This is a genomic window from Lactococcus sp. KTH0-1S (assembly GCF_052544945.1).
Map to the genome: position 1 here is coordinate 980415 of NZ_CP195165.1, position 115343 is coordinate 1095757.

Genomic DNA, 115343 nt, shown 5'->3' on the forward strand with positions numbered 1-115343 from the left:
TAAAAATACTTTTAAAATTCAGCTCCTAAATATTTCTAAAAAATGATGAGCGTTTCCAAAAATGATATAATAGAAGAAGTGAAAAAATACGGAGGTTATTTTATGGCTTACAAAGTGAATTTTAAAGATGTAGAAACAGTTGGCTTGGAAACTTCGCCGGTAGCTGATGCTTTAGCAGGTTTACGAGCTAATGAAGCACGTTATTTTTGGAATAAGTATAAATTTGAGTATCTCACATATCCAGCTCATGAAAAAGCAGAAGAAGTCGCTTTGTTTGAGAAAATTTTACTTGAAGAACGTAATTTAAAATTTTCAGCAAAAATACTCGAAGTTGCTATCTATGAAAATGATGAGCTCTATTGGCCTGAATTCTATTACGAAGACGGTATGGTTTTAAATCTACTCTATGAAAAAGTTGGACAAGCGGGCAAAAAACCAAAACGGGCAGTTGGAATAAAGTTGTCAGTGGGTATGGAAATCCCCAAAGAACTTGAGGGAAAATTCAAATTTGCACGCCAACGTTCAAAACTCGCAGGTGAGATAAGAGGTTCCTACTTTACAATTAAACAGGAATGGCTGTAATTTTCTATATAGATAGAAATATCCTATCGTAATTTTTTTGTTAGAATCATTAAAAAGGGGAGTAGAAATGGTAGATATTTATTTAGTTCGACATGGGAAGACAATGTTTAATACAATTGGCAGAGCGCAAGGTTGGTCTGATACACCTTTAACCGCGGCAGGAGAACAAGGAATTATTGAACTTGGGCTAGGCTTCAAAGAAAAAGGCATTAAATTTGACCGAGCTTATTCATCTGATTCTGGACGTACAATCCAAACAATGGGTTTTATCTTGGCTAATTCTGATAATGAAGGAATTCCATATACTTATGATAAAAGAATCCGTGAGTGGTGTTTTGGTTCATTTGATGGTGGCTATGACGGAGAACTTTTTGATGGTGTTTTACCAAGAATATTTACCGAAACTGGAAATCATCATACCGACGAATTTCCTCCAGATGAAGTAATTGCTAATGCGATTTTTGAAGTTGATACAGCTGGCTGGGCTGAACCATGGGAAAAACTTTCAGGACGTATCATGGATGGTTTTACAGATATTGCCAAGGAATCTGAAGCAAAAGGGGCTAAAAATATTGTTATTGTCAGCCATGGAATGACCATTGGAACTTTTGTAAAACTCGCTCACCCAGAACTCCCTCGTCCACATGGTCTTGATAATGGTTCTGTCACTCATTTAAGTTTTGAGGATGGAAAATTCACCATTGGAAAAGTCGGAGACATGTCTTATCGAGAAATAGGAAGTGAAAAGTTAGCTAAATAATGAAAAGAAGAATAACATTTAGTTTAATCGTTCTTGTTCTTTTGATCGTTTGTGCTTTGGGATTTATTTTTATCACGAATGATAAATCAAATTCAACAAATGAATCAGTCAAAAAAACAAGTATTTCGTCATCTAAAGAGGCGGCAAAGAAAAAAGATTTACCTGACGCTAAACAATCAGATTGGAATTTAGTATTGGTGAGTCGAAAATCACCTAAAGATGAAATGAACCCAACACTGGCAACCGTAAATGGGATTCAAGTTGATCAAAGGATAGCATCAGCGGTTCAACAATTTTTAGCAGCAGCCCAACAAATATCACCGGCTGAACATTTAATCTCAGGTTATCGGTCAGTCTCATATCAAGAAGGGCTTTATCAATCTTATGTCCAAGCAGAAATGAATGGTCAAGGGACAGTAAATTCAAGTGGAAAGCCAATTTCAGAAGAAGAAGCGGTAAAAAATGTGCAAACTTATTCTCAACCACCAAGAAGTTCAGAACATCAAACAGGATTAGCGATCGATATGAGTAATATTGATAGCCTAAACGAGAGTCAATATGCAAAACAAATCGCAGAAATTGCTCCCAAATATGGATTTGTTCTTCGTTTTCCAGAAGGGAAAAAGGCAGAGACAGGAATTGGTTATGAAGATTGGCATTTTAGATATGTTGGTTTAGAAAATGCTAAATATATGACCGAACACAATCTTACTTTAGAAGAATATCTAAAACTATTACCAGCATAAAGGAAATGAAATCATGCTAAACCGAACTAGACTTTTACTCTATGTTAATGTTGCTCTATTTATTTACAGTGTCTCGGAAATGGTTAAAGTTCTCCTTGTTCATAATAATTTCTTTAGTCAATTTTTTAATAACTTATCGACGAATATAAAAACATTAACGACTAAAATTTCGTCAACAATTACGAGTTGGCAAAGTTTAATCTATTTATTGATTTTTGCTTTATTAATCTTTCTATTATTGAAATATTGGCGTTTTACTTTTATACTTTTAGAAATTATTTCGGCACTTTTGATTATAGATTATGCCATACTTTTCATTCAACATGAAGTAAAGTATGAAAGCCTTTTTGTCATTGCTGTAATGGTAATTACAGTCATGAATATTTGGCAAACATCCAAAGATTCCAATCTTTTATAAAAGAAATTAGCACTCTAATAAAAAGAGTGCTAATTTTTATGTCTTTTTTCTTGACAAGGTATAAACAAAGGGTTATAATAAATTTGTTAGCACTTAGAGATGAAGAGTGCTAAAACAGAAAAAAGCTTGTATCTACTAAACAGAAGTCAAAGGCTCAAGAAATTTTTGAGTTTGTGAAAGAAGTTTTGCAAAACTTCTTATTCTGTGGAGAAAGGAGTAGCCATGATTACAGAACGTCAAAGACAAATCTTAAATTTGATTGTTTCTCTCTATGCCAAAGAGCATACGCCAATCGGTTCAAAGTCGCTCCTTGATAGTATTCAAGCTTCTAGCGCTACAATCCGAAACGACATGAAAGTTTTGGAAAAACTAGGATTGATTCAAAAAGAACACACCTCAAGTGGACGTGTTCCAAGTGTTTCAGGCTATAAGTATTTTGTAGAAAATGTCATCCAGTTAGATGAATTTAGTCAAAATGACTTATTTAAAGTGATGAAAGCTTTTGATGGCGATTTTTATCGCCTATCTGACCTGTTTAAAACAGCAGCTAAAAGTTTATCAGAACTCACTGGTTTGACAAGCTTTGTTCTTAATGCTCCTCAACGTTACCAACAATTAGTTTCATTTGAAATGGTCATGCTGGATAGCCATTCAGTACTTTCAGTTATAACTTTAGGGACTGGTGAAGTAAGAACAAATCAATTTATTCTTCCAAAATCGATGACCGAAGCTGATTTAGCAGTCTTTAGTAATCTAGTTAAAGAACGTCTTGTTGGTAAAAAAGTGATTGATATTCACTATACTTTACGAACAGAAATTCCACAGATTGTTCAGCGTTATTTCAAAGTTACGAGTGAAGTTCTCCAACTCTTTGAATCAATTTTTGATGATTTGTTCAAAGAACGGCTGACCGTCGCTGGACGTAAAAATATTTTTGATTATGCGACTGACAATCTTGCAGAATTATACAAACTCTTTAGCGATGATGAACGGATGCTTCATGAAATTCGCGAAATCACTAATAACGATGAAATGCGTGCCGTTAAATTTGACAATGACGAAAAATACATGAAAAATTTAACGATTATTTCGCAAAAATTTGTTATTCCATATCGCGGTTTTGGTACTCTAACAGTCGTTGGACCTGTAGAAATGGATTATCAAAGGACGTTATCAGTTCTTGACTTAGTTGCTAAAGTTTTAACTATGAAGCTGAGTGACTATTATCGTTACCTTGATGGTAACCATTATGAAATTAGTAAATGATAAAAAAGTTATTTAAAAAAGGAGGGCCTATGTCCGAAGAAACTAAAGAAGAAATCAAAAATGAAAAAGTTGATGAAGAAGTGACTGAGGAGTTAACAGAGGAAGCACTTGAAGATATTGTTGAAGAAGAAATCAACGAACTTGATGAAGCACAAAAGTTAGCGACTGAGTGGGAAAATAAATTCCTTCGCGTTTCTGCAGAAATGCAAAACGTACAACGTCGTGGAAATGAAGAACGTTTGCAACTTATCAAATATCGTTCACAAGATTTAGCAAAAAAAATCTTATCTTCACTAGATAATCTTGAACGTGCACTTGCTGTTGAAGGATTGACGGATGATGTTAAAAAAGGTCTTGAAATGGTCCAAGAAAGTTTGATTTCGGCGCTTAAAGAAGAAGGCGTTGAAGAAGTTTCTTATGAAAGTTTCGACCATAATCTTCACATGGCCGTTCAAACTGTCCCAGCTGATGATGAACATCCAACTGATAGCATCGTGCAAGTTTTCCAAAAAGGTTACCAACTTCACGAACGTTTACTTCGTCCAGCAATGGTTGTCGTAGCACAGTAAATTAAAAAATAAATTGACCGCAAAGTCTTTAAACTATTCATAAGTAATAAGAAATAAAGGAGATTTAAAATATGTCTAAAATTATCGGTATTGACCTTGGTACAACAAACTCAGCAGTAGCAGTTCTTGAAGGAACTGAATCAAAAATTATTCCAAATCCAGAAGGAAATCGTACAACACCTTCAGTCGTAGCTTTCAAAAATGGTGAAATCATTGTCGGTGACGCTGCAAAACGTCAAGCGGTAACTAACCCAGAAACAATTATTTCTATTAAATCAAAAATGGGAACATCTGAAAAAGTTTCTGCAAATGGTAAAGAATACACACCACAAGAAATTTCAGCAATGATTCTTCAAAACTTGAAAGCTACAGCAGAAGCTTATCTTGGAGAAAAAGTAGAAAAAGCAGTTATTACTGTACCTGCATACTTCAATGATGCTCAACGTCAAGCAACTAAAGATGCTGGTAAAATTGCTGGTCTTGAAGTAGAACGTATCGTTAACGAACCAACAGCAGCAGCTCTTGCTTATGGTCTTGATAAAACAGATAAAGATGAAAAGATTCTTGTATTTGACCTTGGTGGTGGTACATTCGACGTTTCAATTCTTGAACTTGGTGATGGAGTCTTTGACGTCCTTGCAACTGCTGGTAATAACAAACTCGGTGGTGATGATTTTGACCAAAAAATCATTGACTGGATGGTTGCCGAATTCAAGAAAGAAAACGGAATTGACCTTGCCCAAGATAAAATGGCTTTGCAACGTTTGAAAGATGCCGCTGAAAAAGCTAAAAAAGACCTTTCAGGTGTAACAACTACTCAAATCAGCTTGCCATTCATCACAGCTGGTGCTGCTGGTCCTCTTCACTTGGAAATGGCTTTGACTCGTGCTAAATTTGATGAATTGACACATGATCTTGTTGAAGCGACACGTCAACCAGTTCGCCAAGCCCTTTCTGATGCCGGATTGTCAACTTCTGATATTGACGAAGTTCTCTTGGTTGGTGGATCAACTCGTATCCCTGCTGTTGTTGAACTTGTTCGTCACGAAACAAACAAAGAACCAAATAAATCAGTAAACCCTGATGAAGTTGTTGCTATGGGTGCAGCAATTCAAGGTGGTGTGATTACTGGTGACGTTAAAGATGTTGTTCTCCTTGACGTTACTCCACTTTCACTTGGTATTGAAACAATGGGTGGTGTTTTCACAAAATTGATTGACCGTAACACAACTATCCCAACTTCTAAATCGCAAGTCTTCTCAACTGCTGCTGACAATCAACCTGCTGTAGATATTCATGTCCTTCAAGGTGAACGTCCAATGGCAGCTGATAACAAAACTTTGGGTCGTTTCCAATTAACAGATATCCCTGCAGCACCACGTGGTATTCCACAAATCGAAGTAACATTTGATATTGATAAAAATGGTATTGTTTCTGTTAAAGCTAAAGACCTTGGTACACAAAAAGAACAAACAATTGTTATCAAATCAAACTCAGGTCTTTCTGATGAAGAAATTGATAAAATGATGAAAGATGCTGAAGCAAATGCTGACGCTGATGCAAAACGTAAAGAAGAAGTTGATACACGTAATGAAGCTGATGCTTTAGTTTTCCAAACTGAAAAAACTTTGAAAGATCTTGAAGGAAAAGTAGAAGAAGCTGAAGTTAAAAAAGCTGAAGACGCTAAAGAAGAACTCAAAAAAGCGCTTGAAGGTGAAGATATTGATGATATCAAAGCTAAATCAGAAGCACTTTCTGAAATCGCTCAAAACCTCGCTGTAAAACTTTATGAACAAGCAAATGCAGCTCAAGGTGAAGCTGGACAAGCAACTGATGCTCAAGAAGCTCCAAAAGATGATAATACATTTGATGGTGACTTTGAAGAAAGCAAATAATAATTTATAAAAGCACTGATTCTTTTGTCAGTGCTTTTTTTTTAAAACTGGACAAAATAGACATGTTGTCTAAAAACAATTTCAGATTCTTGCAATCATTTTCTTCTTGTACTATGATGAAATTAGTAAGAGATTGGAGGAGAATTAGAAGTAAAAAGACTAAAAAATTTAGTCAAACTGATGTTGTTTAGATTAGAGGAGGTTAATTATTATGCGTTATACAAATGGAAATTATGAAGCTTTCGTTCACCCAAGAAAACCAGAAAATGTTGATCAAAAATCAGCTTATATTATTGGGGCAGGCCTTGCAGGGCTTGCAACAGCAGTATTTTTAATTCGTGACGGTCAAATGTCAGGGGACCGTATTCATATTTTAGAAGAGTTACCGTTGTCAGGAGGTTCTCTTGACGGTTCCTTTATTCCACATGATGGTTTCGTTGTTCGTGGTGGACGTGAAATGGAAAACCATTTTGAATGTCTTTGGGACTTATTCCGAACAATTCCGTCATTAGAAGTGGACAATGCATCTGTTTTAGATGAATTTTATCGAATTGACCGGGATGATCCAAATTCATCTAACTGTCGTATTATCCATAATCGTGGTGAACGGGTTGATGATGATGGAAAATTTACCCTAAGTCCAAAAGCTCAAGAAGAAATAATCAAATTATTCATGACTAAAGAAGAACTACTTGTAGGTAAAACAATAGAAGATTGCTTTACTGATGAGTTCTTCGAATCAAATTTTTGGCTTTATTGGTGTTCAATGTTTGCTTTTGAAAAATGGCATTCAGCTATTGAAATGCGTCGTTACATTATGCGTTTCATCCACCATATTGAGGGGTTACCTGATTTTTCTGCCCTAAAATTTACAAAATATAATCAATATGAATCGCTAGTAAAACCATTAATTTCATACTTAAAAGATCATGGAGTTGATTTTAAATATGGAGCACAGGTTGAAAATGTTGAAGTTGACTTTTCAAATGGCAAAAAGGTAGCAAAAGCTATTGTATTTGCTGACAAAAAAATAAAAGAACTGACAGAAAATGACTTAGTTTTTGTCACAAATGGTTCAATTACAGAAAGTTCAACTCAAGGTTCACCAACACAAGCTGCTCCGAAAACTAGTGAACTTGGTGGCTCTTGGAAACTTTGGCAAAATTTAGCTAAACAATCAGAAGAATTTGGACATCCAGATGTTTTTTGTAAGGACATTCCAAAAGAAGCTTGGGTTGTATCAGCAACTGTCACTTGGAAAAATTTAAAGATTCAACCTTATTTTGAAAAATTAACACATCGTCAATTGCGTTCAGGAAAAGTTGTCACAGGAGGAATTATTACTGTTAAAGATTCAAATTGGCTCCTTTCATTTACAACTCACCGCCAACCTCATTTTAAAGAACAAAATGACCAAGAAACAGTAACTTGGGTTTATGGTCTTCTTTCAAATACACCTGGGAACTATATCAAAAAACCAATCGAAGATTGTACAGGTGAAGAAATTACTCAAGAATTACTTTATCATTTAGGAATGCCAGAAGAAGAAATTGAAGCATTTGTTAAAGAAAATACTAATACAATCCCAGTATATATGCCTTTCATCACTTCTTATTTCATGCTTCGTGAACCAGGGGATCGGCCTCTTGTAGTACCTGAACAATCAGTCAATTTAGCGTTTTTAGGAAATTTTGCGGAAACTGAGCGTGATACAGTCTTTACAACCGAGTATTCAGTCAGAACTGCGATGGAAGCTGTTTATCAATTATTAAATGTTGATCGCGGTGTTCCGGAAGTCTATGCTTCGGCTTATGATTTACGAACTTTAGCAAGTTCAGCCTACTACCTATCAGATAAGCAAAAATTAGAAGATTTAGAGCTCTCATTTATTAAAAAACAAGCGCTCAAAGTGGGACTTAAGAAAATCAAAGGAACATATATTGAAGAACTTCTAGAAGATGCGGGTCTGATTTAAAAATTAAATGAAGTCACAAGAAATAGCGAAGGAGCAACCTTCGCTATTTTTGATACAATTATTTTTATGATTGAAGAAAATTTATACCAAGAGCTTGTTGAAATTAGACATTATCTTCATGCTCATCCCGAAATATCAGAAAAAGAAGTTGAAACGACAAAATTTATTCGTCAAAAATTAGCAGATTGGCAAATTGAAATATTGGATAGTCAGCTTAAAACAGGACTTGTTGCAAAAATTGGCACAGGAAAACCGATTATTGCGCTAAGAGCAGATATTGACGCCTTGCCTATTCTAGAAGAAACAGGATTAGAATTTTCATCTGTAAACAAAGGAGTAATGCATGCTTGTGGTCATGACTTACATATGACTAGTCTTTTAGGAGCTGCTAAAATTCTAAAAGAGAAGGAAAGTCAGTTTAGTGGGACAATCAAACTTATATTTCAACCTGCTGAAGAAATTGGCGAAGGAGCCAAAGAAATTCTAAAAACAGGATTAGTTTCAGATGTTCAAGCTTTTATTGGCTACCATAATATGCCTACTTTGTCAGCTGGAGTAATTGGCTTACGTGAGGGTGGAGTAATGGCAGCCGTTGAACGTTTTGAAATTTTAATGAATGGTCAAGGAAGTCATGCGGCATATCCGCAAGAAGGTCAAGATTTGATTTTAGCTAGTGCTGCGATCGTTCAAAATCTACAACAAATTGTTTCTAGAAATATTTCACCACTGAGAGCTGCTGTTGTATCTGTCACACACATTGAAGCCGGAAATACTTGGAATGTTTTACCAAACAATGCTCGATTAGAAGGGACAATAAGAACTTTTGACAATGAAGTACGTTCCTTAACAAAGAGAAGATTCAGCCAAATTATCGAAGCCACAGCAAAAGTTTATGATGTTGAACTAGAGATTAAATGGTTAATGGAAGCGGACCTCACGTTCAACGATTTCGAGTTGACAGATGTTATCAGGAAAAAAACCGAGCAATGGCATGATAAAGTGGTATATCCAGAGCCATCAAGTGCGGGGGAAGACTTTGCTAATTATCAAAAGCAAGCGCCAAGTGTCTTTGCTTTTATAGGTTCAAATGAACAAGGGGCCTCTGGACTTCATTTTGCTGATATGGTCGTTCAAGATGAAACTCTAAAAGTTGCTGTTGACTACTATTTGGAAAGCGCTCATCAATTACTTGAACACTTTAAATAAAAACTATTATTAGATAGTTTTTTATTTTTGAATTTTTTTGGAAGAAAATGACAGTTAATGATTGATTTTGAAAGATAAAGGTGTTATAATGATTTTTGTAAACGAATTCAGGAGATGAAAATGTTAGCGAATGAAAGAAAAAGACGGATTGTTGACTATCTAAAATTAAAAAGAAGAGCAACGATTGAAGAACTTCTTACGTTAATGGATTGCTCTATATCGACGCTTAGGCGAGATTTGAATGAATTGGAAAAAGAAAAATCTTTAAGACGAGTTCATGGTGGTGCAGAACTTACACAAGACTTATCGGAAGAATTAAGTATTTCCGAAAAAACTTCCAAAAACATTCAAGAAAAAGAAAAAATCGCTCAAAAAGCATTATCGAAAATTAAAGATGGAGATATTATTTTTTTAGATGCTGGGACTACAACCGGTATCTTAGCTGAACTTATCAATCAATCTCATCTTTATTTAACGATTGTAACCAACTCTGTCAGTCATTTGGCGAAATTAACAGATGACCGATTAATCGTCTATCTGCTTGGTGGACGAGTGAAAAAGGTTACAGATGCAATTATTGGGAGTCAGGCTTTAGAACAACTTTCTGCCTATCAATTCAATAGTGCTTTTGTTGGAGCTAACGGCTTTGACAATGAACACGGAGCAATGACGCCAGACCATGAAGAAGCAGCAATAAAAGGACTAGCAGTCAAACAAAGTCAGAATGCTTTCATATTAGCCGACGCTTCTAAATTAGGACAAATGAGTTTTGTCAAATTTGCTAATTCTGAAGAAGTTGAATTAATTACCGAGAACAATTAGAGTATGTTTTTAAATGAATCGTGTGAAAAGATTTCACTAAAAGTTAGTATTTGTAAACCTACGTCTTAAATAAAGGAGAACTATGATTTATACAGTAACACTCAACCCAGCACTTGACTACTTCATGAATTATGAAGAGTTAGCACTTGGTGAGGTGAATCGAACAGGGAAAACTCAGATTTCAGCAGGTGGTAAAGGAATTATGGAAAGCCGCATGCTAAGTCTTATAGGTGCCAAAAGCAAGGCACTAGGTTTTCTAGGTGGATTTTCTGGTCAATATATTAAAGATTTCTTAAGTGAGAATCAGATTGATTCGGATTTCACAGAAATAGAAGATTTGACAAGAATTAATGTCAAGCTGAAAAGTCAGGAAAACGAAACAAGTCTTGATGCGGCTGGACCAAAACTTCAAGAAAGTGAAATTAATCATTTTCTTGAAAAATTTGATCATTTGAAAGAAGATGATATCGTTGTCTTTGCAGGTACAATTCCTAAAAGTCTTGGTGAAGATTTCTATGAGCGTTTGATTGCTAAAGTCCAAAAGCAAAAAGCAAGTTTTGTCATGGATGTTGATGGTCAAAAATTACTTGATTCGCTTCCTGCTCATCCCCTACTCATTAAACCAAACCGAGAAGAACTAGAAGCAATCTTTGAAACAAGCTTCAAAAATAATGAGCAAATCATTCCTTATGGTCAAAAACTTTTAGAAATGGGTGCTCAAAATGTTATCGTATCAATGGCTGGTGATGGAGCACTCCTCTTTACAAATGAGAAAGTTTATTTTGCTCAAGGGATTAAAGGAGAGTTAAAAAATTCTATTGGTGCTGGTGATTCGACCGTTGCAGGATTTTTAGCTGAATATAGCCAGTCTAAAGACCCACTATTAGCATTTAGACAAGCAATCGCTTGTGGAACTTCAAAGGCATTCTCAGATGATATGCCAAGCCGAGCATTTTTGGAAGAAATTTATAAAAAAGTTAATATTTCAGAGGTGAAATGATGGAAATAAAAGATTTACTTAAAACAGAGGTTATGATTCTTGACCTCCAAGCAACTAGCAAAGAAGCTGTTATTGATGAAATGGTCAATAAATTAGTTTCTGAAGGTTATGTCAATGATTTCGCAACTTTTAAAGCAGGAATTATGGCACGTGAGGCACAGACTTCAACTGGACTTGGTGACGGAATTGCAATGCCTCACAGTAAAAATACAGCGGTCAATGAGCCAGTCGTTCTCTTTGCAAAATCAAAAGTTGGTGTTGACTACGCCGCATTAGATGGACAACCTGTCAATCTTTTCTTCATGATAGCAGCACCAGACGGTGCTAATGATACTCACTTGGAAGCTTTAGCACAACTTTCCACTTATCTTCTTAAAGACGGTTTCCAAGATCGTTTGAGAAAAGTTGAGTATCCAAGAGAAGTCATTCAACTTTTTTCTGAAAAACAAGAAGAAATTAAGACTGTTGAAAATGCTGAACATTATATTGTAGCTGTAACGGCTTGTACGACGGGTATTGCTCATACTTATATGGCTGAAGAAGCGCTTAAAAAACAAGCCTTGGAAATGGGCGTTGGAATTAAAGTTGAAACCAATGGTGCGCGTGGAATTGATAATAAATTAAGTGCAGCTGATATCCAAAAAGCAGATGCTGTTATTGTGGCTGCGGATAAGAAAGTTGAAATGAATCGTTTTGCTGGTAAAGAAATGGTTCAAGTTCCAGTTGCACATGCCATCCGAGATACTGAAGAATTAATTAATCGTGCACTTTCAGGTAAAGCACCAATCTATGAAGCTGACGGATCTGATGAAGTAAAAGAAGAATCATCTGGTGGTTTAGGAAAAGCATTCTATAAACACTTAATGGGTGGGGTTTCTGCAATGCTTCCATTCGTTGTTGGTGGTGGGATACTTATTGCTCTTGCTTTCTTGATTGACCAAGCAATGGGAGTTCCTCAAAGTCAATTGGCTAATCTAGGAGTTTATCATCCTTTAGCAGCTTACTTTAAAAATGTTGGTGGTGCAGCTTTTGCCTTTATGTTACCTGTTCTAGCTGGTTTCATTGCCAACTCTATTGCTGATAAACCTGGTTTAGTTGCTGGTTTTGTCGCTGGTTCTATGGCATCTTCTGGTCTTGCATTTGGTCATTTAGATCCTGCTAAAATGATTCCGTCTGGTTTCTTAGGAGCCTTAGTTGGTGGTTTCCTTGCCGGTGGTGTCATTATCCTTTTGCGTAAAGCTTTTGCAAAACTTCCTCGTTCACTTGATGGAATTAAAGCTATCTTGATCTATCCATTAGTTGGAACATTTATCACAGGTTTCCTAATGCTCTTTGTTAATATCCCGATGGCAGCAATTAATACCGGTCTCTCTAACTTCTTGGCGAGTCTATCAGGAGCATCTGCGCTTGTACTTGGTTTAGTTGTTGGTGGAATGATGGCTATTGACCTTGGCGGTCCAATTAACAAAGCTGCTTATATCTTTGCTACTGGTACTTTAGCAGCAACAGTTTCAACTGGTGGTTCAGTAACAATGGCTGCCGTTATGGCTGGTGGGATGGTTCCACCACTTGCAACTACAGTAGCTGTTATCTTGTTTAAAAATAAATTTACCAAAGAAGAACGTAATGCTGGTTTGACAAACATTGTTATGGGGCTTTCATTCATCACTGAAGGGTCAATTCCATTTGGTGCATCTGATCCAGCACGCGCAATCCCATCGTTTATGGTTGGAGCAGCAGTAGCCGGTGGTTTGACTGGTATGGCAAACATTAAATTGATGGCACCACATGGTGGAGTCTTCGTTCTTGCTTTGACAAACAATCCTTTACTTTATCTCTTGTTCATCTTGATTGGCGCAATTGTTTCAGGTCTATTATTTGGTGCATTGAAAAAAGCAAAATAAAAACGAATGAGAATAATAAGAGCGGTTTAATACCGCTTTTTTTGATATAATAGAGGAAGTATACTGGGGGATTAGGAGAGATTATTTTGAGTTTTATTGCACTTTTTGAGCTGGCGCTTTTTTTCCTTAATGTTATATTATCCTTTGTCATTATTTTTAGGGAAAGAAAATCAACAGCGGCAACTTGGTCATGGCTCTTTGTTGTTAATTTACTGCCTATCATAGGCTTTATTTTATATTTACTCATTGGACGTGGCATTTCACATTATCGTATTTTTAAGGACCGAAAAAGGTTTCAGTTGGGTTTTGAAAAACAATTAGAACATGCTGAAAAATCTTACACAGATCGATTATTTGTTAAAAAAATGAGACAAAATCATGTAATTGGTCAGTTGATTCATATGCTTTATGTTGAAGAAAAATCAATTATTTCAACAAATACTGGTGTGAAAATCTTCAATGATGGACGTCAGAAATTTACTGCTCTGATTGATGATATTAATAAAGCAAAACATCACGTTCATATGGAGTATTATATTTTTCGGATGGATCGAATGGGTCATGAAATCTATGATGCTTTACTTGCAGCTGCAAAACGAGGAGTGGAAGTTAAACTTTTAATTGACGCTTGGGGTTCAAATAAAACAAAAATGTCCAGTTTTAAAGAACTTCAGGAGGCTGGGGGGCATGTAGCGCAATTTTTTCCATTAATTATGCCCTTAGTCAATCCGAGAACAAACTATCGTTTGCACCGTAAAATTGTAGTTATTGATGGAGTTATTGGATACACAGGTGGATTTAATGTTGGTGATGAATATGCTTCAATTACAAAGAAATTTGGATATTGGCGTGACAATCATTTGCGATTGACTGGTGATATTGTTTATAGCCTTCAGCATCGTTTCATTTTAGATTGGAATTCTCAACATCATTTTGAAGTAACCGAGGGAGAGCCTTATTTCCCAGATTCGATTGTTGAAGGTCATATAGCGACTCAACTTGTAACTTCGGGACCAGATGAGGACAAAGAGCAAATTAAATTAACTTACATGAAGATGATTTCAGGTGCAGAGCGAGAGATTATTATTCAAACCCCTTATTATATTCCGTCTGATGCTTTACATGAATCTATAAAATTAGCATTATTATCGGGTGTGCAGGTTAAATTATTGATTCCAAATAAGCCAGACCATCCACTGGTTTATTGGGCGACTTATTTCCATGCTGCTGATTTAGTTAAATATGGCGCGAAAGTTTATACTTACGAAAATGGATTTGTTCACTCTAAAACATTGATTATTGATGGAGAGTATGCTTCAGTTGGGTCGGCTAATTTAGATTATCGAAGTTTGCAATTATGTTTTGAGGCCAATGTTGTTATCTATGATTATGACATTTCTCAAAAATTACGAAATGATTTTATGAAGGATTTGAAATTGAGCCGTCCATTAACTTTAGAGCGTTATGAAGAACGTTCTAAGTTAGTTCGTTTTAAAGAAGGTTTAGCTCGTTTAATTGCACCAATGCTCTGATACCTATTATTAAAAATTGAAGTAGTAAGATTTATTGAAGAAAAAATTTAAAAGAGTAAGCTGAAAATGGAGGAGAGAAATGGAGAATAAACTCAATATTGTGATTATTACAGGGATGTCTGGGGCAGGTAAAACGGTTGCCATTCAATCCTTTGAGGACATGGGGTATTTCACGGTAGATAATATGCCACCAAATTTAATTGAAAAATTTGTGGGCCTTTTGAATACACCAGATAATAAGATTGATAAAGTTGCCTTGGTTGTCGATATGCGTTCACGCGCTTTCTTTGAAGATATTCAAAGTATTGTGACTGAATTGACGGATAACGGGTCTGTTAATTTCAAACTTTTATTTTTAGATGCAAATGATACTGAATTGGTTTCAAGATATAAGGAAACTAGAAGAAGTCATCCTCTTGCTATTGATGGTAGAACGCTTGATGGAATTACTAAAGAACGTGAAATTTTAGCTGATTTAAAAAATCTTTCAGAAGTGGTTATTGATACAAGCGAATTGACTCCAAGAAATCTTCGAGCAAGAATTTTACAAAAATTTGCTTCTAGTACGGAATCTACATTTAGAATTGAAGTTATGTCCTTTGGATTTAAGTATGGTTTGCCTTTAGATGCCGATTTAGTCTTTGACGTCCGTTTCTTGCCAAATCCGCATTATATTGCTGAATTGCGTGATAAAAATGGAACAGATAAAGAAGTTTATGACTATGTTATGGAACATCCACAGTCGGAAGAATTTTATGAAAATTTGATGAAAATGTTAGTTCCAATTCTTCCAGCCTATAAAAAAGAAGGTAAATCGGTTTTAACAATCGCTTTTGGTTGTACGGGTGGTCAACACCGGTCGGTTGCTTTTGCTGAAAGAGTCTCTGCGGCTTTGAAGGATAAATGGCATCTCAATGTCAGTCATAGAGATAAAGACCGTAGAAAGGAAACGGTAAATCGTTCATGAGCAATCCAAAAGTTGTAGTTATTGGTGGAGGAACTGGAATTCCAGTTGTCTTAAAAGCACTTCGTAAAGAAAAAATTGATTTAACGGCTATTGTAACTGTGGCAGACGATGGTGGGTCTTCTGGGCGAATTCGTTCAGCGGTGAATATTGCACCGCCAGGTGATTTGCGTAATGTATTGATTGCCATGTCAGATATGCCCAAGTTTTATGCTGATATTTTACAATATCGTTTTGATAAATCTGATGGTGAATTAGCTGGTCATCCTCTGGGTAATCTAATTATTGCAGCAGTTTCTGAAATGCAGGGTTCAACTTATCGTGCAATTCAAACATTAGCTCAATTTTTTCATGTGGAAGGGAAAATTTATCCTTCGTCTGATGCCGCGTTGACCTTACATGCTGTTTTTAAGGATGGTCATGAGGTCTTAGGTGAAAGTCATATTGCTAGCTATAAGGGATTGATTGACCATGTTTATTTAACTCAAACAGCTAGTGGTGATAGTCCAGTTGCGTCCAAAAATGTAGTGAAATCAATTATGGAAGCAGATACCATTGTCTTGGGACCTGGCTCACTTTTTACTTCGATTTTACCTAATATCGTTATTCCAGAAATCTGCGAAGCTCTTTGGAAAACCTCGGCTAAAATTGTCTATGTTTGTAATATCATGACTCAGCGTGGGGAAACAGAACATTTTTCAGATGCTGACCATGTTCGAGTATTAAATGAACATATTGGGACAAAAGTGATTGATACTGTCTTGGTGAATATTCAAGAAGTTCCTGAAGAATACATGAATACGAATAAATTTGATGAGTATCTGGTTCAAGTTGACCATGATTTTGAGGCATTAAAAGCAGAAGAGGTCAACGTTATCTCTAATAACTTCCTTGAACTTCGTGACGGCGGAGCCTTTCATAATGGTGAAGCTGTTGCTAAAGAAATTGTCGCAATTTCACAGAGGCAAGAGTTTAGACATTAAAATAATTTACTGACAGAATGTTTGTCAGTAAATTTTTATAAGAAAAAAGTCTGACAGAAAGAATAGAGCAGGAAAAAATATCCTGTCCTGTATAGAAAGAATTATGAGTTTCACAAGTGATGTAAAAAAAGAATTAACAAGTAATTTAGCAACAACTGGAGCAGTTTTGGCACTTGTCAGAATGAATGGCTCTGTGGGTATTTTTAATGGATTAACTTTATCGATTACGACTGAAAATGCTGGAACTGCCAAATATATTTATCAAATGTTAAGAGAACTCTACGATGTTCATGCTGAAATTCGTGTTCATCAAAAGACTACGCTCTCTAAAAATCGGGTTTATACGGTTTTTATAACTGAGGGTACGAGTGAATTATTAGATGAATTAAGTTTAGCAGATTCGTTGATGTTGGATAATGGTGTGCCAGAATTTGTTAAAAATGATGAATTTATCAAAAAGGACTATTTACGAGGAGCTTTTTTATCGGCAGGCTCTTTGCATAATCCTGAAAAAGGTGAGTATCAGTTATCAATTGCTAGTGTATATCAGGAACATGCGGAAGATTTACAAGAAATTTTTCAAGATTTTGGTTTAAATGCGCGTGTTATTGAAAGGAAAAATCGCTGGATACTCTATTTATCAAAAGCAGACGAAATAATGGATTTATTGACTTTAATTGGAGCGATGAAGGCAAGATTGAAATTTGAAGAGGCGAAGATTATCCGTGAAATGCGTGGTTTAGCTAATCGGCAGTCCAATTTTGAAAATGCTAATATTGCTAAATCAGTTATGGCGGCTCAAGAAGCAATTAATGCTATTCAATTTCTTAATGAGAGAAAAGAATTAGAACAACTTCCAGAGAATTTAAAGGAAATTGCTCGTGTACGTCTAGAAAATCCTGAAGCAACAATTAAAGAGTTGGGAGAGTTGCTTGAACCACCATTGGGGAAGTCTGGAGTAAATCATCGACTTAGAAAAATTGTTGAACAAGCTAATGAGTTAAGAAAAATTGAGAATTAAAAAACTAGCTAGATATTCTTGCTAGTTTTTTTATACTTTGTCTTATTTCCACCCATTGAGGAAAAAACGAGAAATGATTTCAGCTTTTTCTATAAGTAAATTCATTGATAAACCTTTCATTCCTGAATTGAAAATACTTAAAATCAAGAGAAAATCTTCTTGGCTATAATCGCTAGAAATTTTTCCTTCCGCCTGGCCTTTTTGAAAAAGTAATAGATAAATCTGCTTTTGTAAAGAAAGGACATCATCATCTAGTAATTCAGGACTATTTGTATATTGAGCCATCATGTTTTCTGAAAAAATCGGCTGATAATGTTCAAGTTGCTGAATTTTTAATTGAAGAATTGCTTGATAAGTCTGATTAAAATCTAAATTGCTTTCAATAAAAGTTTTAATTTCCAAAGACAATTGATTGAGATTTTGCCTAATAACCTGGTTAATCAATTGATTTTTGCTATGAAAATATTTAAAGAGTGTCACTTTTGAAACGTTCGCTTTGTGAGCAATTTCGTCAACGGTAATTTCTCTAATTGTTTTTTGGTTTAATAAGTGAAAAGTGGTTTCTAGAATCGCTTTTTTCTTTTTTTCTGTTTGATTCATAAAAGTTCCTTTCAACTTGATTGGATAGGGTATTTACTATCAAAAATTATAGCTTTTTTCTTGAACTATTTCAAATGTAAGCGTACAATATGAACTATAAGTAATGATTCAGTACATTTTATGATAATAGAGGATAAAATTCAGGAGGAAGAAAGATGGATAAGCTAGTTGAGGTAAAAGGACTTCAAAAAAACTTTGGTCAATTTCAAGCCTTAAAAGATGTTTCTTTTGAGGTAAATGCTGGAGAAGTTCTTGGCTATATTGGCCCTAATGGTGCTGGGAAATCAACAACAATTAGAATTTTGCTTGGAATCATTCGAGCGACCCAAGGAAAAGTTCAAATTTTTGGTAAGGATGTCTGGCAAGATTCAATTGAGATTCATAAAAAAATTGCTTATGTTCCAGGGGATGTTTACCTTTGGCCAAATTTATCTGGCGGAGAAACAATTGATTTATTTTTAAAACTTCATGGAGCAATCAATCAAGAAAAACGAGACCAATTAATTAAAAAGTTTGATTTAAATCCTAAGAAAAAAGTGCGCTCTTATTCTAAAGGAAATCGACAAAAGATTGCGCTCATTGCTGCTTTAGCAACTGAGGCTGAGCTCTATATTTTTGATGAGCCAACGAGTGGTTTGGATCCACTTATGGAAGCCTTTTTTCAAGAAGAAGTAAAAGGACTAAAAGCTGCTGGCAAAGCAATTATTTTATCAAGTCATATTTTATCAGAAGTTGAAAAATTAGCTGATAGGGTAGCGGTGATACGAAAAGGAGAGATTGTTGAAACAGGCACACTTGATGACTTGCGACATTTGATCAGATATCAGTATAAAGTTGAAACGGAGAAAGAAGCTGTTGGCTTAAAAGAATTATCTTCTGTTCATGATTTACAAATTAAAGAGAATGAAGCGACATTTCAAGCCGATTCAGATGCAATAGATGAAATTTTAAAAACACTCTTACTTTATGGGGTAAAGAAGCTGGAAGCCACACCGCCAACACTTGAAGACTTGTTTATGAGACATTATCAATAGGGGGCTTATTATGAAACAACCACTTTATAATACAGGAGTTTTATTTAAGACTTTAATAAAAAGGGATTGGTTTAAGTTAGTTTTCTGGATTTTAGGCATGCTTGCTTTTGCTGCTTCAGGGGCAGGGAAAATGGAAGTTGCCTCGAATCCAGCGACGGCTAGTACTCTTTATACAATGTTTGTCAAAAATCCAGCAATGGTCGGATTATTTGGACCAACGCCAATAAATAATCCAGTTCATTATAGTCTGGGGCCGATTTTTGGTCAAACTATGACTTTAATTACGGGGCTGACTTTCGCTATCATTTCGATTATTTATGTTGTTAATCGAAGCAGAAAAGAAGAAGATGATGGGATTACAGAACTTTTTCGGTCTTACTCTATTGGAAAATTGGCAAATACGACTGCTTTAGTCATGGAACTTTTGCTCTTACATTTAATAATGGCTGTCTTATTAGCTCTTTCAATAGAGGCCCAAAACGTGGCTGGCTTGAATCATTTAGAAAGTAATTTTCTATTTGCTTTCACAACAAGTGCTCAGGGTTTCCTTTGGGGAATGTTTGCTTTACTTTTCGGTCAAATTTTCTCTGAAGCAAGTACAACTAAAGGGATGATATTCGGTTTACTGGGTTTGCTCTATATTATCCGAATGCTAACAGATGTAACAAATCTTTCCATAGGTTGGTTCAATCCTCTGTCTTGGTCTTATCTAGCTTTTCCTTATGTTAAAGGTCATGAAAATTGGTTAGCTGTCTTTTTGACTTTTCTCTTAGCTTTTCTACTTTTAGGAATATCCTATCTCCTAGAGCTTAAAAGAGATGTGGGAGTGGGGTATTTTCCCGAAAGAAAGGCGCGACTTCATGGGAAAAAGGGACATTTCGGATTTCCTGGTCTCGTTTTGAATCTTGAAAAAAAGATGATTATCGGTTGGCTTTTGGCAAGTTTTGTTCTGGGCTTAGTTTATGGTTCAATGTTTGGACAAATAGACCAATTTATTTCAAGTAATAAAACCGTTAAGGCGCTTTTTGTTGGGAATGAAACGGCAGCGAGTGCGATTAGAGGAAACTTCATGGTCACTCTGTTTTCGATATTGTCAATCTTAATCGCAGCGTTTGGTGTAATTTTACTGACAAAAATGGTGAACGAGGAAAGAAAAAATCGTCTGGAAGCTCTTTATGCTTTACCACTTTCACGACTAAAAGTGTATTCCACTTATTTACTGACAGCTATTCTGTCAGTAATTTTAGCTCAGTTTTTAGCGCTTTTTGGAATATTTATTGAACAGTTGGGCAATAAAAATGCTTTGAGCTTCTTAGAAATGATGAAATCTGGCATGATTTGGCTTGTTGCTGTCATATTTGTTTTAGCAATACTTAGTCTGTTACTTGGGCTTGTGCCTCGTTTGGCAGAATTAATTTGGGTATATCTTGCTTTCTTACTTTTTATGACTTATCTTGGAAAATTATTATCTTTGCCAAAATGGCTTGAAAATTTAAGCATTTATAACTACATTCCTAAATTGCCAGTTGAGAAAATGAACCTTTCTACCGTTTTATTCATATTGATTTTATCTATCTTATTAATTTCACTTGGTTTTGGAGCTTATAGAAGACGTGATTTAATCACGGGTTAAAATAAATAAAAAGCTATCATAATTGATAGTTTTTTTTTGAAAATTGATATTTTATAGATTACTTTCAAAAGTGTAAGAATAGACTTTATTAATAAGAGTAAAATATTGTATATAAATAATAAAATTTAGGAGAGAAACATGAAAAAAATTATTATTTTTGCTGCGGCTGTATGTATATTAACTATGGGGCTTTTTAATTATTTGAAGAGTCCGGGAAATAATTTAGGAGATTTAGCAACAAAAGCTGTCACGCCAAAAATATTAAAGTCCCAAAATAATAAAGTAAATGAAAAATCTTTAGATAATTTTGCAAAAAATGATCAAATCATTATATCGTCACCTGATAAAGATAAAGCCAAAAATAGTGTGGTAAAAAAAGAATTATATAAAGCAGACAATAAATTTAGTAGAAAACAATTGTATACTTTATACAATGATTCTAAGGATTCAATGGAAGGCGCTAGCCGTTCAGTTACGGATTTTATCAATGATATATTAGGAAGTAAATAGGAAATATCTTGCCTTCTAAAATGTAAAATGAACAACAAAATGTCGTATAAGCCTGATTTTACAGTCTTTCTTAGCATTAATAAGAAATTTATGATAAAATGAATGAGTTATTTTATAAATACGCTTTCAGGAGAAAAAATTATCATGATGAATCCGGCAGAAATTTTATCTGCGACCATTCACCACGGTCAAGAAAAAATTAAACGTCCATTTTTAGAAAAAGCTGTGCTTGGTTTTATTGGCGGAGCAATGATTTCCTTTGGTTATTTACTTTATATTAGAGTAGTAGCTTCCGTTGCTGAGGAATTAGGAAGTCTTGCGAGCTTAATCGGAGCAAGTGTCTTTCCAATTGGCTTAATTGTTATCTTATTGGGAGGTGGTGAGTTAATCACTTCAAATATGACAGCTGTATCAACTTCATTATTTGCTAAAAAGGTAAGTTTGAGTGATTTGCTTAAAAATTGGTTGATTATTACTTTGTTTAATGTGATTGGAGCAATTTTTGTCGCTTTCGTCTTTGGACATCTCGTAGGATTGACTGGTACAGGAGATTATAAGACGGAACTTTTGAATTTAGCTCAAGCGAAGATTAATGCGAGTTGGTCACAAGAATTTCTATCAGGGATTGGTTGTAATTGGTTCGTTGGTTTAGCTATGTGGATGTGTTATGGAGCTAAGGATGCGGCAGGGAAAATATTGACCGTTTGGTTTCCAGTGATGGCTTTTGTTGCGATTGGTTTTCAACATAGTATTGCAAATGCTTTTGTTATTCCTGCAGCAATTTTTGAAAATGGAGCGAGCTGGCTAGATTTTGCTCATAATTTCTTGTTTGTTTATCTTGGAAATCTCTTAGGTGGATCAATTTTTGTTGCTGGTTTTTACAGTTTAGGGTATCGTAGACAGGCTAGAGAACAAGAAGAACTTAAAAATCAAGAATAAAAAAAAGTTACTGACAGAAAGTCAGTAACTATTTTTTTAACTGATGATAACGATTGTACCAAATCTCGACGTACTCTTTAGAAAAAGGTCCTTTTTCATTGTTAATCCAGTCAACAAGAATTTTGACATTTTCTTTTAGAATATGATCAATTTCTTTTGGATAGTGCATTTTGCGGCGGTGGCGTTCATATTCTTCAACATCGAGTAATTTTTTTTCTCCATCTTTGAAGACCTTCACGTCAAGGTCGTAATCAATATATTTCAGCGCTTCGTTATCGAGGACGAAGGGGCTCGCTAGATTGCAGTAGTAGCTAACGCCTTCCTCACGAATCATAGCAATGATGTTAAACCAAAACTTTTTGTGGAAGTAAACAATGGCAGGTTCGCGTGTCACCCAACGTCGGTCGTCAGATTCTGTCACTAATGTGTGATCGTTTACTCCAATAATTGAATTTTCATTTGTTTTTAGAACCATCGTATCGCGCCAAGTGCGATGAAGATTCCCATCATGTTTATAGCTTTGAATCGTGATGAAGTCGCCTTCTTTTGGAATTTTCAAGGCTATTCTCTCTTTCTCAATTCAAAGTTCTCATCTATTAATATACCATTTTTTAAATGAAATTTACAGTAAAAATGTTTAGTTTAAGCAATAAATTACTAATAATTGTTCGGATTTTTTTATTTTTATGTAGTAGAACTGTGTTTTTATACTATCAAGAAATATTAGTCATCCAAGTCAAAAATTGTCAAGGCAGACAGAAATTCTTCCCGCAAATGGGCTTTACGAAACTTTAACCAATCGGAACTTTTGCGAATCGCATTGTATCTTTTGCGCAAATGCCAGCTTTCGGAAATTTGATACTGCGGATATTCTTCTAAAAAGTGATTAATCATCTGCCACTCATAAGGATAACCTAGTGGATGAGCGTGATAGAGGACTTTGTCAATGGTTAATGGCAGGCGTCTTTGATGAAGATGACCAAAAACAACATCACTGATTTTGGGAAATTTCTTAAAGGTTTCATGAAAATGTTGCGAACCTAAGTAGGCATTGAATCGGGCAAATTTTTCATAACGAGTATTAATGATAAATTGCTGATGAGGAACGAAATGAGTACTGACAATAATTCTATCAATCTTAGGATTTGCTGATAGTTCTGTCAGTAACTTTTCTAATTTCTGTAATTCAAGATTTGTTATCTTGATATCATCAAATTGACGATGAATTTTTCTATCAAAATAAAATGAATTTTTAAAAGCTATGATTTTTTTTATATCAATTTTTCCAGTCATGAAAGAATAATCATACCAACCGTGGAAACTGACAAAAGCAGTAGAAGCAAAAGTTTTTACTTGAAAATTACTGACAGAAATTTCTTCTTCAGAAAGACCAACCATATCGTGATTTCCAAGATTGTAAGTGACTGACAGCTCTGTCAGTAATTCTATTTGCTTGAAAAATGGTTCGGAAATTCCATGAAAATCATTTGAAATATCACCAGCAAAATGTAAATCTGTAATCTTTAAATCCTTTAAAAGAGACAGAAAAATATCAATTTCTTCTTGAGAAAAATGATTAGAATCCATATGAAAATCAGAAATCACAGCCAAGCGTCTTTTTTTAGTCATAATAAAATTATAGCATGTGATAGAAGTTCTATCTAATAAATAAATTTTTGATGAATCATTATCTATTGAATAGCTTACTTTAGGCTTATAAGTGGTGAATATGGTATAATGCTACTATGGAATTATCAGAAATTAGAAATTTACTTGAAGGATATGCTGAGAAGATTAATGGCTTTCGGGAATCATTAGATCTTGAGCGTTTAGAAGAAGAAATAGCTCTTTTAGAAAACGATATGGCACAACCTGAATTTTGGAATGATCAAGCAGCGGCTCAAAAAGTGATTGATGAATCAAATGCTTTGAAAGCCAAATATGACAATTATCAAGCGATGAATAATATGCTTGAGGAAGCGCAAACGATGCTTGAGATGCTTCAAGAAGAAGCTGACGAAGAGATGCAAGCTGAGTTAGAGGAAATGACAATTGCGCTCGGTCAAAAAATTGAATCTTATGAGCTTGAAATTATGCTCAATCAACCTTATGACCACATGAATGCTGTTCTTGAAATTCACCCAGGTTCTGGGGGAACAGAGTCGCAGGACTGGGGCTCAATGTTGATGCGGATGTACACTCGTTGGGGCGAAGCACATGGTTTCAAGGTTGAAATTCTCGACTATCAAGACGGAGATGTTGCCGGATTGAAATCAGTTGCCCTTCGATTTGTTGGACGAAATGCTTATGGCTTTTTGAGAGGAGAAAAAGGAGTACATCGTTTAGTACGTATTTCACCTTTCGATTCAGCCAATCGTCGTCATACTTCATTTACCTCAGTTGATGTGATGCCTGAGTTGGACGATTCTATTGAAGTAGATGTTCGTGATGCCGATGTTAAAATGGATACTTTCCGTTCAGGTGGAGCTGGTGGACAAAATGTCAATAAAGTTTCTACTGGTGTGCGTTTGACTCACATCCCAACGGGAATTGTTGTGCAATCAACAATGGATAGAACGCAATATGGTAACCGGGATAAAGCGATGGCTATGCTGAAATCGAAACTCTATCAATTAGAAATGGATAAAAAGCAAGCTGAAGTTGATGAACTTCGTGGCGACCAATCAGAAATTTCTTGGGGAAGTCAAATTCGTTCATACGTATTCATGCCTTATCAATTAGTTAAAGATACGCGTACTGGCTATGAAACTGGACAAATTTCAAATGTGATGGACGGAGAATTAGACGGGTTTATAAATGCTTATCTTCGTTGGAACTTATAGATTATAAATTAAAGTTTCGTGTGTTTGAAATGTATACGAAACATTAAGGTTATTAATGAAAAGGTTATAAAATAAAAGTGCCACCTAAAGCACTTTTATTTTGATATAATTATAAGAGTTCAATTGGTGGATTTATTCTATGAAGCTGTCAGTAGGGCTAAAAGTTCTGTATTTTAGAAAAAAAGAAAAGGTACGTGTGTGCCCGTTTTCTTGTTTTTTTTGAAAGCAGGATTTTAAAACATCCATAGTGATTAAAAAAATGGATTTTACGGATGAGTCTAACGTTTGTTAGGACTTAGAAGAAAAATCTAGCATAGGAAAGGTACTATGAGTATTATAAAATTAAGCAACGTTTCCAAGAAATATTCTAATGGAACAACGGCTTTACGTAATATCTCGCTTGAAATTGAGCCGGGAGAATTTACCTATATCGTTGGTCCATCAGGAGCCGGGAAATCGACCTTTATCAAACTACTTTATCGTGAATTAAAGATTGACCGTGGTTCTGGAACAGTTGCGCAATATGATTTATCTAAATTAAAACGTCGTGAAGTGCCAATGCTTCGTCGCTCTGTTGGAGTTGTTTTCCAAGACTATAAACTTTTGCCAAAGAAAACTGTTTTTGAAAATATCTCCTACGCCATGGAAGTTATTGGGAAAAGTCCTCGTGAAATTAAAAAACGAGTGAATGAAGTGCTTGATCTTGTTGGTCTGAAACACAAAATTCGTTCATTTCCAAATGAACTCTCAGGTGGGGAACAACAGCGTGTAGCGATTGCTCGTTCAATTGCCAATGCACCAAAAGTATTGATTGCTGATGAACCTACAGGGAACTTAGACCCTGAAAACTCTTGGGAAATCATGAATCTGCTTGAAAAAATTAATCTTCAAGGGACAACCATTTTGATGGCAACCCACAATAGCCAAATCGTTAACACTTTAAAACACCGTGTTATCGCAATTGAAAACGGACGAATTGTCCGCGACCAAGAGGAAGGAGTTTACGGCTACGATGATTAGAAATTTCTTCAAACACCTTTTGGAATCGCTCAAAAACTTAAAACGTAATGGTTGGATGACAGTTGCGGCTGTTTCATCAGTAACAATTACTTTAGTTTTAGTTGGACTTTTCCTTTCAGTTATCTTGAATACTTCAAAAATATCTAATGGGATTGAAAACAATGTTCGGATTGTTGCCTACATGAAATTAGATGTTCATGATCAAGAGACAAAAATTCAAGATCCAAAAGATAATAAAAAAACAATCAATAATCCTGACCACCTTAAGATTTACGACTCAATCAAAAAAGTTCCTAATGTAAAAACAGTTGAATTTTCAAGTAAAGAAGCTCAGTTACAAGAACTAACAAAGGCTTTAGGAAATAACTGGAATCTCTTTAAAGGTGATGCCAACCCACTTTATGATGCTTATATTGTTGAAGCTGATAAACCAGCAAATGTAAAATCAGTCACTTCAAAAATTTCAAAACTTTCAGGAATTGAAAAAGCTACTTATGGTGGCGCCAATACTGCAAAACTGTTCCAAATTGCTCAGGGAATTCGAACTTGGGGAACTGCTGCCGCAGCTTTATTGATTTTCGTTGCTATCTTCTTGATTTCGAATACGATTCGTATTACTATCCTGTCAAGACAACGCGAAATTCAAATTATGCGTCTGGTTGGAGCTAAAAATGGTTATATCCGTTGGCCTTTCTTCTTGGAAGGCGCTTGGGTTGGACTTTTAGGTTCAATTATTCCAGGACTTATTGTTGCTTGGGCTTACCGCCTTGCGTTTGTTAGCTTGACACCAAGTCTTCAATCACAAAAACTTGAAATGTATGCGACAAATCAATTCATTCCTGCAATTGTTGGATTGATGGCCGTGATTGGTATTTTGATTGGTTCATTTGGAGCCCTCTTATCAATGCGTCGTTTCCTTAAAATTTAATAAAAATAAAAGAGAAGTTAAATCTTCTCTTTTTTTGCTAAAAAAAGCTGTCAGTAAATAAGCTTTTACTTATTTACTGACAGACTCTTAAATTTGTTTAATTAGATATCATAATCTTCATCAGACATGGCTTCCACTTCACCAAGAAGGTAGGAATTACCAACTTGTGAGAAGAAGTCGTGATTTGATGAAGAAGTTGAAATTCCATTCATAACCACTGGGTTAACGTCTGCTGCGGTATCGGGGAAAAGTGGATCTTGTCCAAGATTCATCAAAGCTTTATTGGCATTATAACGCAAGAAAGTTAAAACTTCATCAGTCCAACCGACTTTGTCATAAAGTAAATGAGAATATTTTTCTTCATTTTCGTAAAGTTGATAAAGCAATTCATACATCCAATCACGGAATTCACCTTGCTCATCTTCAGATAACTCATTAAAACCAAGTTGGAATTTATAACCAATATAAGTGCCGTGAACTGACTCATCGCGAATAATTAATTTAATAATTTCCGCTGAGTTAATCATTTTGTTATTTCCAAGATAACGTAAAGGGGTATAAAAACCAGAATAGAAGAGGCAAGTTTCAAGGAAAACAGAAGCCACTTTCTTTTGCAAAGGAGTACCAGATTCATAAATTTTATTGATGATTTCGGCTTTTGTTTGCATATAAACGTTGGTATCTACCCAATTAAAAAGTTCTTCAATTTCTTTTTTCGTGTTTAGAGTTGAAAAAATTGTTGAATAAGACTTAGCATGAACAGATTCCATAAATTGGATATTGTTGAAACAGGCAATTTCTTGAGGCGTTCTTGCATCATGTTTGAGTACTTCAGCACCATCAACAGATTGCAAAGTATCAAGTAATGTCAAACCAGCAAAGGCCTTAGCAAAGGTATCACGTTCCAATTGAGGAAGTTTGCGCCAATCATCTAAATCGTTAGATACAGGAACACGAGTATCTAACCAAAATTGACTTGTTAATTTTTCCCAAGTATATTTGTCAATAGAATCCTCAATAGAATTCCAGTCAATGGCACTGTAATAAGTGGGGACAGTAAGATTTTCAGTTTCAGACATATTTTAAGATATGAGCCTGCTTTAAAAAGGGCAAACTCAATTCCTTTCTCTCATTTATTTACTGACAGAAAATATTGTCAGTATTTTTAGCTTAGTCATAAATTCTGTCAGTAAATTTTCACTTACCAACGAAGCTGTCAGTAAAAATAGGGACTCATTAGACCAAAAACTTTCGATAATTTATCAAAAGTTAATGTCAATAATCGTTTTAAAACATTTCGCAAATGCTTACCCCATTTTCATTCATTGACGATCCTTCAATGAATGAAAACAAGTAAGACAATAGGAAGTCCGCCCTAGCGGCTTCCGTAGAAGCAATAGGTGCTTTAGCACTAATGCTTCTGTTGTATTAAATAACGCAACTTTCACATTGGTTGGCACCGACTTCTTCTTGGTCGTCAGTAAATGTACGAATGTAGTAAATTGTTTTGATTCCTTTTTTGTAAGCATAGTTACGCAAAATAGACAAGTCACGAGTCGTCATTTTATTATTTGCCACTTTCCATTCATAGAGACCTTCAGGTAAAGTTGAACGCATAAATAAAGTGAGTGACAAACCTTGGTCAACATGTTCTGTAGCAGCTGCATAAACGTCAATTACTGCGCGCATATCTGTATCATAAGCTGATTTGTAATAAGGAATTGTTTCAGTGGCAAGTCCAGCAGCTGGATAATAAATTTTCCCAACTTTCTTTTCTTGACGTTCTTCAATGCGATTAACAATTGGGTGAATAGAAGAAGAACAGTCATTGATATAAGAAATAGAACCATTTGGAGCTACTGCCATACGATATGAATTATAGAGTCCAGAAGTTTTTACTGTCTCACGTAAAGCAGTCCAATCCTCGATTGTTGGAACAGCAATCTCTTTGAAAAGTTCTTGAACTTTAGGAGAGACAGCTGCAAAATAATCATGTGTTAAATATTTATCAAAATAAGAACCATCAGCATAGGCAGATTTTTCAAAATTCTTGAAGCTAGACCCTTTTTCAACAGCTAATTTATTTGAAGCCACTAAAGTATAATAGTTCAACAACATGAAATAAACACTAGTAAATTCAACGGCTTCTTTGCTGTCATAATGAATTTGATTTTGTGCTAAGAAAGAATGTAAGCCCATTGCTCCAAGCCCAATCGCATGCATTTCATCATTACCTTTACGAACAGTTGGAACAGTATCGAGGTTTGAAGTTTCGGAGATGAAAGTTAAAGCGCGAACCATTGCTTCAATAGAAGTTCCAAATTCATTGCTAGAAGTCATCATATTCAAAACATTAGTTGAACCCAAGTTACAAGCGACGTCAGTTCCAACCACCTTATAAGTTTGGTCATCGTTCAAAAAAGAAGGCGTTTGGACTTGCAAAATTTCAGAACAAAGGTTAGACATTGAAATTACACCATCAACAGGGTTAGCTTGATTGACTGTGTCAACATTTACGATGTAAGGATAACCAGATTCTTGTTGAAGTTTTGAAAGTTCTTGTTCAAGTTCACGGGCATTAATCGGTGTTTTACGAATTTCTGGATTGGCTACCATTTTGTCATATTCAGCTGTAATATCGACTTCGGCAAAAGGTTTACCATAATATTTTTCAACAAAATATGGCTCAAAGAGATACATTGTTTCTCCCTTTTTAACCAATTCATAGAATTTATCAGGAACAGTAACCCCAAGAGAGAGTGTTTTAACACGAATTTTTTCATCCGCATTTTCTTTTTTAGTGGACAAGAATTCCATAATATCTGGATGGAATAGTGATAAATAAACAACACCAGCACCTTGACGTTGCCCCAATTGATTGGCATAAGAAAAGGCGTCTTCAAAAAGTTTCATGACAGGAACGACACCAGCTGCCACTCCATCATAACCTTTGATAGGTGCACCAGCAGCACGTAAATTAGTCAAGTTTAGACCAACACCACCACCATTTTTAGAAAGTTGCAAGGCAGAGTTAATTGTTCGTCCAATTGAATTCATATCATCAGTTAATTGTAGAAGGAAACAAGAAACAAATTCACCACGACGCTTACGTCCAGCATTTAGAAAAGTCGGAGTCGCAGGTTGATAACGACGATTAATCATTGCAAAAGCAAGATTATTAGCTAATTTTTCATCGCCGTCAGCCATGTATAAAGCATTCATTAACACACGGTCTTCAAAATCTTCAAGATAGAGAGAACCGTCATTGTTTTTCATGGCATATTGATTATAAAATTTGTAAGCAGCCATAAATGAATCAAAATGAAATTCAAATTTACTCAATTCTTTACGAAGATTGGTAATAAATTCTGGTTTATATTTTTCAAGAAACTCAGCTTCTAGATATTCTTCCTTAACGAGCCAATTGAGTTTATCGATATATGTATCGGCTTCATAACGATTAGGTTCGACATTTTCTTTAAAAAAAGCAGTGATTGCTTCTTTATCTTTAGCAAGAGGAATGCTACCATTAACGGGAATGTTAATCTCGTTATTGAGCTTGAAATAAGTTACATCTTTAAGTTGTTTTAGAGACATAAGTGACCTTTCTTAAAGCGTTCAACCATAAAAAACAGAGGGGTGAACCCGAATATTATAATAAGTTCAAACTAATTAATAGAAATAAAAAGTTAAAAATAAAGAAGCTTCACTCATTAGGGTGAAGCCATAAAATCACAGCGGATTTTTGAAGGTGACTTTCGCTCCTTTGTCAAGCTGTGTAGCGAGTTTTTCGACAGCAGCAACATCGGCTGGTGTACCATTAAACTCAAAATCATATAAAAGCGGAATTTGGTATTTTGCAGAAATTTCTTTAGCAGTAAAAATATAAATGCCTGCAAAATTACGATTTCCTGTACCAATAATTCCTAGACAATGTTTATAATTATCATTATAAGCCATAAAGTCAAAAACAGGGTCCATAACGTCTATTGATTTAGAAACTGTTGGAGATTCTTCGGCATAACTTGGCGTTATCAAAAGAAAAGGTTCATTCATTTCTATATCATCGTCAGGACTAATTTCGACATTTGGTAAGTTTGTTTTGGAAACAAAGCGACGTGTTTGCCCAGTCACACTGAAATAAGCAAGTTTCATATTAAGCCAACTTTGCTAATTCGCTAGGACGGAAACCAGAGAAGGCAAAGTCATCTTTAGTAATGACAGGTGCAGCACGAAATCCCATTTCAATCACTTTTTCAACAAATTCAGGTTGTTCATCGATATTGATTTCATCGAAGGCAATTTCATGTTCTGAGAGCCATTTTTTGACCATTTTGCATTGCATACAATTGTTTTTAGAATAGACTGTAACCATTTTAAATCTCCTTTGAGGACAAACGTATTTTATTAGTGAGAGTAAAAAGTCTTTGACTTTTTCTCAACTTTTTATAGTCTTATTTTATCGTAAAAAAAATATCTAGTCAAATTAAAGATACTAGATATTGTGTTGAATTATGTAAAATTATAAAAATAACACAACATATTGTGCTATTTTTCTTTTTGTTTTGATAAGTTTAAACCAAATGGGACAAGGGATTCGCAATGATTTTTGATTCTTTTGAGATTTGTTCTATGTCTTAAAATAATAATAATTGCTAAAACAAAAATAATAATTGAGAATAAAAGGTCGTAGGAAGTAAGAATAAATCCGATGCTAGGAAAAATTAGAATTCCTAATAAAGCAAATATAGCACCTATCACACTAGAGAGGCTAATCATGCTAAAAAGCCAGAGGACAATGATAAAGACAACAAGAAGATAAATTAAGAAGAGTGGACTAAATCCAAGAATCACACCAGCAGAAGTTGCTACAGCTTTTCCACCTTTAAAGCGGTCGAATATTGAAAAAGTATGTCCAATGACAGCAAGAAGACCGAAAATTAGAGGTGAAACACTATTGATATGGAAGAAAAGGGGTAAAAGAGTAGCAAGTGTCCCCTTTAGTAAGTCAAAAGCAAAAACTGAAATTCCTGCCTTTACACCTAGAATTCTAAAAGTATTGGTTGTTCCAGTATTTCCTGAGCCATAGTCATGGAGATTTTTTTTGAAAAAAATCTTGCCAATCCATAAGCCGAATGGAATTGCCCCTAAAAGATAGCTGGCAATGAGAAGAATAATAGTAAGCATAAGTTCTCCGAAGTTTATTTCGTTTAAAATCGATAATCTCTTTTAACTGTACAATTATATCATATTTTTAATAAAGATTACTGACAATATTGAAACATCTTCACTTACTTTTGGAAAAATTCTTACTATTAGATGAAAAAATTGTCAGCAGTCCTTTGACAAAGCTTTCTGAACAAGGTACAATAATCAAGATGAATATTTTTTATTAGCTCATTGTGGATAAAAAAATAGTGATTTAGATAGAAAATATAGGCTTTCGATGAGAGGGAAATAAATGGTAATAGATATTAATAACTATGATGACAGTGCGATTCAGGTTCTTGAAGGATTGGATGCTGTCAGAAAACGTCCAGGAATGTATATTGGCTCAACTGACGGAACTGGTCTGCACCATTTGGTTTGGGAAATTGTAGATAATGCGGTTGATGAAGCTTTATCTGGCTTTGGTAACAGAATTTCGGTGACCATTAATGCTGATGGTTCTTTATCAGTAGAAGATGAAGGACGGGGAATGCCAGTTGGGAAACACGCCATGGGTATTCCAACTGTGGAAGTAATTTTTACTATTTTGCACGCAGGTGGTAAATTTGGTCAAGGGGGTTATAAAACTTCTGGTGGACTCCATGGTGTTGGATCTTCAGTCGTAAATGCCCTTTCGACTTGGTTAGAAGTTGAAATTACTCGTGACGGGACTGTTTATCGTCAACGTTTTGAAAATGGTGGACATCCAGCGACTACTTTAGAAAAAATAGGAAAAGCACCAAAATCTAAAACAGGGACTAAAGTTACCTTCATGCCGGATTCTAGCATTTTTTCGACAACTGAATTTAAATATAATATCATTTCAGAACGACTAAATGAGTCTGCTTTTCTTTTAAAAGAAGTAACGATTAGTCTTGAAGATAAACGAACAGATGAAAAAGAAGAATTTCATTATGAAAACGGGGTTCAAGATTTCGTTTCTTATCTTAATGAAGATAAAGACAGTTTGACTCCAGTTCTTTATTTTGAAGGAAAACAAGACGGTTTTGAAGTTGAAGTTGCCCTTCAATATAATGATGGCTATTCAGAAAATATTCTTTCATTCGTCAATAATGTCCGAACAAAAGATGGCGGAACGCACGAAGCAGGTTTGAAAACGGCAATTACGAAAGCAATGAATGAATATGCTCGTAAAGTCAATTTACTCAAAGAAAAAGATAAAAATCTTGAAGGTTCGGATTATCGTGAAGGTTTGACAGCCGTCTTGTCAGTTTTAATTCCTGAGGAACATCTCCAATTTGAAGGACAAACCAAAGATAAATTGGGTTCTCCTTTAGCTCGTCCAGTTGTTGATTCTTTGGTTTCTGAGAAACTAAGTTTCTATTTGATGGAAAATGGCGAATTAGCGCAAAATTTGATTCGTAAAGCCATCAAAGCCCGTGAGGCGCGTGAAGCGGCTCGTAAAGCGCGTGAAGATTCACGAAATGGAAAGAAATCTAAAAAAGACAAAGGACTTTTGTCTGGTAAATTAACCCCTGCTCAAACAAAAAATCCAAATAAAAATGAACTTTATTTGGTCGAAGGAGATTCTGCCGGAGGGTCCGCTAAACAAGGACGAGATCGTAAATTCCAAGCCATTTTGCCTTTGCGTGGTAAAGTCATTAATACCGAAAAAGCTAAGATGCAAGATATTCTCAAAAATGAGGAAATCAATACAATGATTTATACCATTGGTGCTGGCGTTGGGGCAGATTTTACCTTGGCTGACCGTAATTATGACAAAATCATTATTATGACCGATGCTGATACTGATGGAGCTCACATTCAAACGCTCTTATTGACTTTCTTCTATCGCTATATGAAACCATTGGTTGAAGCGGGTCATGTCTATATTGCCCTTCCACCACTTTATAAAATGAGCGAAGGAAAAGGCAAAAAAGAAAAAATTGAGTATGCTTGGACAGATGGTGAGTTAGCAGAACTTCGCAAGCAATTTGGTAAAAATGCTAATTTGCAACGTTATAAAGGACTTGGAGAAATGAATGCTGACCAACTTTGGGAAACCACAATGGATCCAGAAACTCGGACATTGATTCAAGTGACCATTGATGATGCAGCTCAAGCAGAGAAACGGGTTTCAGTACTGATGGGGGATAAAGTTGAACCTCGTCGTAAATGGATTGAAAATAATGTGAAATTTACAATGGAAGAAGAAACAGTATTCTAAGTTACTTTCTTTAATAATTAACCTCGATTTTTCGAGGTTTTTTGCTTTAATTTATGATGTAAGCATCACTATTGCTCACTTTAGGTGTAACAACAAGCCTATTCGTAAGCCGCAAAGCTAGCAAGAGAAACTTTGTTTCATGTTGTCAGCTATGATATAATGGAAGAAATTCTAAAAGAAGATAAAAAATGAAAAGAGAAAAAATGCAAAAATCAGCTTTAATTATTATTGATTTGCAAGCATTCATTAAAAAATTAGCGAAAGATGCTGTTCCTTATGGCTGGGATAAAATTATTGAAAATAATCGAGCTTTAGTTGCTGCATTTGACCAAAAAAATCAGCCAGTTTATCTTGTGACTGTTGAACCAAAAATACTTTGGCAATCAGCTAAAAAAGCTTTTTCTCGGATGATTTTGCAAGATGAATTGGATAAAAATCCAAGATTACATCAATTAGTAAAATATGGGCCGTCAGCATTTAAACAATCTGATTATGGCTTAGCTGACGAGTTGAAAAATAATTCTGTCAGTAAAATTTATGTTTCTGGTGTGTCTATGAGTAATGGAGTATTAAAAACAGCCAGAGAGGGAGCGGATTTGGGATTTGAAGCGATGATAATTGAAGATGCCTGTGCTGACAGAAAGTTAAAAAACTTCCAGAAAACAAAAACTGACGAAGTACCAAAATTTGGGAAATTAATTAAAACAAAAGAAATTATCGAGGAACTGAATAAAAATGTCTGAGAAATATGTCGTATTTGACTTTGAAACTACAGGATTTTCTGCACAAAAAAATGAAATTATTCAAATTGGAGCGGTAAAATATGATGAGAATAATCAAGAGCAAGCTAGATTTAATCAGTTAGTAAAAAATCAACGTTCTTATGTTTCAACTGAAATCACACAATTGACTGGCATAAAACCAGCTGATTTGTTAAATCAACCAACGATTGAAGAAATCTTGCCTGAATTTTTAGACTTCATCAAAGGTTATTTATTAGTGGCTCATAATGCCCCTTTTGATATTTCTTTTCTTTATCAGGCCATTATTGATTGTGCCATTACTGATGTTGAGGCTTTTCGTGTCTATGATACTTTGGCAGAAAGTAAAAAGTTATTAACCATGTCTTCTTATGCTCTAGAAAATTTTAAAGACCTACTAGAAATGAATGATTTACGTTCGCATGACGCGCTCAACGACTGCTTAATCACGGCAAAACTTTATCAATATTTACAGAAAATTGAAGAAGTTGAGCTGTCAGTAGAATCAGAAGTTACTGACGAACTCGGTCAGTTAGATTTATTTGGTGACAGCTCTGATGAAATTACTGACAGCCTTCGCAGAAAGTTAAATTTACCAATCACCAAAGCTTTAGTCTATTATCAGCAAAATCTTGAGCGAAAATGGGAACGATTTGAAGTTCTTGGAATTTCGATTGAACGAGAATACTCCGTAGGTTCGAGTTTAAATATTCGTTTACATAATTCAGAGAAAGTGAAAATTCATTCTGATTTTCTAAAAGAAATGCAAAAAGCCAATTTTGTGACAATTATGGAGGAAGAAAAATGACAGCAATTTGGAAAGAAAAAAGTTTTAATCAACTTACATTAGATGAAATGTATCAACTTTTAAGCCTGCGTACAGCTGTCTTTGTTGTAGAGCAAAACTGCCCTTATCAAGAGCTTGATGGCAAAGACCAAGTAGCCAAACACCTCTGGTTAGAAAATGAAAATGGTCAACTGATGGCCCTTTGTCGCCTACTTCCCAAAGGGATTTCATTTGCAGAGGCTTCAATTGGGCGTGTCCTTGTCAATCCTGAATTTCGTGGACAAAATTTGGGAAGAGGACTCATTGAAAAAGCCTTAGAAGTCCTTAAAGAAGATGGGGAAGAAGCAGTAACAATTGAAGCGCAATATTATTTGCGTGATTTTTATGCTTCATTTGGTTTTGTTGAAAATTCTGAACCCTTTTACGAAGATGATATTAAACATGTCAATATGATTTTGAAATTCTAAGATGAAATAATTTACTGACAGCTTTGTCAGTAATTTTTTCACTTCAAATTAAGCTGTCAGTAGATTTTAAAGAGATAAACAATCTTATCAATTTTGACCAATAAATAATTTGTAAGTTTTTTTCGTTTTGATTTTGTGGTAGAATAGAAAAAGTGATTTTATATTGTAGAATGCCAAAAGCAGAGAACTGTCAGTAAAAAATCAAAGATTTATTTATAAATTAGCAAATAATTAATTAAAAAAGTAAACAAATTTTCTAAAAAGAAAGTTAAAATATGTCAAACATTCAAACCTTACCATTAGAAGATATAATGGGTGACCGATTTGGTCGATATTCAAAATATATCATTCAGGAGCGGGCCCTTCCCGATATCCGTGATGGTTTAAAACCGGTACAACGCCGTATTCTTTATTCAATGAATAAAGACGGAAACACATTTGATAAGTCTTATCGTAAATCAGCGAAATCAGTCGGAAATGTCATGGGTAATTTCCACCCACATGGAGATAGCTCAATTTATGAAGCAATGATTCGGATGAGTCAAGACTGGAAGATGGGCGAACCTTTAATCGAAATGCATGGTAATAATGGTTCAATGGATGGTGACCCACCAGCCGCTATGCGTTATACTGAAGCCCGTCTTTCAGAAATTTCAGGCTATCTTTTAGCAGATATTGAGAAAGATACAGTAAGTCAAGCTTGGAACTTTGATGATACTGAGAAAGAACCAACGGTTTTACCAGCAGCTTTCCCAAATCTTTTAGTCAATGGCTCAACCGGGATTTCAGCTGGTTATGCGACAGATATTCCACCTCACAATTTGGGGGAAGTCATTGATGCAACCATTCATATGATTGACCATCCTAAAGCTGATGTAGAAAAAATCATGGAATTCTTACCAGGACCAGATTTTCCTACTGGTGGGATTATCCAAGGAAAAGGCGAAATCAGAAAAGCTTACGAAAAAGGAAAAGGGCGCATCGTTGTTCGTTCAAAAGTCGATATTGAACCAATGAAAGGTGGTCGTGAGCAACTTATTGTTACTGAAATTCCTTTTGAGCTCAATAAAGCAAACTTAGTCAAGAAAATTGATGATGTTCGTGTCAATGCTAAAGTGCCCGGAATTGCAGAAGTCAGAGATGAGTCAGACCGTGAAGGTCTTCGGATTGCAATTGAATTAAAAAAAGAAGCTGATAGCCAGCTTGTTTTGAATTACTTGTTTAAAAATACTGATTTACAAGTGAATTATAACTTCAACATGGTTGCAATTGATAATATGACTCCTGTTCAAACCGGTGTCTTACAAATGCTCCGCTCTTATGTCAAACACCGTGAAGATGTCATCGTTAAACGTTCGCAGTTTGATTTGAATAAAGCAGAAAAAAGACTTCATATTGTTGAAGGTCTGATTCGCATGGTTTCTATTTTAGATGAAGTGGTCGCAACGATCCGTGCTTCAGAAAATAAAGCAGATGCCAAAGAAAATATCAAAGTTTCATTTGGATTTACCGAAGAGCAAGCCGAAGCCATTGTTACTTTACAACTTTATCGTTTGACCAATACCGATATTGTCACTCTACAAAATGAACAAGCTGAATTAGAGCAAAAAATTCTCGAACTTAAAGCGATTATTAATGATGAACGTACCTTGTTTAATTTAATGAAACGCGAACTTCGTGAAGTTAAGAAAAAATTTGCCAAACCACGCCGTAGCGAATTACAAGATGAAGTTCAAACTATTGAAATTGAAGCGAGCGAATTGATTGTGGCAGAGGATACTGTAGTTTCAGTAACTCGTTCAGGTTACATCAAACGCACTTCACCACGTTCATTTGCTTCCTCAGCACTTGAAGAAATTGGTAAACGTGATGATGATGAGCTCCTTTATTATGCCAATGCTAAAACAACTCAACATCTCTTACTTTTTACAAATCTTGGCAATGTCATTTATCGCCCAATCCATGAACTCTCTGATATTCGTTGGAAAGATATTGGTGAGCATCTATCTCAAAGTCTCTCTAATTTCTCAGCTGATGAGAAAGTAATTTTTGTTCAGATTGTGGACGAATTTGCTGGTGAAAATCTAGTTGTTGTCACAAGAAATGGACAAATAAAACAAATTGAACGTGAAAGTTTCTCCCCTTGGCGGACCTATCGTTCAAAATCTACTCCATGTGCTAAACTTAAAGGAGAAGATGATGAAATTGTTCTAATCACTCCAGTTCAATTTGCAGACCTCATGCTTATTTCTGAAAATGGTTATGCCCTTCGCTTTAATCTTGACGACGTTCCAGTTTTGGGTGCTAGAGCTGCAGGAGTCAAGGCCATGAATCTCAAAAATGGCGATAAAATTAAGTCCGCCTTCTTTGTTAACTCAAATAGTTGGTACCTTTTGACTCAACGGGCATTTATCAAACGTGTTAAGACGGATGATATTCCGGCCACCTCACGTGCTAACCGTGGCCTTCAAGTACTACGAACCTTGAAGACAAATAATCATACCGTCTTTGCAGCCGGTTTAATCAATTCGACTGCTGATTTATCAGCATTGACCGAAGAATTAGATTTGTTCAGTCAAGCTAAAGCACCAGCGACAAAAGAAACTGATGAACAAGTATTAGAAGTTATCAGTGAGACTGGCAAGAAATACGATATCAATTTGTGCGATTTATCATTATCAGATCGAACAAGCAATGGACATCCAATTGCTGATGATCTTGAAAAAATTGCAAGCGTAAAAATAAAATAAAAAAAATCAGCTTTGGCTGATTTTTTTATTGTCTTCGACCAATAATATAACGAAAAAGTGCCGCATAAAGTAGCCAAAGAATAATACAAGCTCCAATGATCCAAACCCAAGCATCTTTTTGGTTAGTAAGTGGAAGTGGTACATTCATTCCAAAAAAACCGGTGATGACTGCTAATCCTGCCAAAAGTACAGAAACAATTGTCAAAGTTGTCATATTATCATTCAAATTATTATTAAGGACATTATTATAAGTTCCTGCTAATTGTTCAAGAATTTGAGCATTAAGTTGTGTCATACTGGCAAGCTGTTGTGCTTCGATAATTGCATCTTCAAGTTGCTCTTTTTCAGTTTCATTGAACTGTCTGTAAATACTTTTAGTTTTGAGTTGTTCAAGTAGTAAAGTATTTTGGTTGGCACTAGATACAATATAAAGCATTCCTGTTTCAATATCAGAAAGGGCCAACAAATTTTTCTTTGTTGTTTTTTCACGCAACTTTTGATTAATTTCTTCTTTTGATTTATCAATTTTTTCTAAGTAAGGAAAGAAAGCCTCTGAAATCAAAAATAAACTGATGAAAAGAAGATGATAAACCGTTTCTGGTTCATTTTGGAAGCAATATTTTTTAATTTGATTAATTAAATATTCATTTTCTGGATGATAAAGAGTAATTAATCGATTTTTTTGTGCTACAAAAGTAATGGGAACCGTCTTATAATGGACTTCTGAATTGAGTAAATCCAGGCTGTTGAAAATCAGTACAAAGTCTTGACTATCAGGAATGAACTCCGTGTGAGGGCGTTCATTTTTATCTTCAGCATATTGAAGCGTTTCTAAGTCAATACCATAAGTAGCAAGTTCAGAAGTATTTCTAAGGTCTTCGACATTAAAAGAAAGCCAAGTGAGTTGAGGGTTTATTTTTATTTCTTGCATGATAAGATATCCTATGTTCTAATAGAGCCATTTTAGCAAAATTGTAATTTTTGAGCAAATAAATAAAAACAAAAATTTGATTAATAACTTCTATAATCTGCGCGTGATTTCGTTAAATTACAAAAACATTTCCTAGTTTTACAATTTGGTTTGGTTGTGATATACTGTTTGAATAGTCAGAATAGTAACATAATTAAAAATGGGAGATTTTAGCATTGGAAAAACAAAAACATCATTTCCGTACGTGGAAGTCAGGTAAAATCTGGCTTTTTAGTAGCGGAATACTTTTAATTTTTGTTATTGGAAGTATAGGATTGACTGCTCAAGCAGACGAAGTCCCTTCTAATACAGAAACAATGACACAAAGTAGTGATGTGACGACTCAAAGCAGTCCTGTAAGTCCAACTGTGAATTCTTCTCTTGCCGCTTCTGACTCGACAACTGAAGAACCAGCAGTAGTATCAAATATGGAAAATACAGCTCAAGCTTCAAGTTCCACAAATATTTTAACTACTGAAAGTTCAACCGTTGATACAAATTCGCCTACTCAATCGAACCAAAGCTCAATCGCTATATCATTAACAAAAGCAAGTAGTGAAAGTTCGATAAATGAACCTGCGTCAACGATTGCAAATGAAACTACTACAACAGCAGATGTCACTACTCAAACCACAGCGACACAAGCTCAAACGAGTGATCCAACGACGAGCTTATCATCAGAAAGTCAGGGAAAACCAAAAAATCCCTCACAATCAAAAAGTCCTGAAATTACAAACATTCAAGTTACAGGAGCAGTAGATAACAATGCCACAGGTTCTGCCGTTTTTGATGGCGTTAATATCACGCTTCAAGGAAAAGACATTACCGATGATAATCTTCTTGATCCTAGTGTACTACATTGGTCAGAGCAAACCCAAGTCATTGCCATAAAGGGCACAGCTACTGGACAACTCAATCAAGAAAATTTTGGAGTACAAGATGGTCCAATCATTCCTGCTACCACCTATACCATGAATGTCGGAGATAGCGGACGATTAACTTATATCGGAAAAACACTTTCAGGACTTGACCTCGATATGATTTATACAGTAGCATCAAGTGACAAAGACAGTTGGCAAGACAATGAAGGAGCAGACGGAATTCCGCAAGGACTTGCTTTTACTGGCGAACAAAATATCGCAGATTCAGGTGGAAATTCTATTGTTTGTCTATACAATGGGGCAAATGCGCTCAGCTTGATTTATCAGATTGTCAAACACGATACGACAACAGAAGTTCCAGTTGTTGCTTCCTTTATCACGACGGATATTGACATTGCACAAGGCGTTCAAACAAACCTAGCAAATCTCGTGACCATATTACCTCAAACGACCAATCTCAAACAAGATGGCGATACTATCTACGACGCTTCACCGAATTATCCAGGGTTAGATGGTGTGGCTAGTCTTCCTTATGGTGGTTATCTCGGTGCAGGATTCGTTTCAGAGTTTTACTATAACTACTATGCCCCTGCACCAGAGCGAGCAGAAGATTCTTATTTCTTTGCACAAGGTGTGCGCTATGACCTCTTTGGCTCAGCGCTCCAAGCCCACATGAATACTCAAATTCGGCAAAATTTTATAGTTAACTACTATGATGAATTTGGTCATAAAATCCAAGATACAGACCACTATATCGGATTTACTGGACAAGATTATAACCTGCCTATTCCAACCATTCCGTATTATGGTTTTGTGAATATGACGGAAAATGATAGTGTGAAGAACAATCCTGTAATTAACTTGATTTATACACAAAGTTTACCTAATTACTATGGCTATCCTCAAACTTCTAGCTATGGATATAGTGGAAATAATATCCAATATGCTGGTGTGAACTATAAACCAAGTTTCACTATTAACTATCAAAATACAGGTGTACCAACGGCTACAATTACCTATAGTCCGATTAATTCTTCAAAAGCGGACTCTGTAACGATTCCTTTGACAATGTCGGGTGGAAATACGGACATCATCTATCCATCAATGCAAAGCGTTGCGAATAAAAATAGTTTTTCTAATTCGATGAATGTTAACTATGAAAACATGGCAAAAAATTTTGGTATCACAAGTGACCAAGCAAAAGAACTCTATAATGACCTTTATGTTGCTTCTACAACTCTTGAAAAAAATCCTAATGATGGCTTTGCGGACTATTTGGCGGGAGTGCATTACAGCGATGGCTTTGCAGGGCTCTTACAGAAACCATTGAATAGTATTCCAAAAGGTTATGATTATAGTAAGATTTCAGATATACTTGGAGTCATAAACAAAAAAGGGAATGGAATTGATTTATCTCATTTGGGAACTTCGATGGGAGCCTATTATGAAACAGGAGCAATCAAAATTTCAGGTAATCTTCTTGCTGGCGGATATTCTCTTCCTGCACTTATAGAAAGTTTAACAGGTCATGATAGTAATTTGAGAGATACCAAGTTGATGACGGATACGCTCACAGGAGATGCCCTCACGAATCTTAATGCAAGCGATGAGGCTGCGGATATGGATGCTTATATTTTAACGCATTTTCCAGATTATAAAGGATTGACGACAGCAGAGGCTTTTGCCAAATATTACAGTCTTCCTAATTTGGACACGGCCTTACGTGAAAAGATGTATTTAGAATCTATGAGTGGTGGAAAGGGGGATTCAGGTGTTGCTATGGGCGGTTTTGCGGTCTTTAGTTTAGCATTTGCAAGTCTGGGGACAGCTTATGCGGCAGGTGGAGGTTTATACGGATTATTCAAAAGTCTTAAAGACCGAAATGCTGCAGCAAAAAGTCTTCAAACAACAGGAAAACTTGTTGGGCAACTGACCAAAATTTCTGGGGATGCTTTGAAGAGAGTTGTAACCAAAAAAGTCCAACAGCTATCAACAAGCATTCAGAAAGTTGTTAAGGTTGTTCAAAATACCGCTAATTCCTTAAAAAACAAAGCAATATCTGCTTTTAAAGGTGCAACACAGAGTGTCAGTCAAGTGTTTAACAGTTTTAAAGCAAAAGTAATATCTGTGGGTCAGAACGTTAAAAGTTTTATCAATCAAGGGGTCAAAGTCGCAAAACAATCCTTAAACACAGTTATAGAAGTTGCCAAACAAAAAGCTGCTGCGGCTGCACAAGCATTCCGTCAGACAAGCCAATGGCTTACGCAACAAGCTCGGAATACTGGGAATGCTATTTGGAATGGCGTTCAGACAGCCTATCATACTGTTAGTAATTTTGTAACTGGTGTATATAATAACTATGTTGCACCTACTGTGAATTATGTAACGAATACCGTATCAAAGGTATATAACAACTACGTGAAACCAGTTGTTAATAGTGCTATTCATGCTTATCATGCTGTCACAAACTTTATAGGTTCAGCTTACAATTCAGCTAAGAGTTGGGTTTCTAATAAAGTAAATGCCGTAGGAAAATGGTTCAAGAGCCTATGGTAAAAATAAAAAAGAAGCGTAAAGTTCTAATTATTACGTTTAGCGTTTGTTTCACCGTGATTTTATCCTTGGTTGTGCTATTCCAAGGATGGGTGAATCTTGGAAAATATTCTGTTTACTATGCCCAACATTTATCACATAAGGCAGGTACTAATCCTGTGATGGTGGCGGTATTTAATAATATGGAATATATTTACCTGCCAAATGAGCAATCCTATGATGCTGCAGGAATAAGAAAAATAAAAAATAATAATAAAGATGAAATTTATTTTCAGGCAGAAGATATACGAGATCCTGGAAATATTACGATATGGGCAGGAGAAAAGCTGAAACTTTATTTGTACAAAGGAGGGTGGGGGTATATTTTATCTGACTTCAATGGTCCAAAATATAATTTTGCTTCAAATGGAAAATTTATTTCTGTAACACCTGCTACAGAAACGGCACCTGAGACGATAAAACCCACACCACAAGATACTATTGTTGTTAATGAACAACTGAATGAGATGTATGGTCAAATTGTTGCACACCGTCAAGTCCCTGAAATAAACTTGCAATGGCTTTATAATTTATTGAACGAAAGGAAATTTAATTGACTTTAAGTAATCATGCATCTCAATCGCTTCGTCATGCCGTCACAAACTTTATAGGTTCAGCCTACAATTCAGCTAAAAAGTGGGTTTCTAATAAAGTGAGTTCCGTAGGAAAATGGTTAAAGAGCCTATGGTAAAAAGAAAAAAGAAGCATCATACTTTAGTTGTTGCAGGAAGTATCAGTTTTTCAATTATTTTCTTGTTCGTTGCTTTAATTTATGTATGGTTAAACCTAGGAAAATATTCTGTTTATTATGCTCAACATTTACCACATAGAATAGGAACGAATCCAGTTTTAGTCGCGGTTTTTAATAATTATGATTCACTCTATATTCCTAAATTTAATTTTGATACCAATTCAGCTCCCTTTGGCCAGTATGAAATATTCTATCATATGAGTACTCTTCATGGGAGATGGATATCTGTAAGTGACAGAGAAAATAAAGAGCTTGAATATACATTGGGAAATGGGCAAGATAGCATGTATTCTCTGGATGTTTTAAAGCCTAAACAAGGAAAACCAGATACTTATAATTTTTTGGGAAACGGAATATTAAGTTCTGTTATTTATTATGATTCTCCAAATTCAAAAGGCAGAATAGAACATTCGGATAAAGAAGATATTGAGGATTCTGATAAAATACTTAGCACAATGTACGGTAATATTGTTTCTCACCGTCAAGTACCAAAAATAAACTTGCAATGGCTTTATAATTTATTGAACGAAAGGAAATTTAATTGAGTTTAAGTAATTATATGAGTCAGTCACTTTATCTGTTTGCTGTCACGAACTTTACAGGTTCAGCTTACAATTCAGCTAAGAACTGGGTTTCTAATAAAGTGAATGCCGTAGGAAAATGGTTGAAGAGTTTATGGTAAAAAGAAAAAAGAAGCATTGTACCTTAGTTGTTGCAGGAAGTATCAGTTTTTCAATTATTTTATTGTTTATTGCTTTAATTTATGTATGGTTAAACTTAGGGAAATACTCTGTTTATTATGCCCAGCATTTGCCTCATAAGGTAGGGACGAACCCTGTGATGGTTGCGGTATTTAATAATCTGGATGCCATATACATTCCGAATGCTAACTACGATGTTCCATTTGGAGGAGTGCGGGTGAAAACTAGCGAGGGGGATATTGATTATCGCTTTGAAGGATTAAAAAATAATGATATTTCGGTTTTCAAGAAAGGAGAATTATCTTTTAGTTTAAAACCTGAGGCAGGTGGTCTCGATTTAATTGACTTTGTAACTCCATATACATACAATTTTAATTCAAAGGGTGAATTTATTTCTGTGACTTATTCTGAAGAAACGACACCTAAGACAATAAAACCTACGCTACAATATATCATCATTGTTAAAGAAAAATTGAATGAAATGTACGGTTTTATTGTTTCTCATCGGCAAGCATCAAAAATAAATTTGCAGTGGATATATAATTTATTCAATTATTGGAGGTTTAATTCATGAATACAGTAAAAAAAGTTGCTAAATCAGTTGTTAATTGGTTTAAAAATCTATGGTGAAAAAAAGAAAAGGGAGGTTTTTAAAAGTATTTTTGTCTATCATCATTTTTATTGTTTTTGTATTATTAATTAGTGGATATGGATACCGAAATTTAAGGGTTTATTCAATATATTATGCACAAAATATTTCTCATAAGTCAGGAACAAACCCTGTTATGTGTGCAGTTATCTTTAATTTATCAAGCGTCTATCTTCCACATGCGGATTGGAGCACAGAAATAGACAGATTCAAAGATAATCAACATTGGGTTCAGTCATATAATAGGCATTTCACATACAATTTTTCTCAATTTGATATAGAATATCACAGGGCAAATCAAGATTTTGTGAGTTTCAGTTGGTATTTTTTTGAGAATACATATAATTTAGTCATTTCTGATAAAAACAATAATATTTACAGGGCCTATGAATTTAATCGTTCGGGTAGATTGTTATCAATTGATATAGGAGATAAGAGTCGAACGATTCTTACAAATAAGGATAAAGAGATTTTATCCTATTGGAAAAATAAACTTTATGGTGATATCGTTCAAAAGAGAAAAAAGCCAATAATCAATCTTCAGTGGCTCTATAATTGGTTAAATTATAAGAGATTTAATTTATGAGAACAAAGGATGAAAATGATGAACAAAAATACACAGAAAATAGATACTACTCCGAAAAAGAAAAGAATTTTGCCATGGTTAATTCCTTTGATTGTGGGGATGATATTTTTATCTCTTGTGATTACCCTTTTTAGTGTTTCCAAAGTAGCGAAAATTTATCATCAGGTAGAAAAACAAGAGTTACTAGACGAGGTAACTCACTCGTTAAATAATGGGAAAAAGCAGCTTGTAACTTCTCAAGGTTCAAATCCATTTTATATAGATATTAAAGCAAGTGAAAGTGGCACAGATACCATTGTTGTAACTTTGATAGTCGAAAATGATTATGTTTCTTTTGTCAAAAATGATATGCCTATGATAAAAAAATCGATAATAGAGGGAATGGAGAGTGCAGAAGGAATAAAACTTACAAAATCAGAACATCAATGGGTTAAAGAGATGAATTTTAAAATGAGATTTGTTTTAAAGGACAAGACAGGAAAAATTCTTGGGGGCTTTGATTATAAAATTAAATAATATTTAACTATATTGGACTTTAATAAAGTAGGGTGATGTTCGCTTGTATTATCTGTCTGTGAACTTTTAATGTTTGATTTTAATTTGTTAACTTAAAGAACACGTTTTTATTTCTTGACAATCTTTAAATTTAAATGCTATACTTTAGCTACAATTGAATAAATCTTCAGGGCAGGGTGTAATTCCCTACCGGCGGTATAGCCCGCGAGCTGCTTGCAGCATGATTCGGTGAAACTCCGAGGCCGACAGTATAGTCTGGATGAAAGAAGATAATAAAACCATAATACTCTAGTCAGTATTATGTCTATTTAGCCTAAAACTCTGGAGTGAATTGATATAATTCACTCCATTTTTGGTTTTTTGAGCTGCGTTTTTGCTCGAAAAAAATAGAAAATTTATCAAAAGACCCTGAAATTTTATTTTAGGGTCTTATTTTTTATTAGAAAGGATGAATAGATGAAAAAAGACGAATACTACATGGATTTAGCAATTGTACTTGCAAAAAAAGGAGGTGGTAATGTCAACCCTAACCCTCAAGTAGGAGCCCTTATTGTCAAAGAAGGAAGAATTATTGGTCAGGGTTATCATGAAAAATATGGGGAAGCTCATGCGGAAATCAATGCTTTTAAGGATTGTAACGAATCTCCCGAAGGAGCCACGCTTTATGTGACCTTAGAGCCTTGTGCGCATCAGGGAAAACAACCCCCTTGTTTTGAAGCGATTATAAAAAATAGAATTAAGCGTGTTGTTATCGGGCATTTAGACCCCAATCCCTTGGTTTCAGGAAAAGGAATTAAAGCAATGAGAGAAGCTGGAATTGAAGTTTCTTTCAATGTTTTAGAAAAAGAATGTGAAGAATTAAATAAAATTTTCTTTTATTATGTTAGTCAAGGGCTTCCCTATGTCATGATGAAGTATGCAATGACTTTAGACGGAAAAATTGCGACATCAGCAGGTCAATCAAAATGGATTACAGGTGAAATTGCAAGACAGAAAGTACATCAAGACCGTTCACGTTTTATGGCCATTATGATTGGTGTTGAAACACTTATTTTAGATGATCCACAACTCTCTGTCAGGTTGGAAAAGGGGAAAAATCCGATAAGAATCATTTGTGATACTCATTTAAGAAGTCCTTTAGCTTCCAAGATTGTTTCTACAGCTACTGAAATTCCAACGATTATTGCTACAGCTGAGTCTGACCCCGAAAAACAAGCTCCCTTTCTTAAAGCGGGTTGTGAAATTATCTTAGTTTCTTGCCTAGAAGGAAGATTGAATTTGAAAGAATTGACCAAAAAGTTAGGAGAAAAAGGGATTGACAGTATTATCTTGGAAGGTGGAGGAACATTAAATGCTTCGGCATTAAAAGCAGGGATAGTTCAAAAAGTTCAAACTTATATTGCCCCTAAAATATTTGGTGGAAAAGAAGCACCAAGTCCAGTTGAAGGGCATGGAATCGAGCAACCCAATCAAGCCTATCTCCTAGAAAGGCCTCAAATAACCTATCTAGGAGAAGATATTTTATTAGAAAGTGAGCTTCTTTAATGTTTACAGGAATAATTGAAGAAATAGGGGAAGTGAGTCGCCTGCAAAAAAGAGAAAAATCCTTCAAAATTAGCATCCGTGCTTCCTTGATTTTAGAGGATATGAAACTTGGAGATTCTATTTCAACAAATGGTTTATGCCTGACCGTTTCTGAATTTAATCAAAAAGAATTTACGGCTGATATTATGCCTGAAAGTCTAAATCGTTCAAATCTTGGGACCTTAAATGCGGGTGCCAAAGTTAACTTAGAACGAGCGATGCCATTAAATGGCCGATTTGGTGGGCATATTGTGTCAGGGCATATTGATGGAGTTGGCCAGATTTTAGAAGTAAAAAAAGAAGAAAATGCCATCTGGTATGAAATCAAAACAAGCATAAATTTAATGAGATACATCGTCGAAAAAGGCTCAATCACGATTGATGGGATTAGTCTTACAGTTGCTCGGGTTAAGTCGAAATCTTTTAGTGTTTCCGTTATTCCACATACGCTCAAAGAGACGATAATGGCAGATAAAAAAGTGGGTGATACTGTTAATTTAGAAAATGATATTTTAGGGAAATATATAGAAAAATTATGGGGCGATAGTAGTTCTTCGATGAAAGAATCTTCATTAACTAAAGAAAAACTATTTAACAACGGATTTTTATAGGAGATAAAATGTTCCAATATAATAAAGTAGAAGAAGCACTTGCTGCACTTAAAGCAGGGGAAATGATTATCGTTAGTGACGATGAAAATAGAGAAAATGAGGGCGACCTTATCTGTGCGGCCGAATTTATCAGTCCGGAAATAATTAATTTTATGGCAAGTGAGGCCAAAGGATTGATTTGCGCACCACTCAGTGAAACTTATGCTAAGAATTTACAATTAGAGGCAATGGTAGAGAAAAATACAGATAATCATGGAACAGCTTTTACAGTTTCGGTTGATCATATTGAAACTAGCACAGGAATTTCGGCTTTTGAACGGGCCTTAACCATAAAAAAACTTGTTGATGCCGAGAGTTTACCAAGTGATTTTCGTAGACCAGGTCATGTATTTCCACTAATTGCCAAGAAAAATGGTCTTTTAGAGCGAAATGGTCATACTGAGGCTACGGTTGACTTGTTGCGTCTGGCTGGTTTAAAAGAAGTAGGTGTCTGCGTTGAAATAATGGACGAAGATGGAACAATGATGCGTAAGGAGAAACTGAAGGAAAAAGCGCAAGAGTGGGGCTTGAAATATATCACAATTAAAGCTATTCAAGAGTATCTTAAGCAAAATGAACTGCAAGTAGAACAGGTGACTAGAGCTAAACTACCGACGAAATATGGTATGTTTGATATTTTAGGATTTGTCAATAAAATAAATGGTGAGCACCATGTTGCTTTAGTTAAAGGAGATATTGGTGACGGTCAAGCTATTCTTTGCCGCGTTCACTCAGAATGCTTAACTGGTGATGCTTTTGGTTCCTTGAAATGTGACTGCGGTGAACAATTAGAAGAGGCATTAAAAAAAATAAATGATGAGGGGCGTGGCGTGCTTTTATATCTTCGACAAGAAGGACGTGGAATTGGTTTGATTAATAAACTTCGTGCCTACTCACTTCAAGATGAAGGACTTGATACAGTTGAAGCTAATTTAGCTTTAGGATTTGAAGAAGATGAGCGAGAATATTCGATTGGAGCACAAATTTTAAAAATAATTGGGGTGAAATCATTAAAATTAATGACTAATAATCCGCAAAAGATTAATGATTTTCAAAAATATGGTCTAGTAGTTGAAGAAAGAGTAGCTCTCCAAATCAAAGATAACCCCTTTGACCATGATTATTTAAAAGTAAAACAAAATAAAATGGGACATTTGTTTGGCTAAAGTAAAATAGAAAGTAAGGATAGAAATATGATAATTATTGAAGGAAATTTAAGAACAGAGAATGCAAAATATGGGATTGTAGTTGCTCGATTTAATGAATTTATCAATGCAAAACTTTTGTCAGGAGCATTAGATGCACTCAAAAGACATGGAGTCCAGGAAGAAGAAATTGATATAGCATGGGTTCCTGGGGCTTTTGAAATTCCCCTTATTGCCCAAAAAATGGCGACTTCCAATAAATATGAAGCAATTATATGTTTAGGGACTGTTATCAGAGGTTCAACTTCTCATTATGATTTTGTTTGTAATGAAGTTTCTAAGGGGATTGCTCATGTTTCCTTAAACTCTAATATTCCGGTCATGTTTGGTGTGCTAACAACTGAAAATATAGAACAAGCCATTGAGCGTGCAGGCACAAAAGCTGGAAATAAAGGTTTTGAAGTAGCGGTTGGAGCAATTGAAATGGTTGATTTGATGAGAAAGATAGGCTAATTTATCTATAAGTGCATTTATTTAAATGCGCTTTTTATTTTGAAATAGGATAAAAACTGTTCTAGCGAGCTATCAGATTGCGAAATATGCTATAATTAAAGCATGAAAAAACTACTGTCACTTGTTATTATCGTTGTTGGAATTGTTGCTGACCAAATTTTTAAAAATTGGATTGTTGCTAATATTCAGCTTGGAGATACAGAAAAAATTTGGCCTAATGTTCTTAGTTTAACTTATATCAAAAATGATGGAGCAGCTTGGTCTTCATTTTCAGGTCAACAATGGTTTTTCCTTGTCTTAACACCGATCGTCTTAGTTGTTGCCCTTTGGTTTTTATGGAAAAAAATGGCACAAAACTGGTATTTTATTGGATTAACTTTAATTATTGCTGGTGCTTTGGGAAATTTTATTGATCGAATTCGTCAAGGATTTGTTGTTGATATGTTCCAAACTGAATTTATTAATTTTCCAATTTTTAATATTGCGGATATCTTATTATCTGTTGGTTTTGTTCTTCTTTTCATTGCAATTTTGACAGACAAAGAAACAAAATAAATTGATTAAAAAATCACTGACAGAAAGTTTTATTTAACATTTATAAAAAGGAAAAAAATACTTGCCTATCATAAAAATTAACGAAGAAAACAAAGGCTTACGTCTTGACAAGGCGCTTGCCAATCAAACAGAATATTCACGAAGTTTACTGACAGAACTTATCAAAAATGATAAAGTATTTGTTAACAGTGAAGCCAAAAAAGCAAAGTATAAAGTAAAAGTAGGGGACAGGATTGAATTTGAAGTTCCAGAAGCGGAAGTTCTTGATATCGTTGCTGAAGATTTGCCACTAGAAATCATTTATGAAGATTCAGATGTTGCAGTAGTAAATAAACCTCAAGGAATGGTAGTTCATCCTGCAGCCGGTCATGCTTCAGGGACATTGGTTAATGCAATCATGTATCATATCAAAGATCTTTCAAGCATTAATGGTGTAATTCGTCCAGGAATTGTGCATCGTATTGATAAGGATACGAGTGGTCTTTTGATGATTGCTAAAAATGATAAAGCACACGAAAGTTTGGCAGCACAATTAAAAGATAAGACTAGCAAACGTCGTTATTTAGCGATTGTCCACGGTGAAATTGCTAATGATAAAGGAACCATTGAAGCGCCAATTGGTCGTAATCTTAAAGATCGCAAAAAACAAGCCGTAGTTTCTGGCGGAAAACCAGCCGTGACTCATTTTGAGGTTTTAGAACGATTTTATGGCTATACTTTGATTGCATTGCGCTTGGAAACTGGGCGTACGCATCAGATTCGTGTACATATGAATTACATTGGTCATCCTGTGGCCGGTGATCCACTCTATGGACCGAATAAAACATTGACACCTAATAAAGGGCAATTTTTGCATGCTGAAACATTAGGTTTTGACCATCCAACAACTGGTGAGTTTATGGAATTCCAAGTTGATGCTCCTGAGATATTCAATGAACAATTAGAAAAGCTTAGAGAACAAGTTTAAACTTGTTTTTTTGTATTTAAAAATGAACGATATTTACTGACAGGCTTTCTGTATTTGTCAGCAAATCAGACATCATTAAAAGATAGATGATGTATAATAGAGTTACTGATAGTTAGTAGGTTTTTATTAGTAAAAGGAGACTATTATGAACTTTTTTAATCAGATTTTTCATAATCAAATTTTAATGACAGCCATTGTGAGTTGGGCTCTGGCTCAGTTAATTAAAATAATTATCGAACTTATTCGGACACATCGTATTAATTGGCAATTAATTTTTGCAACAGGTGGGATGCCCAGTTCTCATAGTTCATTGGTTGTTGCTTTGGCAACGGCTACTGGATTGAGACAAGGATTTGATTCATCACTTTTTGCTATTGCTACTGTTTTAGCCTTCGTCGTCTTATATGATGCCCAAGGTATTAGAAGACAGGCAGGAAACCAAGCCAGAATTATCAATCGGATGTTACAAAATGTCGAGAATGCCGGAATCAAAGTAGATAAAAATTTAAAAGAATTATTGGGGCATACACCAATTCAAGTGATGGGTGGAACAATTTTAGGAATAATTGTTGCTTTAGTAATGAATTAAGAAAAAATTCTGTTGCAATTAGAGTCGTAAGCGTTAACTATAGTGTAGTTTATAAATGCGAAGTAAAAAATGAGAAATTATCATCTAAAAATTAAGGTTATTGTAAGAAACAAAAGCCAAGCTATGGTAAAATGGTAATATGAATAATATAGTATTTATTAAGTATAAAAAAGGATTCTGTCTTGCTTTAATGATAGGACTCTTTCTTTTAATTAACGGGATTGCTATTTCTTTGACGCAAGTGTGGAACGCAGATCACATCATTGCGCTTTTGTTAGGAAATATTCTTTTAATAGCAGCCTATTTTTATTTTGTTGGAATTTATAAATTATCAAAAAAACTTTTTGACTCGAAGGATAAAAATGAAACTACTGACAAGTCTGTCAGTAAAATTGAGTTACTGACAGACTTGTCAGTAACTCAATATTATCGAATAAGCTTTTGGGGAGTAGCTTTATTAACTTTTATCTTGCCGTTTCTTTTTATGATTCATGTGCCTGATAGTAAGCATGCTTGGGACTACTTCGTTATATTTAATTCTACGACAGAACTCCATGGTCAATCTTTTGGACTGTTACCTGAAACTGCTTCGCGTTTAGGATATTTTCTTCGTTATCCAAACAATCAATTTTTAGGGATTTTATTTAACCAAGTTTTCTCTCCTTTTGCAGGAAGTGTTGAACTAAAAATGTGGGTTGTGACAGCAGTGTCTGCACTATTGACAAGTCTCGGAGTTTTAGCTGGAACCTTAATTGTTAAGGCTTTGAGCGGGAAAAGACATGCGCTCTTATACAATGTTTGTGCCCTTGGGTTCCTACCTTTTTACGTTTATGGTGCACAACTCTATAGTGATACGATTACACTTCCTTTTGTATCCTTTAGTTTGTTGTTCTTTATCTATGCCATTAAATCACAAAAAATAACTCAACAAGTTCTATGGTACTTTTGGGCGACATTGTTGGCAGTTATAGGTTATGAATTTAAGCCAACAGTGTTAATTGTGCTTATTGCTGTTCTGATTTTCCTTGGATTTAATAAAAAATGGAAACAACTTTTGCTTTTACTTCCAATGTTTGCTATTTTATTTGTTGGTGGACATTTCATGGTTAAAGCAACTATTGCGACCGAGCCAGCCTTTTCTCATGAGGCTAATGAACGTCGTAATCTTCCAATGATGCACTGGATTGCTATGTCTTGGTCGCCAACTAATAAAACGGGTGGATTCAATAAGAAAGTGAGACTCTATTCTGAATCTTTCCCAACTTATGAAGCGAAAAAAGAGGCTGATAAACAACTCTTCATAGACAATCTTAAGAAGATGGGACCTGTCGGAGTTGTGCGACAAATTGGACGTAAGTTGGCCTATACTTGGTTTTATGGCGACTTGAACAGTTCGTTTTATACTTATCATCATGAAAATAAATTTATTAATCGTTACTTTGATTATTTATCAGGAACCTCATTTTCTTTGGATGGACGTGGTAATATAACAGGGTGGTTTATGCTAAAGGCTGTTCAAACTCTTTATTGGATTGGCCTAGTTGTTTTGCTGTGGCGTCAAATCTGGCGAATTTTAATTAGCAAGAGAAATTGGTCAAATCCCTGGTTTATTCCAGCTTTAGCTTTTGTTGGATTGAGTTTTTTCCTTATTCTATGGGAAACAAATTCACGTTACCTTTATCAATTTGCCCCGGTTATGATTGCTTTAGCAAGTTTAGGTTTAATAGATAAGCAGTTTAAAAAGAAAAAAATTAAGGAGTGAATATGAGTAAGATTCTTTATATGGTCGTGCCATGTTACAATGAAGAACTGGTACTTGATGAAACTTCCGAACGTCTCAAGGCTAAATATGAACAATTGATTTCAAATAATATTATTAGTCCAAAAAGTAGAGTTGTCTATGTTAATGATGGTTCAAAAGATAAGACTTGGGGAAAAATTCAAGAAAAACATAATGAAAATCCGATGTTTAGTGGGATTAATCTCTCAAGAAATCGTGGACATCAAAATGCTTTGCTCGCTGGTTTAATGACCGTGAGAAATTTAGCAGATTGTGTTATTTCAATGGATGCAGATTTGCAAGATGATATTAATGCAATTGATGAAATGCTTGAAAAATTTGAAAATGAGAACTGTGATATCGTTTATGGTGTACGGGATAATCGGGACACTGATACAGTTTTCAAAAGAAGAACCGCTGGAGCTTTTTATAAATTAATGCAAGGTTTGGGGAGCCAAAGTGTTCCTAATCATGCTGATTTTCGTTTAATGAGTCGTCGTGCCCTTGACGGTTTATCTCAATTTCCTGAACAAAATCTCTTCTTAAGAGGAATGGTTCCTTTGGTTGGCTATAAATCTGATATCGTTTATTATAAACGTGGAGAACGTTTTGCCGGTGAAAGTAAGTATCCTTTGAAAAAAATGATTAGTTTTGCGCTGGATGGAATTACTTCAACATCAGCTGCACCGATGCGTTTGATTTTTTGGATTGGTTTAGTTTGGTTTTTGCTAGCTATTGTAGGAGCAATTTATATTATTATTCGCCATTTTATTAATGGTTCTGACGTTGCGGGTTGGGCTTCGACAATGTTGGCTATTGTTGGATTTGGTGGGGCTAATCTACTAGCTCTAGGTGTAATTGGTGAATATATCGGAAAAATCTTCTTGGAAGTTAAACAACGTCCTCGTTATTTGATTGAAGACTTCATTAACGAAGAATAAAAATGATAAATTATCATTAATTATTCAGAAAAACCGTATGGTTTTTTTGTTTTAGGCTTGTTATAATGAGCAAGTAAATAAAAATTTATGATTACATTTGCAATGAAAGAAAGGCGAGGAGCCAAATGAGCTACCATGTTTTGATTGTTGAAGACGAACCGAGTCTCTCTGATTATGTCAAAAAAGAGTTGATTTTTGAAGATTATCAAGTTTCAACCGCCTTTGATGGTCTTTCTGCTTTGGAAATATTTGAAACTGCTAAGCCTGCTATTGATGTTGTTTTGCTTGATTGGATGATTCCAAAATTAGACGGCTTGACAGTGTTACGTCGAATGAAAAAAATTCAGCCCGATGCGCCAATTATCTTCTTGACTGCGCGCGATTATATTGGAGATAAAGTTGCCGGTCTTGATGCGGGAGCAGATGATTATATTACTAAACCTTTTGAAATTGAGGAGTTATTGGCTCGGCTGAGGTTGATTTTTAGGAAATGGTCAAATTCTTTTTCCAAGGTCTATGAACTTGATTACTTAAAAGTTGATTTAAGTGCTCATACAACGGAAGTGGCTGGTAAAACAGTCAATTTGACTCAAAGAGAATTTTCTTTGTTAAGCTATTTTTTAGAACATCGTGGTATAGTGGTAAGTCGAGCAGATATTTTGGATGATGTATGGGGCATGGATTTTGACGGTCAGGAAAATACCGTGGATGCTTATGTTCGTTACCTTCGTGCCAAAATTGATTTGCCAAATCATAAATCTCTCATTGAAACCGTTCGTGGTATAGGTTATCGTTTAAATAACGAAAACTGAGAGAGGAAAAGAGGGAGCCATGAATAAAGTGAAAAATAAAGAAGAATTATTAGATGTTAGTTTTAACACAATGCTTCTGGGTAAAAGTATTTTTGCTTTTGTTGAATTTATATCAGGTTTACTTTTAATCTTTGTTCCACTTGATTTAATTAAAGCAACTATTCACCATCTTGCACTGGCTATTTCTCTAAGCCCGCTCTCTACGATGATTACAAATGCAGGAGAAAGACTGACCAATGACGCTACTTTATTTGCTATTGTATATTTACTTTTACATGGTGCATTAAAGTTGGTGACGTTGGCTCTGCTCTGGAAAAAGATTCTATGGTCATACCCCTTATCAATATTACTTTTAGTTGGTTTTATTCTTTATCAAATCTTTGAATTTTTTAATCATGGGTCAATTTCAATGCTCGTTTTATGTGCGGTTGACGTATTGATGATTATTTTAACCTTATTAGAATACCGTAAGTTAAAAACACATATTTCAAAAGAGGGCTCATACTCTTCCTTAAAAAATAGTAAAGTAAATTAGTAAATGAAAGAAATAGAATCAAAAACAAGTGCCAAAATTATTACCGATACTTTTGTCCGTATTTTCTTAATTTTTAGTCTGTTGATTACAATCATTGTTTCCGGAATTGTTGCATTTACAAGTTTACAAATACGTAAGAGTGAGGGAGCGGCACTTTTAAATTCCGTTCAAACCGCAGCAACTAATGGGCAAGTGAATTGGGATGAATTTAAACTTGATAGTGAAAAAGACGAAAAAGCTACATTTGTTCGACTGACAAGTCCTTCAGGTCAAAGAGAAGAAAGTCAAGGAACAACAAATTTTTTAAAATCACGAAAATCTTGGGGGAGTTTTAGTCTATTAAGAGATGATATCTTTTTATATAGTTCAAAAGCTTCTAAAAATGGAACCAAAGCCGAATTATGGTTGAATATAAATGTTGTAGTTAAATCAATGATTAGAGCGATATTAGTTATTATTGCTGTCATGATTTTCCTCTTTTTCCTTGCTTTGATTTTAATTCAAAAAGCGGCCAGAACGATTAGTCAGCCTTTGACAGATATTGTGGTGGCAACTGATGGAAAGGATGTTAAACAAGTTCCTGTCAGTAAAAATCCTCTTGAAGTTCATCAGTTAAGTCAAAGTTTCAATCGTTTGCTCAATCGACTGAATCAAAAAATTGAGAATGAGCAACAATTTGTCTCGGATGCTTCACATGAGTTAAGAACACCAGTTGCTGCAATTCGTGGACATGTGAATTTACTCAAAAGACGTTGGCATGAACATCCAGAAATTGTTGATGAGTCACTTTCCTATATTGACGAAGAATCAATGAGAATGAAAGTTTTAATCGAAAATTTACTGACCATTTCTAGAGGAAATCATTTAGAAATGAAAAAAGAAAGAATTAACTTAAGTAAATTTACTGACAAAGTGGTCAGTGAAATTCAACCCGCGCTAAGACAAAAAATAAACTTTGATATCCAAACAGATTTATTTGTCAGCATAGATAAAATGACGCTATACAAAATTATTATTATCTTTCTTGAAAATGCTGGAAAATATTCACCTTCCAACTCAGAAATTACAATAAATATTACTTTGGAAAATCATCAAGTTGATTTTCAGGTTGCTGACGAAGGTATTGGCGTTCCAGAAGAAGAAAAAGATAATATTTTTGAACGATTTTATCGAATTGATAAATCCCGTTCAAGTGAAATTCCTGGAACAGGACTTGGTTTGGCAATTGCGAAGGAATATGCACAATTGAATGATGCCAAAGTCTTTGTTTCAAATAATTCTCCGAAAGGGTCAATTTTTCATCTCCTAATGGAGTCTATAGAAAACTAATTAATTATGAATAAAAAAATCTATTATATTTCGGGTGCTATTACCACCCTTGCCTTTTTAATTTTAACGCTCTTTGTTAAAATTGATTTTACTCATGGTCCATTTCCTTTTGATCGGCCAATTCAAACTTGGGCTTTTCATTTGCAAAGCTCCTCAGGGCTCACTTACTTTTTCTCTCATATGACAAATATTTTTGGAGATAAAGGTGGAATAATTGTCGCAGTTCTACTTGCTTTGGTTTTATATCTTCTCTTTAAACAGAAAGAAGCGACAATCTGGTTTGCGGTAACAGTTGTTTTAAGCCTTGCTTTAAATACTGTTATTAAAGTAATTATTGGTCGAGAACGTCCTGATATTCATCGGTTAGCGGCTTTTGCCAATGAAGCTGGAAAAAGTTTTCCAAGCGGACATTCCATTTTTGCAACAATTATTTTTGGAAGTATTTTCTTTATCTGTCTAGGAAAACTTAAAAATTGTTCTTCTAAAATTTTATTAGGCATTTTATGTATTATATTAATTGCGTTAGTAATGTTTTCAAGAATTTTTGTAGGGGTACATTATCCAAGTGATACAATAGGCGGATTTCTCGAAGGAATTAGTATTCTATTACTTACTTATCCCACATACATTAAGTATCAAGAAAAATCTAAAAAAACCAATTGATATCAATTGGTTTTTATTAATGTCGAAAATAAATTATACCAATTATCGTCTTTTTGAGTTTTATTAGAAGTTTTATACTTGACAATGACAAATAAGTGTAATATAATGCTATTTATAAATAAATATTAGAAAATTAATTAACTATACCAATTTCAAAGGTGAGTTAAATGGAGCTTTATTATGTGTGGGATTGTTGGTGTTGTAGGTAGTAAAAATGCAACTGATATTTTGATGCAAGGACTAGAAAAACTTGAATATCGTGGTTATGATTCAGCAGGTATTTTTGTAAATGGTCAAGAAACAGCAGCAAAATTAGTTAAATCTGTCGGACGTATTGCAGACTTAAGAGGAAAGTTAGGGATTGATGTTTCAGGAACAGCCGGCATTGGTCACACACGTTGGGCTACTCATGGTAAACCAACGGAAGACAATGCTCATCCACATACTTCAACATCAGGTCGCTTTATTTTAGTACATAATGGTGTGATTGAAAATTTTGTTGAACTTAAAAACGAATTTTTGATGAATGATACTTTTAAAGGACAAACCGATACTGAAATTGCGGTTCATTTAATTGCTAAATTTGCTGAAGAAGGATTATCAACACTTGAAGCATTCAAAAAAGCTCTAAGCTTAATTCAAGGTTCTTATGCCTTTGCTCTTATGGATCGCGAAGATGCAGAAGTGATTTATGTTGCCAAAAATAAATCACCATTATTAATCGGCCTTGGTGAAGGCTACAATATGGTCTGCTCAGATGCTATGGCGATGATTCGTGAAACGTCTGAATTTATGGAAATTCATGATAAAGAGCTTGTTGTGTTAACAAAGGATAATGTTACAGTTATGGATTACGAAGGCAATGTCCTTTCACGTGAGTCATACACAGCTGAACTTGATTTATCTGACATTGGGAAAGGAACTTATCCTTTCTACATGCTCAAAGAAATTGATGAACAACCAGCAGTTATGCGTAAACTCATTGCGAATTATGCAAATGAAGATGGAACAATGAAAGTCGATCAAGACATTATCAAAGGAATTCAAGAAGCTGATCGTATTTATATTATTGCCGCTGGAACGTCTTATCATGCAGGTTTTGGGGCAAAAATGATGCTTGAATCTTTGACAAATACACCAGTTGAACTTGGTCTTGCTTCAGAATGGGGCTATGATATGCCTTTGTTAAGCCAAAAACCATTCTTTATTTTCCTTTCACAGTCTGGTGAAACGGCTGACAGCCGTCAGGTTTTAGTAAAAGTAAATGAATTAGGACTTCCAAGCTTAACAGTTACAAATGTTCCCGGATCTACTTTATCACGCGAAGCAACTTATACAATGTTAATTGGTGCTGGACCAGAAATTGCAGTTGCTTCAACCAAAGCATATACAGGACAAATTGCAACTTTGGCTTTTCTTGCAAAGGCAGTTGGTGAGTCTGAAGGAGAAGTTAAAGCAAAAGAATTTGATTTAGTTAAAGAATTGTCTTTAGTTGCTCAATCAATTGAAGCCACTTTATCTGAAAAGGATGAAATTGCAGCAATTGTAGCTGACTTATTGCCAACTACTCGCAATGCCTTCTATATTGGTCGAAAACAAGATTATTATGTGGCAATGGAAGCTTCTCTCAAATTAAAAGAAATTTCTTATATTCAATGTGAAGGATTTGCTGCTGGAGAATTAAAACATGGAACGATTTCATTGATTGAAAAAGGAACTCCAGTACTTGCTTTAATTTCTAATAATGAAGAAGTAGCAGCTCATACGCGTGGAAATGTAATGGAAACAGTGGCTCGTGGAGCCTCAGCTATCACAATTGTTGAAGAAGGAGTGGCTCGTGAAGATGATACAATTGTTGTCAACCAAGTTCATCCTTATTTGTCAGCAATTTCAATGGTTATTCCAACACAATTAATTGCTTATTATGCGTCAATGCAACGTGGACTTGATGTTGATAAACCACGTAACTTAGCTAAAGCAGTAACAGTTGAATAAAAGTTACTGACAGAAATTTCTGTCAGTAAAATGATAACTTAAAATAAAAAGTTCTGAGATTCATCAGAACTTTTTTGTTTAATTAATCTTTTGTCAGTGACAAAAGCCGTATTTTTCCGTATATAATAGTATGTATGAACTAAGAGAAAATCAATATCCGATGCAACCTAGAGAACGCTTAGAATTTTTAGGAGAAGAGTGCTTATCTGATGTTGAGCTGTTAGCGATATTATTGCGGACAGGCACTAAGAAATACTCATCATTAAATTTGGCCTTAGAAATCCTTCAACATTTTGAAACTTTGGATAATTTGCGCAAAGCTTCGATTAATGAACTCAGAGAAATTTCAGGCATTGGACTGGCAAAATCCATTGAAATTCGAGCGATGATTGAATTTGGAAAAAGGATACAGACCACTAATAGAAAACGTTATGGTCAAGTTTTGAGTTCCAAAGAATATGGCTTGAGTCTTGCTTTTGAAATGCAAAATTTTGAACAAGAGCATCTTGTGGCGACTTATTTAGATGGTCAAAATCGAATTATTGAAAAAAAGACAATTTTTATAGGGGCGGTTAATCATGCAACTGCAAGCCCTAGAGAGATTCTTTATCATGCAATAAAAAATCTCTCAGTAGGACTGTTAGTTGCACATAATCATCCCTCAGGAAATTTACGACCCAGTCAGGCTGATAAAATATTTACTTACAAAATAAAAAAATCTTGTGAGGATGTGGGAATCAATTTTATTGATCATATTATTGTAGGGGCTGGTAATTATTTTAGTTTTCGGGAAGAAGAAATCCGAAAATGAAGGATTACATAATAAAAAACCATTTTTCAATTAAAAAGAAAGGAAAAGAACAGCCTATAAAAACTGTTCTTCTATTTTGTACTAATCTAGTCTTCTTGAGCTCCCATGAAAAATAGCAGTGTTTGCAGCTCCTTAGTTAAGTCAATTGATTGAACAACCACATCTGAAGGGACTTTCAAACGAATTGGGGCAAAGTTTAGGAAACCTTTGATACCAGCTTTGACTAGAGTGTCAACAACTTCTTGGGCATTTTCTTTGCGAACAGAGAGAATTGCTGTTTTGATATCCGATTTTTTAACATTTTTTTCTAAATCAGAAATATTATAAATTGGAATTCCATCATCTGTTTGTGTTCCAACTAATGGATTGCCAGAAATATCATAGGCTTGCGTGATTCTCATTTTGTTTCTATCTTGGAATTGATAATGGAGTAATGCACGACCGAGATTTCCGACACCAATTAGAGCGATATGCGTTTCTTGGTCTTGGCCAAGAAGTTCTCCAAAGAAATCACGGAGCACTTTCGTTTCATAGCCGTATCCACGTCGGCCTAATTCACCAAATAAAGAGAAATCTCGGCGAATTGTGGCAGCATCTACTCCGATTTTTTCTGAAATGAGTTGTGAATTTGTGCGTGTCACATTTTCTTCGACAAGACTTTTGAACAGTCGATAATACTGTGGCAGTCTTTTAGCAGTTGCTTTAGGCAAGCTTTTACTTGATTTATGATCAGTCATTGTTATACCTCAAAAATTTAATTCGATTTTATTAAAACTAATTAATATTTAGTTTCTTTGTGATAATTTTATCAAAAATTTGTGAAATTATCAAACAAAAGAAATGGAATAGTTGTCCAAAATGAGAAAATAATTATAATTCTAAAAAAATATTTATTTCCCCCTTTTAATTAAGGCGCTTTCATGTTAGAATAGAAATATGAAAAAAATAGATAGGGAGAAAATATGATTAAAATTTATCTTAGTGGTTCATGTTCATCTTGTAGAAAAGCTAAAAAATGGTTACGTAAACATCACATTGAATTTGAAGAAATTAATTTATCAAAAGATGTTATGGAAAAAGATGATTTAATCAAAATTTTATCCTTGACTGAAAACGGATTTGAGGATATAATTGCGACCCGAGGGAAAACATATGCCTCTTTAAATTATAATTTCGATGAATTAGGACTAGAAAAAGCTTTTGAATTAATTCAGGATAATCCACGTATTCTAAAACGACCATTAATTTTTGACGAGGACTGTCTATTGATTGGTTTTAACGAGGATGGAATCAGAGCGTTTATTCCACCAGAAGTTAGGAGAATTGAATTGCGTGAAAGATTAATTTTAGTCTAATATTAATTTTATTTTAGCTTATCAAATTTGGTAAGCTTTTTAATTTCAAGAATTTGGAAGAACTACAAAAAACTTGCCTTAAATGCTATAATAGAAGGACTGCTTTTCTATTATATGAAAAGGAAAAACGAAGTATTAAAAAATATGCTTTGAGATTTAACGAAGAGGATAAATATCATGATTTTACTGCAAGGGAATGGAATTGCACGCACTTTTGGTGGCGATGTTTTATTTGAAAATATCAATTTTAGTTTACAAGACCATTCAAGAATTGCCCTAGTTGGCCGAAATGGAGCTGGTAAGTCAACCTTGCTTAAAATTATTGCTGGAGTTGAAGAAGCGAGTCGCGGAACTGTATCCAAGACCAAAGATTTGACGATGAATTATTTAGCGCAAGATACTGGGCTGAATTCCTCAAGGACAATATTTGCCGAAATGCTCTCTGTTTTTGATTCGCTTCGCCAAATGGAAAAACAATTGCGCCAGATGGAATTGCAAATGGGAGAACTTGCTGGGGATGAATTGACAGCTTTGATGAAACGGTACGATGCTTTATCAGAAGAATTTCGGATGAAAAATGGATTTACTTATGAATCTGAAATTAAGTCTGTCTTAAATGGTTTTCGCTTTGATGAAACAATGTGGGAAAGAGAAATTTCAAGTTTATCGGGGGGGCAAAAAACGCGTTTGGCTCTTGCTAAGATGTTGCTTGAGAGACCACAACTTTTGATTTTGGATGAACCAACTAACCACTTGGATATTGAAACTTTAGCTTGGCTTGAAAATTACCTTAAAAATTACGAAGGTAGTTTATTAATTGTCAGTCATGACCGCTACTTTTTGGATAAAGTGGTTAATGAAGTCTTAGAATTATCTAGAGGAGAATTGACTCGTTTTTCTGGAAATTATTCTCGCTATGTTGAACAAAGAGAGCAAAAACTCTTGTTAGAACTCAAAAATTTTGAAAAACAACAAAAAGAAATTGCTAAATTAGAGGACTATGTTGCCAGAAATTTAGTTCGTGCTTCGACGACTAAAATGGCGCAATCGCGTCGTAAAAAGTTGGAGAAAATGGAGCGTTTAGACGCACCAACAAGTGATGACAAATCAGCCAATGTTACTTTTACTCCTGAAAAAACGTCTGGAAATGTTGTTTTAACCGTTTCAGAAGCAACGGTAGGTTATGAAGATAATCGTCTCTCTGGTCCGATTAACATTGACGAGCGTAAAGGTGAGTCCCTTGCTATTGTTGGGCCAAATGGAGTAGGTAAAACAACATTAATTAAGTCGATTGTTGGACAGATTCCATTTTTAGCAGGTCAAGCAAAATTGGGTGCCAATGTTACTTTGGGATATTATGACCAAGAACAAGGGAGATTGACTGCTTCAAATACTGTCTTAGACGAATTATGGAATGAGCATCGCTTACTTAATGAAGTTGAAATTCGCAATATGCTTGGAGCCTTTCTTTTTAGTGGAGATGACGTAAAGAAAACGGTTGGGATGCTTTCTGGTGGTGAAAAAGCCCGTCTTTTACTTGCTAAATTAGCAATGGATCATGATAACTTTTTAGTTTTAGATGAACCAACCAATCACTTGGATATTGATTCACGTGAGGTCTTGGAGAATGCTTTGATCGATTTTCCAGGAACAATCTTGTTTGTTTCTCATGACCGCTATTTCATCAATAGAGTAGCTACCAAAGTTTTAGAAATTGCTCCCGAAGGAAGTACAGAATTTTTGGGAGATTATGATTATTATGTTGAGAAAAAAGAAGAAGTACAAGCTGAGAGTAATTCTTCAGAAAATGGGGAGCCGATAGAAAGTTTAGCTCAACAAGATTTTACAGCTCAGAAAGAAGCTCAAAAGAATCGACGTAAAGTAGAGCGCGAAATCAAGGCTTGTGAAGAGAAACTAGCCGATTTGGAAGCAAAAATTGCAGCACTATTATTGGAAATGCAAGAAAATACCGCTGATTTTGTTAAATTAGGAGAGTTACAAGCTGAAATTGACCTCTTTAATGATGAAAAAGATGAGATAGAAATGACTCTTTTGGAAGCGATGGAAGAATTGGAAAATTTGTAAGTATTGTGAAGAGAATTTAGTGTAAATAAGCTAAAACGCGAAGCTTGAAAGCTTTGCGTTTTTTTTATCAAAAAAATTCCGAGATTTCGGAAAAAGTCTTTTCGGACATTTTGATTTGATATAATCAGTTTAGAAAATGATTCATGAATAATGAGTGTCGCTCACTCAGAATGGTAAAAGGAGGGTTAAAAATCTTGAAAGAAGAAATGTCACCGTAACAGTGATGCAAAATCTCTATTGATTTGCATCGCATCTCAAAAAGGAGAAAAATATGTCACATTTAAAAAATAATCTAGTATTTTCAAGTCTAACCATTTTACTCGTAACGGGTGGAAGTCTTGGACTTGCCCAATCTACACACAATAAGGTCTCATCACAAAAACTCGAAGCTAAAAATGTAAATCAAGTTTCAAACTATTCTGGTGATATTGACTTGTTGACAGTAAGCCAACCAACTACGCCAACGACGAATAATGGTCAAATTAATCAATACTTTATCAATCGTTTTGATAATGCTATATCTCTTTTAAATGGGAAATATGTTGTAAATCATAATGTGTTACCTCAAAATACAAGTGGTGAAGAAATAAATAAATTAAATGAATCAGTTAAAATTGCAAATCAACAACTTATCGTTGGAGCTCAAAAAATCGAAAAATCTGATATTGATGTTAAGGTTGTTCAAAAAGGAAATTCCATTATTTTAGCTGAAAACCCAACGACTTTGAAGAATTCTGCTACTTCTATGGCTACTAAACATGTAGGAGTAACAAAAGTTGAATTTCACTGGTATGGTGTGCGTTTGTTTTTAAGTAAAAATGATGTAAATAAAATTTTGAAGTATGGTCCTACATCTGTTTCAATTGCTACGATTTGGATGCCAACGACTTGGGTGGTTAAATTGGCAGCATCAGCCGCTGCAGCTTGTGGTTGGATGTCAAGTGTTAATGGAGAAATCTGGATTGACTGGGGACTTATTCCAACTAAGTGGGGATGGCAATGAAGGAGGTTTATGATGAAAAATAATAACAAGAAAAGATTTGTTGCTATAGCTCTCGTTCGTACAATTTTATTTTTAGGTGGTGCTATTCTAATTAACAATTCCGAGAAATGGAGCTTTGGTTATATTTTAGGGTTTGTAATTGCACTGTTTGTTTTAGTTTCAACTTTCTTTGATAAGAGTTTGAGAAAATAACTAAGATTTCAGTGGAGGAGTCTGGGGGTTTGAATGGCAATGATTACTAAAAAGAGTATAAGAATCGTACAATATCTGAGTAGTATATTTGCCGTAATACTCGGTGTTTTAATTTTTATTTTTCCAAATGACCTTAGCATACTTAAATATATTTTTGCAAGTATTGCAGTAATTCTTAGCATTTTAAGTCTTATCATGCAAACTTTTCATAGAAATAAATGATAGGGGTTAGGGCTGAGGGCTGAGGGCTGAGGGTTGATAGAAATGGTTCAATTCCAATAAGCATTTGGAGGTTTAGCTATGAAAAGAATTTTACCAATTTTTAAAGGAGTACTTGTAATAAGTGCAAGCATAAGTATATTTTTCTTTCATCAAAATATTTTAGTACAAATATTTTATATTGTTGTTCTACTTTTTATTATCATACCAGAAGCAATTAAAGCTTATAGAAGAGCTAAATAAATGACAAGAGAGAAGAGCTTATGGGCGTAGAATTTACTTTTCAATCATTGAGGAAATCTAATGAAAAAATTTATATTTTTAGCAGATATCATTTTAAGACTTCTTTTTATGGTTTTGGCTTGGTATGTTTATACAAACTATTGGGCTGATAATAGAATGAAATGGGTTGGCTTGTCTATGGTTGAATTCAATATTATTACAATGTTTTTTGATTCCAATTATCATAAATCGAAAAAATAAGACTTGCAAATCTGGCTCAAGTTTGTTAAACTAATAAACAATATAACTTTTAAACTAGTCCAGAGAGGCTAGCAAGGTTGAAATCAGGAAAAATTGATTCTATTTTTACTGACAGGATTTTCTGTCAGTAAAAGTGAATTTGTTTTGATACTTTTTACACTTGCTAGGATTCTTGGCAAGTGTTTTTTATTGCTGACAATTACCACTATTGGGTTGCACGTTATCCATGCTCGCTACGGTAGTGCTGTCAGTTCAATATGACCAAAGGGAATTATTGAATCGGTAGAAAAATGAACTGTCAGCTTTGCTGATGGTTCTGTCAGTAAACTAGAAGGAGAAATTATGTCAATATCAAAAGCCATTGCTGCAGATTTATTGGAAATTAAAGCGGTCAGTCTCTCACCAAGTCAACCTTTTACTTGGGCTTCAGGAATTAAGTCACCAATATATACTGATAATCGGGTGACCTTAGCTTATCCGGAAGTTAGAAGCCAAATCGAAGGTGCTTTTGCAGAATTGATTAAAGCGGAATTTCCAGAAGTTGAAGTCATTGCAGGAACTGCTACAGCAGGAATTCCTCATGGTGCAATTATTGCTGACTATCTTAAATTACCATTTGCTTATATTCGTAGCAAACCCAAAGACCATGGAGCAGGAAATCAGGTTGAGGGACGTGTGGCAAAAGGCCAAAAAATGGTTGTGGTTGAAGATTTGATTTCGACTGGTGGTTCAGTTTTAGAAGCTGTTGCAGCCGCAGAACGTGAAGGTGCTGACGTGCTTGGTGTGGTTGCAATTTTCACTTATGAATTAGAAAAAGCGAACAGTAAATTTGCTGATGCTGGTGTTAAATTAGCCACATTGACAACTTATTCTGAGTTGATTGAAATTGCTAAAGAAACGGGTTATGTGACAAAAGAAGAATTAGAATTACTTAAAAAGTTCAAAGAAAATCAAGAAACTTGGCAAAATTAATTTACTGACAGAAATTCAAAGAGCCTGTCAGTAAATAATTAGGTTCTGGAATAGCTGTCAGTTCAATTCGACCAAAGGGAGACATTGAATCGGTGGATAAATGAACAAGTCAGCAAAGCTGAGTGTTCTGTCAGTAATTTATGAAAGGAAGAAAATGACTTTATTAATTAAAAATGGACGACTTGTTGACCCCAAATCAAATCGAGATGAAGTGTTAGATATTCTGATTGAAAATGACAAGATAGTAAAAATCGGCTTAAATTTGTCAGTAGAAAATGCAGAAATTGTTGATGCAAGGGGATTAGTCGTTGCCCCTGGTTTAATTGATGTTCATGTTCATTTTCGTGAACCAGGACAAACACAGAAAGAAACGATTCATAGCGGTGCAAAATCAGCTGCAGCTGGTGGTTTTACAAGAGTAGTTATGATGGCAAATACAAAACCTATCTTATCTACGCCAAAAGTACTGACAGAAACTTTAGAAATTGCTGACAAAGAAGATATTAAGATTCATGCAGTTGGGTCAATTACGCAAGATTTTGATGGAGAGCATTTAACAGATTTTGATGAACTCATTAAAGCAGGAGCAATCGGATTTTCTGATGACGGTATTCCGCTGACAGATGCTGGTCTTTTACGTAAAGCTCTGCAAAAAGCGAAATTAACTGACAGCCTGCTTTCAATTCATGAAGAAGATCCAAAATTGATTGGAACTTTAGGAGTGAATGATGGCGAAGTGGCTCATAAATGTGGCTTCACAGGGGCACCGACTGTTTCAGAATACAGCATGATGGCGCGTGATACTATGATTGCTTACGAAACAGGCGCTCGCTTGCACATTCAACATTTATCAGCTGGAGAATCTGTTGAAGTGGTGCGATTTGCCAAAAAGTTAGGAGCAAAAATCACAGCAGAAGTGACTCCACAACATTTTTCGATTACAGAACAAATGATTTTTGAGCAGGGGACAAATGCTAAACTCAACCCACCATTGCGTAGAACTGCTGATATCGATAAAATAGTTGAGGGATTGAAAGATGGAACGATTGATGTCATCGCCACAGACCATGCCCCTCATACTCATGAAGAGAAAAATGTCAGCCTTGATAAGGCACCTTCAGGAATGATTGGATTAGAAACTTCATTGCAACTTGGCTTGACAAACTTAGTCGCAAAAGGCCATTTAACACTCAGTGAATTACTGACAAAAATGACCGTTAATCCAGCTAAACTTTATAATTTTGATGCAGGTTACCTCGCAGAAAATGGACCAGCTGACCTCGTCATTTTTGATGCTGAAAATGACTATCAGGTCGGCGAAACATTTGATTCCAAAGCGACCAATTCTCCATTTATTAAACAGAAAGTTCAAGGGCAAGTCAAATATACAATATGTGATGGAAAAATAGTCTATCAAGCGAAATAATAAAAAAAGGACCATAAGAAATTAATTTTCATAGGTCCTTTTTTGTGTTACTTTACATCAGTATAAAGAACCGTTGTAGAGTAAGTCATTAAGTGAGTGGATAATTTCTAAATTATCTTTGATTGATTTTTCATTTTCTACTTTTTGAGTAATTTTTTCTATTTGTGTTTTCATTGTTTATTTCCTTTCAAATGTCCTTTTGTTTATAAGTATAGTATATCAAGGATTTGCTTGCTAATTTCTTACAAAAATGTAATTGAAGAAAATAAATACTTTAGGAAATTAAGGTCTGAAATTTAATAGTATAAAATAATTGATTAAAAATTTGCTAAAGTTTAACTGATTTAAGTAGTTTTTATGTGAAGTTCATTGAACCATAATGACGCGATATGCTATAATAGTTCTATGAATTATTACGATGAATATAGCAAAGGGCATCTTGTCTTACCAAATGTGATTTTAGCACATTTTAGTAAGCTTTTCCCTTCTGCTTTTGATTTTTTGATTTGGTTATACTTTTTTGAAAATCAAGATATTGCACCTAGTGAAATTGCTGAAAAAACAGGTAAAAAATTATCGGAGGTTAATCAGGCCATTGATAATCTGTCCAAATTTGGAGCAATGAAGGTGACTTTAATTGAAATTGATGGAGAAATGGAAACTTTCTTTGATATTAGCCCGGCCTTTAAGCACTTAGATGAAATTTTGGGTGGTGCTGTTGCGAGTTCAACTCCAGAGAATGAAAAAGTTCAGGAAGAGGGGCAGCTTAAAGAATTAGTTAGCATGTTTGAAGCAGAAATGGGCATGATTTCTCCTGTACAAATGGAAGAATTGAGAGCTTGGCTGTTTGAAGATGGTTATGACTTTTCGTTGATTAAACAAGCTTTGCGTGAAGCAGTTCTCAATCGTAAGGTATCTTTAAATTACATTAAAGCTATTTTACGAAATTGGAAAAATGATGGGGTGAATTCTCTTCAAGCGATTGAGAGTCGACAAATGGAACGCGAAGAAGCTAAGAGAAAGAAACCACAAGAAGATTTTTATATTCCTTTGGATGGACCATGGAATAGTTAATAGAGATAATGGACGTGCACGATGTTAAGTAAAAAAAGATATCTTGAAGCTTTAGAAATTATTGAAGACATGTTCCCGCAAGCTCACGGAGAATTAGAGTGGGAAACTCCTTTTCAACTATTGATTGCGACGATTTTATCTGCCCAAGCAACTGACAAAGGAGTTAATAAGGCGACGCCGGCTCTTTTTGCGGCTTTTCCAGATGCACAAACAATGTCACAGGCAAAAGTGGAAAAAATTGAGAAGCTGATTCGGACAATTGGTCTTTACAAGACTAAAGCTAAAAATATTTTACGGACATCACAGATGTTAGTGAGCGACTTTGGGGACTTTTTGCCTGATTTGCCAAAGGATAAAAAGGTTTTACAAACTTTACCGGGGGTGGGTCGAAAAACAGCAAATGTTGTTTTAGCAGAAGCTTACGGAATTCCGGGGATTGCAGTTGATACACATGTTGAACGAGTTTCTAAACGTTTGGATATCGTTCCCCAAAAAGCAACAGTTTTAGAAGTTGAAGAAAAGTTGATGAAGCTGATTCCGCAAGAAAAATGGGTACAAGCACATCACCATCTCATTTTCTTTGGGCGTTATCATTGTACAGCCAAAAAGCCGAAATGTGCAGACTGTCCTGTTTTAGATTATTGTAAATTTGGAAAGAAATATTTAAAAAATGAATGAAATTAAACTTTCAAAACGTTTGAAAGCAGTAGCTGACTATGTTGATAATGGAGCAAGACTTGCTGATATCGGCTCAGACCATGCTTATTTACCAACTTATTTGATGCAAAAATTGGTGATTGATTTTGCGGTAGCGGGAGAAGTGGTTAAAGGGCCTTTTGAAATTGCTAAAAATCATGTAGAAGAAGCTGATTTAAGTGATCGGATTGTGGTTCGATTGGCCAATGGCTTAGGTGCTATTGAAAATACTGACAAGATTGATACAATCGTGATTGCTGGTATGGGAGGAATATTAATTTCCGAAATTTTAGAGGCAGGTAAAGAAAAGTTAGGCCATGTTAAACGTTTGATTTTGCAACCTAATAATCATGAGGAAAGCCTCCGTCAGTGGTTAGTGAATCATCAATTTGTCATTAAAAAAGAAGAGATTTTATTGGAGGTAGGTAAGTTTTACGAGATTATTGTTGCCGAACCACTCTCAAAATTAATGACAGAAAAGTTGTCAGTAAATGATTTAACATTTGGCCCTTTTTTATCTAAAGAAAAATCAACTGTTTTTCAACAAAAATGGCAAAAGGAATTAAATACTTTGAATAAAATTATTGCTCGTTTGCCTGAAGAACAAGCTAAAAAACGTCAAGAGGTTTTAAATCAAATTGCGAGAATTGAGGAAGTGCTTCGATGAAAATTTCTGATTTTATGCTTGAATACGAAAAATTTTGCCCCAAAGAATTAGCCGTTGAAGGTGATCCTGTAGGTTTACAAGTTGGGAACCCAAACGATGAACTAACAAAAGTTTTGGTAACCTTGGATATTCGTGAGCAAACAGTGGCAGAAGCAAAAGCGCTGGGTGTGAATCTGATTATTGCTAAACATCCTTTGATTTTCCGCCCCCTTTCTGCATTGACTTCAATGAATGATCAGGAAAAATTAGTTTTGGATTTGGTGCGAGCTGGAATTGCTGTTTATACCAGCCATACAAATATTGATGTGGTTACTGGTGGTTTAAATGATTATTTCAGTCAGTTACTTGGAATGACTGATATTGAAGTGCTAGATGAAGAAGAAGGATTGGGCCGTGTTGGAAACATTGAACTGACAGAATTATCAGTGCTGACAGAAAAAGTGAAAGCAGCATTTGGTTTAGATAGATTACGTCTTATCACTTATGACCATAATTTGACTCAAAAAATTAGAAGAATTGCAATTTGTGGTGGTTCAGGTGGAAAATTATGGCCTACAGCTTTGGAAAAAAAGGCAGATATTTACATAACAGGAGATATTTATTATCATGTTGGTCATGATATGCTTTCAGCTGGTTTATTAGGAATAGACCCTGGTCACTATATTGAGCATGCTTTTATTGGATTAGTTGCTGACAAGCTTCGTTCTTTTGATTTGGGTGTCAAGATTTATGAAAGCCAAGAAAAGACAAATCCATTTTATGACATATAAAAAAGACCCTCTTGGAGGGTCTTTTTGGTTGGAACTAATTAGCTTGCTTTTTGTTTACCACGGAAGTCAACGATTAAAAGATTAGGGCTGAGCAATTCAGCTGTACTACGCAATTCAATCAAATTATATGAAGGATTGATTTTGGTAGACATTTCATCTTGGAAGAAGTAAGAACCATAACCTTTATAATAAATTGGTCCAAATTCAGAATCAATACTTGCATCAAAAACTTCGGGAACATTTCCTTTTTCTACGGCAACAATACGATAGCGAGAAATTCCACCTGCACAAGCGTCAACTTCAGTATTGACTTCACTCAAAGTATGGTCAAAATCAAAAACTAAATCAACATCTCCAAATGCTTTAATTTTATTAGCTGTTTTTTCATCAAATGTAATTTTCATCTTATTACCTCCACTGTATATCACAAGATGATTTGTAAATTCATCTATTTGTTATCTTTTTATACTTATATTATAACGCTAAAAAGTTCAGTAGGGAACAATAATGCTCATAAATTTTTAATTAATCTTGGTAATCTTTCAAAACCCATTCATTAATTGCATAAGCAACGCCTGATTTAGCATTTGATTTAGTTACATATTTAGCAATTTTTTTCAATTCCGATTTTCCGTTTTCCATCACTACAGGGCAACCTGCAACTTCAAGCATTGAACGGTCGTTTTCTTCATCTCCAATAGCCATTACTTCATCCAAGTCAAAAGAAAGTTTCTCAGCCAAATGTTGAACTGCTGACCCTTTACTTGCTTTTTTATTCATGAATTCTAAATAAAACGGTGTTGATTTCACTACATTATAACGTTCAAAGAATTCAAAGGGGAGATAAGCAATTCCATCATCAAGAGCCGCAGGCTCATCGACCATCATTACTTTAGCAATTTCTAAAGCAGCAATATCTTCGGGTTGGCGAATATAAAGTGGCATTTTAACCATTTGGGCTTCTTGGACAGTATATCTTCCGACATCATGATTTGGAGTATAGATTCCCTCACGAGTAATTGCGTGAATTGGTAGACCAATTTTACGAGCAGCAGCATCTAAGTCAAGCCAATCTTCAGAACTCAAAGTTTCTTTAATAAATTCTTCCCCGGTTGCTCGCTGAACCAACCCACCATTATAAGTAATAACATAATCACTTTGGTCAGTTAATTCAAGTGATTTTAGGATATCAACAACACCAGGTAAAGGTCGACCAGTTGTAATGACAATTTTAACGCCAGCCGCTTTGGCTTTTTTTACAGCCGTTTTTACTTCGGCAGTAATTTGGCGATTAGGGTCAAGTAAAGTTCCATCAAGGTCAATAGCAACAAGTTTAATCATAAGAATTTCTCTTTCTATTTCTTTCAATTTATTAAATATTTAGCAATTATAGGTTGTCATCAAGTGATAATTGTTTGCTGACAGAGTCGTCAGTATTTTCAGAGGCAGTAAAATTTCTGTCAGTAAAATTTTGATTAATCACCAAGCTGTCATTAACAATATACTTTGTAAATTCAGGATTTTCTAGCATAATTTTTGGAAAATAGAATCGGCTATTTCCATGAATTGTACCTGTCAAACTTTTAATAAGTGGAGAAAGTACTGACAGCTCTGTAAGCGAACCATTTTTTTGTAGAATATTAATTTCAGTCCGCGGTTTTTCAGAACTTGGTCGATAGAAATCATAAGGTAAATCATAATTACTATGAATACCAGTGTAATAATCAGGATTAAAGCCTGCTTCTTCAACTAAAGAAGATAAAATTTCTAAATCTTCCAATTCTACAGTCTTGGGGTCAAAAGTAATCGATTTGAGTAAATGACGATTGACATAAGCAGAAGCTAAATCAGCGAGAATTTCATCATCATGACTCATCCAAACTTGAAAATAAGTATTCATAACGCCATCATCAAGTCTTAAATAATCTTGTAAATTATGATTTTGCTCGAAAAAGGGAACGAGACAAGGACTTGATATCGCAAAATAATCCGGCTGACTGGCATATAAAAACTTAGCCCGTGCGAGTAACTTTTGCAGTAAAACTTCCATTGAGCGTGAAGAAGCATGAAAATAAACCTGCATATACATTTGGTATCGACTGACAATATAGTCTTCAACTGCATGCATTCCTGAGTACTTAAAAGCAATTCCATTTTCCGTAGGAACAATCACTCTTAAAATCCAAGTTAAATCAAATTGTCCATAGACAGCACCAGTAAAATAAGCATCTCTAAGGAGATAATCCATGCGGTCAGCATCAATTTGACTTGAAATCAATTGAACAACTTGAGGATTAGAATATTCATGAGAAATAACAGAAGCTACCTTTTCAGGAAAATCAGGAGAGACCTTGCGCAAAATTCCATTAATTTCTGTATCAGGAGAAGTAATTATTTCTCGAGTGACCGCCTCGTGGTCTGTATTAAATAAACCTTCAAAAGTATGTGAATAAGCACCGTGTCCAACATCGTGTAATAAAGCTGCACACTGAGTTAAAAGATTCTCATCAGGATTCCATTCCAAAGGGAAATTCCGACTAAAATAATCAGTAATCCTTTTGGCAATGTGGTAAACACCCAAGCAATGAGAAAAACGGGTATGTTCAGCTCCATGGAAGGTAAAACTTGATGTTCCAAGTTGTTTAATTCGTCTTAAACGTTGGAATTCAGCAGTGTCAACCAATTCTGATATTACAGGATGGTTCACCGTGATATAGTCATGAACTGGGTCACGAAAGACTTTTTCCAAAATAAAAACCCCCTCTAAAATTTAAGGTCTATTCTCTATTAAAAATAAATCAGATTTTCCCTTATTTTATCCTAATTATACCCTATTTTCTCCTAAAATGCAGACCCTCATCACTTAATCTTTTTAGCACAGACTATGTTTTAAATATTCAAGGAATTATAGTAAAATATGATTATGGAAATTATAATTAGGAATAGAATTAAAATTGACCAGCAAGAAGAGTTGGTCAAAGAAATATATCAGGGAGAGTTGAAAAAAGGAGAACATCAGACCTTACTCAAGTATCAAAATGCTGCAAATGAAAAAGTTTTACTTAAATTTGATGAAAAAGAAGTGATAATGACCCGCTTTGCAAAGCGACCTATCAAAATGCATTTTCATCCAGAAATTCCAGGTTTAACTGAATACGAAGGTTTAGGAGAACTATCAATTCTGACAAATGCTTTAAGTATTGATCATGAGAGCAGGACAATCAAAATTAATTACCAACTTTCGCAAGGTGCCCAAAAAATAGCCGATTATCGTTTGAGAATTGACTGGAAAGAGCAAAATGTGGAAGGAGAAACAAATGGATAAAATTTATCTACCTAAAGAAATATATGAACGATTAGACCTTAAAGAAAACGAAGAAATTGAAATCGTCGATTTAGCGGCTGATAGTTTTACCATTCGAAAAATCAATGCTAGAAAGTCAGATAAGGCGCCTAAGTGGTTTATTATTCCAACGATTATTTCTGCATTTATCTTTATTATTTTTGCCTTTGTCCTAAAGCATCCTCATGTCATTGCGCTTTCTGGAAATGAATCTTTGGCAACGGCGGTTATTACAATTGCCAATGCAATAGGGATGCTGACTTTTATTTCTGCTTATTTCTCTCGCAGAAAAGAATTTTATAAACAGATGACCAAAAGAAGTTACTGGCGGACATTTGCCACAGTCACTTTATCTGTTTTACTTATTGTCATTTTAGCATCTATGGGTTTATTTTGGTTTTTAGGTCAAATTTTTTATGGTGTAAGTTTTGGACTCTTTACTTCCACCCTAATCTTTACTATTTTTTCTGGAATCATTAATTATGTCATGATTTTTGTTGTAGATACTTTTTCAATTAATATGATGGTAACAATGCTTTTAGTGGTTTCTGTTGGTGGTTTCGTTTCAAGTATGGCAACTAATGGGAATCAGTACTGGTGGCAAAGGAATTTTAGTTTGCTTGGAACTCAGGCTTCACGTTCAAGCTGGCAATTTAATCTGACGTTAATTGTTTCGGCAGCCTTATTTGCAGCATTAATTGATTATATCTTTGTTTCATTAAGACAAAAAGCGGGCAGTCATTATCGACAAAATATTTTGCAAGTTTTATTGACACTTTGTGCTATTTCAATTGCTTTAGTTGGATTAATTCCCAATGATCCAGGTTGGATGCATATTGCTCATGACATTGTTGCTCAGTTAATAGTCTTATTTATGGCTATTTCGATACTAGGAATTCGTTGGTTTTTACCAAATGCTGATCCAAATTTATATCGTATGTCTTATTTTATTGTAGGTCTTATCTTAATCTCTTATGTTTTATGGCATCCTATTCATTATTTGACATTAACGGCTTTTGAAATTCTTTCTTTTAGCTTGTCTTTTGCATGGTTACTCTTACTGGTAAATACTTTGATTAATATGCTTTGGAATACGAAAAAGATTTATAAAGTCTCGCTTAACTCTATAGAAGAAAAAAATGAAAAATAAGACTTGAAAAGTAGAAAAAGAAGTAGTATAATAATATAGTTGTCTTTGTGAAGTCTCATAAAGTGCAACCGCACGAAGTTTCGTATTAAGTGGCATACGCCCACGAACTAAGGCGAGTCTAACAGTCGCTTGACTTAAAAGCGATGAAATCTAACAAGGAGGAATCACAATGTCAAACTATGCAATCATCAAAACTGGTGGTAAACAAGTTAAAGTTGAAGAAGGTTCAGTAATCTACGTTGAAAAACTCAATGTTGAAGCTGGTCAAACCGTTACTTTCGACGAAGTTATCTTTGTCGGAGGCGAAACAACTAAAGTTGGTGCACCACTCGTTGAAGGCGCAACTGTTGTTGGTGAAGTCGAAAAACATGGTAAGCAAAAGAAAGTTGTTACTTTCCAATACAAACCTAAAAAACACTCACACCGTAAACAAGGTCACCGTCAACCATACACTAAAGTTGTTATCAAATCAGTTAACGCTTAATTATGATTGAAGCTTGTATCAGGACAAAAAGAGACAAAATTGTTTCTTATGAAATCTCAGGACATGCTGAATCTGGCGAGTATGGACACGATGTGGTTTGTGCGGCGGTCAGCGTACTATCAATTACAACAGCAAATAATATCTACGAGATGGCTCACATTAAACCTGTGACTCAGATGGAAGATGGTTACTTGTTTGTTGAAATTCCTTTGAGCATACCTGAAAAACAAGGCGTATTGGCTCAAACTTTGCTCGAAGCTTTTGCAAATTCGATGAAAGCAGTTGAAAAAAGCTATGGTCAGTACATTACACTTAAATTTGAAAATGGAGGGCAATAACATGCTTGAACTTAATCTGCAACTCTTCGCCCACAAAAAAGGTGGGGGTTCTACTTCCAATGGACGTGACTCACAAGCTAAACGTCTCGGTGCTAAAGCATCTGACGGTGAACTTGTAAGCGGCGGTTCAATCCTTTTCCGTCAACGTGGTACACATATCCATCCAGGTACTAACGTTGGCCGTGGTGGCGACGATACTCTCTTCGCTAAAATCGAAGGAACTGTTAAATTCGAAATGAAACGTGGTAAAAAACACGTATCAGTTTATCCAGTAGTGGCTAAATAAGAATTTTGAAACCTGTCTTTGACAGGTTTTTTTATTATATATTAATGAATAAAGCCCTCTTGAGGGCTTTTTTTGTATCTTTTTAAATATATTTATAAAGACGTGCTAAAATATTTGAAAAAAAGATAAGGTAGTGCTATAATATTTTTATTATCAGTTATAGATTAAAAAGTTTGATAATTTCTTTAATCAATAATTGATTTATTTTAATTATTATAAAAATATACTTAACATAATGGTTGTTGAATTTTATTCAACTTAGAGCTAGGAGAAATAATGAATGATAAAGAATATCAACGTCATCGATTGATTTATCATACGAATGGAAAATCCTTAGAGGAAATAAATGGGACAGTAGAAGTACCTAAAAATGTTGGTTTTTTCAAAATGTTGCTAACTTATTCAGGACCGGGTGCCTTGGTTGCAGTTGGTTATATGGACCCAGGAAATTGGTCAACCTCAATAACTGGCGGACAAAACTTTCAATACTTACTGATTTCAGTCATTCTAATGTCGAGTTTAATTGCAATGCTCCTTCAGTATATGTCGGCAAAATTAGGTATTGTCAGTCAAATGGATTTAGCTCAAGCTATAAGAGCAAGAACAAGTAAATCTTTAGGAATTGTTTTATGGATATTAACTGAACTTGCCATAATGGCAACGGATATTGCGGAAGTAATTGGGGCTGCTATCGCTCTTTATCTTTTATTTAATATCCCATTAATTTTAGCGGTTTTTATTACAGTTCTTGATGTCTTTTTGCTTTTGTTATTGACGAGAGTAGGTTTTAGAAAAATTGAAGCCCTTGTTATCTGTTTAATTTTAGTCATTTTGGTCATTTTTGCTTATCAAGTTGCTTTATCAAATCCAGATTGGAAGGGAATTATTGAGGGATTTATCCCCAATAGCCGGACGTTTGCCTCTTCACCAACAGTGGCAGGGATGTCTCCTTTAACAGGGGCCTTAGGAATTATTGGTGCTACAGTTATGCCTCATAATTTGTATCTCCATTCATCTATTTCACAAAGTCGAAAAATCAATCATCAAGATAAAGCAGATGTTGCTAGAGCGGTAAGATTTTCAACATGGGATTCTAATATTCAATTGACAGTGGCTTTTGTTGTGAATTCCCTCTTGTTAATCATGGGAGTTGCTGTATTCAAAACGGGCGTGATTGATGATCCTTCATTCTTTGGTTTATATGATGCCCTCTCTAATCCAACTGTTTTAAGCAATGGACTGCTTGCCGATGTAGCAAAAACAGGAGCTTTATCGACTTTGTTTGCCGTAGCTCTTCTTGCTTCAGGACAGAATTCTACTATTACAGGGACTTTAACGGGTCAAGTTATTATGGAAGGCTTCATTCATATGAGAATGCCAATGTGGGCCAGAAGATTAGTAACACGTTTGCTTTCAGTTGTTCCAGTATTGATTTGTGTCTCTATGACAAGAGGACAAACTTTGAAAGCACAACATGAAGCAATTAATAATTTGATGAATAATTCTCAAGTTTTTCTAGCCTTTGCTCTACCTTTTTCAATCATTCCTTTGTTGATGTTGACTAATAGTAAAAAGGAGATGGGTGATTTTAAAAATAATTTCATTATTAAATGTTTGGGCTGGTTTTCAGTTATTGCTTTGACCTATCTTAATTTGATTGGTTTGCCAGATCAAATTGACAACTTTATGCCTCATCATCTTGGACTATCTCATCTTATTTCTGGTTTTCTTATTTTTGGAGTTCTCCTTTTATTAATTTGGACAATCGTAGAACTTTATCGAGGAAATAAAAAAATGATGGCTTACTAAAATTGATTTAACTCTATTTTAAAATAGAGTTTTTCTTTATATTCAGTAAGGTGTGATTTAAATTAAAATATGAAATGTGCTATAATGTAAGAAAATGATTAATGGAGATTGTGTATTTGACTAAAAATTCAATTGAATTTAAACTAGAAAATCCAGAAGATGCAAGTCTACTTTTTGGGGTACAAGATAAATATTTGAAGTTAGTTGAATCTCAACTAGGGGTTGAGATTAATTATCGTGGCGAAACGGTTCAAATCGTTTCTGAGGATGAATTGACAAGAGAGCGAGCTCGTAAAGCCCTCCAAGCTCTACAGGTATTAGTAGGTCGAGGAGTTCCAGTTCATGCGTCAGATGTCATTATTGCAATAAAGATGGTTTTAAATGATGATATTGAAAATTTCACTGCACTTTATGAAGTTGAATTGACGAAAGATGCAGCCGGCAAGTCAATTCGACTAAAAAATCTGATTCAAAAAACTTATGTTGATTCTGTCAAACATCATGATATTGTTTTTGGGATTGGACCAGCTGGAACAGGGAAAACATTTTTAGCTGTTGTGATGGCTGTTCAAGCATTACGTAATGGTCAGGTGAAACGAATTATTTTGACAAGACCAGCTGTAGAAGCTGGTGAAAGTCTTGGGTTCTTACCAGGCGATTTGCAAGAAAAGGTTGATCCTTATTTACGACCAGTTTATGATGCCCTTTTCCAAATTTTAGGAAAGACGGCAACTGAGCGAATGATGGAACGAGGAATTATTGAAATAGCTCCGCTTGCTTACATGCGTGGACGTACGCTTGATGATGCCTTCGTCATTTTGGATGAAGCACAGAATACAACAACGATGCAGATGAAAATGTTTTTGACTCGACTCGGTTTTAATTCTAAAATGATTGTTAATGGAGATATTTCACAAATTGATTTACCTAATAAGGTAAAATCAGGTTTGATTGATGCCAAAGATAAATTAAGCCATGTGAAATCAATTGATTTTGTTTATTTCATGGCAAAAGATGTCGTTCGACATCCAGTTGTTGCTGAAATTATCAAAGCCTATGGTGATGAATAGTTTGGGACTTTTGTTAATGTCAGATTGATCAAATTTCTAGATAAGAAGGAAATAATAATGGCCGAAGGTTATGTCATGGATTTGCGCAAAAAAATTGGGCATGTCCCAATGGTAATTGCATGTGCAAGCTTGATTATTTATGATGAAAATCGTGGAATTTTACTTCAAAAACGGGCAGATAATGGGAAATGGTGTTATCATGGTGGGTCAGTTGAACCGAATGAAAAGGTTGAAGAAGCAGCGAAACGTGAACTCTTTGAAGAAGTTGGCTTAAAAGCTGGAAAAATAAATTTGTACACTGTCGCTTCTGGGACAGAACAACACTTTTTCTATCCTAATGGGGATGAAGTTCATATTGTTGATACTGTTTTTACTTGTAACGATTTTTCTGGAGAAATTCTTTTAGAAGAATCAGAGGTTCTTGACTGTCAATGGTTTGCCTTTGATAATCTGCCAGAAGATATATTAATTGCCACAAGAGGTCCCATTTTGTCCTTTTGTAAGGAAATGTTGCAAAAAAAGGCTGCCAGAAAGTAATTGTTGATTGTAAGTGACAGATTGAATGAGAAATTCTCTGACAGTTCTGTCTGTCATTAAAATTTACTGACAGAATAATAGAAATAGCTAAAATATTGAGCTACCTAGGGCTATTTTATGAATTATTGTCAGTCATTAAATAAGGAAAAAAATGTACGTAGAATTAGTTGATGAAACAGGCCAAGTGCCAAGTGAGATTATTGAACAAACCAAAGAAGTTTTAGCTTTTGCTGCTAAAAAACTGAACTTGAAAGAATCAACAGAAATGTCAGTAACTTTTGTTGATAATGCTCGTTCACATGAGTTGAATTTGCAATATCGCGAAACTGACCGTCCAACCGATGTTATCTCATTAGAATACAAACCTGATGAATCAGAATTTTTCTTTGATGAAGATATGGAATTACCAGAGGAACTGTTGGAAGAAATGGATCCATTTATTGGTGAATTGTTTATTTCAATAGACAAGGCTGCTGAACAGGCTGCTGATTATGGTCACTCGATTGAACGTGAATATGGTTGGTTAGCTGTTCATGGTTTTTTGCATATCAATGGTTATGACCACTACACACCAGAAGAAGAGTCAGAAATGTTTGGTTTGCAAGAGGAGATTTTAACTGCCTATGGACTCACAAGATAAAGATGTAAAACTCTTTAAGAAAAAGGATTTTAATAATGGGAAAAGACCTGTTCAAGAGGATAGAGCCCGTTGGAAAAATCCTAATTTACTTTCTAGTTTAGATTTTGCACTGTCTGGAATTTGGACAGCTTTTAAAGAAGAACGTAATATGCGTAAACATGCTTTGGCCGCTTTTTTAGCCATTGTTTTTGGTCTCGTTTTTCAAATTTCAGAATTTGAATGGCTCTTTTTACTGTTGTCGATTTTTCTAGTTTTTATGGCAGAACTTTTTAATTCTGCTATCGAAAATGTGGTGGATTTAGCATCAGATTACCAATTTTATATGCGTGCTAAACGAGCCAAAGATATGGCAGCTGGGGCAGTTTTAGTTATTTCGGGATTTGCATTGATTGTTGGTCTGATTGTATTTTTACCTAAAATTTGGCATCTTTTCTTTTAGAGGATAAGCGGAAATGGATAGAAAAAATAATTTTCTAAAAATATTGAAAAAGAACTCCGAATTGATGTCCATTTTGGATGAAGTTTCTGTCTTAAATTTGCCTAATTATTATCTAGCCGCAGGAAGTGTCTTTCAAACGGTTTGGAATTATTCTGACGGAAATAATTTAATGACAGGAATTCACGATATTGATATTGTGTACTTTGATAAAGAGATTTCTGCTGACAGCTCTGCTAAAAATGATAAAAAGTTAGAAAAAGTTTTATCTGAAAAATTTCCCTATCAATTTGATATTCATAATGAAGCATACATGCACCTTTGGCATAATGGAAATAAAGCACCGTATAAAAACATAGAAAATGCGATTGAGCGTTGGATTGCTACGGTTCATGCTGTAGGCATAAGTGGTAATTCAGGCAATATTGAAATTTTTGCTCCGTATGGCTTAGAAGATATTTTCACTAAAACAATTCGGCCAATTTATCATGTTGATAATAATCGAATACTTTATGAAAATAAGGTTGCTAGGTGGCAAGAAAGATTTAGTAATTTAAAAATTATTGAATGGTCAGATGAAATTAAGAATTTATAAAAAGCTGAAAGGCTTTTTTTATTTGATTTAATGATTAACGGCAGAGAGAAAAGCTCCTTATTTCATGAACACCAGCTTCTTTTAGAATTTGTGATGCGTGATATAAGGTGGTACCTGTTGTATAAATATCGTCAATTAATATAACTTTTGTAGGGACTTTTAGCCCTTTTTTTAATCGAAAAGGATTTGGACTTTCCAATCGTTCTTTTCGATTAAGGCTAGATTGTTTGACGGAATTCTCTTTTTCAAGAAGTTCAATAAAATTCTCTTGTGAAAGAAAAGCAGTCACTTGATTGAAACCACGTTCCTCTAATCTTTTGGGTGAAATAGGAATCGGAACCAAAGAGAATTTTGGGGAAATATTTTTAAAATAAGGCTCGAAAATTTGGTATAATCGATAATCTCCCACAAATTTATACAGACTAAAATAATCTTTCATTGCTTGATTGTAGTGAAAAATTGCCTGATGTCTGATTTTGTATCCTCTTTTTTCCCAATTTTGACAATCAGTACAGATCTCATGGACGTTTGGCTTGCAGCAGCGAGGACAGTGAGCTTCAGGGATTTTTTCAAAATTTTTTTGACATTGAGAACATAAAAGATTTTGAGGACTTTTAAGTAGGAAAAGTTCACTAAATAGAAAGTTTTGAGCAATATTTCTTGAACAAAGCAAACACTTTATCATGAAAAACCTCCCAGTTGGTTCATTTTTTTGATTTCTCTAACTGCCTGACACATTGCTTTGGATTTTCCGTAATGAAAAAAACTAACTAAGCCTGTTGGACGCTCAGGACTACGACCTACACGTCCAGCCATTTGTATCAGTGCAGATTTAGTGAAGTTTGGGTGCTCACTGTTGATGACAAAAACATCAACATTTGGAAAAGTGACTCCCCGTTCAAGAATTGATGTCGCTATTAAAATAGTAATTTCTTTATTTCTAAAAGCTTTAACAATTTCCAATCTATCTTTTGTTGTTGAAGCAACGAAAGCAATTTTTTCTTTAGGAAATTTTAGTTGTAGTTGTTTTGCAAATTCTTGTCCAGATTCAATTTCAGCAGCAAAAATTAGAAGTGGAAAGCCACTATTTCTTTGTTCAATTAATTTCTTATCAAATTTATTTTTCCAAAAAAATTTAGGCACCACTAAAGGAAAATTGTGAAAACGACGCGGCAGAAACAAAGGATAGAGTTTTTGCTTTTTTATATCTTTTTCAAGTTTGTCAGTAGAAGTTGCGGTCAAATATATTAAATTCCCTTCTATTTTTCTTGCTTTTTCTGCCGCAAAATAAAGCATTTCATTATCTCTAAAGGGAAAGGCATCAACCTCATCAATAATCAGCAAATCAAAAGCTTCCTTGAAGCGTAAAAGCTGATGACTGGTCATTATTATTAATGGAGCTCGGAAATAGCTGTCGCCATCATGATATAAGAGTGGAATCTTACAGGAAAAATCACGTGATAATCGCTGATGAAGTTCAAGACAAACATCAATTCTTGGACTAGCTAGACCAACAACTCCACCTTTTTCTAAAATTTGCTCAATGACTTGATAAATCATTTCAGTTTTTCCAGCCCCAGTCACAGCTTGGACAATTATTTGCTGATGAGAATTAATTTCCTGACAAAGGGCATTTGAAATTGATTTTTGATTCTCTGTCAGTTTTCCAGACCAGTTTATATATGATTTCTTTGGGAAAATCTTTTGTGGAAGAAAGTACAAGAATTCATCGGAGCGGACTCGACCTAATTGAATACAACTTGGACAGTAAAATGCACCAATTGGAAGTTTGACAGCATTTTTTATATGAAAAGTCCCACAGCGGTTGCATTTTATTTTATTGGAAGTAATTGAAGTCATCCCCAAAATTGATTTTACCGTTGTTTCTATCAAAAAATTACTAAAAATTTTACTGACAGAAATCTTGTCAGTACTTTTTATAAGTTGTAAAATATCATTTTTTAATAATAAACGGCCAAATAACTTTTCTTGATTAGTGCTCATACTATTCTATACGAAAATGCTGTTAAAATGTAACAAAATTTGTTAAAATCAGTAGCATGACTATCACTATAAAAACTGATTTTATCAATGAAGAGGAAATCAAAAAATCACGATTTATTTGCCATTTGAAAAGAATTTCATCTGAAGAAGAAGCGCGTGATTTTATTGCGAAAATCAAAAAAGAACACTGGAAAGCCAATCATAACTGCTCGGCCTATACATTAGGTGACCGTCAAGAAATTCAACGAACAAGTGATGATGGAGAGCCGTCAGGGACTGCTGGTGTTCCGATGCTTGAAATTTTTAAGAAAAAAGAAATAATCAATGTTTGTGCCGTTGTTACTCGGTATTTTGGTGGAATAAAATTAGGTGCTGGTGGTTTAATTCGTGCTTATGCGGGCAGTGTAAATCATGCCATCGAAGCTGTTGGTTTAGTTGAATTTATCAACCAACGTGAGCTTATTTTAAATCTTGATTACAGCCTCTATGACAGCTTACAGCGTTTTTTAATTGACCAAAAAATCAAAATTTCGGATAGTGAATTTTTGTCGGATATCAAAGTAAAATGTTTTATTGATGAAGAAAAGGTTGACGAAGTCATGAATTTACTGACAGAAACTTTTAATGGAAAAATAAGCATGAAAAAAGGGGACAGTCAACAAGTAGAAGTTGAAGTTCTGTCATAAAATATTGATTTTAAAAAGGGAAAATTCCCTTTTTATTTATATCATAACTGATAAAGGTTTCTGTTTAAGTTAAATCAGTTAAAATACTAAAAGAACAACAATCGAAAACCTATTTTCTTAAGAAAGGAGAAAAATGACAAAAAAATTAGCACAGCTTTTATTTTTCATTTATATATTGGGACTGATTTGGCTGGTATTATTTAAACTTTCTTTTCATCCCCTTGCTTTTCTTGAAATGACGAATACAAGAAGTCTTAATTTGACACCTTTAGCCATGTCCGGCGGTCGTCGTGAAGTTTTATTTAACATTCTAGCTTTTATTCCTTTTGGTATTTTATTGACTATGAATGCACCAAAAATCTCCTTTTTAAATAAATTGGCAATTTCCATTTTATTAAGTTTTTCATTTGAAAGTCTACAATATCTTCTTGCCATTGGTGCAACGGATATTACTGACCTCATCACTAATTCACTTGGAGCCTTGCTTGGAATAAGTTTCTATTATTTACTCATAAAAGTCTTTTCAAAAGCAAAAGTGGACCTTGTTTTGACAATTTCTTTTACGATTTTGCTCATTTTTACGATAATCTTTATCAGGCAAAGCATAGTTCTAGGCACAGTGAGAGGCTAAAAAGTATGTTAGAATAGATAAGAAGATTATTTTAGAAGAGGAGACCTATGAAAATATTCAGAGGCTCATTTATTGTTAGTTTAATTGCCCTAATTATCGCATTTATTTATGCTGGGTGGAATGGACTTTTTATCACGCTTATTCTTGCTGTTCTAGAAATTTCCTTATCTATGGATAACGCTATTGTGAATGCACGTATTCTCGAACGAATGAGTTCTGCATGGCAAAAGGCTTTCTTAACCTTAGGAGTTTTGATTGCAGTCGTTGGAATGCGTTTGATTTTTCCACTCTTGATTGTTGGAGTGTCAGCTCAAATTGACCCTATCAGTGCTTTAAAATTGGCCTTAGAAAAAGGAAATCCCAATACAGTAGGAACCTATGGTTATATTTTGCACCACGCTCATCCACAAATCGCAGCTTTCGGTGGAATGTTTCTATTGATGCTAGCCTTAGGATTTTTCTTTGATGAACGGGCACATACGTGGCTTAAAATACCAGAGAAAATCCTTCAAAAAATTGGAAATTTTCCGGCAGCAAATGCAATTATTTCGATTATTTTGCTTTTAATCACATCGGAATTTATTGCTAAAGATGCTCACGCTGTTTTATTTGCTGGAATTTTAGGAATCCTAACTTTCATGCTTGTTGACGGTTTTGGAGAAACTATGAGTCATAGCAAGGCTGCAAATACAACAAGTAGTGTGGTTGCGACTGGTAAGGCTGGACTTGCTTTATTCTTATATTTGGAAGTAATAGATGCTTCGTTTAGTTTTGATGGGGTAATAGGTGCCTTTGCAATTACAGCAGACCCGATTATCATTCTTTTAGGATTAGGTGTGATTGGAGCGATGTTTGTAAGAAGTCTTACACTTTATCTTGTTCAAAAAGGAACATTGAATGACCTTGTATATCTTGAACACGGAGCACATTGGGCCATTCTCACGCTTGCATTTTTAATTTTAGCAAGTATCAAATGGGAGATTGGTGAGGTTGTTACAGGACTTCTAGGAGCTGTATTCATTATTCTTTCCTTTATTTCGAGTGTGATTTATAATCGAAATCATTAAAAAGATGACGCGAGTCATCTTTTTATTTTTTAAAAAAAGTTTAAAACACAATATATTGTGTTTTTTGTGATAAAATATAGATATTAAATACTATATATAGGTTTGGTTGTGATAATGAAACTTAGCATTTTACATGTAAATAATACTCATCTCACCCTTGATAAGGATTTTTCTTTAATTAATAAAATCAAAGAAAAGAATAAAAAAAGAGTCATAGAAACTTTAGTTTTGGGAGATGGAAATAGCATTTTTAATAACATTGGGCACAAAAATGATGAACAAAACCTCCTGAATACCTTTCCTTTTGATGCGACGACATTGGGAAGTCATCAATTTGATGAGGGTTCAAAAGGAATAGTGGAAAATTTAAATAAAATAAATTTTCCAATTTTAGCCGCTAATGTTAATTTTGAAAATGATAAACTTTTAAATCCTTTAGTAAAAGAAGGAAAATTTGTTCCTTATCTTCTTAAAAATACAGCATCAGGTAGGAAAATAGGAATATTTGGTTTGACAACAATGGATATTGTTTATCGCTCACATCCGAGTGCGGAGACTATTTTTTCTAACCCTTTTGATAAGGCAGATTTTATAGTTAAAAGATTAAAAAAACTTGAAGTTGATGTTATTATTTTATTAAGTCAACTTGGAGAAGAAATGAACCAAATGTTAGCTCAAGAATTTTTAGAAATTGATATTATTATCGATAAACACGTAGGGACATCAGGAAAAAAAGTTGAAAAATGCGGAAATACACTCATTATTCAATCTGAAACTGATAACTATTCTCTTATAGAATCTGAAATCAATATTGATAACGAAGGCAATTTACTTTTTATTCAAGAAAATAATTATATTTGAATATAATGGATAAACCAGAAAATTGATACCAAATAAGATAGAAGTAAGGTCATCAGTTTATTTTGCCTTGACAAAATGGAAAAATAGAGCTAGAATTTATAGGTAGCGACTCGAAGATAGTGAAAGTTCGAGAACAATAATGGCTTAACTTAAAACTGTAATGAACACAAATAAAGTAAAAAATAAAGGTGGAACCGTGCATTTGCACCCTTTGTCTCTTTTCGGATTTTTTCGAGGATTGATGAGTGTGTGAATTGCGGTTTTTTGAATTTCGGAGGAAAATAATGGCAAATAAAAAACTAGCATTTCAAGATATTATCTTGACCCTACAAGGCTTTTGGTCTAAACAAGGGGCAAACTTGATGCAAGCTTATGATAATGAAGTAGGAGCAGGAACAATGAGCCCTTACACTTTCTTGCGTTCAAACGGACCTGAACCTTGGGGAGCCGCTTATGTGCAACCTTCACGTCGTCCTGCTGACGGTCGTTATGGTGAAAACCCAAATCGTTTGTTCCAACACCACCAGTTCCAAGTTGTATTAAAACCATCTCCAAAAAATATCCAAGAACTTTATCTTCAAAGTTTAGCTGAACTTGGAATTGATGCTTTAGAGCATGATATCCGCTTTGTTGAAGATAACTGGGAAAATCCTTCAATGGGATGTGCCGGTATTGGATGGGAAGTTTGGATTGATGGGCAAGAATGTACTCAATTTACTTATTTCCAACAAGTCGGAGGAATTGAAGTTGATTCCGTAACTTCAGAAATCACTTATGGTTTGGAACGTATTGCGACAGTTATTCAAGAGGTTGATTCTGTTTATGACCTTGAATGGGGGAATGGCGTAGCTTACGGTGATATTTTCAAAGAACCTGAATACGAACATTCTAAATTTGCCTTTGAAGAATCAAACCAAGAGCTTTTACTTAAACTTTTTGGAGAATATGAACAAGAAGCGCTTGATTTATTAGATAAAGGCTTGGTTCACCCAGCTTATGATTATATTTTGAAATCTTCACATACTTTCAATTTACTTGATGCACGTGGAGCAGTTTCTGTAACTGAGCGTGCAGGCTATATGCATAGAGTTCGTACAATGGCACGTAAGGTAGCAAAAACTTTTATTGAAGAACGTGCAAAACTTGGTTTCCCGCTCTTAAAAGACGAAGCTTTACGTGAAAAATACCTTGGTAAAAAAGGAAAATATACTAAGATTGTAGAAGGAGAAGAAAAATAATGACAAATTACTTACTTGAAATTGGTTTGGAAGAAATTCCAGCACATTTGGTGACTCCTTCAATCAATCAATTATCCGAAAGAGTGGAAACTTTTCTTAAGGAAAATCGTTTAGAATTTGATAAAATTATTAAATTTTCAACTCCACGTCGCTTAGCAATCATTGTTGAAGGTTTGGCAGAAGCGTCAGAAGCGATTGATGAAGAAGTTAAAGGTCCATCTGCTAAAATTGCTAAAGATGCGCAAGGAAATTGGTCAAAAGCGATTCAAGGTTTCTCAAGAGGACAAGGAGCTACTCCAGATGATTTAATCCTTAAGGGTGATTATTATTATGCTAAAAAACATATTGACGGAGTAAAAGCAGAAGAAATTCTGTCTAAAGTTGGCGATGAAGTCATCGCAAAAATGACATTCTCAACTTATATGAAATGGGGAAATAATGATTTTCTCTTTGTTCGTCCAATTCAATGGATTGTTTCACTTCTAGAAGATAAAGTTGTTGCTTTTGATTTATTAGATGTAACAGCAAATCGTTTTTCACGGGGCCATCGTTTCTTGGCAAATGTTGAGGTTGAACTCAAAAATGCAAATGATTATGCTAGCAAAATGCCAGAAAACTTTGTTTTAGTTGATGCTGAACATCGTAAAGCAGAAATTTCAGCTCAAATTTTGGCTCTTGCGTCTGAAAATAAATGGCAAGTTACTTTGCATAAAGATTTATTAGAAGAAGTAAATAATATTGTTGAATATCCAACTGCCTTTGTTGGTTCATTTGATCCTAAATATCTTTCTGTTCCAGCAGAAGTTTTAGTGACATCAATGCGTGATAATCAACGTTATTTTGAAGTTTATAACCAAGAAGGTCAACTCGCACCAAACTTTATCTCTGTCCGTAATGGGAACGCTGAAAATATTGAAAATGTAGTGCTCGGAAATGAAAAAGTTTTGGTTGCTCGTCTTGAAGATGCAGAGTTTTTCTGGAAAGAAGACCAAAAACTTAAAATTGAAGATTTGGTCGCTAAACTTGCTAAAGTAACTTTCCATGCTAAAATTGGTTCAATTACTGAACACATGGCACGAACAAAAGAAATAGCCGCTAAATTAGCTGATATTGCTGGTTTGACAGATGAAGAAAAAAGAGACGTTGCTCGTAGTGCTGAAATTTATAAATTTGACCTTTTGACAGGAATGGTTGGAGAATTTGATGAATTACAAGGGGTAATGGGTGAAAAATATGCACTTTTAGCTGGTGAAAATGCAAATGTTTCTGCAGCAATTCGTGAACATTATATGCCAACTTCAGCCGAGGGAGAATTGCCTGAAACAAAAGTCGGTTCAGTGCTTGCAGCAGCTGATAAAATTGATTCAGTCCTCTCTTTCTTTAATGTTGGTTTAATTCCTTCTGGTTCAAATGACCCTTATGCCCTACGTCGAGCAGTACAAGGCTTGATTCGTATTATTGAAAAAATGAATTGGCATTTCGATTTATCTTTATTTATCGACCAATTTGAAGGTGAAAATCATCTTGAAATTTTGGATTTTGTCAAAGCACGTATTCAAAAACTCTTGCTTGAAAAACTCGATCGTCATGATATTGTTGAAGCGGCAATTAATAGTTCAAGCTTTGATATTACAAACATGATGGAATCAGCTTTTGTCATTGATGGCCACAAACTTCACGAACCTTTTAAACCAGCAATTGAAAATGTTTCACGTTCAATTAATTTGGTTAAAAAAGCAAAAGATATTAAAGAAATAAATCCAACACTTTTTGAAGAAGATGCAGAAGAAGCACTTTATAATGTTGTTATTTCTCTTCAAAATCAATGGACTTATATGCCTGGTGAAGAAAAATTCAGAGCAATTGTTCATTCACTTGCACCTGCAATTGAAACTTTCTTTGAAAGTGTAATGGTAATGGCTGAAGATTTAGCAGTTCGTGATAATCGTATTGCGTTGTTGTCAGAAGTTGTTGCATTAACAAGCGTTATGGCTGATTTTTCTTTGATTAATACAAAATAAAATTGATAAATTTACTGACAGAAAGTTTATTTATGACTCTAAAAAGCTGTCAGTAAAATTTGAGTTCTGTCAGTAATTTTAAAAATATTCATGAAGAAAGGAACTAAGAAATGGCAATTACAAATGAACAAGTAGAACGTATTAATGAATTAGCGCGTAAGAAGAAAGCAGAAGGATTATCAGAAGCTGAGCTTGAAGAACAAGCCCTTTTACGTCGTGCTTACCTCGATAGTGTTAAAGCAAATTTCCGCTCACAAGTTGAAACCATCAAAGTTATTGATGAAAAAACAGGAGAAGATGTTACTCCGGATAAACTTAAAGAAATTCAACGTAAGAATGGGATGCGCGACTGAGCTTTTTCTTGCAAATATTTCATAAAATGTTAAAATAAATATTAATAAATGATGGGTATGGTGCACACCCGAAACCGCTTTAAGAATAAAATCTTAAAACTAATGGCGCCTACAAACAAAAGGCTATCTCCAAGTAGTCTTGTTTGTAGCGCCTTTTGTTTTGTAAAGTATTATAAAGTGAGTTAAACTCACAAACAAGGAGTTTCAAAAATGAATTTTTTTAAAGTAGGAATTTCAAGAAGCGCAATTTTATATGTCTTCTTAGCTGTAATTATTGGGGGATTGATTGGTATTGTTGATGCTATATTTGGTCGAGGGCTTATCTATATTACTGAATTTAGAGATAGTCATGCCCTATATTTAATTCCATTTTTAACCTTAGCTGGTCTCTTAATCGTTTATATTTATAAGAATTTTGGTAAAGACAGCCAAAAAGGAATTGGCCTAATTTTTGAAGCGGGGAATCATGGGCGAGAAGATATTCCAAAACGTCTTGTTCCGCTGATTGTTTTCTCGACTTGGCTTTCTCATTTGTTTGGTGCCAGTGTTGGTCGTGAAGGAGTTGCAGTTCAAATTGGTGGTGTGATTGGACATGCGATTGGTAAAAAACTCTCAGCAAAAGAAGCTAAAAAAATACTTTTGATTACTGGTATGGCTGCTGGTTTTGCAGGGCTCTTTCAAACGCCAATCGCGGCAACTTTCTTTGCTATTGAAATTTTAATGTTGGGTAAAATTGAGTATAGAGCTTTAATCCCAGCTTTGGTTGGTTCATATGTTGCAAGTTGGACTTCAAGCAGTTTGGGATTAGAAAAATTTTCTTTCGCAATCAATACTAACATTCATATTGACCCTTTGGTTCTTTTAAAATTGGCTGTCATTGCCGTTTGTTTTGGACTTGTAGGAAGATTTTTTGCGGAATCTTTAGCTTTTATGAAAGCAACCGTCGCTAAAAGAATTGTTAATCCTTATTATAGAATTATTTTGATGGGAATTGTCATCTCAATTGGTTTACTTGTTATTCATTTGGACCGTTATGCTGGTCTTGGGACAAATTTGATTTCTTTAAGTTTTAATGGTGGACATATCAATGGATATGATTGGATATTAAAATTAATCTTTACGGTTTTATCAATTTCTGCTGGCTTCCAAGGTGGGGAAGTCACACCACTCTTTGCTATTGGTTCAACATTGGGTGCAGCTTTGGCTATGCTCTTTGGTTTACCTGTCGAATTTGTGGCTGCTGCGGGTTATGTTTCAATTTTTTCAGCCGCAACAAACTCTTATTTTGGGCCAATTTTTATTGCTGCGGAGGTCTTTGGCTTTGGTTCGGTTCAATATATCCTACCAATTATGACAATTGCCTACGTTTTGAATGGAAATTCATCCATTTATGCGCAAGAAGTTCTAAATTTGGAAGTTTAAACAAAAAGACGACCTCTCTGGGTCATCTTTTTTTATATAATTTTTCAGTTTTAATGTAATCAATAACGTTTTGAGGTAAGAAGTAAGTGGGTTCAATATTTTTGGCAAACATTTCCCTTAGCATTGTACTAGAAATTGGTAACAAGGGAGCATCAAGCCAAGTAACAGGATAAGGACTTTTGGAGATTGTATCCGTTCTTCTTAAGGCAATGAATGTCACAAGTTTTAGGAGTTCATCAATTTTGTACCATTTGGGAAGATATTCCACCATGTCGCTACCAATAATGAAATAATAATCGGTATCAGGATTAGCTTCAGTCAGGAGTTTGAGCGTGTCATAACTGTAAGATTTTCCACCACGTTCAATTTCAATCAACTCAAGACCGAGTCTAGGATTTTCTTTGATTGCTAACTCAAGCATTTTAACTCGATGTTTTGCAGAAATGGTTTCTTTTTCATCGACATGAGGTGGAATATTTTCAGGCATTAGTAATACCTTATCCAAATTCATTTGTTGGGCAACTTGGTCAGCCATCATTAAATGAGCATGATGAATTGGATTAAAATTTCCTCCTAATAGACCTACTTTTTTTCTGTTCCCTTTATCCATAAGGGGGCTTTCTCCTTAATTTTTGAAATTATTTAATCTACCAATATTTTGAATCAGTCATTTTATATTGTACCATAGCTTGTCGCAATCTATGAGACTAAAGAAAAACTCCTCAAGGGAGTTCTTTATTTTAAGATTCGATTTGGACAATGTATCTACTGTTAATATAATGCTCGGTGTTATCCTCATCAATTACAAGGCAATTTCCGTTGCTGTAACCTTTCTTGAAATGTAAGGCAGAGACGACACTTCCGTCTATTAAGTGGATTTTTACACTATCATTTTGTTTAAGTAGTTTCTTTAAATAACTAATCATAATCCTCTCCTTTCTCCATTACTTCCATTGTAGTACAAAAAACATAAGTGGAGCAAAAATTGAGACTAGTTTTATATAAAATACATGGCAAAATTTAAATTATAATTTATTGTATAATTATAAAGGGTTCCCAGTACAAATTTAGGGCAAAATTTGATAAAATAAAGATTAGAATTGCGTTAAAATCGGTATGATTAGCGGAAGTGAATATGGGAGAAAAAATTATGCCACATCTATATCAAGACGACAGTCTTACATTACATACGGACTTATATCAAATTAATATGATGCAAACTTACTTTGAGCTTGGACGACATCAGCGTCAGGCGGTCTTTGAGGTTTTTTTCCGTGAGATGCCCTTTAAAAATGGTTATGCTGTTTTTGCTGGTTTAGAAAGAATGGTTGATTACTTAAAGAATCTTAAATTCTCGGAAACAGATATTGCCTATTTGCGTGAATTAGATTATCCGGAAGATTTTCTAAATTATTTAAAAGAATTGCGTTTTACTGGAACAGTTAGAGCGATGCAAGAAGGACAACTTGCTTTTGCTAATGAACCTTTAGTGCAAGTTGAAGGTTCGCTTGCGGAATGTCAGTTGGTCGAAACAGCTATCCTTAATATTATAAATTTTCAAACTTTGATTGCTACTAAAGCTGCTCGTATCAAATCTGTAATTGGGGATGACCCTTTGTTGGAATTTGGGACAAGACGAGCTCAAGAAATGGATGCAGCCATCTGGGGAACACGAGCAGCAGTCATTGGTGGTGCTGATGCAACATCAAATGTTCGTGCAGCTAAAATCTTTGGTTTGAAGGCTAGTGGAACACATGCTCATGCTTTAGTTCAATCTTATGGAAATGATTATGAGGCTTTTAAAGCATATGCACAGACACATAAAGATTGTGTCTTCCTTGTTGATACTTATGATACTTTAAGAGTTGGAGTTCCTTCAGCGATTAAAGTGGCGCGTGAATTTGGCGATAAAATTAATTTCCAAGGTGTACGAATTGATTCTGGAGATATGGCCTATATCTCGAAAAAAGTTCGTCAGCAACTTGATGAAGCAGGATTTACTGATGCAAAAATCTACGCTTCAAATGATTTAGATGAAAACACAATTTTAAGTTTAAAAATGCAAAAAGCAAAAATTGATGTTTGGGGAGTAGGAACTAAATTAATTACGGCTTATGATCAGCCAGCGCTTGGTGCAGTTTATAAATTAGTATCTATGGAAGATGAAAGTGGTCAAATGCAGGATACCATTAAACTTTCAAGTAATGCTGAAAAAGTTTCTACACCAGGTAAAAAACAAGTTTGGCGAATCACCAAAAAGGCAGATGGCAAATCAGAGGGGGATTATATTACATTTTCTGATGAACGGCCGGATGTCTCAGAAGAAATTTATATGTTCCACCCACTTTATACCTACATCAATAAAAATGTGCGAGACTTCAATGCCAATCCACTTTTGAAAGATATTTTTGTGGATGGTGAATTGATATATGAATTACCAAGCTTGCAAGAAATTAAAGAATTTGCTCGTGAAAACCTTGAGGAACTTTGGGATGAATATAAACGTGATTTGAATCCTCAACCTTACCCAGTAGATTTGTCACAAGAATTATGGAATCATAAAATGCGCCTAATTTCACAGGTGCGTACAACAGTATCAATGACGAGATTGGATGATGAATGATGAGAATAAGACGAATAGACCTCTGTGATGCAAGACTTTTCTGGGATGTCCAAAAGCAATTAGATACAGAAAGTAAGTTCATGATGCTTGAACCAGAGGAGCGAAGATTTGATTTTAGCCGAACAATTGGTCGAATTTCACGTTTTGATTTTTTAGTTGGTGCTGATGTTGATGGGAAATTTGTTGGATTTCTGTCAGCCAAAAGAGGAAACGCTAATCGAATTAGAAATACGGCTTATGTTGTTGTAGGAATAATTGAAGAATTTCAACACCAAGGAATTGGTTCTCAACTTTTTGAGGAATTAGAAAGATGGGCAAAAGAAAAAGCAGTAAAACGGTTAGAATTAACGGTAATGATTAATAACTATGCTGCGATTGCCCTTTTTCAAAAACATGGATTCACAATAGAAGGCGTTCGTCGTGAGGCTATGTGTGTTGATGGAAAATACATTGATGAATTCTATATGAGTAAAATTTTAGATTAAAAATAGTTAATGACAGAGCTGTCAGTAAAATATAGAAACTGTCAGTAAAAGGAAGATAAAATGACATTACAAAATGAAATTATTAAAGAACTTGGTGTGAAACCAGTCATTGATCCTAAAGAAGAAATTAGGGTGTCAGTTGATTTTTTGAAAGATTATCTAAAAAAATATCCTTTCATTAAGTCTTTTGTATTAGGAATTTCTGGTGGTCAAGATTCTAGTTTAGCAGGTCGTCTGGCTCAAATTGCTATCGAAGAAATGCGTCAAGAAACTGCTGATGAGACTTATAAATTTGTAGCAATTCGCCTGCCATATGGTGTTCAAGCTGATGAAGAAGATGCCCAACGTGCGCTTGCTTTCATTCAACCCGATGTCAGTTTGACAGTAAATATTAAAGCTGCTGTTGAAGGACAAGTGGCAGCCCTCAATGAAGCTGGAATTGAAGTATCAGATTTCAACAAAGGAAATATTAAGGCACGTCAACGTATGATAACTCAGTATGCTGTGGCTGGTCAATATCAAGGAGCGGTTCTTGGAACAGACCATGCAGCAGAAAATATTACTGGATTTTTCACAAAATTTGGTGATGGTGGAGCAGACTTACTCCCACTTTTCCGCTTGAATAAACGTCAAGGAAAAGCACTCTTGGCTGAACTTGGCGCTGACCCGGCCATTTATGAAAAAGTTCCGACTGCAGACCTTGAAGAAGGAAAACCAGGACTTGCTGACGAGATTGCATTAGGTGTGACTTACAATGATATTGATGACTACACAGAAGGTAAAGTGATTTCTGAGGATGCTAAGGCTAAAATTGAAGCATGGTGGAATAAAACACAACATAAACGCCACTTACCAATTAGTGTTTTTGATGATTTTTGGAAATAAAAACAAAAAGATACTGACAGGATTTCTGTCAGTAATTTTTTTATTAAAAATGATGAGGACTTGAATAAGAAGTAAAATGTAATTATGATATAATTAACTAAAACGTTTACAACAAAAAGGAGGAATAAGATGACATTTATTGAAGTGATTAATGAGTCTAAAATCTATCAATCAGGACAAGAGAAGATTTATGCTAATGACCAAGTAAATTTTGAAATTGAAAAAGGAGAATTGGCTGTCATTTTAGGTTCCTCTGGGGCAGGTAAATCAACAGTCCTAAATATTTTAGGAGGAATGGATACAAATGATGAGGGAGAGGTTATTATTGATGAGGAAAAAATCTCTAATTTTTCAAACAAAGAATTGATTACCTACCGACGTTATGCCGTTGGTTTCGTTTTTCAATTTTATAATCTTGTCAATAATTTGACAGCACTAGAAAATGTTGAATTAGCTTCTGAAATTGTCGAAAATGCTCTCGATGCTAAAGAAGTGCTGGAAAGTGTCGGTCTGGAACATCGGCTTCATAATTTTCCTTCGCAACTTTCTGGTGGCGAGCAGCAAAGAGTAGCGATTGCGCGTGCCATAGCCAAAAATCCAAAAATCTTGCTTTGTGATGAACCAACCGGTGCCTTGGATTACCATACAGGAAAACAAATCTTGAAAATTCTTCAAGATATGGCCAGAAAAGAAGGGAAAACAGTTATTATTGTCACGCATAATGCTGCAATTGCTCCAATTGCCAACCGTGTCATTCAAATGCATGATGGAAAAATTAAACAAATTGATAATAATAGTCAACCAGAAGATATCGATAGAATTGAGTGGTAAGCTATGCGAAAAAAAACTTTAAATAAAGAAATTCGCAGGTCAATTACGGGTTCATTAGGTCGCTTTATTTCTATTTTTTCCTTGATGTTGTTAGGGACTTTCGCTTTTGTCGGACTAAAAGTTTCTGGACCCGATATGAGAAGAACAGCGGAAGATTTTTATGCTCAACATCATTTAGCAGATTTAACGCTAACTTCAACTTTGGGATTGGACCATTCTGACCAGCAATTAATTAACGAAAACAAGGGTGTAAAAAAAGCAGAATTTGGCTATTTTCAAGATTTGGTAATCAAAGGAAAAGAAAACAGTCTGCGTTTATTTTCTAAACCAGATGAATTGTCAACTTATGAGTTAATGTCAGGCAAGTTGCCTCAAAAAGATTCAGAAATTGCTTTAGATTATTTATATGACGGACAATATAAAATAGGACAAACCATTGATTTTACCCCTCCCAAATCTAAGGATTCTGATTTGATAAAAAATCATTCCTTTAAAATTGTTGGATTTGTGAAATCAAGTGAATATGTCGATAAAAGTGATTTTGGCTCAACGACAGTCGGAACGGGTAAACTTAATGGGTATGCGCTTGTTACCAAGGAAGCCTTTGATTCTGATGTTTATATGATTGCTCGCCTATCCTATAAAAACTTACAAAATATCTCCATTTTTGATAGCAAATATGATAGCCGTTTAAAAACCGAACAAAAAACCTTAGAAAATACTTTTAAGAATCAACCAGAAAAACGCTTGGCAGCACTGAAAACAGCCCCAGAAAAACAGATTAATGAAGCGAAAACTCAAATAGTTGAGGAAGAAAATCAACTCACTCAGCAAGAAAATCAATTAATCGCTCAGAAGAATGAAATTGGGGAAAATGCATCCGCTCAAGTGATTGAGCAAATCAATGCAGCCCAAAATCAAATTAATGCTGGAAAAGAAAAGATTGCTAAAGCTAAAGCAGAGCTTGCAAAGCAGGAAACAGCCCTAAACCAGCTTGAAAAACCGACTTATCAAATTAATAATCGTAAAGAAGGAAATCCGGGTTACAAGACATTTTTAGATGACTCAACAAGAATTGACAGTCTTTCAAATATTTTTCCAGTAGTCCTTTTTGCGATTGCTCTATTAGTGAGTCTGACAACAATGACTCGATTTGTGGAAGAAGAGCGAGGGAATCTTGGGTTACTGAAGGCTTTGGGATATTCAAACCGTGACATTCGTAAGAAATTTATGGTCTATGGATTAGTTTCTAGCGGTTTAGGAGCTTTAGTAGGAACAATTATTGGACATACCTTTTTGCCGATAGCGGTATTTAATGCTTACACCGCTTCATCTACCTTTATCAATTTACGGTTAACATTCTCTCCTTTATGGACAATAGTTGCTTTTGCGATAGCTATAGCTTGTAGTCTTTTGCCAGCATATTGGGTTGTCCGAATGGAACTAAAAGAAGTACCAGCCAGTCTCTTTTTAGCAAAAGTACCAAAAGCAGGCTCACGGATTCTTTTAGAGAAAATTAATTTTATTTGGGAAAGAATGAGTTTTACTTATAAAGTGACGGCTCGAAATCTATTTCGTTATAAAAAAAGAATGTTAATGACTATCTTTGGTGTCGCTGGCTGTACCGCTTTACTTGTCATGGGATTTGGAATTCGAGATTCCATTTCTGGCTTATCAAATAAACAATTTGGTCAAATTTTGCACTATGACATGATTGCTATTGAAAAAAATAAAGTAAATGATAAAGAAAAAGAAGAGATAAATAAAGAATTAGCCTCATCAGAAATTGAGAATTATTTGCCGATTGCCTTTGAAAATTTAACAAAAGAAGCCAGTGGCAAATTAGAAAAACAAGAGGTTAACTTAATTGCGACAAATCGTTCTGATGATTTATCAAAATACATTAGCTTAAAATCTCGTAAAAATAGTCAAAAAATTGAATTAAATAACTCTGGAGCAGTCCTTTCAGAAAAATTTGCTGAACTTTTAGACCTTAAAGTTGGTGATTCTCTGACACTAAAAGATAGTGAAAATCAGCCTCATAAGATAAAAGTAGCAGCAATTACTGAAATGTATATGGGCCATTATATTTTCATGAATCAATCGGTTTACCAAAAGGTTTTTAAAAAAGATTTTGTGGCAAATGCCCAATTGATTAAGTTGAAAAATGCGTCTACAAATAATATTCAAAAAATGTCAGCTCAATTTATGCAAGAAGACGGAATTCAAGCAGTTTCACAAAATAGTGACCTCAAAAAGGTGATTGAATCCTTTATGTATGGCATTAATAGTGTCATGATTGTTTTGATTACTTGTGCCATTTTACTTGCGATTGTTGTCATCTATAATTTAACAAATATCAATGTTTCCGAGAGAATTCGCGAATTAGCCACAATCAAAGTTTTAGGATTCTATGACCGTGAAGTCACACTTTATATTTATCGGGAAACGATTTTATTAAGCTTTTTAGGAATTCTGGTTGGTTTTGGTTTGGGGGATTATTTCCATCAGGTGATTATGAACCAATTGTCAGCTGACCAAATTATGTTTGCACCGGGATTACTTTGGACAAATCTTTTATTATCGGCAGCAATTACTTTTGCGACTACTCTTTTGCTAGCTATTGTTGTTCATTTCAAATTAAAAGCCGTGGATATGCTTGGGGCTTTGAAATCAGTAGATTAATCATTAAAAATTTTACTGACAGCTTTTTAAGAAATAAAAAATTACTGACAGAAATTTCCGTCAGTAATTTTTTTATTATTTTTCAACTTTACGTTTGAGGTCCCCAATTTGTTGGCCTTTATCTTCGTCAGCTAAAATTTCTTCAAAAGCAGGGAGTCGAATTTCTTCCCCATATTTTTGGTAAAGAGCAGTAGTCACTAAACGATAAGCTAGACGTGCATTTCTTGAAAGAATTGGCCCATGGAAATAAGTTCCAAAAGTATTTTTGTAAATTAAACCTTCGGTTTGGTCATCTGGATTATTTCCACCACCGTAAACAACGGTTCCTAGTGGCTTTTCGTCATCAGAGAGATAGGTAATTCCTGAATGATTTTCAAAACCATAATAAGTTTCACCAAATTCTTCATTGTGAGTTTCAATATCACCAATAAAACGGTCAGTTCGTAAATTTTCAGTATAATGTCCAAGAATTCCCGTTCCTTGAATTTTTGTCCCTTCGGAATTAACATAGTACTGACCGAGCATTTGATAACCACCGCAAATTGCAAGAAGTGGTTTTTCAGATTCAATGTAATCTTTTAAAGGTGCTGACAAGTCATTCAATGATTGGTCAGCAATAATTTCTTGCTCATAATCTTGACCACCACCCCAGAAAACAAGGTCATAATCTTCTTTTGCAAAAGTATCACCTAAAGAAACGATATTGAAGGTCATCTCTGCCCCTAATTTTTCTCCGACATACTTGAGCATGAGAATATTTCCATTATCACCATAAGTATTCATTAAATCACCATAAAGATGAGCCACATTGAGGGAATACTTTGGATTTTCAAGATTTGATTTTAAAGAGATATAAGCCATTTAACGCATTTCCTTTCCAAGATAATGACCCTCAGCCAATAATTCACGCATTTGTAACATGGCAGTGTAAGTTGCCAAAATATAAACATGCTCTTTTGGACTCTCTTTAATTGCTTCTAAGACTTCTGAAAGTTCCTTGCGTTCAGAAATATTTTCGGCATTAAATCCTGTCACACGCATTCTTCTAGCCATTTCAGATGAACGAACACCACCTGTGATAATTTGATCAATTTCCATATCATTAATTAATTCAAAATTAGCATCCCAAATCCAACTTGTGTCAATTCCGTCAGCATAATTGGCATTTAAAAGGCTAACTAAAGTGAAAGGATAATTGGCTAATTTCATCATTTCAAGGGCTTGATTAGCACCTACTGGATTTTTAATCAAAACAATGGTTACTTTTTTTCCATCAATTTCAAGCGTTTCTTGACGACCAAAAACTGCTTTGGAAAGTTCAAAACCAGCCGCAATTGTTTCTTTTGGCACATTGAAATATTCAGCGACAGATACAGCAGCAAGAGCATTATAAATATTATAAAGTCCGCCAACATTAATTTTATAATCTGTCCCATCAATGACAAATTTAGAAGAAGTATTTGTAATCTCTGATAATTCTGTCAGTTGATAATCTAATTGTGGACGACTAAAGCCACAATTTTCACAGATATAATTTCCTAAGTTAGCATAGGTATTCATCTTGTAAGCCAAAATATGATGACAAACCGGACAAACAATCCCCTCAGTATTGTAATGAGCATGAGTAGGTTCATGGCTTTCATGGTTGAAACCATAGTATTTTACAGGATTAACTAATTTTTTTGAGTTGAAAAGTGGACTATCGCCATTTAACAAAACCGTCCCTTTGGGACTATTTGCCGCACCCTTGACAATAAAGTCATAAGTAGTGTAAATCTCGCCATAGCGGTCCATTTGGTCACGGAAAATATTAGTAAACACAAATAACGAAGGTTTGATATATTCAGTGATTTTTGGCAAACTCGCTTCATCAATCTCAAGAACAGCAAATTTCTTCCCATTCGCCGCCTGAACGCTCCCTTTTCGGTCGCCTCCAGCTTTGGGAGCTTTCAAAAATGTGGATACAATCCCCGTAATCATATTAGCCCCAGTTGGATTTGTCACAACCGGTCCAAAAGCCTTTTCTAAAATCCCCACGGTCAGTGCTGTGGTCAATGTTTTTCCATTTGTCCCAGTCACAACAATGATTTCATAATTTTTTGTCAGTGATTTAAGAATTTCAGGATCAAATTTTAAAGCAATTTTTCCTGGTAAAGTTGAACCGCGCTTGAAAAATTTTTCCAAGACAAAGCGTGATGAATTACCAGCAAACTTTGCAAATGAAGTTTTTATTGTCATAAGCAATATTATACCAAATACAGGGATTTTTTGCTCTATAAAATTTGAAAAAAATTTATAAAACATATTTGATACTACTAACAAAAAAAAGTGATAAAATAATATCATTATGAATAGCAGAATATTCCAACACAATACTTTTACGACACTTTCTAGTGGTTTTTATAAGGGGACGATTACCCTCAAAGAAGCACTAGAACACGGCTCAGTCGGTATCGGCACACTTGATACTGCAAATGGAGAAGTGACCATTATCAATGGAATCGCTTATCACGGGGACTCAGAAAATCATGTTCGATTAGTTGAAGAAGATGAGACAATGCCTTATGTGGCAATGGTCGAACATCAGCCAATCGCAAAATTTACTGACAGCTCTGTCAGTAATTCAGAAGATTTTCTGTCAGCACTGACCAAGCGATTTCCAACAGCAAATACCGCTTATACTATTGTTATGACTGGTCAATTCAAAGAAGTGACAGTTAGTAGCAAACCAGCCAATAACACTCGTCCTTATGACGAAATTATGGCTGACCAACCTTATTTTACAAAAGAAAACATTTCTGGAATTATGGTTGGAGTTTGGGCGCCAAAACATTTGACTGACCTTTTTGGTCTTGGTTTTCACTTACATTTTGTCAGTGATGATAAAACTTTTACCGCACATGTCCAAAATTTCATTACAGAAAATCTTGAGATTGAAATTGGTAAAATAACCAAAATTGACCAAGAATTTCCTGACAATGATGAAAACTTTGACCAGCACTTATTTCAATAATTTTGTCTGATATAGAAGACGGAGTTCTCAAATTTCATTACTATTTAATTGAGAATCCAATAATTTGATTAAAATGTAATTTATAGAATATTTTGCTATAAAATAAAAGTAATTATAGCTCTCACAGAACCGCTCTCTACATAATAAGAGCGGTTTTTTATTGCAAAATATGCTATAATTATTCTAACTGATTTTTAGTTATAAAAAAGCAAAAAGAAAGTTCAGTGGATGAAAAGTAAATTTCAAACCAGTTTAGGTCCACAAGAACTCTTATAAAGGAATCAAAATGAATCTACAAGAAATGAACGCGCGTAAGGAAAAAATTCGTAATTTTTCGATTATCGCCCATATTGACCACGGAAAATCAACACTTGCTGACCGTATTCTCGAGCAAACTGAAACTGTTTCAAAACGAGAAATGCAAGCCCAACTTCTTGACTCAATGGACCTTGAACGTGAACGCGGAATTACCATTAAATTAAATGCTATCGAGTTAAATTATAAAGCCAAAGATGGTGAAACTTATATTTTCCACCTCATTGACACGCCAGGTCACGTCGATTTTACTTATGAAGTTTCACGAAGCCTCGCTGCCTGTGAGGGAGCAATTTTAGTTGTTGATGCCGCACAAGGAATCGAAGCCCAGACCCTTGCAAATGTTTATCTTGCTTTGGATAATGACCTTGAAATTTTACCAGTCATCAATAAGATTGACCTACCAGCTGCTGACCCAGAAATGGTCCGTCAAGAAATTGAAGATGTGATTGGTTTAGATGCTTCTGAAGCCGTTCTTGCTTCAGCCAAAGCTGGGATTGGGATTGAAGAAATTCTTGAACAAATCGTTGAGAAAGTTCCTGCCCCTCAAGGTGAAGTTGATGCTCCGCTCAAAGCTTTGATTTTTGACTCAGTTTATGATGCATATCGAGGCGTTATTCTTCAAATTCGGGTCATTGACGGCTCGCTTAAAGTTGGGGACCGTATTCAATTGATGAGTAACGGTAAAGAATTTGATGTCACAGAAGTTGGTATTTTCACACCAAAAGCTGTTTCTCGTGATTTCTTGATGGCTGGAGATGTTGGTTATGTAGCAGCATCTATTAAAACCGTTGCGGACACACGTGTCGGAGATACCGTGACCCTCGCATCAAATCCAGCAACTGAGGCCCTAAAGGGTTATAAAGAAATGAACCCAATGGTGTTCGCTGGGATTTATCCAATTGAGTCAAATAAATTCAATGACCTCCGTGAGGCACTTGAAAAACTTCAATTAAACGATGCTAGTCTTCGTTTTGAACCTGAAACATCGCAAGCGCTTGGTTTCGGATTCCGTTGTGGCTTCCTCGGTCTCTTGCATATGGATGTCATTCAAGAACGTTTAGAACGTGAATTTGGTATTGATTTGATTATGACCGCGCCATCCGTTGTTTATCATATCAATACAACAGACGGTGAAACCCTTGAAGTAGCCAACCCATCAGAATTCCCAGATCCTACGCGCATTGAAAACATCGAAGAACCATTTGTTAAAGCTCAAATCATGGTACCAAATGATTTCGTTGGTCCGGTTATGGAATTAGCTCAACGGAAACGTGGAATTTTCCTAACAATGGATTATTTAGACGCAAATCGGGTCAATATCATATATAATATTCCATTGAGTGAAATTGTTTTTGATTTCTTTGATAAACTTAAATCATCAACTAAAGGTTATGCCAGTTTTGATTATGAAATTTCTGACTATCGTCCATCAAATCTTGTGAAAATGGACATTCTCTTAAATGCCGAAAAAGTCGACGCCCTAAGTTTCATTGTCCACAAAGACTTTGCCTTTGAACGCGGAAAAGTCATTGTTGAAAAACTTAAAAAACTCATTCCACGTCAACAATTTGAAGTGCCAATTCAAGCGACTATCGGAAATAAAATCGTTGCTCGTTCAGATATTAAAGCTCTTCGTAAAAACGTATTGGCCAAATGTTATGGTGGTGATATTTCCCGTAAACGAAAACTCCTTGAAAAACAAAAAGCCGGTAAAAAGCGAATGAAAGCCATCGGTTCAGTAGAAGTCCCTCAAGAAGCCTTCTTATCTGTGCTCTCAATGGATGAAGAATAAAACATCTTAAAATCACCATCAAGGTGGTTTTTTGTTACAATAAAAGAAGTAGAAAAGAGGTAGAAAATGAAAATATTTATCGTTGGAAGTACCGGACGTGTAGGTAAAAGTTTGCTTAAATCTCTCTCAACAACGGACCATCAAATCTATGCTGGAGCAAGAAAAGTTGAGCAAGTTCCTCAATATAATAATGTAAAAGCGGTTCATTTTGATGTTGATTGGACACCAGAGGAAATGGCCAAGCAATTACATGGAATGGATGCTATTATTAATGTTTCAGGCTCAGGTGGAAAAAGTTTATTGAAAGTTGACTTATATGGGGCTGTCAAACTCATGCAGGCAGCTGAGAAAGCAGAAGTGAAACGATTTATCTTACTAAGTACGATTTTTTCTCTTCAACCAGAAAAATGGATTGGTACCGGCTTTGATGCATTAAAAGATTATTATATTGCTAAACATTTTGCTGATTTATATCTTACTAAAGAAACAAATTTAGATTATACAATCATTCAACCTGGAGCATTAACAGAGGAAGAGGCAACAGGATTGATTGATATTAATGATGAGGTTTCTGCAAGTAACACGTTAGGCGATGTGGCAGATACTATCAAAGAATTAGTGATGACCAATCATTCAATTGGAAAAGTCATTTCAATGCACAATGGAAAAACACCGATTAAAGAAGCTCTTGAAAGTCTTTAAACTTTTCTTAACATTTAAAAGATACTTAAAAATTTATGTATCTTTTTTGATTACAGTAAAAAATTGACAGGAGAGTCTGTAATATTTTATAATTTTAATGACGCTTAAAAGAAAGCGCTAAACAATAAATTGTCAATGTCCGCGATTTATTCAAAAAATTTAAGGAGTTTTATGGACACAAAAAAAATTAGATGGTTTACCGTCGCATTCATTGCCTTTAACATGGTTTGGGGGATGGGGAGTGTTGTTAATAACTTTGCCCAACAAGGAATTACTGTTGTTACCTCATGGCTGTTAATTTTGGCTTTGTACTTTATTCCCTATGCACTTATTGTTGGTCAACTGGGTTCAACTTTTAAAGATAGTAAAGGTGGGGTCAGTTCATGGGTTGAAAATACCAGTACAAAACGCTTGGCTTATTATGCCGCATGGACTTATTGGGTAGTTCACATTCCTTATTTGGCTCAAAAACCACAAGCGATTTTGATTGCTTTTGGTTGGGTGGGTCAAGGAAACGGAAATCTGGTTAATCAGATGTCAATGACCGCTGTTGCTCTGGCTTCCTTAGCAATTTTTTTAGCTTTCTTATGGTTGTCAACAAAAGGGTTAAATACTCTTAAAGTGATTGGTGGGCTTGCGGGAACAGCAATGTTTGTTATGAGTTTACTTTTCATTGTCATGGCGATTGGAGCACCTTTTATCGCAAAAGATTTCCACATTGCAACGCCTGACATGGGAAATATTAAAACTTATATCCCTAAATTTGACTTCAGTTATTTCACAACTATCTCAATGCTGGTTTTTGCTGTCGGTGGTGCTGAAAAAATTTCTCCTTATGTTAATCAAACGAAAAACCCAGCAAAAGAATTTCCAAGAGGGATGTTTTTACTTGCCGGAATGGTTGGTATCTGTGCCGTCTTAGGTTCGATTGCCATGGGGATGATTTTCTCAAGCGGTAATTTACCAAATGACTTGATGGGTAATGGTGCTTATGCCGCATTCCAAATTTTAGGTCAACACTTTGGTGTCGGAAACTTTTTAATGATTGTCTATGCTTTAACTAACGGTGTAGGACAAATTGCTGCCTTAGCTTTCTCTATTGATGCGCCATTACGCATTTTGCTTGCTGATGCTGACCCAGAATTCGTTCCAGCATGGTTGCGTAAAAAAACGAACAAAGGAACGCTTAAAAATGGTTATACATTAACAGGGATTCTTGTAAGTATCATTATTCTTTTACCATTACTTGGAATCGGTGATATGAATGAATTAGTCAAATGGTTGACTAATTTAAATTCAGTCGTGATGCCAATGCGTTATCTTTGGGTCTTCTTTGCCTTCATTATGTTAAATCGGGCAGTAAAACATTTCCAATCTGAATATAAATTTATCAAACAAAAACGTCTCGCCATGATTGCTGGTGCTTGGTGTTTTCTCTTTACACTCATCGCCTGCGTGTTAGGAATGGTTCCAAAATTAGACTATGCTGCTAATCCATCTGCATGGTGGTTCCAACTTGCATCGAATATTTTGACACCAATTGTCTTAATTTTACTTGGTATGCTTTTACCTTTCATTGCTCGTCGTGAACAACGCAAAGCAAATGCTTTTGATTTAAATCCGCTCAATGTGGAATAAAGCCAGATTATCCCTGATTTTTTCAGGGTTTTTTTGATGTTTTTTTAGATTAAAACAAAAGGATAAGTATTCTTAAAAATATCTAAGGATTAATTGTAAAAACTAGTCTAAATCTATGAGAAAAGCTGACTTTTCGTGTGAAATTTGGTATAATATAGTTAATCTGTTTGTCAATTGGGGCAAACTCTTCCGAAAGCAAGAAAGGAAAGTAAAATTTCATTTTAATGAGATTTTACAAGGCAAACATGCAAGACAAAAATGTTATCAATGTCAATTTAGTTGAGGAGATGAAGACGTCATTTCGTGACTATGCAATGTCAGTTATCGTTGCACGGGCACTTCCTGATGTACGTGATGGTTTAAAACCCGTTCACCGTCGTATTCTCTACGGAATGAATGAACTTGGAAATACTCCAGATAAACCACATAAAAAATCGGCACGTATTGTCGGTGAAGTTATGGGTAAATATCACCCACACGGAGATAGTTCAATCTATGAAGCAATGGTACGTATGGCTCAATGGTGGTCTTATCGTCATATGCTTGCTGACGGACACGGTAACTTTGGTTCAATGGACGGAGACGGTGCCGCAGCGATGCGTTATACCGAAGCTCGTTTAAGTAAAATTGCTATGGAAATGTTGCGTGATATCAACAAAAATACCGTTGATTTCATGGACAATTTCGACGGTACTGAACGTGAACCGCTCGTTTTACCTGCTCGTTTTCCAAACCTTTTAGTTAATGGAACTACAGGGATTGCCGTTGGGATGGCAACAAACATTCCACCACATAATCTGGGTGAAACAATTGATGCAGTAGATATGCTCATGGAAAATCCAGAAGCTTCAGTTACTGATTTGATGTCTGTGATTCCTGGTCCTGACTTCCCAACAGGGGCTTTGGTTATGGGGAAATCCGGTATTCGTCGTGCTTATGAAACTGGTAAAGGTTCGATTACATTACGTGCAAAAACCCACATTGAAGAAATGGCTGGTGGGAAAGAACGTATTGTTGTGACTGAATTACCATATATGGTCAACAAAGCACGTTTGGTTGAACATATTGTTCGTTTGAACCATGAAAAACGAATTGAAGGATTGACTGCGGTTCGTGATGAATCCAACCGTGAAGGAATTCGCGTGGTTATCGAAGTTCGTCGTGACTTATCAGCACACGTTATCTTAAATAATCTGTTCAAACTAACAAGTTTGCAAACTTCATTTGGTTTCAATATGTTGGCTATCGAAAAAGGAATTCCTAAAATTCTTTCTTTGAAAGAAATATTAGTTGATTATATTGAACATCAAATAGAAGTTGTTGAACGTCGTACAGCCTTTGATAAAGCACGTGCAGAAGCACGCGCACATATCTTGGAAGGTTTACGTATCGCTCTTGATAATATTGACCGTATCATTACAATTATCCGTGAATCACAAACGGATGCCATTGCACAAAAAACAATGATGGATGAATTCCTCCTCTCTGAAAAACAATCGCAAGCTATTCTTGATATGCGTTTGCGTCGTTTGACCGGATTGGAACGTGATAAAATTGAGGCGGAATACCAAGATTTAGTTGCTTTAATCGCTGACTTAGCCGATATTTTGGCAAAACCTGAACGTGTTAAGAAAATTATTCGTGAAGAATTAGAAGAAGTTAAACGTAAATTTGCTGACAAACGTCGAACAGAATTGTTAGTTGGTGAAGTTCTTACTCTTGAAGATGAAGATTTGATTGAGGAAGAAGATGTATTGATTACTTTATCAAATAAAGGATATATCAAACGTCTAGCTAATGACGAATTCCGTGCCCAAAATCGTGGTGGACGTGGTGTTCAAGGAATGGGAATGTCTGATGATGACTTTGTTCAACATTTGGTATCTACATCAACACATGATCATTTACTCTTCTTTACAAATCTTGGACGTGTTTACCGAATGAAAGGATATGAAATTCCTGAATACGGTCGGACAGCAAAAGGATTGCCAATTGTCAATCTCCTCAAGCTTGATGATGGTGAAAAAATTGCAACAATTATCAATGTTGACCGTGATCAAGCGGCGAAATATCTCTTCTTCACAACACGCAACGGAATTGTTAAACGAACTTCAACGAGTCAATTTAGCAATATTCGGACAAATGGTTTGAAGGCATTGAAACTTCGTGATGGCGATGAGTTGATTAACGTGCTTAGAACTTCGGGTGAAGATGAGGTGATTATCGGAACTCATTTGGGATACTCAGTTCGCTTTAAAGGTGCAGTTGTTCGTGATATGGGACGTGCAGCAGCTGGTGTTAAAGGGGTTAACCTCAGAGAAGGCGACTATGTTGTCGGAACTTCACGAATTGATGACAGTCAAGAAGTCCTTGTTATCTCAGAAAATGGTCTTGGTAAACGAACTCAGGCTTCGGAATATCCAACAAAAGGCCGTGGTGGTAAAGGGATGAAAGTCATGAATGTCACAGAAAGAACTGGTAAATTAGCTGGTTTAACTGCTGTCAATGGTGACGAAGATTTGATGGTTATTACAGATACAGGGGTTATTATCCGTACAAATGTGGCTAACATTTCTCAAACTGGTCGAGCTGCCCAAGGGGTTAAAGTAATGCGACTTGATGATGAAGCACAAATTGTAACCTTTGCACTTGTAGATCCGGTCATTGAAGATGAAGAAGTTGATGCACCAGAACTTACTGATGAAACAATTTCTACTGACAATAACGAAGAATAATTGAAAAGAAAGTCTGCCAGTTACTGACAGACTTTCTGACTGAATAAGATGGTGCTGACAGCTCTGTCAGTAAAAATTAGAGAATGAAAAAAATAATAATTTGGGTTCTAGCAGCACTTAGTTTAATCAGCTTAAGTGCTTGCGCTAATGGAAAATCAAGTCAAAAAGATAATCGTAATTTATTAACGTCACCAATTAATGAAGACGTGACGACAATGGGAACTTACATTAAAATCACTGTTTATGACAAAGGAAAAGAAGCTGCAGTTGAAAAGGCTCTAAAACTTCCTGTTGAATATAATAATTTAACAACCGTTAATCAATCAGGTTCACAAATTGATGAGATTAATCAAAGTGCAGGAATTAAACCTGTCAAGGTGAATTCAAATGTATATGAATTGGTTAAAGCTGGTTATAACTATTCAGCTAAAGATTTAGGTTATGATATTACAATTGGTTCGCTGACAAGTCTTTGGAACATTGGAATGGATAATGCTAGAAAGCCTGCTCAATCAGAAATTGATCAAGTTTTACCTTTAATTAATTATCATGACATAAAGTTTGATGATAAAAATGAAACAATTTATCTGACAAAAAAAGGTGTTCGTTTGGACTTGGGTTCCATTGTCAAAGGGTTTGTTGCCATGAAAATGGTTGATTCACTCAAAAAAGATGGTGTTACCACAGGGATTGTCAACTTGGGTTCTAGTTCGATTTATGTGATTGGTCATTCACCGAGAGGTGCTGACAGTCCGTGGACAATCGGAATTAAGAATCCAAATGATCCAACTGGGACTCAAATGGGGATTATTAAAGCTTCTAATGAACACGTCAATACTTCAGGGATTTACGAGCGATATTTAGAAGTCGATGGTCATAAATACAGTCATATTTTAAATCCTAAGACAGGCTATCCTTTTGAGAATGATATTGCCAGTATCACCTTGTTAATTTCAGGAAAAGATAAGACCAATGGTGATGGTTTGTCAACAATGATATATGCCATGGGAACCAAAAAAGGTTACGAATACGTTGAAAAGTTGAAAAATGTTGAGGCTGTATTTGTCGATAAAGATAATAAGGTTTATATTACACCTGGACTGAAAGACAAATTCCAGCTTTCAGATAAAAAAACATTTGAAGTTGGTAATATTACAAAAATAAAATAAATGTTTGAATCTTGCTATATGCAAGATTTTTTTGTAAAACAATTAAAACTTTTGACTCAGAACTTAAAGCATGGTACAATAAATAAAAAGAGTACACAAAAAGACAAGGTGGGCAAAAATGGCAGAGCGTAAAAAAACTAAAAGAGGAAAATATAATTGGCTGTTAAATACATTTATTGTTCTTTTATTTATAGTGGGATTAGTCTTAATTTTTAATAAGCCAATTCGTAACATGTTGATTGCAACAAATAGTAATAAATATCAACTTCATAATGTTTCACAAGAAAAGATAGAAAAAAATAAAAAAGCTGATGTAAGTTTTGATTTTGCTGCGGTAAAATCAGTGGATTTTCAATCAGTCCTTACTAACCAGTTTAATAGTCAACCTCTACCTGTAATTGGTGGTATTGCAATTCCCGAATTAAATATCAATCTTCCTATCTTTAAAGGGGTTGGAAATACTTCACTTTTATATGGAGCGGGAACAATGAAAGCTGACGAAGTCATGGGTGAAGGTAACTATAGTTTAGCTGGTCATAATATGACTGGATTTACTTCTGACTTATCTATCTTATTCACTCCGTTAGAGAAAGCAAAAGCAGGCATGACAATTTATGTGACTGATAAAGATAATATCTATCAGTATAAAATTGATAAGATTGATGTAGTGACGCCAGAACATGTTGAAGTCATCAATGATAGCCCAGGTAAAAAAGAAATCACTTTAGTAACCTGTGCCGATGCTGAAGCAACTCATCGAATCATTGTGCATGGAACTTTTGTAGATAAGACATCTTATGATAAAGCAACCGATACCATGAAAAATTCATTTGAAACCAAATATAATCAAATTAAAAATTTCTGATTTAAGAAATCTAAATCAAAAAGTTCCGTGAAACTCACGGGACTTTTTTTATTTCAAAGTAATTGATTAAAAAAGAGAATAGGAGTATAAAATTATTGTAAAATAAAGTAAAAAAAGTAATTTAAATAACATATTGAGAGTGAAGATATATCTTACAAAATTGTAGTTCAAATCGTAAAAGCAAATGCAACAGTTATCATAAATTAAACAAAAAAGGGAAAAACAAAATGAATGAAGATTTATATAATTTTTTACTGGGAAAAATATTTTATTTTTGTCAATTGCCAAGCTATACAAAATGGGGAATCTGGTCATTTGAAGCTGATGGTAAGATAAAAGGAATGCATAGTGACTTTGAACAAACATGGAAAATTGAAAATGAGCGGCTATTAATTTTAGATAGTCAAGGGCACGTCACTTGTATTTTTGAAGGTCAGATAGAAAAAATGCAAAAAAGTCATTTGCTTCGTCCAGGAATGGAACATTTTCAAGTTGCTTTGATTGCTACTGATTTAATCGGTTATGATTATTTTGATAGCCTTTGCCCGATTGAAAATGATTTAGTTGCAGCATGTATGGAAACAGAGTCAGTGGCAAATGAAAAACTACGTCAGCTTCTTTTAGAAGATAAAACCATTGACGGTTATTATGCCGGTCGAGCTTACGCTGTTAAGAGAAAAGATTTAGAAATTGGATTAAAGCAATATAAAGGAGTTTTTTATGACTTAGAAATTCCACGAAACCAGCCTGATTTTTTTACTAAAAAACTTTTGGTTTGGTTTCCAGGACTATTAAGCTACAATCACGGGAATGCTCGGGAAAACTTCTTTCCTAACCCTTTTGAAGGAATTACAGGCTCTATTGCTAAAAATACAGTGGTATTAAGAATTGCAGATAGTAATTTAATTAATGGCTCTTATTATCTTAATACCCCAAATTTTAAAGATTACGAGCAGAATATTCAAGAACTCATTGAAAAAACAGCCAAAGAAGAAGGAATACTTAGAGAGAATATACTATGTGCTGGTTCTTCCCGTGGGGGTATGGGTGCACTTTATCATGGATTACTTGGAAATTATGCACTTGTATCAATGGATCCTGTCGTAGATCGTAGTCCCTGGTTGCAATCTGCTGATGTTCAATTAATGTTCGATTGTATTCCTGTTTCATTCGTAGATAAACTTAATCAATTATTGGAAAAAACAAATTTATCAGCTGAAAAAATACAAGTAATAACAAGCCCTCAAGTTCCGATTACTTATCCATTTATTATTCAGTTAAAGATTTGGAAGTTAGCACTTAAAACTTATCGTATGAAGTTGACAGATGAACAATTTGATTATCAGCCCTATGGTGGGAAAATGCATGGAGATTTTGTAAATCGTAATATCCCCCTGCTCTTGATGAAAATTAATGAATTTCTTTATGGATGCGATTCAATAGAGAATACGATAGATGAAAAAACCTTGTAAATAATCAAGGTTTTTGATTATCCTCCGAATATAAAAATGGATGAAAAAATATTGAAAAAATGATATGATAACGACATATATTAATTATTTTTGGATAAAAGTTATTTGATAGAAGGAAGTTATGAAAAATAAAAAATCAGCTAAAGTTAAGCAAGATAAGGTAAAACAAAGATTAAAACGAGTAAAACCATGGCAGGATAAGTCTGCAAAACTTCTTGGGCATTTATTACAATTTGCCTCAATTTACGCTTTAATAGTTGGGATTGTCGGCTGGTTGATGCCTCCTGTTCAAAAACTATTATCCGGTTTCCTCTATCTTTTTGCCCTTCCTACCGATTTTAGTATTTTTAATGCAATTGTTCTATTTATTTTAGCAAGCTCAATTCGACAC

At 34.9% G+C, this 115343-nt stretch carries 116 protein-coding genes, 2 riboswitches and 1 other annotated feature (2 of these 119 cut by a window edge); of the genes, 97 read left to right on the forward strand and 19 right to left on the reverse strand.

Annotated elements, in window-relative coordinates:
• From ACRYLU_RS04845 to whiA, 17 genes are all read left to right on the forward strand, one after another.
• A protein-coding gene (locus tag ACRYLU_RS04845) for a PFL family protein (protein ID WP_003130925.1) crosses the window boundary here: on the forward strand, window positions 1-3 show its 3' end. Its footprint begins 1335 nt before the window's first position; 3 of the gene's 1338 nt are visible here — the last part of the coding sequence; its start codon lies beyond the left edge, outside the window; it ends in the stop codon at window positions 1-3.
• 99 nt (window positions 4-102) lie between these two features.
• Window positions 103-582 (forward strand): phage tail protein, encoded by a 480-nt coding sequence (locus ACRYLU_RS04850; protein ID WP_103054685.1) that lies wholly within the window; start codon window positions 103-105, stop codon window positions 580-582.
• A 67-nt stretch (window positions 583-649) separates the two neighbouring features.
• Window positions 650-1342 carry a histidine phosphatase family protein gene (locus tag ACRYLU_RS04855; RefSeq protein ID WP_445081313.1) on the forward strand — a complete coding sequence of 231 codons (693 nt, stop codon included), beginning with the start codon at window positions 650-652 and terminating at the stop codon, window positions 1340-1342.
• Window positions 1342-2088: a M15 family metallopeptidase gene (locus ACRYLU_RS04860; protein ID WP_445081314.1), complete on the forward strand. Its 747-nt coding sequence runs from the start codon at window positions 1342-1344 to the stop codon at window positions 2086-2088. The genes ACRYLU_RS04855 and ACRYLU_RS04860 overlap by 1 nt, the downstream gene beginning before the upstream one ends.
• Window positions 2089-2101: 13 nt before the next feature.
• Window positions 2102-2506 (forward strand): hypothetical protein, encoded by a 405-nt coding sequence (locus tag ACRYLU_RS04865; RefSeq protein ID WP_445081315.1) that lies wholly within the window; start codon window positions 2102-2104, stop codon window positions 2504-2506.
• A gap of 222 nt (window positions 2507-2728) precedes the next feature.
• Window positions 2729-3772 (forward strand): heat-inducible transcriptional repressor HrcA, encoded by a 1044-nt coding sequence (hrcA, locus tag ACRYLU_RS04870; protein ID WP_445081316.1) that lies wholly within the window; start codon window positions 2729-2731, stop codon window positions 3770-3772.
• Between the two features lie 29 nt (window positions 3773-3801).
• Window positions 3802-4341 (forward strand): nucleotide exchange factor GrpE, encoded by a 540-nt coding sequence (grpE, locus tag ACRYLU_RS04875; RefSeq protein WP_445081317.1) that lies wholly within the window; start codon window positions 3802-3804, stop codon window positions 4339-4341.
• A gap of 71 nt (window positions 4342-4412) precedes the next feature.
• Window positions 4413-6236, forward strand: coding sequence for a molecular chaperone DnaK (gene dnaK, locus ACRYLU_RS04880; RefSeq protein ID WP_015426235.1), 1824 nt, complete (start codon window positions 4413-4415; stop codon window positions 6234-6236).
• Window positions 6237-6447: 211 nt separating this feature from the next.
• On the forward strand, window positions 6448-8211 hold the full coding sequence (locus ACRYLU_RS04885) for an oleate hydratase (RefSeq protein WP_085624504.1): 1764 nt from the start codon (window positions 6448-6450) through the stop codon (window positions 8209-8211).
• A 66-nt stretch (window positions 8212-8277) separates the two neighbouring features.
• On the forward strand, window positions 8278-9417 hold the full coding sequence (locus ACRYLU_RS04890) for a M20 peptidase aminoacylase family protein (protein ID WP_058205341.1): 1140 nt from the start codon (window positions 8278-8280) through the stop codon (window positions 9415-9417).
• 120 nt (window positions 9418-9537) lie between these two features.
• Complete coding sequence (locus ACRYLU_RS04895; protein WP_038601344.1) at window positions 9538-10239, forward strand: DeoR/GlpR family DNA-binding transcription regulator; 702 nt, start codon at window positions 9538-9540, stop codon at window positions 10237-10239.
• Between the two features lie 82 nt (window positions 10240-10321).
• Window positions 10322-11239 carry a 1-phosphofructokinase gene (gene pfkB, locus ACRYLU_RS04900; RefSeq protein WP_260310884.1) on the forward strand — a complete coding sequence of 306 codons (918 nt, stop codon included), beginning with the start codon at window positions 10322-10324 and terminating at the stop codon, window positions 11237-11239.
• Entirely contained in the window at window positions 11239-13143 is a 1905-nt protein-coding gene (locus ACRYLU_RS04905) for a PTS fructose transporter subunit IIABC (protein ID WP_058205339.1), read from the forward strand. Before pfkB ends, ACRYLU_RS04905 begins: the two co-directional genes overlap by 1 nt.
• 86 nt (window positions 13144-13229) lie before the next feature.
• Window positions 13230-14675, forward strand: a complete 1446-nt coding sequence (cls, locus tag ACRYLU_RS04910) for a cardiolipin synthase (protein WP_058205338.1) — start codon at window positions 13230-13232, stop codon at window positions 14673-14675.
• A gap of 79 nt (window positions 14676-14754) precedes the next feature.
• The gene (gene rapZ, locus ACRYLU_RS04915) at window positions 14755-15642 is read left to right on the forward strand and encodes an RNase adapter RapZ (protein WP_012897599.1); all 888 of its coding nucleotides are present in this window, start codon (window positions 14755-14757) and stop codon (window positions 15640-15642) included.
• Window positions 15639-16622 (forward strand): gluconeogenesis factor YvcK family protein, encoded by a 984-nt coding sequence (locus tag ACRYLU_RS04920; RefSeq protein WP_010905658.1) that lies wholly within the window; start codon window positions 15639-15641, stop codon window positions 16620-16622. The genes rapZ and ACRYLU_RS04920 overlap by 4 nt, the downstream gene beginning before the upstream one ends.
• Window positions 16623-16725: 103 nt before the next feature.
• Window positions 16726-17643 carry a DNA-binding protein WhiA gene (gene whiA, locus ACRYLU_RS04925; protein WP_445081318.1) on the forward strand — a complete coding sequence of 306 codons (918 nt, stop codon included), beginning with the start codon at window positions 16726-16728 and terminating at the stop codon, window positions 17641-17643.
• 42 nt (window positions 17644-17685) lie between these two features.
• On the opposite strand, the gene ACRYLU_RS04930 is transcribed toward whiA, so the two are convergent.
• A complete protein-coding gene (locus ACRYLU_RS04930) occupies window positions 17686-18243 on the reverse strand; it encodes a TetR/AcrR family transcriptional regulator (RefSeq protein ID WP_445081319.1) in 558 nt (185 codons plus the stop codon).
• A gap of 155 nt (window positions 18244-18398) precedes the next feature.
• Here ACRYLU_RS04930 and ACRYLU_RS04935 point away from each other — a divergent pair, with 155 nt between their 5' ends.
• The 4 genes from ACRYLU_RS04935 to ACRYLU_RS04950 all read left to right on the forward strand — a co-directional run bounded on the left by ACRYLU_RS04935 (window position 18399) and on the right by ACRYLU_RS04950 (window position 22359).
• A complete protein-coding gene (locus ACRYLU_RS04935) occupies window positions 18399-19277 on the forward strand; it encodes an ABC transporter ATP-binding protein (RefSeq protein ID WP_098403273.1) in 879 nt (292 codons plus the stop codon).
• A 10-nt stretch (window positions 19278-19287) separates the two neighbouring features.
• A complete protein-coding gene (locus ACRYLU_RS04940; RefSeq protein WP_445081320.1) occupies window positions 19288-20910 on the forward strand; it encodes an ABC transporter permease in 1623 nt (540 codons plus the stop codon).
• A 138-nt stretch (window positions 20911-21048) separates the two neighbouring features.
• Window positions 21049-21420: a hypothetical protein gene (locus tag ACRYLU_RS04945; protein WP_038601327.1), complete on the forward strand. Its 372-nt coding sequence runs from the start codon at window positions 21049-21051 to the stop codon at window positions 21418-21420.
• Window positions 21421-21564: 144 nt separating this feature from the next.
• Window positions 21565-22359, forward strand: coding sequence for a formate/nitrite transporter family protein (locus tag ACRYLU_RS04950; protein ID WP_445081374.1), 795 nt, complete (start codon window positions 21565-21567; stop codon window positions 22357-22359).
• 28 nt (window positions 22360-22387) lie between these two features.
• On the opposite strand, the gene ntdP is transcribed toward ACRYLU_RS04950, so the two are convergent.
• Together ntdP and ACRYLU_RS04960 are read right to left on the reverse strand one after the other, a co-directional pair.
• Window positions 22388-22918, reverse strand: a complete 531-nt coding sequence (ntdP, locus tag ACRYLU_RS04955) for a nucleoside tri-diphosphate phosphatase (protein ID WP_003130958.1) — start codon at window positions 22916-22918, stop codon at window positions 22388-22390.
• A gap of 164 nt (window positions 22919-23082) precedes the next feature.
• Window positions 23083-23988 carry a metallophosphoesterase gene (locus tag ACRYLU_RS04960; RefSeq protein ID WP_445081321.1) on the reverse strand — a complete coding sequence of 302 codons (906 nt, stop codon included), beginning with the start codon at window positions 23986-23988 and terminating at the stop codon, window positions 23083-23085.
• 116 nt (window positions 23989-24104) lie between these two features.
• On the opposite strand from ACRYLU_RS04960, the gene prfB reads away from it, so the two are divergent.
• From prfB to ftsX, 3 genes are all read left to right on the forward strand, one after another.
• The gene (gene prfB / locus ACRYLU_RS04965) at window positions 24105-25202 is read left to right on the forward strand and encodes a peptide chain release factor 2 (RefSeq protein WP_003130963.1); all 1098 of its coding nucleotides are present in this window, start codon (window positions 24105-24107) and stop codon (window positions 25200-25202) included.
• Window positions 25203-25529: 327 nt separating this feature from the next.
• Window positions 25530-26222 carry a cell division ATP-binding protein FtsE gene (gene ftsE, locus ACRYLU_RS04970; protein WP_038601318.1) on the forward strand — a complete coding sequence of 231 codons (693 nt, stop codon included), beginning with the start codon at window positions 25530-25532 and terminating at the stop codon, window positions 26220-26222.
• On the forward strand, window positions 26215-27150 hold the full coding sequence (ftsX, locus tag ACRYLU_RS04975; RefSeq protein ID WP_038601316.1) for a permease-like cell division protein FtsX: 936 nt from the start codon (window positions 26215-26217) through the stop codon (window positions 27148-27150). Before ftsE ends, ftsX begins: the two co-directional genes overlap by 8 nt.
• A gap of 101 nt (window positions 27151-27251) precedes the next feature.
• Here the strand turns inward: ftsX and nrdF are convergent, their stop codons facing one another.
• From nrdF to plsY, 5 genes are all read right to left on the reverse strand, one after another.
• Window positions 27252-28229 (reverse strand): class 1b ribonucleoside-diphosphate reductase subunit beta, encoded by a 978-nt coding sequence (gene nrdF / locus ACRYLU_RS04980; protein WP_012897610.1) that lies wholly within the window; start codon window positions 28227-28229, stop codon window positions 27252-27254.
• A 349-nt stretch (window positions 28230-28578) separates the two neighbouring features.
• Entirely contained in the window at window positions 28579-30747 is a 2169-nt protein-coding gene (gene nrdE, locus ACRYLU_RS04985; protein WP_445081322.1) for a class 1b ribonucleoside-diphosphate reductase subunit alpha, read from the reverse strand.
• Window positions 30748-30882: 135 nt separating this feature from the next.
• Window positions 30883-31305 (reverse strand): class Ib ribonucleoside-diphosphate reductase assembly flavoprotein NrdI, encoded by a 423-nt coding sequence (gene nrdI, locus ACRYLU_RS04990; RefSeq protein WP_029343796.1) that lies wholly within the window; start codon window positions 31303-31305, stop codon window positions 30883-30885.
• 1 nt (window position 31306) lies between these two features.
• Window positions 31307-31525: a redoxin NrdH gene (locus ACRYLU_RS04995; protein WP_012897612.1), complete on the reverse strand. Its 219-nt coding sequence runs from the start codon at window positions 31523-31525 to the stop codon at window positions 31307-31309.
• A gap of 173 nt (window positions 31526-31698) precedes the next feature.
• Window positions 31699-32337 carry a glycerol-3-phosphate 1-O-acyltransferase PlsY gene (gene plsY, locus ACRYLU_RS05000; protein WP_445081323.1) on the reverse strand — a complete coding sequence of 213 codons (639 nt, stop codon included), beginning with the start codon at window positions 32335-32337 and terminating at the stop codon, window positions 31699-31701.
• A gap of 274 nt (window positions 32338-32611) precedes the next feature.
• Here plsY and parE point away from each other — a divergent pair, with 274 nt between their 5' ends.
• The 5 genes from parE (at window position 32612) to parC (ending at window position 39311) form a co-directional block, all read left to right on the forward strand.
• A complete protein-coding gene (gene parE, locus ACRYLU_RS05005; protein WP_012897614.1) occupies window positions 32612-34546 on the forward strand; it encodes a DNA topoisomerase IV subunit B in 1935 nt (644 codons plus the stop codon).
• 188 nt (window positions 34547-34734) lie between these two features.
• Window positions 34735-35289 (forward strand): isochorismatase family cysteine hydrolase, encoded by a 555-nt coding sequence (locus ACRYLU_RS05010; RefSeq protein WP_230315089.1) that lies wholly within the window; start codon window positions 34735-34737, stop codon window positions 35287-35289.
• Entirely contained in the window at window positions 35282-36115 is an 834-nt protein-coding gene (locus ACRYLU_RS05015) for a 3'-5' exonuclease (RefSeq protein WP_038601305.1), read from the forward strand. Before ACRYLU_RS05010 ends, ACRYLU_RS05015 begins: the two co-directional genes overlap by 8 nt.
• Entirely contained in the window at window positions 36112-36561 is a 450-nt protein-coding gene (locus ACRYLU_RS05020) for a GNAT family N-acetyltransferase (protein ID WP_003130977.1), read from the forward strand. The genes ACRYLU_RS05015 and ACRYLU_RS05020 overlap by 4 nt, the downstream gene beginning before the upstream one ends.
• A gap of 275 nt (window positions 36562-36836) precedes the next feature.
• The gene (parC, locus tag ACRYLU_RS05025) at window positions 36837-39311 is read left to right on the forward strand and encodes a DNA topoisomerase IV subunit A (RefSeq protein WP_032946778.1); all 2475 of its coding nucleotides are present in this window, start codon (window positions 36837-36839) and stop codon (window positions 39309-39311) included.
• Between the two features lie 25 nt (window positions 39312-39336).
• Here parC and ACRYLU_RS05030 read toward each other — a convergent pair whose 3' ends face one another.
• Complete coding sequence (locus ACRYLU_RS05030; protein ID WP_015426257.1) at window positions 39337-40242, reverse strand: magnesium transporter CorA family protein; 906 nt, start codon at window positions 40240-40242, stop codon at window positions 39337-39339.
• Between the two features lie 215 nt (window positions 40243-40457).
• Between ACRYLU_RS05030 and ACRYLU_RS05035 the strand changes: the two genes are divergently transcribed.
• The 23 genes from ACRYLU_RS05035 (at window position 40458) to radC (ending at window position 61826) form a co-directional block, all read left to right on the forward strand.
• Window positions 40458-43718: a KxYKxGKxW signal peptide domain-containing protein gene (locus tag ACRYLU_RS05035; protein WP_445081324.1), complete on the forward strand. Its 3261-nt coding sequence runs from the start codon at window positions 40458-40460 to the stop codon at window positions 43716-43718.
• On the forward strand, window positions 43712-44311 hold the full coding sequence (locus ACRYLU_RS05040) for a hypothetical protein (RefSeq protein ID WP_181022856.1): 600 nt from the start codon (window positions 43712-43714) through the stop codon (window positions 44309-44311). Before ACRYLU_RS05035 ends, ACRYLU_RS05040 begins: the two co-directional genes overlap by 7 nt.
• Window positions 44308-44445, forward strand: a complete 138-nt coding sequence (locus ACRYLU_RS05045) for a hypothetical protein (RefSeq protein WP_161935060.1) — start codon at window positions 44308-44310, stop codon at window positions 44443-44445. Before ACRYLU_RS05040 ends, ACRYLU_RS05045 begins: the two co-directional genes overlap by 4 nt.
• Window positions 44439-45050, forward strand: a complete 612-nt coding sequence (locus tag ACRYLU_RS05050) for a hypothetical protein (RefSeq protein WP_445081325.1) — start codon at window positions 44439-44441, stop codon at window positions 45048-45050. The genes ACRYLU_RS05045 and ACRYLU_RS05050 overlap by 7 nt, the downstream gene beginning before the upstream one ends.
• Window positions 45047-45187: a hypothetical protein gene (locus ACRYLU_RS05055; protein ID WP_181022855.1), complete on the forward strand. Its 141-nt coding sequence runs from the start codon at window positions 45047-45049 to the stop codon at window positions 45185-45187. The genes ACRYLU_RS05050 and ACRYLU_RS05055 overlap by 4 nt, the downstream gene beginning before the upstream one ends.
• Entirely contained in the window at window positions 45181-45780 is a 600-nt protein-coding gene (locus ACRYLU_RS05060) for a hypothetical protein (protein ID WP_260310863.1), read from the forward strand. Before ACRYLU_RS05055 ends, ACRYLU_RS05060 begins: the two co-directional genes overlap by 7 nt.
• A gap of 49 nt (window positions 45781-45829) precedes the next feature.
• Window positions 45830-46441, forward strand: coding sequence for a hypothetical protein (locus ACRYLU_RS05065; RefSeq protein ID WP_104142187.1), 612 nt, complete (start codon window positions 45830-45832; stop codon window positions 46439-46441).
• Window positions 46442-46459: 18 nt separating this feature from the next.
• A complete protein-coding gene (locus tag ACRYLU_RS05070; protein WP_229049531.1) occupies window positions 46460-46957 on the forward strand; it encodes a hypothetical protein in 498 nt (165 codons plus the stop codon).
• Window positions 46958-47115: 158 nt separating this feature from the next.
• Window positions 47116-47232, forward strand: a riboswitch (FMN riboswitch).
• 181 nt (window positions 47233-47413) lie between these two features.
• A complete protein-coding gene (gene ribD / locus ACRYLU_RS05075; RefSeq protein ID WP_038601295.1) occupies window positions 47414-48502 on the forward strand; it encodes a bifunctional diaminohydroxyphosphoribosylaminopyrimidine deaminase/5-amino-6-(5-phosphoribosylamino)uracil reductase RibD in 1089 nt (362 codons plus the stop codon).
• Entirely contained in the window at window positions 48502-49152 is a 651-nt protein-coding gene (locus ACRYLU_RS05080; RefSeq protein WP_260310859.1) for a riboflavin synthase, read from the forward strand. The genes ribD and ACRYLU_RS05080 overlap by 1 nt, the downstream gene beginning before the upstream one ends.
• Before the next feature lie 8 nt (window positions 49153-49160).
• Window positions 49161-50357, forward strand: a complete 1197-nt coding sequence (locus ACRYLU_RS05085; protein WP_038601292.1) for a bifunctional 3,4-dihydroxy-2-butanone-4-phosphate synthase/GTP cyclohydrolase II — start codon at window positions 49161-49163, stop codon at window positions 50355-50357.
• 27 nt (window positions 50358-50384) lie between these two features.
• Entirely contained in the window at window positions 50385-50849 is a 465-nt protein-coding gene (ribH, locus tag ACRYLU_RS05090) for a 6,7-dimethyl-8-ribityllumazine synthase (RefSeq protein WP_445081326.1), read from the forward strand.
• Between the two features lie 102 nt (window positions 50850-50951).
• A complete protein-coding gene (lspA, locus tag ACRYLU_RS05095) occupies window positions 50952-51404 on the forward strand; it encodes a signal peptidase II (RefSeq protein ID WP_012897620.1) in 453 nt (150 codons plus the stop codon).
• A 61-nt stretch (window positions 51405-51465) separates the two neighbouring features.
• Window positions 51466-52371, forward strand: a complete 906-nt coding sequence (locus tag ACRYLU_RS05100) for an RluA family pseudouridine synthase (protein WP_003130995.1) — start codon at window positions 51466-51468, stop codon at window positions 52369-52371.
• A 145-nt stretch (window positions 52372-52516) separates the two neighbouring features.
• Window positions 52517-52960, forward strand: a complete 444-nt coding sequence (locus ACRYLU_RS05105; protein WP_003130996.1) for a divergent PAP2 family protein — start codon at window positions 52517-52519, stop codon at window positions 52958-52960.
• A gap of 139 nt (window positions 52961-53099) precedes the next feature.
• The gene (locus ACRYLU_RS05110; RefSeq protein ID WP_445081327.1) at window positions 53100-54722 is read left to right on the forward strand and encodes a glycosyltransferase family 39 protein; all 1623 of its coding nucleotides are present in this window, start codon (window positions 53100-53102) and stop codon (window positions 54720-54722) included.
• Between the two features lie 2 nt (window positions 54723-54724).
• Window positions 54725-55681: a glycosyltransferase family 2 protein gene (locus ACRYLU_RS05115; RefSeq protein ID WP_270224998.1), complete on the forward strand. Its 957-nt coding sequence runs from the start codon at window positions 54725-54727 to the stop codon at window positions 55679-55681.
• A gap of 125 nt (window positions 55682-55806) precedes the next feature.
• Window positions 55807-56493: a response regulator transcription factor gene (locus ACRYLU_RS05120; protein ID WP_058205312.1), complete on the forward strand. Its 687-nt coding sequence runs from the start codon at window positions 55807-55809 to the stop codon at window positions 56491-56493.
• A 19-nt stretch (window positions 56494-56512) separates the two neighbouring features.
• Complete coding sequence (locus ACRYLU_RS05125; RefSeq protein ID WP_029343809.1) at window positions 56513-57028, forward strand: DUF2127 domain-containing protein; 516 nt, start codon at window positions 56513-56515, stop codon at window positions 57026-57028.
• Window positions 57029-57031: 3 nt separating this feature from the next.
• Window positions 57032-58357 carry a sensor histidine kinase gene (locus tag ACRYLU_RS05130; RefSeq protein WP_278227863.1) on the forward strand — a complete coding sequence of 442 codons (1326 nt, stop codon included), beginning with the start codon at window positions 57032-57034 and terminating at the stop codon, window positions 58355-58357.
• A gap of 6 nt (window positions 58358-58363) precedes the next feature.
• Window positions 58364-59020: a phosphatase PAP2 family protein gene (locus ACRYLU_RS05135; protein WP_038601281.1), complete on the forward strand. Its 657-nt coding sequence runs from the start codon at window positions 58364-58366 to the stop codon at window positions 59018-59020.
• Window positions 59021-59200: 180 nt separating this feature from the next.
• Window positions 59201-61015, forward strand: coding sequence for a glutamine--fructose-6-phosphate transaminase (isomerizing) (gene glmS, locus ACRYLU_RS05140; RefSeq protein WP_445081328.1), 1815 nt, complete (start codon window positions 59201-59203; stop codon window positions 61013-61015).
• Between the two features lie 130 nt (window positions 61016-61145).
• Window positions 61146-61826 (forward strand): RadC family protein, encoded by a 681-nt coding sequence (radC, locus tag ACRYLU_RS05145; protein WP_445081329.1) that lies wholly within the window; start codon window positions 61146-61148, stop codon window positions 61824-61826.
• 86 nt (window positions 61827-61912) lie between these two features.
• Here radC and ACRYLU_RS05150 read toward each other — a convergent pair whose 3' ends face one another.
• Window positions 61913-62563 (reverse strand): redox-sensing transcriptional repressor Rex, encoded by a 651-nt coding sequence (locus tag ACRYLU_RS05150; protein WP_038601278.1) that lies wholly within the window; start codon window positions 62561-62563, stop codon window positions 61913-61915.
• A 225-nt stretch (window positions 62564-62788) separates the two neighbouring features.
• Between ACRYLU_RS05150 and ACRYLU_RS05155 the strand changes: the two genes are divergently transcribed.
• From ACRYLU_RS05155 to ACRYLU_RS05180, 6 genes are all read left to right on the forward strand, one after another.
• A complete protein-coding gene (locus tag ACRYLU_RS05155) occupies window positions 62789-63181 on the forward strand; it encodes a Spx/MgsR family RNA polymerase-binding regulatory protein (RefSeq protein ID WP_038601276.1) in 393 nt (130 codons plus the stop codon).
• Window positions 63182-63358: 177 nt separating this feature from the next.
• The gene (locus tag ACRYLU_RS05160; RefSeq protein ID WP_038601273.1) at window positions 63359-65266 is read left to right on the forward strand and encodes an ABC-F family ATP-binding cassette domain-containing protein; all 1908 of its coding nucleotides are present in this window, start codon (window positions 63359-63361) and stop codon (window positions 65264-65266) included.
• Between the two features lie 271 nt (window positions 65267-65537).
• The gene (locus ACRYLU_RS05165; RefSeq protein WP_445081330.1) at window positions 65538-66269 is read left to right on the forward strand and encodes a hypothetical protein; all 732 of its coding nucleotides are present in this window, start codon (window positions 65538-65540) and stop codon (window positions 66267-66269) included.
• Window positions 66270-66278: 9 nt separating this feature from the next.
• Entirely contained in the window at window positions 66279-66461 is a 183-nt protein-coding gene (locus ACRYLU_RS05170; RefSeq protein ID WP_236620774.1) for a hypothetical protein, read from the forward strand.
• Between the two features lie 300 nt (window positions 66462-66761).
• A complete protein-coding gene (locus ACRYLU_RS05175) occupies window positions 66762-66923 on the forward strand; it encodes a hypothetical protein (RefSeq protein ID WP_155266158.1) in 162 nt (53 codons plus the stop codon).
• A gap of 60 nt (window positions 66924-66983) precedes the next feature.
• Complete coding sequence (locus tag ACRYLU_RS05180; protein WP_445081331.1) at window positions 66984-67163, forward strand: hypothetical protein; 180 nt, start codon at window positions 66984-66986, stop codon at window positions 67161-67163.
• A 233-nt stretch (window positions 67164-67396) separates the two neighbouring features.
• Here ACRYLU_RS05180 and ACRYLU_RS05185 read toward each other — a convergent pair whose 3' ends face one another.
• Window positions 67397-67525: a hypothetical protein gene (locus tag ACRYLU_RS05185; RefSeq protein ID WP_257140064.1), complete on the reverse strand. Its 129-nt coding sequence runs from the start codon at window positions 67523-67525 to the stop codon at window positions 67397-67399.
• On the opposite strand from ACRYLU_RS05185, the gene pyrE reads away from it, so the two are divergent.
• The 6 genes from pyrE (at window position 67506) to ACRYLU_RS05215 (ending at window position 72768) form a co-directional block, all read left to right on the forward strand.
• Entirely contained in the window at window positions 67506-68135 is a 630-nt protein-coding gene (gene pyrE, locus ACRYLU_RS05190; RefSeq protein ID WP_029343821.1) for an orotate phosphoribosyltransferase, read from the forward strand. The genes ACRYLU_RS05185 and pyrE overlap by 20 nt on opposite strands.
• A 154-nt stretch (window positions 68136-68289) precedes the next feature.
• Window positions 68290-69561, forward strand: a complete 1272-nt coding sequence (locus ACRYLU_RS05195) for a dihydroorotase (protein ID WP_445081375.1) — start codon at window positions 68290-68292, stop codon at window positions 69559-69561.
• Window positions 69562-69966: 405 nt separating this feature from the next.
• Window positions 69967-70635: a DnaD domain-containing protein gene (locus ACRYLU_RS05200; protein WP_021722526.1), complete on the forward strand. Its 669-nt coding sequence runs from the start codon at window positions 69967-69969 to the stop codon at window positions 70633-70635.
• A gap of 21 nt (window positions 70636-70656) precedes the next feature.
• Window positions 70657-71313, forward strand: coding sequence for an endonuclease III (nth, locus tag ACRYLU_RS05205; RefSeq protein ID WP_445081332.1), 657 nt, complete (start codon window positions 70657-70659; stop codon window positions 71311-71313).
• Window positions 71306-71998: a tRNA (adenine(22)-N(1))-methyltransferase gene (locus ACRYLU_RS05210; protein ID WP_445081333.1), complete on the forward strand. Its 693-nt coding sequence runs from the start codon at window positions 71306-71308 to the stop codon at window positions 71996-71998. Before nth ends, ACRYLU_RS05210 begins: the two co-directional genes overlap by 8 nt.
• Window positions 71995-72768, forward strand: a complete 774-nt coding sequence (locus tag ACRYLU_RS05215) for a Nif3-like dinuclear metal center hexameric protein (RefSeq protein WP_445081334.1) — start codon at window positions 71995-71997, stop codon at window positions 72766-72768. Before ACRYLU_RS05210 ends, ACRYLU_RS05215 begins: the two co-directional genes overlap by 4 nt.
• A 38-nt stretch (window positions 72769-72806) precedes the next feature.
• Here the strand turns inward: ACRYLU_RS05215 and ACRYLU_RS05220 are convergent, their stop codons facing one another.
• The 3 genes from ACRYLU_RS05220 to ACRYLU_RS05230 form a co-directional block, all read right to left on the reverse strand.
• Window positions 72807-73172 (reverse strand): iron-sulfur cluster biosynthesis family protein, encoded by a 366-nt coding sequence (locus ACRYLU_RS05220; RefSeq protein WP_038601249.1) that lies wholly within the window; start codon window positions 73170-73172, stop codon window positions 72807-72809.
• A 121-nt stretch (window positions 73173-73293) separates the two neighbouring features.
• Window positions 73294-74109 carry a sugar-phosphatase gene (gene yidA, locus ACRYLU_RS05225; protein ID WP_038601247.1) on the reverse strand — a complete coding sequence of 272 codons (816 nt, stop codon included), beginning with the start codon at window positions 74107-74109 and terminating at the stop codon, window positions 73294-73296.
• Between the two features lie 46 nt (window positions 74110-74155).
• A complete protein-coding gene (locus ACRYLU_RS05230) occupies window positions 74156-75517 on the reverse strand; it encodes an HD domain-containing protein (protein ID WP_098393896.1) in 1362 nt (453 codons plus the stop codon).
• A gap of 174 nt (window positions 75518-75691) precedes the next feature.
• On the opposite strand from ACRYLU_RS05230, the gene ACRYLU_RS05235 reads away from it, so the two are divergent.
• From ACRYLU_RS05235 to ACRYLU_RS05285, 11 genes are all read left to right on the forward strand, one after another.
• Window positions 75692-76093 carry a DUF1934 domain-containing protein gene (locus tag ACRYLU_RS05235; RefSeq protein ID WP_278227855.1) on the forward strand — a complete coding sequence of 134 codons (402 nt, stop codon included), beginning with the start codon at window positions 75692-75694 and terminating at the stop codon, window positions 76091-76093.
• Entirely contained in the window at window positions 76086-77261 is a 1176-nt protein-coding gene (locus ACRYLU_RS05240) for a DUF998 domain-containing protein (protein ID WP_098393894.1), read from the forward strand. The genes ACRYLU_RS05235 and ACRYLU_RS05240 overlap by 8 nt, the downstream gene beginning before the upstream one ends.
• A gap of 56 nt (window positions 77262-77317) precedes the next feature.
• Window positions 77318-77391 (forward strand) — a sequence feature (ribosomal protein L21 leader region).
• Between the two features lie 39 nt (window positions 77392-77430).
• The gene (rplU, locus tag ACRYLU_RS05245) at window positions 77431-77745 is read left to right on the forward strand and encodes a 50S ribosomal protein L21 (protein WP_003130644.1); all 315 of its coding nucleotides are present in this window, start codon (window positions 77431-77433) and stop codon (window positions 77743-77745) included.
• Window positions 77746-77747: 2 nt separating this feature from the next.
• Window positions 77748-78083 carry a ribosomal-processing cysteine protease Prp gene (locus ACRYLU_RS05250; protein WP_038601242.1) on the forward strand — a complete coding sequence of 112 codons (336 nt, stop codon included), beginning with the start codon at window positions 77748-77750 and terminating at the stop codon, window positions 78081-78083.
• A gap of 1 nt (window position 78084) precedes the next feature.
• Entirely contained in the window at window positions 78085-78369 is a 285-nt protein-coding gene (rpmA, locus tag ACRYLU_RS05255; protein ID WP_003130646.1) for a 50S ribosomal protein L27, read from the forward strand.
• A 276-nt stretch (window positions 78370-78645) separates the two neighbouring features.
• Window positions 78646-80178 carry an Nramp family divalent metal transporter gene (locus tag ACRYLU_RS05260; protein WP_098393893.1) on the forward strand — a complete coding sequence of 511 codons (1533 nt, stop codon included), beginning with the start codon at window positions 78646-78648 and terminating at the stop codon, window positions 80176-80178.
• Window positions 80179-80279: 101 nt separating this feature from the next.
• Window positions 80280-81248: a PhoH family protein gene (locus ACRYLU_RS05265; RefSeq protein ID WP_003130649.1), complete on the forward strand. Its 969-nt coding sequence runs from the start codon at window positions 80280-80282 to the stop codon at window positions 81246-81248.
• A 57-nt stretch (window positions 81249-81305) separates the two neighbouring features.
• Window positions 81306-81785 carry an NUDIX hydrolase gene (locus ACRYLU_RS05270; RefSeq protein WP_118263389.1) on the forward strand — a complete coding sequence of 160 codons (480 nt, stop codon included), beginning with the start codon at window positions 81306-81308 and terminating at the stop codon, window positions 81783-81785.
• 151 nt (window positions 81786-81936) lie between these two features.
• Window positions 81937-82425 (forward strand): rRNA maturation RNase YbeY, encoded by a 489-nt coding sequence (gene ybeY, locus ACRYLU_RS05275; RefSeq protein ID WP_003130652.1) that lies wholly within the window; start codon window positions 81937-81939, stop codon window positions 82423-82425.
• Window positions 82409-82864 carry a diacylglycerol kinase family protein gene (locus ACRYLU_RS05280; protein WP_003130653.1) on the forward strand — a complete coding sequence of 152 codons (456 nt, stop codon included), beginning with the start codon at window positions 82409-82411 and terminating at the stop codon, window positions 82862-82864. Before ybeY ends, ACRYLU_RS05280 begins: the two co-directional genes overlap by 17 nt.
• A gap of 13 nt (window positions 82865-82877) precedes the next feature.
• Window positions 82878-83456, forward strand: a complete 579-nt coding sequence (locus tag ACRYLU_RS05285) for a nucleotidyltransferase family protein (protein ID WP_270219906.1) — start codon at window positions 82878-82880, stop codon at window positions 83454-83456.
• Window positions 83457-83490: 34 nt separating this feature from the next.
• On the opposite strand, the gene ACRYLU_RS05290 is transcribed toward ACRYLU_RS05285, so the two are convergent.
• Together ACRYLU_RS05290 and ACRYLU_RS05295 are read right to left on the reverse strand one after the other, a co-directional pair.
• The gene (locus tag ACRYLU_RS05290; RefSeq protein WP_058205632.1) at window positions 83491-84141 is read right to left on the reverse strand and encodes a ComF family protein; all 651 of its coding nucleotides are present in this window, start codon (window positions 84139-84141) and stop codon (window positions 83491-83493) included.
• The gene (locus ACRYLU_RS05295; RefSeq protein WP_038601228.1) at window positions 84138-85460 is read right to left on the reverse strand and encodes a DEAD/DEAH box helicase; all 1323 of its coding nucleotides are present in this window, start codon (window positions 85458-85460) and stop codon (window positions 84138-84140) included. Before ACRYLU_RS05295 ends, ACRYLU_RS05290 begins: the two co-directional genes overlap by 4 nt.
• Window positions 85461-85516: 56 nt before the next feature.
• Between ACRYLU_RS05295 and ACRYLU_RS05300 the strand changes: the two genes are divergently transcribed.
• From ACRYLU_RS05300 to ACRYLU_RS05335, 8 genes are all read left to right on the forward strand, one after another.
• Window positions 85517-86146 (forward strand): YigZ family protein, encoded by a 630-nt coding sequence (locus ACRYLU_RS05300; RefSeq protein WP_104142149.1) that lies wholly within the window; start codon window positions 85517-85519, stop codon window positions 86144-86146.
• A 133-nt stretch (window positions 86147-86279) separates the two neighbouring features.
• Window positions 86280-86777 carry a VanZ family protein gene (locus tag ACRYLU_RS05305; RefSeq protein ID WP_260310825.1) on the forward strand — a complete coding sequence of 166 codons (498 nt, stop codon included), beginning with the start codon at window positions 86280-86282 and terminating at the stop codon, window positions 86775-86777.
• A gap of 47 nt (window positions 86778-86824) precedes the next feature.
• Window positions 86825-87844, forward strand: coding sequence for a DUF475 domain-containing protein (locus tag ACRYLU_RS05310; protein WP_038601219.1), 1020 nt, complete (start codon window positions 86825-86827; stop codon window positions 87842-87844).
• A gap of 114 nt (window positions 87845-87958) precedes the next feature.
• Window positions 87959-88705, forward strand: a complete 747-nt coding sequence (locus tag ACRYLU_RS05315; RefSeq protein ID WP_038601216.1) for a bifunctional metallophosphatase/5'-nucleotidase — start codon at window positions 87959-87961, stop codon at window positions 88703-88705.
• Between the two features lie 284 nt (window positions 88706-88989).
• Window positions 88990-89943, forward strand: a complete 954-nt coding sequence (gene glyQ, locus ACRYLU_RS05320; protein ID WP_003130667.1) for a glycine--tRNA ligase subunit alpha — start codon at window positions 88990-88992, stop codon at window positions 89941-89943.
• Window positions 89943-91964, forward strand: coding sequence for a glycine--tRNA ligase subunit beta (glyS, locus tag ACRYLU_RS05325; protein WP_278216159.1), 2022 nt, complete (start codon window positions 89943-89945; stop codon window positions 91962-91964). The genes glyQ and glyS overlap by 1 nt, the downstream gene beginning before the upstream one ends.
• Window positions 91965-92074: 110 nt before the next feature.
• Window positions 92075-92317, forward strand: coding sequence for a DUF896 domain-containing protein (locus ACRYLU_RS05330; protein ID WP_004255340.1), 243 nt, complete (start codon window positions 92075-92077; stop codon window positions 92315-92317).
• Window positions 92318-92361: 44 nt separating this feature from the next.
• A riboswitch (Fluoride riboswitch) is annotated at window positions 92362-92436 on the forward strand.
• 91 nt (window positions 92437-92527) lie between these two features.
• Window positions 92528-93739, forward strand: coding sequence for a voltage-gated chloride channel family protein (locus tag ACRYLU_RS05335; RefSeq protein ID WP_445081335.1), 1212 nt, complete (start codon window positions 92528-92530; stop codon window positions 93737-93739).
• 22 nt (window positions 93740-93761) lie between these two features.
• Here ACRYLU_RS05335 and ACRYLU_RS05340 read toward each other — a convergent pair whose 3' ends face one another.
• Window positions 93762-94349 (reverse strand): nicotinate-nucleotide adenylyltransferase, encoded by a 588-nt coding sequence (locus ACRYLU_RS05340; RefSeq protein WP_004255345.1) that lies wholly within the window; start codon window positions 94347-94349, stop codon window positions 93762-93764.
• A 540-nt stretch (window positions 94350-94889) separates the two neighbouring features.
• On the opposite strand from ACRYLU_RS05340, the gene ACRYLU_RS05345 reads away from it, so the two are divergent.
• The 5 genes from ACRYLU_RS05345 to ACRYLU_RS05365 all read left to right on the forward strand — a co-directional run bounded on the left by ACRYLU_RS05345 (window position 94890) and on the right by ACRYLU_RS05365 (window position 101248).
• Entirely contained in the window at window positions 94890-96362 is a 1473-nt protein-coding gene (locus ACRYLU_RS05345; protein WP_038602853.1) for a nicotinate phosphoribosyltransferase, read from the forward strand.
• Complete coding sequence (locus ACRYLU_RS05350) at window positions 96359-96847, forward strand: GNAT family N-acetyltransferase (RefSeq protein ID WP_029343839.1); 489 nt, start codon at window positions 96359-96361, stop codon at window positions 96845-96847. The genes ACRYLU_RS05345 and ACRYLU_RS05350 overlap by 4 nt, the downstream gene beginning before the upstream one ends.
• Window positions 96848-96907: 60 nt before the next feature.
• Complete coding sequence (nadE, locus tag ACRYLU_RS05355; RefSeq protein ID WP_038601203.1) at window positions 96908-97732, forward strand: ammonia-dependent NAD(+) synthetase; 825 nt, start codon at window positions 96908-96910, stop codon at window positions 97730-97732.
• 129 nt (window positions 97733-97861) lie between these two features.
• Window positions 97862-98563 (forward strand): ABC transporter ATP-binding protein, encoded by a 702-nt coding sequence (locus ACRYLU_RS05360; RefSeq protein ID WP_038601200.1) that lies wholly within the window; start codon window positions 97862-97864, stop codon window positions 98561-98563.
• Window positions 98564-98566: 3 nt separating this feature from the next.
• Window positions 98567-101248, forward strand: a complete 2682-nt coding sequence (locus ACRYLU_RS05365) for an FtsX-like permease family protein (protein ID WP_445081336.1) — start codon at window positions 98567-98569, stop codon at window positions 101246-101248.
• A gap of 75 nt (window positions 101249-101323) precedes the next feature.
• Here ACRYLU_RS05365 and gatD read toward each other — a convergent pair whose 3' ends face one another.
• Both gatD and murT read right to left on the reverse strand, forming a co-directional pair.
• Complete coding sequence (gene gatD / locus ACRYLU_RS05370) at window positions 101324-102109, reverse strand: lipid II isoglutaminyl synthase subunit GatD (protein WP_098393884.1); 786 nt, start codon at window positions 102107-102109, stop codon at window positions 101324-101326.
• On the reverse strand, window positions 102110-103486 hold the full coding sequence (gene murT / locus ACRYLU_RS05375; protein WP_428924066.1) for a lipid II isoglutaminyl synthase subunit MurT: 1377 nt from the start codon (window positions 103484-103486) through the stop codon (window positions 102110-102112).
• Window positions 103487-103595: 109 nt separating this feature from the next.
• On the opposite strand from murT, the gene ACRYLU_RS05380 reads away from it, so the two are divergent.
• From ACRYLU_RS05380 to ACRYLU_RS05420, 9 genes are all read left to right on the forward strand, one after another.
• Window positions 103596-104261, forward strand: coding sequence for an acetolactate decarboxylase (locus tag ACRYLU_RS05380; RefSeq protein ID WP_445081337.1), 666 nt, complete (start codon window positions 103596-103598; stop codon window positions 104259-104261).
• A 286-nt stretch (window positions 104262-104547) separates the two neighbouring features.
• Complete coding sequence (lepA, locus tag ACRYLU_RS05385; protein WP_033899449.1) at window positions 104548-106371, forward strand: translation elongation factor 4; 1824 nt, start codon at window positions 104548-104550, stop codon at window positions 106369-106371.
• Between the two features lie 66 nt (window positions 106372-106437).
• Window positions 106438-107073, forward strand: a complete 636-nt coding sequence (locus ACRYLU_RS05390) for an SDR family oxidoreductase (protein ID WP_445081338.1) — start codon at window positions 106438-106440, stop codon at window positions 107071-107073.
• A 171-nt stretch (window positions 107074-107244) separates the two neighbouring features.
• Window positions 107245-108711 (forward strand): APC family permease, encoded by a 1467-nt coding sequence (locus ACRYLU_RS05395; protein WP_445081339.1) that lies wholly within the window; start codon window positions 107245-107247, stop codon window positions 108709-108711.
• A 245-nt stretch (window positions 108712-108956) separates the two neighbouring features.
• Window positions 108957-111446 carry a DNA gyrase subunit A gene (gene gyrA, locus ACRYLU_RS05400; RefSeq protein WP_010905763.1) on the forward strand — a complete coding sequence of 830 codons (2490 nt, stop codon included), beginning with the start codon at window positions 108957-108959 and terminating at the stop codon, window positions 111444-111446.
• Window positions 111447-111529: 83 nt separating this feature from the next.
• Complete coding sequence (locus tag ACRYLU_RS05405; protein ID WP_098403288.1) at window positions 111530-112615, forward strand: FAD:protein FMN transferase; 1086 nt, start codon at window positions 111530-111532, stop codon at window positions 112613-112615.
• Between the two features lie 118 nt (window positions 112616-112733).
• Window positions 112734-113480, forward strand: coding sequence for a class A sortase (locus ACRYLU_RS05410; protein WP_098403289.1), 747 nt, complete (start codon window positions 112734-112736; stop codon window positions 113478-113480).
• A 227-nt stretch (window positions 113481-113707) separates the two neighbouring features.
• The gene (locus tag ACRYLU_RS05415; RefSeq protein ID WP_098403290.1) at window positions 113708-114952 is read left to right on the forward strand and encodes an XcbB/CpsF family capsular polysaccharide biosynthesis protein; all 1245 of its coding nucleotides are present in this window, start codon (window positions 113708-113710) and stop codon (window positions 114950-114952) included.
• A 121-nt stretch (window positions 114953-115073) separates the two neighbouring features.
• Window positions 115074-115343: the beginning of a phosphatidylglycerol lysyltransferase domain-containing protein gene (locus ACRYLU_RS05420; RefSeq protein ID WP_098403291.1), read on the forward strand. Its footprint extends 2496 nt past the window's final position; only the first 270 of its 2766 coding nucleotides appear in the window; it begins with the start codon at window positions 115074-115076; its stop codon lies beyond the right edge, outside the window.

What these genes read in the sequence shown, in the direction of transcription:
- gyrA (WP_010905763.1), top strand. Translation starts at nt 108,957, where the DNA reads ATGCAAGACAAAAATGTTATCAATGTCAATTTAGTTGAGGAGATGAAG.
- nrdI (WP_029343796.1), bottom strand. Translation starts at nt 31,305, where the DNA reads ATGAAACTTGCTTATTTCAGTGTGACTGGGCAAACACGTCGCTTTGTT.
- ACRYLU_RS05160 (WP_038601273.1), top strand. Translation starts at nt 63,359, where the DNA reads ATGATTTTACTGCAAGGGAATGGAATTGCACGCACTTTTGGTGGCGAT.
- pfkB (WP_260310884.1), top strand. Translation starts at nt 10,322, where the DNA reads ATGATTTATACAGTAACACTCAACCCAGCACTTGACTACTTCATGAAT.
- ACRYLU_RS05070 (WP_229049531.1), top strand. Translation starts at nt 46,460, where the DNA reads ATGAACAAAAATACACAGAAAATAGATACTACTCCGAAAAAGAAAAGA.
- ACRYLU_RS05415 (WP_098403290.1), top strand. Translation starts at nt 113,708, where the DNA reads ATGAATGAAGATTTATATAATTTTTTACTGGGAAAAATATTTTATTTT.
- ACRYLU_RS05240 (WP_098393894.1), top strand. Translation starts at nt 76,086, where the DNA reads ATGGATAAAATTTATCTACCTAAAGAAATATATGAACGATTAGACCTT.
- plsY (WP_445081323.1), bottom strand. Translation starts at nt 32,337, where the DNA reads ATGCTTACTATTATTCTTCTCATTGCCAGCTATCTTTTAGGGGCAATT.
- rapZ (WP_012897599.1), top strand. Translation starts at nt 14,755, where the DNA reads ATGGAGAATAAACTCAATATTGTGATTATTACAGGGATGTCTGGGGCA.
- ACRYLU_RS05015 (WP_038601305.1), top strand. Translation starts at nt 35,282, where the DNA reads ATGTCTGAGAAATATGTCGTATTTGACTTTGAAACTACAGGATTTTCT.
- ACRYLU_RS05220 (WP_038601249.1), bottom strand. Translation starts at nt 73,172, where the DNA reads ATGAAAATTACATTTGATGAAAAAACAGCTAATAAAATTAAAGCATTT.
- rplU (WP_003130644.1), top strand. Translation starts at nt 77,431, where the DNA reads ATGTCAAACTATGCAATCATCAAAACTGGTGGTAAACAAGTTAAAGTT.
- ACRYLU_RS05360 (WP_038601200.1), top strand. Translation starts at nt 97,862, where the DNA reads ATGACATTTATTGAAGTGATTAATGAGTCTAAAATCTATCAATCAGGA.
- ACRYLU_RS05165 (WP_445081330.1), top strand. Translation starts at nt 65,538, where the DNA reads ATGTCACATTTAAAAAATAATCTAGTATTTTCAAGTCTAACCATTTTA.
- ACRYLU_RS05195 (WP_445081375.1), top strand. Translation starts at nt 68,290, where the DNA reads ATGACTTTATTAATTAAAAATGGACGACTTGTTGACCCCAAATCAAAT.
- ribD (WP_038601295.1), top strand. Translation starts at nt 47,414, where the DNA reads ATGAAAAAAGACGAATACTACATGGATTTAGCAATTGTACTTGCAAAA.
- parC (WP_032946778.1), top strand. Translation starts at nt 36,837, where the DNA reads ATGTCAAACATTCAAACCTTACCATTAGAAGATATAATGGGTGACCGA.
- ACRYLU_RS05120 (WP_058205312.1), top strand. Translation starts at nt 55,807, where the DNA reads ATGAGCTACCATGTTTTGATTGTTGAAGACGAACCGAGTCTCTCTGAT.
- ACRYLU_RS05260 (WP_098393893.1), top strand. Translation starts at nt 78,646, where the DNA reads ATGAATGATAAAGAATATCAACGTCATCGATTGATTTATCATACGAAT.
- ACRYLU_RS05250 (WP_038601242.1), top strand. Translation starts at nt 77,748, where the DNA reads ATGATTGAAGCTTGTATCAGGACAAAAAGAGACAAAATTGTTTCTTAT.
- ACRYLU_RS05265 (WP_003130649.1), top strand. Translation starts at nt 80,280, where the DNA reads ATGGAGATTGTGTATTTGACTAAAAATTCAATTGAATTTAAACTAGAA.
- glyS (WP_278216159.1), top strand. Translation starts at nt 89,943, where the DNA reads ATGACAAATTACTTACTTGAAATTGGTTTGGAAGAAATTCCAGCACAT.
- ACRYLU_RS05305 (WP_260310825.1), top strand. Translation starts at nt 86,280, where the DNA reads ATGACAAAAAAATTAGCACAGCTTTTATTTTTCATTTATATATTGGGA.
- ACRYLU_RS05300 (WP_104142149.1), top strand. Translation starts at nt 85,517, where the DNA reads ATGACTATCACTATAAAAACTGATTTTATCAATGAAGAGGAAATCAAA.
- ACRYLU_RS05310 (WP_038601219.1), top strand. Translation starts at nt 86,825, where the DNA reads ATGAAAATATTCAGAGGCTCATTTATTGTTAGTTTAATTGCCCTAATT.
- gatD (WP_098393884.1), bottom strand. Translation starts at nt 102,109, where the DNA reads ATGGCTTATATCTCTTTAAAATCAAATCTTGAAAATCCAAAGTATTCC.
- pyrE (WP_029343821.1), top strand. Translation starts at nt 67,506, where the DNA reads ATGTCAATATCAAAAGCCATTGCTGCAGATTTATTGGAAATTAAAGCG.
- rpmA (WP_003130646.1), top strand. Translation starts at nt 78,085, where the DNA reads ATGCTTGAACTTAATCTGCAACTCTTCGCCCACAAAAAAGGTGGGGGT.
- ACRYLU_RS05350 (WP_029343839.1), top strand. Translation starts at nt 96,359, where the DNA reads ATGATGAGAATAAGACGAATAGACCTCTGTGATGCAAGACTTTTCTGG.
- nrdE (WP_445081322.1), bottom strand. Translation starts at nt 30,747, where the DNA reads ATGTCTCTAAAACAACTTAAAGATGTAACTTATTTCAAGCTCAATAAC.
- ribH (WP_445081326.1), top strand. Translation starts at nt 50,385, where the DNA reads ATGATAATTATTGAAGGAAATTTAAGAACAGAGAATGCAAAATATGGG.
- ACRYLU_RS05285 (WP_270219906.1), top strand. Translation starts at nt 82,878, where the DNA reads ATGGATAGAAAAAATAATTTTCTAAAAATATTGAAAAAGAACTCCGAA.
- ACRYLU_RS05365 (WP_445081336.1), top strand. Translation starts at nt 98,567, where the DNA reads ATGCGAAAAAAAACTTTAAATAAAGAAATTCGCAGGTCAATTACGGGT.
- whiA (WP_445081318.1), top strand. Translation starts at nt 16,726, where the DNA reads ATGAGTTTCACAAGTGATGTAAAAAAAGAATTAACAAGTAATTTAGCA.
- ACRYLU_RS05330 (WP_004255340.1), top strand. Translation starts at nt 92,075, where the DNA reads ATGGCAATTACAAATGAACAAGTAGAACGTATTAATGAATTAGCGCGT.
- ACRYLU_RS05175 (WP_155266158.1), top strand. Translation starts at nt 66,762, where the DNA reads ATGAAAAGAATTTTACCAATTTTTAAAGGAGTACTTGTAATAAGTGCA.
- ACRYLU_RS04930 (WP_445081319.1), bottom strand. Translation starts at nt 18,243, where the DNA reads ATGAATCAAACAGAAAAAAAGAAAAAAGCGATTCTAGAAACCACTTTT.
- ACRYLU_RS05135 (WP_038601281.1), top strand. Translation starts at nt 58,364, where the DNA reads ATGAATAAAAAAATCTATTATATTTCGGGTGCTATTACCACCCTTGCC.
- ACRYLU_RS05390 (WP_445081338.1), top strand. Translation starts at nt 106,438, where the DNA reads ATGAAAATATTTATCGTTGGAAGTACCGGACGTGTAGGTAAAAGTTTG.
- ACRYLU_RS05040 (WP_181022856.1), top strand. Translation starts at nt 43,712, where the DNA reads ATGGTAAAAATAAAAAAGAAGCGTAAAGTTCTAATTATTACGTTTAGC.
- ACRYLU_RS05060 (WP_260310863.1), top strand. Translation starts at nt 45,181, where the DNA reads ATGGTAAAAAGAAAAAAGAAGCATTGTACCTTAGTTGTTGCAGGAAGT.
- ACRYLU_RS04865 (WP_445081315.1), top strand. Translation starts at nt 2,102, where the DNA reads ATGCTAAACCGAACTAGACTTTTACTCTATGTTAATGTTGCTCTATTT.
- ACRYLU_RS05315 (WP_038601216.1), top strand. Translation starts at nt 87,959, where the DNA reads ATGAAACTTAGCATTTTACATGTAAATAATACTCATCTCACCCTTGAT.
- ACRYLU_RS05270 (WP_118263389.1), top strand. Translation starts at nt 81,306, where the DNA reads ATGGCCGAAGGTTATGTCATGGATTTGCGCAAAAAAATTGGGCATGTC.
- ACRYLU_RS05345 (WP_038602853.1), top strand. Translation starts at nt 94,890, where the DNA reads ATGCCACATCTATATCAAGACGACAGTCTTACATTACATACGGACTTA.
- ftsX (WP_038601316.1), top strand. Translation starts at nt 26,215, where the DNA reads ATGATTAGAAATTTCTTCAAACACCTTTTGGAATCGCTCAAAAACTTA.
- ACRYLU_RS04995 (WP_012897612.1), bottom strand. Translation starts at nt 31,525, where the DNA reads ATGGTTACAGTCTATTCTAAAAACAATTGTATGCAATGCAAAATGGTC.
- ACRYLU_RS04960 (WP_445081321.1), bottom strand. Translation starts at nt 23,988, where the DNA reads ATGACTAAAAAAAGACGCTTGGCTGTGATTTCTGATTTTCATATGGAT.
- grpE (WP_445081317.1), top strand. Translation starts at nt 3,802, where the DNA reads ATGTCCGAAGAAACTAAAGAAGAAATCAAAAATGAAAAAGTTGATGAA.
- ACRYLU_RS04935 (WP_098403273.1), top strand. Translation starts at nt 18,399, where the DNA reads ATGGATAAGCTAGTTGAGGTAAAAGGACTTCAAAAAAACTTTGGTCAA.
- ACRYLU_RS04920 (WP_010905658.1), top strand. Translation starts at nt 15,639, where the DNA reads ATGAGCAATCCAAAAGTTGTAGTTATTGGTGGAGGAACTGGAATTCCA.
- glmS (WP_445081328.1), top strand. Translation starts at nt 59,201, where the DNA reads ATGTGTGGGATTGTTGGTGTTGTAGGTAGTAAAAATGCAACTGATATT.
- radC (WP_445081329.1), top strand. Translation starts at nt 61,146, where the DNA reads ATGTATGAACTAAGAGAAAATCAATATCCGATGCAACCTAGAGAACGC.
- lspA (WP_012897620.1), top strand. Translation starts at nt 50,952, where the DNA reads ATGAAAAAACTACTGTCACTTGTTATTATCGTTGTTGGAATTGTTGCT.
- ACRYLU_RS04950 (WP_445081374.1), top strand. Translation starts at nt 21,565, where the DNA reads ATGATGAATCCGGCAGAAATTTTATCTGCGACCATTCACCACGGTCAA.
- glyQ (WP_003130667.1), top strand. Translation starts at nt 88,990, where the DNA reads ATGGCAAATAAAAAACTAGCATTTCAAGATATTATCTTGACCCTACAA.
- ACRYLU_RS05010 (WP_230315089.1), top strand. Translation starts at nt 34,735, where the DNA reads ATGAAAAGAGAAAAAATGCAAAAATCAGCTTTAATTATTATTGATTTG.
- ACRYLU_RS05115 (WP_270224998.1), top strand. Translation starts at nt 54,725, where the DNA reads ATGAGTAAGATTCTTTATATGGTCGTGCCATGTTACAATGAAGAACTG.
- ACRYLU_RS04860 (WP_445081314.1), top strand. Translation starts at nt 1,342, where the DNA reads ATGAAAAGAAGAATAACATTTAGTTTAATCGTTCTTGTTCTTTTGATC.
- ftsE (WP_038601318.1), top strand. Translation starts at nt 25,530, where the DNA reads ATGAGTATTATAAAATTAAGCAACGTTTCCAAGAAATATTCTAATGGA.
- ACRYLU_RS04890 (WP_058205341.1), top strand. Translation starts at nt 8,278, where the DNA reads ATGATTGAAGAAAATTTATACCAAGAGCTTGTTGAAATTAGACATTAT.
- ACRYLU_RS05170 (WP_236620774.1), top strand. Translation starts at nt 66,279, where the DNA reads ATGATGAAAAATAATAACAAGAAAAGATTTGTTGCTATAGCTCTCGTT.
- ACRYLU_RS05155 (WP_038601276.1), top strand. Translation starts at nt 62,789, where the DNA reads ATGATTAAAATTTATCTTAGTGGTTCATGTTCATCTTGTAGAAAAGCT.
- ACRYLU_RS05290 (WP_058205632.1), bottom strand. Translation starts at nt 84,141, where the DNA reads ATGATAAAGTGTTTGCTTTGTTCAAGAAATATTGCTCAAAACTTTCTA.
- ACRYLU_RS05405 (WP_098403288.1), top strand. Translation starts at nt 111,530, where the DNA reads ATGAAAAAAATAATAATTTGGGTTCTAGCAGCACTTAGTTTAATCAGC.
- ACRYLU_RS05340 (WP_004255345.1), bottom strand. Translation starts at nt 94,349, where the DNA reads ATGGATAAAGGGAACAGAAAAAAAGTAGGTCTATTAGGAGGAAATTTT.
- ACRYLU_RS05215 (WP_445081334.1), top strand. Translation starts at nt 71,995, where the DNA reads ATGAAAATTTCTGATTTTATGCTTGAATACGAAAAATTTTGCCCCAAA.
- ACRYLU_RS05085 (WP_038601292.1), top strand. Translation starts at nt 49,161, where the DNA reads ATGTTCCAATATAATAAAGTAGAAGAAGCACTTGCTGCACTTAAAGCA.
- ACRYLU_RS05180 (WP_445081331.1), top strand. Translation starts at nt 66,984, where the DNA reads ATGAAAAAATTTATATTTTTAGCAGATATCATTTTAAGACTTCTTTTT.
- ACRYLU_RS04850 (WP_103054685.1), top strand. Translation starts at nt 103, where the DNA reads ATGGCTTACAAAGTGAATTTTAAAGATGTAGAAACAGTTGGCTTGGAA.
- ACRYLU_RS05030 (WP_015426257.1), bottom strand. Translation starts at nt 40,242, where the DNA reads ATGCAAGAAATAAAAATAAACCCTCAACTCACTTGGCTTTCTTTTAAT.
- nadE (WP_038601203.1), top strand. Translation starts at nt 96,908, where the DNA reads ATGACATTACAAAATGAAATTATTAAAGAACTTGGTGTGAAACCAGTC.
- nrdF (WP_012897610.1), bottom strand. Translation starts at nt 28,229, where the DNA reads ATGTCTGAAACTGAAAATCTTACTGTCCCCACTTATTACAGTGCCATT.
- yidA (WP_038601247.1), bottom strand. Translation starts at nt 74,109, where the DNA reads ATGATTAAACTTGTTGCTATTGACCTTGATGGAACTTTACTTGACCCT.
- murT (WP_428924066.1), bottom strand. Translation starts at nt 103,486, where the DNA reads ATGACAATAAAAACTTCATTTGCAAAGTTTGCTGGTAATTCATCACGC.
- parE (WP_012897614.1), top strand. Translation starts at nt 32,612, where the DNA reads ATGGTAATAGATATTAATAACTATGATGACAGTGCGATTCAGGTTCTT.
- ybeY (WP_003130652.1), top strand. Translation starts at nt 81,937, where the DNA reads ATGTACGTAGAATTAGTTGATGAAACAGGCCAAGTGCCAAGTGAGATT.
- ACRYLU_RS05020 (WP_003130977.1), top strand. Translation starts at nt 36,112, where the DNA reads ATGACAGCAATTTGGAAAGAAAAAAGTTTTAATCAACTTACATTAGAT.
- ACRYLU_RS05380 (WP_445081337.1), top strand. Translation starts at nt 103,596, where the DNA reads ATGAATAGCAGAATATTCCAACACAATACTTTTACGACACTTTCTAGT.
- ACRYLU_RS05110 (WP_445081327.1), top strand. Translation starts at nt 53,100, where the DNA reads ATGAATAATATAGTATTTATTAAGTATAAAAAAGGATTCTGTCTTGCT.
- ACRYLU_RS04895 (WP_038601344.1), top strand. Translation starts at nt 9,538, where the DNA reads ATGTTAGCGAATGAAAGAAAAAGACGGATTGTTGACTATCTAAAATTA.
- ACRYLU_RS05280 (WP_003130653.1), top strand. Translation starts at nt 82,409, where the DNA reads ATGGACTCACAAGATAAAGATGTAAAACTCTTTAAGAAAAAGGATTTT.
- ACRYLU_RS05335 (WP_445081335.1), top strand. Translation starts at nt 92,528, where the DNA reads ATGAATTTTTTTAAAGTAGGAATTTCAAGAAGCGCAATTTTATATGTC.
- ACRYLU_RS05210 (WP_445081333.1), top strand. Translation starts at nt 71,306, where the DNA reads ATGAATGAAATTAAACTTTCAAAACGTTTGAAAGCAGTAGCTGACTAT.
- ACRYLU_RS05295 (WP_038601228.1), bottom strand. Translation starts at nt 85,460, where the DNA reads ATGAGCACTAATCAAGAAAAGTTATTTGGCCGTTTATTATTAAAAAAT.
- ACRYLU_RS05065 (WP_104142187.1), top strand. Translation starts at nt 45,830, where the DNA reads ATGGTGAAAAAAAGAAAAGGGAGGTTTTTAAAAGTATTTTTGTCTATC.
- ACRYLU_RS05410 (WP_098403289.1), top strand. Translation starts at nt 112,734, where the DNA reads ATGGCAGAGCGTAAAAAAACTAAAAGAGGAAAATATAATTGGCTGTTA.
- ACRYLU_RS04885 (WP_085624504.1), top strand. Translation starts at nt 6,448, where the DNA reads ATGCGTTATACAAATGGAAATTATGAAGCTTTCGTTCACCCAAGAAAA.
- ACRYLU_RS05185 (WP_257140064.1), bottom strand. Translation starts at nt 67,525, where the DNA reads ATGGCTTTTGATATTGACATAATTTCTCCTTCTAGTTTACTGACAGAA.
- lepA (WP_033899449.1), top strand. Translation starts at nt 104,548, where the DNA reads ATGAATCTACAAGAAATGAACGCGCGTAAGGAAAAAATTCGTAATTTT.
- nth (WP_445081332.1), top strand. Translation starts at nt 70,657, where the DNA reads ATGTTAAGTAAAAAAAGATATCTTGAAGCTTTAGAAATTATTGAAGAC.
- hrcA (WP_445081316.1), top strand. Translation starts at nt 2,729, where the DNA reads ATGATTACAGAACGTCAAAGACAAATCTTAAATTTGATTGTTTCTCTC.
- prfB (WP_003130963.1), top strand. Translation starts at nt 24,105, where the DNA reads ATGGAATTATCAGAAATTAGAAATTTACTTGAAGGATATGCTGAGAAG.
- ACRYLU_RS04945 (WP_038601327.1), top strand. Translation starts at nt 21,049, where the DNA reads ATGAAAAAAATTATTATTTTTGCTGCGGCTGTATGTATATTAACTATG.
- ACRYLU_RS05200 (WP_021722526.1), top strand. Translation starts at nt 69,967, where the DNA reads ATGAATTATTACGATGAATATAGCAAAGGGCATCTTGTCTTACCAAAT.
- ACRYLU_RS05130 (WP_278227863.1), top strand. Translation starts at nt 57,032, where the DNA reads ATGAAAGAAATAGAATCAAAAACAAGTGCCAAAATTATTACCGATACT.
- ACRYLU_RS05395 (WP_445081339.1), top strand. Translation starts at nt 107,245, where the DNA reads ATGGACACAAAAAAAATTAGATGGTTTACCGTCGCATTCATTGCCTTT.
- ACRYLU_RS05080 (WP_260310859.1), top strand. Translation starts at nt 48,502, where the DNA reads ATGTTTACAGGAATAATTGAAGAAATAGGGGAAGTGAGTCGCCTGCAA.
- dnaK (WP_015426235.1), top strand. Translation starts at nt 4,413, where the DNA reads ATGTCTAAAATTATCGGTATTGACCTTGGTACAACAAACTCAGCAGTA.
- ACRYLU_RS04905 (WP_058205339.1), top strand. Translation starts at nt 11,239, where the DNA reads ATGGAAATAAAAGATTTACTTAAAACAGAGGTTATGATTCTTGACCTC.
- ACRYLU_RS05105 (WP_003130996.1), top strand. Translation starts at nt 52,517, where the DNA reads ATGAACTTTTTTAATCAGATTTTTCATAATCAAATTTTAATGACAGCC.
- ACRYLU_RS05050 (WP_445081325.1), top strand. Translation starts at nt 44,439, where the DNA reads ATGGTAAAAAGAAAAAAGAAGCATCATACTTTAGTTGTTGCAGGAAGT.
- ACRYLU_RS05150 (WP_038601278.1), bottom strand. Translation starts at nt 62,563, where the DNA reads ATGACTGATCATAAATCAAGTAAAAGCTTGCCTAAAGCAACTGCTAAA.
- ACRYLU_RS04940 (WP_445081320.1), top strand. Translation starts at nt 19,288, where the DNA reads ATGAAACAACCACTTTATAATACAGGAGTTTTATTTAAGACTTTAATA.
- ACRYLU_RS05235 (WP_278227855.1), top strand. Translation starts at nt 75,692, where the DNA reads ATGGAAATTATAATTAGGAATAGAATTAAAATTGACCAGCAAGAAGAG.
- ACRYLU_RS04855 (WP_445081313.1), top strand. Translation starts at nt 650, where the DNA reads ATGGTAGATATTTATTTAGTTCGACATGGGAAGACAATGTTTAATACA.
- ACRYLU_RS05125 (WP_029343809.1), top strand. Translation starts at nt 56,513, where the DNA reads ATGAATAAAGTGAAAAATAAAGAAGAATTATTAGATGTTAGTTTTAAC.